Annotated in this window: 90 protein-coding genes and 2 pseudogenes (2 of these 92 running past the window's edge); 50 read left to right on the plus strand and 42 right to left on the minus strand. The window is 72.2% G+C overall.

Translation table 11 applies throughout. The features are described 5' to 3' along the window. The 4 genes from ACIOC1_RS03800 to ACIOC1_RS03815 form a co-directional block, all read right to left on the minus strand. Positions 1-1,968: the start of a Pls/PosA family non-ribosomal peptide synthetase gene (locus ACIOC1_RS03800; protein ID WP_401851598.1), read on the minus strand. 2,007 nt of this gene lie to the left of the window's left edge; only the first 1,968 of its 3,975 coding nucleotides appear in the window; its start codon is at positions 1,966-1,968; the stop codon falls past the left edge of the window. 318 nt (positions 1,969-2,286) lie between these two features. Beyond that, the gene (locus tag ACIOC1_RS03805; RefSeq protein ID WP_401851600.1) at positions 2,287-2,979 is read right to left on the minus strand and encodes a Fic family protein; all 693 of its coding nucleotides are present in this window, start codon (positions 2,977-2,979) and stop codon (positions 2,287-2,289) included. Beyond that, positions 2,976-3,626 carry a hypothetical protein gene (locus ACIOC1_RS03810; RefSeq protein WP_401851602.1) on the minus strand — a complete coding sequence of 217 codons (651 nt, stop codon included), beginning with the start codon at positions 3,624-3,626 and terminating at the stop codon, positions 2,976-2,978. Before ACIOC1_RS03810 ends, ACIOC1_RS03805 begins: the two co-directional genes overlap by 4 nt. A gap of 349 nt (positions 3,627-3,975) precedes the next feature. Further along, complete coding sequence (locus tag ACIOC1_RS03815) at positions 3,976-5,025, minus strand: helix-turn-helix transcriptional regulator (RefSeq protein ID WP_401851605.1); 1,050 nt, start codon at positions 5,023-5,025, stop codon at positions 3,976-3,978. Between the two features lie 120 nt (positions 5,026-5,145). On the opposite strand from ACIOC1_RS03815, the gene ACIOC1_RS03820 reads away from it, so the two are divergent. Further along, positions 5,146-5,568, plus strand: coding sequence for a VOC family protein (locus tag ACIOC1_RS03820; RefSeq protein ID WP_401851607.1), 423 nt, complete (start codon positions 5,146-5,148; stop codon positions 5,566-5,568). Between the two features lie 18 nt (positions 5,569-5,586). Beyond that, the gene (locus ACIOC1_RS03825) at positions 5,587-6,696 is read left to right on the plus strand and encodes a winged helix DNA-binding domain-containing protein (RefSeq protein WP_401851610.1); all 1,110 of its coding nucleotides are present in this window, start codon (positions 5,587-5,589) and stop codon (positions 6,694-6,696) included. A gap of 24 nt (positions 6,697-6,720) precedes the next feature. Here ACIOC1_RS03825 and ACIOC1_RS03830 read toward each other — a convergent pair whose 3' ends face one another. The 3 genes from ACIOC1_RS03830 to ACIOC1_RS03840 form a co-directional block, all read right to left on the minus strand. Then, complete coding sequence (locus tag ACIOC1_RS03830; protein WP_401851612.1) at positions 6,721-7,311, minus strand: exonuclease domain-containing protein; 591 nt, start codon at positions 7,309-7,311, stop codon at positions 6,721-6,723. Positions 7,312-7,578: 267 nt separating this feature from the next. Further along, the gene (locus ACIOC1_RS03835) at positions 7,579-8,505 is read right to left on the minus strand and encodes a cysteine/serine endopeptidase inhibitor (protein ID WP_401851614.1); all 927 of its coding nucleotides are present in this window, start codon (positions 8,503-8,505) and stop codon (positions 7,579-7,581) included. A gap of 184 nt (positions 8,506-8,689) precedes the next feature. Next, positions 8,690-9,529, minus strand: coding sequence for a TetR family transcriptional regulator (locus ACIOC1_RS03840; protein WP_401851616.1), 840 nt, complete (start codon positions 9,527-9,529; stop codon positions 8,690-8,692). A gap of 286 nt (positions 9,530-9,815) precedes the next feature. Between ACIOC1_RS03840 and ACIOC1_RS03845 the strand changes: the two genes are divergently transcribed. The 3 genes from ACIOC1_RS03845 to ACIOC1_RS03855 all read left to right on the plus strand — a co-directional run bounded on the left by ACIOC1_RS03845 (position 9,816) and on the right by ACIOC1_RS03855 (position 13,463). After that, positions 9,816-11,381 carry an MFS transporter gene (locus ACIOC1_RS03845; RefSeq protein WP_401851617.1) on the plus strand — a complete coding sequence of 522 codons (1,566 nt, stop codon included), beginning with the start codon at positions 9,816-9,818 and terminating at the stop codon, positions 11,379-11,381. 255 nt (positions 11,382-11,636) lie between these two features. Then, positions 11,637-12,626: a hypothetical protein gene (locus tag ACIOC1_RS03850; protein WP_401851619.1), complete on the plus strand. Its 990-nt coding sequence runs from the start codon at positions 11,637-11,639 to the stop codon at positions 12,624-12,626. Positions 12,627-13,031: 405 nt separating this feature from the next. After that, a complete protein-coding gene (locus tag ACIOC1_RS03855) occupies positions 13,032-13,463 on the plus strand; it encodes a VOC family protein (RefSeq protein WP_355339936.1) in 432 nt (143 codons plus the stop codon). Positions 13,464-13,684: 221 nt separating this feature from the next. Here the strand turns inward: ACIOC1_RS03855 and ACIOC1_RS03860 are convergent, their stop codons facing one another. Next, a complete protein-coding gene (locus ACIOC1_RS03860; protein WP_401851622.1) occupies positions 13,685-17,293 on the minus strand; it encodes a hypothetical protein in 3,609 nt (1,202 codons plus the stop codon). Positions 17,294-17,849: 556 nt separating this feature from the next. Here ACIOC1_RS03860 and ACIOC1_RS03865 point away from each other — a divergent pair. From ACIOC1_RS03865 to ACIOC1_RS03890, 6 genes are all read left to right on the plus strand, one after another. Further along, a complete protein-coding gene (locus ACIOC1_RS03865; protein ID WP_401305727.1) occupies positions 17,850-18,038 on the plus strand; it encodes a hypothetical protein in 189 nt (62 codons plus the stop codon). Between the two features lie 820 nt (positions 18,039-18,858). Beyond that, positions 18,859-20,388, plus strand: coding sequence for a type I-E CRISPR-associated protein Cse1/CasA (locus tag ACIOC1_RS03870; protein WP_401851625.1), 1,530 nt, complete (start codon positions 18,859-18,861; stop codon positions 20,386-20,388). Continuing rightward, a complete protein-coding gene (casB, locus tag ACIOC1_RS03875) occupies positions 20,381-20,965 on the plus strand; it encodes a type I-E CRISPR-associated protein Cse2/CasB (protein ID WP_401305731.1) in 585 nt (194 codons plus the stop codon). The genes ACIOC1_RS03870 and casB overlap by 8 nt, the downstream gene beginning before the upstream one ends. Beyond that, positions 20,962-22,305: a type I-E CRISPR-associated protein Cas7/Cse4/CasC gene (locus ACIOC1_RS03880; protein ID WP_401851627.1), complete on the plus strand. Its 1,344-nt coding sequence runs from the start codon at positions 20,962-20,964 to the stop codon at positions 22,303-22,305. Before casB ends, ACIOC1_RS03880 begins: the two co-directional genes overlap by 4 nt. Further along, positions 22,302-23,201, plus strand: a complete 900-nt coding sequence (gene cas5e, locus ACIOC1_RS03885; protein WP_401851630.1) for a type I-E CRISPR-associated protein Cas5/CasD — start codon at positions 22,302-22,304, stop codon at positions 23,199-23,201. Before ACIOC1_RS03880 ends, cas5e begins: the two co-directional genes overlap by 4 nt. Next, positions 23,198-23,938, plus strand: coding sequence for a type I-E CRISPR-associated protein Cas6/Cse3/CasE (locus ACIOC1_RS03890; RefSeq protein WP_401305737.1), 741 nt, complete (start codon positions 23,198-23,200; stop codon positions 23,936-23,938). Before cas5e ends, ACIOC1_RS03890 begins: the two co-directional genes overlap by 4 nt. Positions 23,939-24,017: 79 nt before the next feature. Here the strand turns inward: ACIOC1_RS03890 and ACIOC1_RS03895 are convergent, their stop codons facing one another. The 7 genes from ACIOC1_RS03895 to ACIOC1_RS03925 form a co-directional block, all read right to left on the minus strand. Then, positions 24,018-28,124 carry an AAA family ATPase gene (locus ACIOC1_RS03895; protein WP_401851632.1) on the minus strand — a complete coding sequence of 1,369 codons (4,107 nt, stop codon included), beginning with the start codon at positions 28,122-28,124 and terminating at the stop codon, positions 24,018-24,020. Further along, the gene (locus ACIOC1_RS03900) at positions 28,108-28,482 is read right to left on the minus strand and encodes a hypothetical protein (RefSeq protein ID WP_401851635.1); all 375 of its coding nucleotides are present in this window, start codon (positions 28,480-28,482) and stop codon (positions 28,108-28,110) included. Before ACIOC1_RS03900 ends, ACIOC1_RS03895 begins: the two co-directional genes overlap by 17 nt. Positions 28,483-28,785: 303 nt before the next feature. Continuing rightward, positions 28,786-30,468 (minus strand): esterase-like activity of phytase family protein, encoded by a 1,683-nt coding sequence (locus ACIOC1_RS03905; protein ID WP_401851638.1) that lies wholly within the window; start codon positions 30,466-30,468, stop codon positions 28,786-28,788. 250 nt (positions 30,469-30,718) lie between these two features. Then, positions 30,719-31,720 (minus strand): trypsin-like serine peptidase, encoded by a 1,002-nt coding sequence (locus ACIOC1_RS03910; protein WP_401851641.1) that lies wholly within the window; start codon positions 31,718-31,720, stop codon positions 30,719-30,721. Positions 31,721-32,194: 474 nt separating this feature from the next. Then, a complete protein-coding gene (locus tag ACIOC1_RS03915; RefSeq protein ID WP_355339978.1) occupies positions 32,195-32,395 on the minus strand; it encodes a CsbD family protein in 201 nt (66 codons plus the stop codon). A 79-nt stretch (positions 32,396-32,474) separates the two neighbouring features. Continuing rightward, positions 32,475-32,645, minus strand: a complete 171-nt coding sequence (locus ACIOC1_RS03920) for a hydrophobic protein (protein ID WP_355339981.1) — start codon at positions 32,643-32,645, stop codon at positions 32,475-32,477. A 73-nt stretch (positions 32,646-32,718) separates the two neighbouring features. Next, entirely contained in the window at positions 32,719-32,985 is a 267-nt protein-coding gene (locus tag ACIOC1_RS03925; RefSeq protein WP_355339983.1) for a GlsB/YeaQ/YmgE family stress response membrane protein, read from the minus strand. Positions 32,986-33,625: 640 nt separating this feature from the next. Here ACIOC1_RS03925 and ACIOC1_RS03930 point away from each other — a divergent pair. After that, positions 33,626-35,719, plus strand: coding sequence for a cellulose binding domain-containing protein (locus ACIOC1_RS03930; RefSeq protein WP_401851644.1), 2,094 nt, complete (start codon positions 33,626-33,628; stop codon positions 35,717-35,719). Positions 35,720-35,768: 49 nt separating this feature from the next. On the opposite strand, the gene ACIOC1_RS03935 is transcribed toward ACIOC1_RS03930, so the two are convergent. The 5 genes from ACIOC1_RS03935 to ACIOC1_RS03955 all read right to left on the minus strand — a co-directional run bounded on the left by ACIOC1_RS03935 (position 35,769) and on the right by ACIOC1_RS03955 (position 41,348). Continuing rightward, positions 35,769-37,067 (minus strand): SLC13 family permease, encoded by a 1,299-nt coding sequence (locus tag ACIOC1_RS03935; RefSeq protein WP_401717455.1) that lies wholly within the window; start codon positions 37,065-37,067, stop codon positions 35,769-35,771. Between the two features lie 264 nt (positions 37,068-37,331). Beyond that, positions 37,332-37,688, minus strand: a complete 357-nt coding sequence (locus tag ACIOC1_RS03940) for an Imm51 family immunity protein (RefSeq protein WP_391041687.1) — start codon at positions 37,686-37,688, stop codon at positions 37,332-37,334. A 31-nt stretch (positions 37,689-37,719) separates the two neighbouring features. After that, positions 37,720-38,520, minus strand: a complete 801-nt coding sequence (locus tag ACIOC1_RS03945; RefSeq protein ID WP_401851647.1) for an ABC transporter ATP-binding protein — start codon at positions 38,518-38,520, stop codon at positions 37,720-37,722. Positions 38,521-38,526: 6 nt separating this feature from the next. Then, positions 38,527-39,903, minus strand: coding sequence for an ABC transporter permease (locus ACIOC1_RS03950; protein WP_401851649.1), 1,377 nt, complete (start codon positions 39,901-39,903; stop codon positions 38,527-38,529). Between the two features lie 110 nt (positions 39,904-40,013). Beyond that, the gene (locus ACIOC1_RS03955) at positions 40,014-41,348 is read right to left on the minus strand and encodes an ABC transporter permease (protein ID WP_401851651.1); all 1,335 of its coding nucleotides are present in this window, start codon (positions 41,346-41,348) and stop codon (positions 40,014-40,016) included. 422 nt (positions 41,349-41,770) lie between these two features. Between ACIOC1_RS03955 and ACIOC1_RS03960 the strand changes: the two genes are divergently transcribed. The 5 genes from ACIOC1_RS03960 (at position 41,771) to ACIOC1_RS03980 (ending at position 46,045) form a co-directional block, all read left to right on the plus strand. Next, complete coding sequence (locus ACIOC1_RS03960; RefSeq protein ID WP_401851653.1) at positions 41,771-42,433, plus strand: response regulator transcription factor; 663 nt, start codon at positions 41,771-41,773, stop codon at positions 42,431-42,433. Continuing rightward, positions 42,424-43,689, plus strand: a complete 1,266-nt coding sequence (locus ACIOC1_RS03965) for a sensor histidine kinase (protein ID WP_401851655.1) — start codon at positions 42,424-42,426, stop codon at positions 43,687-43,689. The genes ACIOC1_RS03960 and ACIOC1_RS03965 overlap by 10 nt, the downstream gene beginning before the upstream one ends. Then, positions 43,686-44,081 (plus strand): GNAT family N-acetyltransferase, encoded by a 396-nt coding sequence (locus tag ACIOC1_RS03970; RefSeq protein WP_355340012.1) that lies wholly within the window; start codon positions 43,686-43,688, stop codon positions 44,079-44,081. The genes ACIOC1_RS03965 and ACIOC1_RS03970 overlap by 4 nt, the downstream gene beginning before the upstream one ends. Before the next feature lie 384 nt (positions 44,082-44,465). Continuing rightward, complete coding sequence (locus ACIOC1_RS03975) at positions 44,466-44,963, plus strand: hypothetical protein (protein WP_401305754.1); 498 nt, start codon at positions 44,466-44,468, stop codon at positions 44,961-44,963. Continuing rightward, positions 44,960-46,045 (plus strand): hypothetical protein, encoded by a 1,086-nt coding sequence (locus tag ACIOC1_RS03980; RefSeq protein WP_401851658.1) that lies wholly within the window; start codon positions 44,960-44,962, stop codon positions 46,043-46,045. The genes ACIOC1_RS03975 and ACIOC1_RS03980 overlap by 4 nt, the downstream gene beginning before the upstream one ends. Before the next feature lie 101 nt (positions 46,046-46,146). On the opposite strand, the gene ACIOC1_RS03985 is transcribed toward ACIOC1_RS03980, so the two are convergent. After that, complete coding sequence (locus tag ACIOC1_RS03985) at positions 46,147-48,210, minus strand: phosphocholine-specific phospholipase C (protein ID WP_401851661.1); 2,064 nt, start codon at positions 48,208-48,210, stop codon at positions 46,147-46,149. Between the two features lie 443 nt (positions 48,211-48,653). Between ACIOC1_RS03985 and ACIOC1_RS03990 the strand changes: the two genes are divergently transcribed. The 5 genes from ACIOC1_RS03990 to ACIOC1_RS04010 all read left to right on the plus strand — a co-directional run bounded on the left by ACIOC1_RS03990 (position 48,654) and on the right by ACIOC1_RS04010 (position 52,891). Next, complete coding sequence (locus ACIOC1_RS03990) at positions 48,654-49,853, plus strand: glycoside hydrolase family 43 protein (RefSeq protein WP_401851663.1); 1,200 nt, start codon at positions 48,654-48,656, stop codon at positions 49,851-49,853. A gap of 115 nt (positions 49,854-49,968) precedes the next feature. Beyond that, positions 49,969-50,253 (plus strand): hypothetical protein, encoded by a 285-nt coding sequence (locus ACIOC1_RS03995; protein WP_401851665.1) that lies wholly within the window; start codon positions 49,969-49,971, stop codon positions 50,251-50,253. 229 nt (positions 50,254-50,482) lie between these two features. Then, a complete protein-coding gene (locus tag ACIOC1_RS04000; protein ID WP_401851667.1) occupies positions 50,483-51,283 on the plus strand; it encodes a GAF and ANTAR domain-containing protein in 801 nt (266 codons plus the stop codon). Between the two features lie 4 nt (positions 51,284-51,287). Next, positions 51,288-52,076: an ANTAR domain-containing protein gene (locus ACIOC1_RS04005; protein ID WP_401851670.1), complete on the plus strand. Its 789-nt coding sequence runs from the start codon at positions 51,288-51,290 to the stop codon at positions 52,074-52,076. Further along, positions 52,076-52,891, plus strand: a complete 816-nt coding sequence (locus ACIOC1_RS04010; RefSeq protein ID WP_401851672.1) for a PIG-L deacetylase family protein — start codon at positions 52,076-52,078, stop codon at positions 52,889-52,891. Before ACIOC1_RS04005 ends, ACIOC1_RS04010 begins: the two co-directional genes overlap by 1 nt. A 90-nt stretch (positions 52,892-52,981) precedes the next feature. Here ACIOC1_RS04010 and ACIOC1_RS04015 read toward each other — a convergent pair whose 3' ends face one another. From ACIOC1_RS04015 to ACIOC1_RS04025, 3 genes are all read right to left on the minus strand, one after another. Continuing rightward, entirely contained in the window at positions 52,982-53,740 is a 759-nt protein-coding gene (locus tag ACIOC1_RS04015) for a GAF and ANTAR domain-containing protein (protein WP_401851674.1), read from the minus strand. Positions 53,741-53,744: 4 nt separating this feature from the next. Continuing rightward, positions 53,745-54,605 carry a GAF and ANTAR domain-containing protein gene (locus ACIOC1_RS04020; RefSeq protein ID WP_401851676.1) on the minus strand — a complete coding sequence of 287 codons (861 nt, stop codon included), beginning with the start codon at positions 54,603-54,605 and terminating at the stop codon, positions 53,745-53,747. 369 nt (positions 54,606-54,974) lie between these two features. Next, entirely contained in the window at positions 54,975-56,321 is a 1,347-nt protein-coding gene (locus ACIOC1_RS04025; RefSeq protein WP_355340044.1) for a GAF domain-containing SpoIIE family protein phosphatase, read from the minus strand. A 269-nt stretch (positions 56,322-56,590) separates the two neighbouring features. On the opposite strand from ACIOC1_RS04025, the gene ACIOC1_RS04030 reads away from it, so the two are divergent. Beyond that, positions 56,591-57,238 (plus strand): sigma factor, encoded by a 648-nt coding sequence (locus ACIOC1_RS04030; protein WP_401851678.1) that lies wholly within the window; start codon positions 56,591-56,593, stop codon positions 57,236-57,238. A 117-nt stretch (positions 57,239-57,355) separates the two neighbouring features. Here ACIOC1_RS04030 and ACIOC1_RS04035 read toward each other — a convergent pair whose 3' ends face one another. From ACIOC1_RS04035 to ACIOC1_RS04045, 3 genes are all read right to left on the minus strand, one after another. Continuing rightward, positions 57,356-58,237, minus strand: coding sequence for a SigB/SigF/SigG family RNA polymerase sigma factor (locus ACIOC1_RS04035; RefSeq protein WP_401851681.1), 882 nt, complete (start codon positions 58,235-58,237; stop codon positions 57,356-57,358). A gap of 133 nt (positions 58,238-58,370) precedes the next feature. Beyond that, on the minus strand, positions 58,371-58,769 hold the full coding sequence (locus tag ACIOC1_RS04040; protein ID WP_401851684.1) for an STAS domain-containing protein: 399 nt from the start codon (positions 58,767-58,769) through the stop codon (positions 58,371-58,373). Between the two features lie 83 nt (positions 58,770-58,852). Next, positions 58,853-61,627: an AAA family ATPase gene (locus ACIOC1_RS04045; RefSeq protein WP_401851686.1), complete on the minus strand. Its 2,775-nt coding sequence runs from the start codon at positions 61,625-61,627 to the stop codon at positions 58,853-58,855. A gap of 269 nt (positions 61,628-61,896) precedes the next feature. Here ACIOC1_RS04045 and ACIOC1_RS04050 point away from each other — a divergent pair, with 269 nt between their 5' ends. Then, on the plus strand, positions 61,897-64,119 hold the full coding sequence (locus ACIOC1_RS04050) for an NB-ARC domain-containing protein (protein ID WP_401851688.1): 2,223 nt from the start codon (positions 61,897-61,899) through the stop codon (positions 64,117-64,119). A gap of 27 nt (positions 64,120-64,146) precedes the next feature. On the opposite strand, the gene ACIOC1_RS04055 is transcribed toward ACIOC1_RS04050, so the two are convergent. Continuing rightward, positions 64,147-64,845 (minus strand): alpha/beta hydrolase, encoded by a 699-nt coding sequence (locus ACIOC1_RS04055; protein ID WP_355340061.1) that lies wholly within the window; start codon positions 64,843-64,845, stop codon positions 64,147-64,149. Between the two features lie 335 nt (positions 64,846-65,180). Here ACIOC1_RS04055 and ACIOC1_RS04060 point away from each other — a divergent pair, with 335 nt between their 5' ends. Both ACIOC1_RS04060 and ACIOC1_RS04065 read left to right on the plus strand, forming a co-directional pair. Further along, complete coding sequence (locus ACIOC1_RS04060) at positions 65,181-66,407, plus strand: acyltransferase family protein (RefSeq protein WP_401851690.1); 1,227 nt, start codon at positions 65,181-65,183, stop codon at positions 66,405-66,407. Positions 66,408-66,459: 52 nt separating this feature from the next. Then, on the plus strand, positions 66,460-67,296 hold the full coding sequence (locus ACIOC1_RS04065) for a helix-turn-helix transcriptional regulator (protein ID WP_401717406.1): 837 nt from the start codon (positions 66,460-66,462) through the stop codon (positions 67,294-67,296). Between the two features lie 109 nt (positions 67,297-67,405). On the opposite strand, the gene ACIOC1_RS04070 is transcribed toward ACIOC1_RS04065, so the two are convergent. After that, the gene (locus ACIOC1_RS04070) at positions 67,406-68,626 is read right to left on the minus strand and encodes an MFS transporter (protein ID WP_401851693.1); all 1,221 of its coding nucleotides are present in this window, start codon (positions 68,624-68,626) and stop codon (positions 67,406-67,408) included. Positions 68,627-68,795: 169 nt separating this feature from the next. Then, positions 68,796-70,196: an NAD(P)-binding domain-containing protein gene (locus ACIOC1_RS04075; RefSeq protein WP_401851695.1), complete on the minus strand. Its 1,401-nt coding sequence runs from the start codon at positions 70,194-70,196 to the stop codon at positions 68,796-68,798. 248 nt (positions 70,197-70,444) lie between these two features. Here ACIOC1_RS04075 and ACIOC1_RS04080 point away from each other — a divergent pair, with 248 nt between their 5' ends. Then, a complete protein-coding gene (locus ACIOC1_RS04080) occupies positions 70,445-70,813 on the plus strand; it encodes a metalloregulator ArsR/SmtB family transcription factor (RefSeq protein ID WP_355340076.1) in 369 nt (122 codons plus the stop codon). A gap of 38 nt (positions 70,814-70,851) precedes the next feature. Here the strand turns inward: ACIOC1_RS04080 and ACIOC1_RS04085 are convergent, their stop codons facing one another. Genes ACIOC1_RS04085 through ACIOC1_RS04095 form a run of 3 tightly spaced genes read right to left on the minus strand, consistent with a single transcriptional unit; the run spans position 70,852 to position 76,787 of the window. Further along, positions 70,852-73,944, minus strand: coding sequence for a hypothetical protein (locus ACIOC1_RS04085; RefSeq protein ID WP_401851697.1), 3,093 nt, complete (start codon positions 73,942-73,944; stop codon positions 70,852-70,854). Between the two features lie 3 nt (positions 73,945-73,947). Continuing rightward, complete coding sequence (locus ACIOC1_RS04090) at positions 73,948-75,384, minus strand: hypothetical protein (protein WP_401851699.1); 1,437 nt, start codon at positions 75,382-75,384, stop codon at positions 73,948-73,950. Beyond that, positions 75,384-76,787, minus strand: coding sequence for a hypothetical protein (locus ACIOC1_RS04095; RefSeq protein WP_401851701.1), 1,404 nt, complete (start codon positions 76,785-76,787; stop codon positions 75,384-75,386). The genes ACIOC1_RS04090 and ACIOC1_RS04095 overlap by 1 nt, the downstream gene beginning before the upstream one ends. A 209-nt stretch (positions 76,788-76,996) precedes the next feature. On the opposite strand from ACIOC1_RS04095, the gene ACIOC1_RS04100 reads away from it, so the two are divergent. Beyond that, positions 76,997-77,422 carry a hypothetical protein gene (locus ACIOC1_RS04100; protein ID WP_355340088.1) on the plus strand — a complete coding sequence of 142 codons (426 nt, stop codon included), beginning with the start codon at positions 76,997-76,999 and terminating at the stop codon, positions 77,420-77,422. Positions 77,423-77,551: 129 nt separating this feature from the next. Beyond that, a complete protein-coding gene (locus ACIOC1_RS04105; RefSeq protein WP_401851703.1) occupies positions 77,552-79,063 on the plus strand; it encodes a hypothetical protein in 1,512 nt (503 codons plus the stop codon). Between the two features lie 72 nt (positions 79,064-79,135). Here the strand turns inward: ACIOC1_RS04105 and ACIOC1_RS04110 are convergent, their stop codons facing one another. Further along, the gene (locus ACIOC1_RS04110) at positions 79,136-79,765 is read right to left on the minus strand and encodes a class I SAM-dependent methyltransferase (protein WP_401851705.1); all 630 of its coding nucleotides are present in this window, start codon (positions 79,763-79,765) and stop codon (positions 79,136-79,138) included. 265 nt (positions 79,766-80,030) lie between these two features. Between ACIOC1_RS04110 and ACIOC1_RS04115 the strand changes: the two genes are divergently transcribed. From ACIOC1_RS04115 to ACIOC1_RS04165, 11 genes are all read left to right on the plus strand, one after another. Beyond that, positions 80,031-81,188, plus strand: coding sequence for a lactonase family protein (locus ACIOC1_RS04115; RefSeq protein ID WP_401851707.1), 1,158 nt, complete (start codon positions 80,031-80,033; stop codon positions 81,186-81,188). 624 nt (positions 81,189-81,812) lie between these two features. Beyond that, positions 81,813-83,102, plus strand: coding sequence for an NtaA/DmoA family FMN-dependent monooxygenase (locus ACIOC1_RS04120; protein ID WP_401851709.1), 1,290 nt, complete (start codon positions 81,813-81,815; stop codon positions 83,100-83,102). Positions 83,103-83,199: 97 nt separating this feature from the next. Continuing rightward, positions 83,200-84,315, plus strand: a complete 1,116-nt coding sequence (locus ACIOC1_RS04125) for an LLM class flavin-dependent oxidoreductase (protein ID WP_391041632.1) — start codon at positions 83,200-83,202, stop codon at positions 84,313-84,315. A gap of 197 nt (positions 84,316-84,512) precedes the next feature. Beyond that, entirely contained in the window at positions 84,513-85,877 is a 1,365-nt protein-coding gene (locus ACIOC1_RS04130) for a PLP-dependent cysteine synthase family protein (protein ID WP_401851711.1), read from the plus strand. 220 nt (positions 85,878-86,097) lie between these two features. Beyond that, positions 86,098-86,850 (plus strand): Crp/Fnr family transcriptional regulator, encoded by a 753-nt coding sequence (locus tag ACIOC1_RS04135; RefSeq protein WP_401851713.1) that lies wholly within the window; start codon positions 86,098-86,100, stop codon positions 86,848-86,850. 285 nt (positions 86,851-87,135) lie between these two features. Continuing rightward, positions 87,136-87,762: a Crp/Fnr family transcriptional regulator gene (locus tag ACIOC1_RS04140; RefSeq protein WP_401851716.1), complete on the plus strand. Its 627-nt coding sequence runs from the start codon at positions 87,136-87,138 to the stop codon at positions 87,760-87,762. A gap of 80 nt (positions 87,763-87,842) precedes the next feature. Next, positions 87,843-88,616: a hypothetical protein gene (locus ACIOC1_RS04145; protein ID WP_355340115.1), complete on the plus strand. Its 774-nt coding sequence runs from the start codon at positions 87,843-87,845 to the stop codon at positions 88,614-88,616. After that, positions 88,609-90,738 (plus strand): hypothetical protein, encoded by a 2,130-nt coding sequence (locus ACIOC1_RS04150; RefSeq protein WP_401851719.1) that lies wholly within the window; start codon positions 88,609-88,611, stop codon positions 90,736-90,738. Before ACIOC1_RS04145 ends, ACIOC1_RS04150 begins: the two co-directional genes overlap by 8 nt. 138 nt (positions 90,739-90,876) lie before the next feature. Then, positions 90,877-91,938 carry a hypothetical protein gene (locus ACIOC1_RS04155; RefSeq protein WP_401851722.1) on the plus strand — a complete coding sequence of 354 codons (1,062 nt, stop codon included), beginning with the start codon at positions 90,877-90,879 and terminating at the stop codon, positions 91,936-91,938. Position 91,939: 1 nt separating this feature from the next. After that, on the plus strand, positions 91,940-93,271 hold the full coding sequence (locus ACIOC1_RS04160) for a DUF4407 domain-containing protein (protein ID WP_401851725.1): 1,332 nt from the start codon (positions 91,940-91,942) through the stop codon (positions 93,269-93,271). Between the two features lie 73 nt (positions 93,272-93,344). Next, complete coding sequence (locus tag ACIOC1_RS04165; protein WP_401851728.1) at positions 93,345-93,854, plus strand: Pycsar system effector family protein; 510 nt, start codon at positions 93,345-93,347, stop codon at positions 93,852-93,854. A gap of 302 nt (positions 93,855-94,156) precedes the next feature. On the opposite strand, the gene ACIOC1_RS04170 is transcribed toward ACIOC1_RS04165, so the two are convergent. Beyond that, positions 94,157-96,070: a hypothetical protein gene (locus tag ACIOC1_RS04170; RefSeq protein ID WP_401851730.1), complete on the minus strand. Its 1,914-nt coding sequence runs from the start codon at positions 96,068-96,070 to the stop codon at positions 94,157-94,159. Positions 96,071-96,231: 161 nt separating this feature from the next. Here ACIOC1_RS04170 and ACIOC1_RS04175 point away from each other — a divergent pair, with 161 nt between their 5' ends. Continuing rightward, on the plus strand, positions 96,232-96,801 hold the full coding sequence (locus ACIOC1_RS04175; RefSeq protein WP_401851732.1) for a hypothetical protein: 570 nt from the start codon (positions 96,232-96,234) through the stop codon (positions 96,799-96,801). 104 nt (positions 96,802-96,905) lie between these two features. Then, a complete protein-coding gene (locus ACIOC1_RS04180; RefSeq protein WP_401851734.1) occupies positions 96,906-97,157 on the plus strand; it encodes a hypothetical protein in 252 nt (83 codons plus the stop codon). Positions 97,158-97,281: 124 nt separating this feature from the next. Here the strand turns inward: ACIOC1_RS04180 and ACIOC1_RS04185 are convergent, their stop codons facing one another. Then, positions 97,282-98,046, minus strand: coding sequence for an MBL fold metallo-hydrolase (locus ACIOC1_RS04185; RefSeq protein ID WP_401851736.1), 765 nt, complete (start codon positions 98,044-98,046; stop codon positions 97,282-97,284). Between the two features lie 552 nt (positions 98,047-98,598). Between ACIOC1_RS04185 and ACIOC1_RS04190 the strand changes: the two genes are divergently transcribed. Beyond that, on the plus strand, positions 98,599-98,733 hold the full coding sequence (locus tag ACIOC1_RS04190) for a hypothetical protein (protein WP_355346285.1): 135 nt from the start codon (positions 98,599-98,601) through the stop codon (positions 98,731-98,733). On the opposite strand, the gene ACIOC1_RS04195 is transcribed toward ACIOC1_RS04190, so the two are convergent. Further along, positions 98,717-99,907: a spore photoproduct lyase family protein gene (locus ACIOC1_RS04195; protein ID WP_401852014.1), complete on the minus strand. Its 1,191-nt coding sequence runs from the start codon at positions 99,905-99,907 to the stop codon at positions 98,717-98,719. The genes ACIOC1_RS04190 and ACIOC1_RS04195 overlap by 17 nt on opposite strands. A gap of 583 nt (positions 99,908-100,490) precedes the next feature. Here ACIOC1_RS04195 and ACIOC1_RS04200 point away from each other — a divergent pair. The 4 genes from ACIOC1_RS04200 to ACIOC1_RS04215 all read left to right on the plus strand — a co-directional run bounded on the left by ACIOC1_RS04200 (position 100,491) and on the right by ACIOC1_RS04215 (position 104,150). Further along, complete coding sequence (locus tag ACIOC1_RS04200) at positions 100,491-102,005, plus strand: cryptochrome/photolyase family protein (protein ID WP_401851738.1); 1,515 nt, start codon at positions 100,491-100,493, stop codon at positions 102,003-102,005. Positions 102,006-102,367: 362 nt separating this feature from the next. Continuing rightward, on the plus strand, positions 102,368-103,255 hold the full coding sequence (locus tag ACIOC1_RS04205; RefSeq protein ID WP_401717353.1) for a hypothetical protein: 888 nt from the start codon (positions 102,368-102,370) through the stop codon (positions 103,253-103,255). Between the two features lie 2 nt (positions 103,256-103,257). After that, the gene (locus ACIOC1_RS04210; RefSeq protein WP_401852016.1) at positions 103,258-103,893 is read left to right on the plus strand and encodes a polymorphic toxin-type HINT domain-containing protein; all 636 of its coding nucleotides are present in this window, start codon (positions 103,258-103,260) and stop codon (positions 103,891-103,893) included. Continuing rightward, positions 103,890-104,150: a hypothetical protein gene (locus tag ACIOC1_RS04215; RefSeq protein WP_401309746.1), complete on the plus strand. Its 261-nt coding sequence runs from the start codon at positions 103,890-103,892 to the stop codon at positions 104,148-104,150. Before ACIOC1_RS04210 ends, ACIOC1_RS04215 begins: the two co-directional genes overlap by 4 nt. 108 nt (positions 104,151-104,258) lie before the next feature. On the opposite strand, the pseudogene ACIOC1_RS04220 reads toward ACIOC1_RS04215, so the two are convergent. From ACIOC1_RS04220 to ACIOC1_RS04230, 3 genes and pseudogenes are all read right to left on the minus strand, one after another. After that, a pseudogene (locus tag ACIOC1_RS04220) lies at positions 104,259-105,591 on the minus strand (tyrosine-type recombinase/integrase). Next, a complete protein-coding gene (locus ACIOC1_RS04225) occupies positions 105,591-105,776 on the minus strand; it encodes a helix-turn-helix domain-containing protein (protein WP_401851740.1) in 186 nt (61 codons plus the stop codon). Before ACIOC1_RS04225 ends, ACIOC1_RS04220 begins: the two are co-directional and overlap by 1 nt. After that, positions 105,773-107,534 (minus strand): annotated as a pseudogene (locus ACIOC1_RS04230) (replication initiator). The gene ACIOC1_RS04225 and the pseudogene ACIOC1_RS04230 overlap by 4 nt, the downstream one beginning before the upstream one ends. A gap of 156 nt (positions 107,535-107,690) precedes the next feature. Here ACIOC1_RS04230 and ACIOC1_RS04235 point away from each other — a divergent pair. After that, the gene (locus ACIOC1_RS04235; protein ID WP_391041609.1) at positions 107,691-108,077 is read left to right on the plus strand and encodes a GntR family transcriptional regulator; all 387 of its coding nucleotides are present in this window, start codon (positions 107,691-107,693) and stop codon (positions 108,075-108,077) included. Positions 108,078-108,725: 648 nt separating this feature from the next. Here ACIOC1_RS04235 and ACIOC1_RS04240 read toward each other — a convergent pair. Beyond that, entirely contained in the window at positions 108,726-108,986 is a 261-nt protein-coding gene (locus tag ACIOC1_RS04240; protein ID WP_401851742.1) for a hypothetical protein, read from the minus strand. Between the two features lie 164 nt (positions 108,987-109,150). Between ACIOC1_RS04240 and ACIOC1_RS04245 the strand changes: the two genes are divergently transcribed. Next, complete coding sequence (locus ACIOC1_RS04245) at positions 109,151-109,903, plus strand: hypothetical protein (RefSeq protein ID WP_401851744.1); 753 nt, start codon at positions 109,151-109,153, stop codon at positions 109,901-109,903. 127 nt (positions 109,904-110,030) lie between these two features. On the opposite strand, the gene ACIOC1_RS04250 is transcribed toward ACIOC1_RS04245, so the two are convergent. Next, positions 110,031-110,369, minus strand: a complete 339-nt coding sequence (locus tag ACIOC1_RS04250; RefSeq protein ID WP_401851747.1) for a hypothetical protein — start codon at positions 110,367-110,369, stop codon at positions 110,031-110,033. Between the two features lie 585 nt (positions 110,370-110,954). Here ACIOC1_RS04250 and ACIOC1_RS04255 point away from each other — a divergent pair. Then, positions 110,955-115,343 carry the 5' portion of an RHS repeat-associated core domain-containing protein gene (locus ACIOC1_RS04255; RefSeq protein ID WP_401851749.1) on the plus strand. The gene runs 210 nt beyond the window's last position, so 4,389 of the gene's 4,599 nt are visible here — the first part of the coding sequence; its start codon is at positions 110,955-110,957; its stop codon lies beyond the right edge, outside the window.

Consider the following 115,343-nt stretch of genomic DNA (forward strand, 5'->3'; position numbering starts at 1 on the left):
GCCGGTCCAGGCCAGCGTGTTGCCCAGCGCCAGCAGCCCGGTCGTCCAGCGCAGCCCGGTCAGCGCGAACAGCGGCAGCAGCGCGAGCAGTTGGACGGCCTTGGCGCGGGCGGGCACCGGCGCGATCTCGCGGGCCGGGCGGTCGTCCCGTACGGAACGGTCCAGCATCCTGGCCAGCTTGCGCACGGTCGGCGCCTGGTAGATGTCGACGACGGCCACCGACGGGAAGCGGGTCCGCAGCAGCGTCGTGAGCTGGGCCGCGGCCAGACTGCCGCCGCCGATCGCGAAGAAGTCGTCGCGCGCCTCGACCACCGGCACACCGAGGACTTCGGTCCACTGCTCGGCCACCCACGCCTCGGTGCCGCGCAGCGGCTCGGCGGCCTCCTCGCCGGGCGCGGGGCCCGCCGACTCCGGCAGCGGCCAGGGCAGCGCGGCCCTGTCCACCTTCCCCGAGGTGCGGGTCGGCAGGCCGGGGACGGTCGCCAGCAGCGGTACGAGGGCGGCGGGCAGCTTCGTGGACAGCTCCGCGACGGCCGCGGCCCGGTCCCAGCCCTCGCCCGCCACCACGTAACCGACCAGCAGCTGATTGCCGCGCCTGGTCGTGCGTACGGCGGCGGCTGCCCCCGCCACGCCCGGCAGCGCCTGGAGCGCCGCGTCCACCTCGCCCAGCTCGATCCGGCGCCCGCCGAGCTTGACCTGCTCGTCGGCGCGGCCCAGGAACAGCAGCCCCTCGGGCTCGGCGCGCACGAGGTCGCCGCTGCGGTACGCGCGCGCCCAGCCCATCGACTCCAGCGGCGCGTACTTCTCCGCGTCCTTCTCGGCGTCGAGATACCGGGCCAGGCCGACGCCGCCGATGATGAGCTGGCCGCTGCCGCCCATCGGCACCGGCTCGCCCGCCTCGTCCACCACGGCCAGCTCCCAGCCATCCAGCGGCAGCCCGATCCGTACCGGGCCCTCGCCGGTCAGCAGCGCCGCGCAGGCGACGACGGTGGCCTCGGTCGGGCCGTAGGTGTTCCAGACCTCGCGGCCCTCGGTGACCAGCCGCTCGACCAGCTCCGGCGGGCACGCCTCGCCGCCGAAGATCAGCAGCCGCACCTCGTTCAGCGCCTCGGCGGGCCACAGCGCGGCCAGCGTCGGCACCGTCGAGACCACCGTGATCTCCTGCTCGGCCAGCCACGGCCCGAGGTCGCTGCCGCCGCGCACCTGCGAGCGGGGGACCGGGACCAGGCAGGCGCCGTTGCGCCAGGCCAGCCACATCTCCTCGCACGAGGCGTCGAAGGCCACCGACAGGCTCGCCATCACGCGGTCGCCGGGACCGATCGGCTCGTCCTGGAGGAACAGCGCGGCCTCGGCGTCCACGAACGCCGCCGCGTTGCGGTGTGTGACCGCGACGCCCTTGGGGCGGCCGGTCGAGCCCGAGGTGAAGATGATCCAGGCGTCGTCGTCGGGGGAGGGGCGGCGCGGGGCCTTCGACGCGGGCGGGTCGTTCGGCGCGTGACGGGTGCCGGTCAGGGTGAGGGCGCGGTCCGCGCCCAGTACGGCGGCCACCCGCGCCTCGCCGAAGACCAGCTCGGCCCGCTCGTCCGGGTCCTCGGCGTCCACCGGGACGTAGGCGGCGCCCGCCGCGAGCACGGCCAGGATGCTGACGTACAGGTCGTTGCTGCCCGAGGGGACCCGGACACCGACCCGGTCGCCCGGCCCGATCCCGGCCGCCGCGAGCCCGCGCCGCAGCGTGTCGACCTCGGCGGCCAGCGCGCGGTACGTCAGCGCGGTGCGCCCGTCGTCCAGCGCGGGCTCCTGCGGGTGCGCGAGGACGGTCGCGTCGAGCACGTCCAGCAGCGTCCGCGCCCCGGCGGCCGTACCTCCCGCGAAGTGGGCGTGCGGAACGCTCGGCCGTTCGGCCGCGTCCAGCACTCCCAGCAGCAGGTCCACATCCCGCAGCGGGTCGCTCTCCACGCTCAGATCCATGCGCTCCTCGTCCCTCGTCCCCCGTCCGGGGGCCCGGCACCCTGCTCAGGCGTACAAAGCAAGACAAGCCGACCAATCTTACGGGCGGCCCTTCCGCGCCGCCTCCCGAGCGACCCCGCGCCCACCCGCGTTTCGAACGCGTTTCCGCCCCCTCTCGCGCCCCCTCTGACCTGCGCGGCGACCGTCCCTTCCGCCCCGCCCGCCGACGCCCGGCCGACGCGGCCGAACGTGCCGCAACACACACGAGGAGCCGCGAAGAGATGGCCGCGGGATGTCATCGCGGCGAACGTGCGGTGTACGGGAGATGTACGACTGGGGTCAGACCGTTCTCCGGCTCGCCGACGGTCGCGCGAGGACCGTGACGAGCACGGCGAGATCGGCGGCTCCCGCCGCGTCGTCCGCGTAACGCGCGATCGTGAGCGGACCCACCTCGCGCAGGACGACGCCTTCGCGGGCGAGCACATACGTCAACGCCAGCAGCGCGGAACGGGCGTTGCCGTCGGCGAAGGGGTGGAAGAAGGCCACGTCCAGATACGTCCGGGCGGCGCGCGCGGCCAACGGCACGGCGGCGTCCGCGCTTTGGGCCAGGCACTCCGCGAAGTCCGCCGGGGTGCGCGAGTTCAGCCCGTACCGTTCCCGGCCGCCCTTCGCGTACGCGTCCCCGGTCCTGAACGCCGCCTCGTCCGCACCGAGCACGGTCCGCTGCCACCCGGCCAACAGGCCGAACGTCAGGGGCACTTCGCGTACGGCGTCGGCGCGGGCCGCCTCGTACGCGGCCAGCAGGCGGCGGGCGCGGACGGGGTCGCGGCGCCGGACGGGGCCCGCGCACCAGGCGGCGAAGCCGTCGACGGCCGGGGTGATCCGGCCTGCCGTCACGTCGTCGGCGCCGGTGGCCGTCCAGTCGACCCGCCGCCGTACGCGGCACCAGGCCGCCAGCGCGTCGGGGCCGGTCCCGTACGCGCTCGCGGGAACGGCCGAGTCCCCGCGCGGCTGCGGCGCGGTGGACGTCATCCGCCGTCGTGCCGCTCTTCGAGGTGGCTGTACTCGCGGTGGTCGCGGTAGGGGAAGCGGCCGGTCAGGGCGACGGCCAGATCCTCGCCGACCGAGTCGACGAGCGTGGACGGCGGGGCGACCCAGCTCGTGAAGCGTCCGCCGATGGCGCTGTCGACCACGGCCGTGGCCTCGGCGTCGCCCATTCCGCAGGAGGTGAGGTACCAGCCCAGCACCAGTCGGCACGTTCCGTACCAGCCGCTCTCCGCCTGCGTACGGTCCACGACGCGCGTGACCAGCCGGACCGCCGCGCGTTCCAGGTGCCAACTGCGCTGCTCGGGGGAGGCGTCCGGCGCCGGGGCCAACTCCCGGAAGCGCTCAGCCAGTTCCTCCAGCCAGTCCCGCCACTCGGTCAGCGCGGCGACGGCCTTGGCCGCGGTCGCGTCCGGTGTCGTCACCGAGTGCGCCCCGCAGCACCAACTGCCGACCACACCACCGTCGTTGTCGCCCTCGCCGACGCTCCAGTTCCACTCCCGCGCCCAGGAGCCGTACCGCTCGACGAAGAGCGCGGTGATCCGCGGCACGCAGCGGCGCTCCCGCGCCCATTTGCCCGCCATGCCGGACCGCACCTGCGGCACCAACTCCCTGACCAGCGCCTCGACTCGCACCTTCTCGGCGTCGTCCCAGGCGAACGGGTGGCGCTCCGGGTCGAGTTCGGGCCAGGTGGGGACGCGGTACGGGGGCGGTGGCGCGGGTTGCTCGGCGGGCGTGGCGGGTTGCTCGGCCGGTGTGGCGGGTTGCTCGGCCGGTGTGGCGGGTTGCTCGGCGGGTGTGGCGGGTTGCTCGGCGGGTGTGGCGGGTTGCTCGGCCGGTGTGGGGGGTTGCTCGGCCGGTGTGGCGGGTTGCTCGGCTGACGTGGCGGGCTCCGGGGGTGCGGGTGCGGGCGGGGATGCGGACAGCCGTCCAGTGTCGCGGCCCGCGCCCGTGTCCGCCTCCGGTTTTCCGGCCGCCGGGGGCCTACTGACCGGCGGTGGCGGCGAAGCGCCGGGCGAGGGTCGCGAAGGCGTCCTTGAGCGCGGGCGGGCCGATGACCTCGACGGCGGTGTCGAACTGGGCGAGGGCGGCGGCGAGCGCGGGCCAGGACCAGGAGCCGAGGGTGAGGCGGCAGCGGTCGGCGGTGAGGGGTTCGACGAGGCCGTCGCGGGCGTAGGGGGCGACGGCGGAGGCGGGCAGGTCGAGCACGACGACACCGCGGCAGGGCCAGTCGGCCGCGCCCCGCGCGGGGGCCTCGGCGCCGCGGAAACGGGCGGTGACGAAGGCGGCCACGTCGCCGCCGGGCAGGTCGCGGGGGGTGAAGCGGGGTCCCGTGGGGGTGCGGGGGCGAATCCGGTCGGCCCGGAAGGTGCGCCAGTCGGCGCGGTCGAGGTCCCAGGCCAGGAGGTACCAGCGCCCGCCGCGCGCGACGAGGTGGTGGGGCTCGACGCGGCGGGGAGCGGCGGGGGAATCGGGCTCGACGCGGCGGGGCTCCGCGACGGAATCGGGCTCCTGCGCGGCGGGAGCCGCAGGGGCCCCGGCCTCGGGCTCCCGCGGGCCCGCGTAGTCGAAGCGCAGCACCTCGCGGGCGTGGACGGCGGCGCCCAGCGCGGTCAGGACGTCGCTGTCGGCGGTCGCGGCGCCGGGCGGCGGGACGGCCGTCACCTCCAGGGCGTCGATCCGGTGCCGCAGCCGCGCCGGCATCACCTGCCGTACGGTCGCCAGCGCGCGGGCGGCTGCCTCCTCGATGCCCGCGCCCGCCCCCGTGGCCATCCGCAGGGCGATAGCGAGGGCCACGGCCTGGTCGTCGTCGAAGAGCAGCGGCGGCAGCCGCGCCCCGGAGTCGAGCCGGTACCCGCCGTCGGGGCCCTTGGAGGCCGCGATGGGATAGCCCAGCTCGCGCAGCCGGTCCACGTCCCGGCGGACCGTACGGGCGCTGACGTCCAGGCGTTCCGCCAGCTCGCCGCCCGGCCAGTCCCTGCGGGTCTGGAGCAGGGACAGGAGGGAGAGCAGCCGGGCCGACGTTTTCTGCATACGTCCGATTCTCTCCCGAGTACAGGACAGAAACTGTCCTGTACGGGTGCGAGGGTGGGTCACAGACCGGGAAAAACGCAGGTCACGAAGGTTCGAACCCGACAGCGCAAGGAGCCACCCATGTCCGTCACGACCGCCACCCACCTGAATTTCCGGGGCGAGGCCCGCGCGGCGCTCGACTTCTACGCGTCCGTCTTCGGCGGGCGCCTCGCCGCCGTCACGTACAAGGACGCCGGCGCCGTACAGGCCGAGAGCGAGGCCGACTGGATCATGTGGGGCGAGGTCGTGTCCGACGACGGCTTCCACGTCATGGCGTACGACGTCCCGTCGCATCTGCCCTGGGACCAGGGCCGTAACGCCTTCTTCGTCTCGGTGCGCGGCGACAGCGCCGAGGAGATCACCGCGCTCTGGGAGAAGCTGGCGGACGGCTCGACGGTCGCGCAGCCGCTCGCGCCCGCGCAGTGGGCGCCGCTGTACGGCATGCTCACCGACCGCTTCGGGGTCGTGTGGGTCCTGGACGTCACTGCCCCGTACGGCGGCTGACGCCTCGTCATGCCGCACGTGACGCCGTACGTGACGCCGCCGCTCGACAGCCGCGCCCTGAACCGGGCGACCCTGGCCCGCCAACTCCTGCTGGAGCGCTCGGACCTGCCGGTCCTGGACGCCGTCGCGCACCTCGGCGGCGTCCAGGCGCAGGAACCGCAGGAGCCGTTCACCGGGCTCTGGTCACGGCTGCGCGGCTTCCAACCCGCCGCGCTGGACGGCCTGTTGACCGGGCGCGAGGTGGTGCGCACCCATCTGATGCGCCGTACCGTCCATCTCGTCACCGCCGAGGACGCGCTCGCCTGGCGGGCCCGCCACGATCCGATGCTGCGGCAGCGCGTCCTGGGCACGTACCGCAAGGAGTTGGCCGGGATCGACCTGGCCGCGCTGGCGGCGGCGGCCCGCGCCGTCGTGGCCGACGGCGAGGCCCGCACGATGGCCGAGATCGTCGCGGCGCTCGCGGACCGCTGGCCGGGCCCGCCCCGGCGCGTCCTCGGCGAACTCGTCGTCGCCGCCCTGCTCCCCATGGCGCAGCGGCCCCCGCGCGGCCTGTGGCGTACGAAGTCGGGCGTCCGCAACGTCCTGCTCTCGTCGTGGCTGGGCCGCGACATCGACCCGCCGCCCGCGGACGACGCGGCGGAGGACCTCGTCGGACAGGCGCTCGTACGCCGCTACCTCGCCGCGTACGGCCCCGCCGCCACCGCCGACCTGCGCGCCTGGTCCGGCCTCGCGGGGCTCCCCGCCGCGGTCGCCGCCGTACGCCCCGAACTCGTCGCCTTCCGCGACACCCAGGGCCGTGAACTGCTCGACCTCCCCGACGCCCCGCGCCCCGACCCCGGCACCCCCGCGCCCGTACGCTTCCTGCCCGCCTTCGACAACGCCCTTCTCGGCTACGCCGACCGGACCAGGATCGTGGACGACGCCCACCGCGGCCTGTCCGTCGCCGGTCAGCGCGTCGTCCTGGTCGACGGCCGCGTCGCCGCCACGTGGACGGCGGAGGCGCGGGGCGTCGCCGTCACCCCGCTCCGGCCGCTGCGGCGGGCGGAGCGCGACGCGGTCATGGACGAGGGCCGGGCCCTGGCGGCCTTCCTCACGGACGGGGAGAGCGACCTGGTCCGCACCGCGTAGGCACGGCTTGAACGCGCCCTTGGTCTACGGCTGTTGCGGTCCGTACGTCTCCTCGCGCGTCGGCCACGCGTCGGCGCGCGCGAGGTCGAGGACGAGGGCGGCGATGTTCCAGGCGTCGTCCTCGCCCCGGTGGTGCCGCCCTTCGAGCGGCAGCCCGGCCACGCGCAGCGCCTCCGCCATCCCCGGCCGCTTGCGCAGCCCGTACCCTTGCGTGAACACCGCCTTCGCGTTCACATGCGACCTGCCGAAGGGGTACGTGACCTGCGTCGCCCGGCACTGCCGCGTGAACTGGTGCCGGTCGTAGTCCCCCCAACTCGCCCACACCCGCGCCCCCGCCAGGTGCTCCCGCGCCAACTCCCCGCAGGCGTCGGCGAACGACACCCCGCGGTCCACCTCCGCCTGCGTCAGCCCCGTCAACTCCGTGCAGAACGCGCTCACCCGCGACCGCACCGGCCGCACCACCCACCGGTGCCGCCCCACCCGCTCCCCGGCCGCCAGGTCCACCACGGTCAGCCCGATCTCGATGATCTCGCTCACCGCCCCCGGCGGCGGCTGCCCGTCCCAGCACGTCGCCTCGACATCCACGACATTCAGCAACTCCCCGCCCCAATCCATCCGTCGAGCATAGGAAGCCAGCCGCCGGACGCCGAACCATTTCCCGACCAGCCTTCGGCCGGGAGGCACGGGAACGCGTCGGCGTCTTCTACCGCGTCCGCGTCACCGGCGGCCGCCTCCGCCCCCAACAGGCCACGTGCCCCCGGTCCTGACCGGGGGCCTGATCCAGGACTGACCCCAAGGCGGACGTTCCCGGGAGGGTGCTTCGGGCGGCGGATCTAGTGGGGTTGGCCGGACGTCCGGCGTAGGGGGCGGGCAACTGGGGTGTCAGCAGGGGCCGTTGTCGGTCCAGACGGCCCAGGAGGAGGGGTCGGTGGGGACGGCGTTGGTGGAGTAGTAAGTCGCCGTGAATTTGTGGCCGTTGTAGGAGACGGCGTTGCCGGGGACGTAGGAGGTGGACGGGCTCCAGGGGGCGGGGCAGGCGGGGGTGCCGCTGCCGCCTCCGGTGGTGGTGGCGGACAGGGGGGCCGAGGCGGGGCTGACGGTGCCGGAGGCGGTGGCGGCGGCGACCGTGTAGGTGTAGGCGGTGCCCGCGGTGAGGCCGGTGTCGGTGAAGGACGTGCCTCCGGTGGTGCCGACCTGGGCGCCGCCGCGGTAGACGGTGTACGAGGCCGCGCCGGAGACGCCGGTCCAGGACAGGGCGACCGAGGTGTCGGTGGTGGCGGTCGCGTGCAGGCCGGTGGGCGCGGCGAGCGGCGGGGGAGTGCCGTTCGAGGAGACGAACTGCCAGGTGATGCCGGTGACGACACCCGTCCCGAGCGGCGCGAACTCCGCGAACGCGGGCTGGCTCAGGTCGATGTGCGTCGCGTCGCACGTCGGGCACTTGTCGGCCACCGGCACCGTGAGCGTCTTGCCGTTGTACGTGACCTGGACCGAAATCCCGCCGCACAGAGGGTCGTTGTTGGGGTTGGCCGAGGTCCACCACTGGTACGACACCGCGACCAGATACTGCGTGGACGCGTCGATCCGCGTCCCGCACGCGCCGTACCCGACGTCGTTGTAGTACGTCATCGACCCGCTCATCGGCTGCCCGACCGGCACGGCGGCCACGGCAGGTCCGCCGACGAGCAGCACGAGCGCAGAGGCACCCGCCAGGGCGCCGAGCCAGGGCGTGACGCGGCGCGTGCCCCGTCGGCCGACCCGTCGCCTGACGCTTCGCCTGACACCTCGCCTGACACCTCGCGGAGCGCGCAATGTACCTCTCCTCTACGTCTGTTCAGAGTGGGGGGAGCCTGAGCAAGGCGTTGAGCACGGGGCGTATTTGGCGTACGGGGCGTACGGGTCTGACTGTACGCGAACAAGCCCCCGTGCGGTGGCGAGGCGGCGGCACACCGAACGGTTCAGGACGTCGTTGTCATGCCCTCCCACCGGGCACGGGTCACGCGCCCCCGCCCGGCCCCCGAGCCCCCGGCCCCCGAGCCCCCGGCGCGCCCGCCGCGAGCAACCCGTCCACGAATGTCCGCAGCCCGTCGCGATACGTGTCCCGTAGGGCCAGTTCGTGCCACCGGCCGCTGACGGCCGCCAGGTGCGGCACCTTCTCCGCGTCGAACGTCTCGCGGAACACGGGCGGTTCGCCGCCGCTCGGCCACCGTACGGAGTGCGCGCGCACCAGGATCTCGCCGACCGTGTAGTACCAGATGCTGCGGAAGACGTGCACGGACTGCTCCTGCGTACAGCCGTGTTCGTCCGCCCCGGACACGATGCCCTCGACCATCCACAGCGCCGATTCGTCGAGCAGCCCGACGAAACCGTCCGTGGTCAGCACCTCCGCCGCCCACGGCCAGGCGGCGAGCGCGTCGTGCAGCGCGGTGGCGGACGCGATGACGCGGTCGCGCGGATCGGCGGGGAGTTCGGGGCGTTCGAGCTGGCTGATGTGGTGTTCGAGCAACTGGACGAGCAGGTCTTCCTTGTCCCGGATGTGGTGGTAGAGCGTCGTCGGCCCGATGCCCAGCTCGGCGGCCAGCCGCCGGATCGTCAGCTTCTCCCAGCCGTCGCGGTCGATGAGCCGACGGGTCGCCGTGAGGATCTCCGCGCGGGAGGTCACGGGCGGGCGGCCGGTGCGGCCGTTCGGCGCGGGGGCGGCGCTTGCGCGCTTGGACGGCGCGGGCTGCTCGGGCTGCTTTGACGGCTTGGACGGCTTTGACGGCGCGGGCTGCTCGGACGGCGCGGGCTGCTCGGACGGCTGGGGCGACGCGGGCTGTGTGGGCGGTCGGGGCATGGGCCCATCATGCCGCGCCGCCGCGCGCGGGCCGTACGACGTACGCCGTGACCTGCGCGAGGGTCCGTCCGTACCCCTGAAGCGCGCACCGGCCGCGTACGGCCGCCGTGCCCGCCCCGGCCGCCCGGCGTACCCCCGTCCGCCTCCGTCCACCCCCCGTCCGTCCCCGTCCGCCCCCCTCCCGATTCCCATCCGGTACATCCGGTGCTACTTTCGGAACACGTTCCTAAAGTCGGGACGGCAGAGAGCGGCGGCGCGCGCCGGCGCCGAGAACGGGGAGTCCGCGATGCGGAAGAGGATGAGGAAGAGTCCGAGCAGCAGCCCGATCGAACCGGGGGGTCCGGGCGGAGGTCCGGGCGGAGGCACCGGCGGAGGCACCGGCATCCCGGCGCCCCCGACAGCCCCGCCGAGCGGGGCCCCGGCGGCCCTCCGCCCGGGGCTGACCCTCGCGGTCGTCGCCGTCGTCCAGTTCATGGTGTCGCTCGACGTGTCCGTCGTGAACGTCGGACTGCCCCAGATCGCGTCCGGCCTCGGCTTCGGCCCGGTCGGCCTGACCTGGGTGATCCACGCGTACGCCCTGACGTACGGCGGTCTGCTCCTGCTCGGCGGCAAGGCGGCCGACCGCTACGGCCGCAAGCGGGTGCTGCTGCTCGGGCTCGCCCTGTTCGGCCTGGCCTCCCTCGGCGGCGGCCTCGCCCAGAACCCCTCCCAACTCGTCGCCGCCCGCACGGTTCAGGGCATCGGCGCCGCAGCCCTCGCCCCCGCCGCGCTGGCGCTGCTGACCGGGACGTTCCCCGAAGGCCGGGCGCGCGTCAGGGCGTTCGGCATCTGGAGCGCGGTCAACGCGGCGGGCGGCGCCTTCGGCGTCGTGATCGGCGGTGTGCTCACGCAGTACGCGAGCTGGCGCTGGGTCATGCTGGTCAACGTGCCAATGGCCGCGTGCGCGCTGGCACTTGCCTGGCGCGGGGTCACCGCGACCGCGCCGAACGCGCGCGCCGGCCGTCCGGACGTCCTCGGTGCCGTACTCGCCACCGCGGGCATGACGCTCCTGGTCTTCGGCGTCGTCCGCACCGACCGGCACGGCTGGACCTCGGGCGCCACCCTCTCGACGCTCGCCGTCGCCGTCGTCCTGCTGGCCGCCTTCCTCTCCGTCGAGCGGACCACGGCCCGCGAACCCCTCATCCGGCTCGGCCTGTTCGCCAACCGCTCGGTCTCCGGCGCGAACGCGTTCAACCTCCTGGTCGGCGCCGCCATGACGCCGTCCTTCTACTTCGTCTCCCTCTACCTCCAGGACATCCTCGGCAAGGGGCCCGCGCTGACCGGCGCGATGTTCCTGCCCTTCACCTTCGGCCTGATCGGCGGCTCCGTGCTCGCCATCAAGTTGGGCTACCGCTTCCCGCCGCGCACCCTGCTCGTCACCGGCGGCATCCTGACGGCCGTCGGGCTCGGCTGGTTCGGCATGATCAGCGCCGACGGGTCCTTCGCCGCCGACATCCTCGGCCCCTCGATCGTCGCCAGCGTCGGCTTCGGCCTCTGCCTCGGCCCGGTCGTCTCCACCGCCACGGCGGGCGTCGCGCCCCACGAGACCGGCACCGCCTCCGGCCTGCTCAACAGCTCCCGCCAGATCGGCGCCTCCCTCGGCCTCGCCGCCCTGGGCACCGCCGCGCAGCACCGCACGGGCGGACGCGCGACGCTCGGTGCGCTCTCCGACGGGTACGGGTTCGGCCTGACGCTGGGCGCGGCACTGCTGGTCGCGGCCGTGGCCGTCGCCCTGACGGTGCTGCGGCGGACCGCGGTGCCGGGGCGTGAATCCCCGTCCGTGGAGCGGGACTTGGTGCCGACAGGGGACTGAGGGGGGACTGAGGGGACGGTACGGCCGGACGGCGGCGGGTCGTACGGGGTCCGGTTGTACGGGTACGGCCACGCGGTGGCTCGGCTGTACGGGGGCGGGCTCTTTCCCGCCACCGTACGGTCAACTACCGGCCGAAGACGGCGCTTTCGGGTCGGGTCAGGTTGTCATGGGCATGACCTCATGCGTAACGCGAGCCCCATGCACCACCCGGCCCTCCGAGAGGATCGCATCAGCGTGAGAAGTCCGAGAAGCCTCGTGAGCAGTCTGAAGCCGAAATCGACGGCGACCGTTTTCGTGACCGCGGCGGCGCTGGCCCTGGGCTGCGGCCTGGGCACGGCGGCGGCGGCCCCTTCGTCCCCCGCGCCGTCCCTCGCGCCGTCCCCCGTGGCCGCCGCCCCCGCGTGCGGCTCGGCGACGGTCTCCGGCCGTACCGTCAGCGGGGCGCTGCCCGCGGCCGAGGTCCACCGCCAGCTCGACTCACTGACGCGGCAGCACCGTTCGCAGTACGGGACGCCGTCCGGGATCGCGGCCAAGGGCCCGCTCGGTACGGCCTCCCCGGCCACGGGCACCGTCGTACGGCCGCTGCTCGACATCCACCCGGCGCAGGGCACGGCGTTCAAGTCGCTGTCCGGCTCGGACGGTTCGTGCGCCACCCAGTCCGTCTCGACCCAGCTCACGGTGCACGACAGCGGCACCACCATCTACACCCCGACGATGTACCCGGCGGGCGGCTCCTGCGTCGAACTCGTCACCGTCTACACGCGGACCGTCCGCTCGGTCTCCGCCTGGGACTGGTGCCGCAGCGTCAACTTCGCCGCCTCCGTCACCATCAACAGCTCCTTCCTCACCACCTACACCGGCGCCACCGGCTCCTACACCGGCCGCGTCGTCAAGACCTCCGCCGCCTCCAACACCTGGTCCGCGGACCTCTACAACTACTCGACCGGCCAGTGGGACACCCTCTTCGCCCAGTCCGGCGCCAACCAGTCCGGCCGCACCGACGGCTGGGACATCGAAGAGCTCTACTCCACGGTCGGCACCTCCGGACAGGCGTCCTCCTGCGCCGACATGGCCAACCTCACCTTCGAGTCCGCCAACATCGCCGTCCGCACCAACGGCACGTGGTCCCCCGCCTCCACCGCCAACGCCGACACCCACTACGACTCCCCCGCCGGCTCCTTCTACTGCCCCACCCGCACCTTCCAGATGCTCACCCCCTACACCCACTGGAAAGCCACCGGCTGACCCTCGCCGCCCCGGCCCGACCCCGGCGCGGCCCACCCCCGCCCGGCCGGGCCCCGGCCTCCGTACTCTCTCCCCCGTCAGCCCCTGGCCGCCCGCCGGGACCGTTCAACCCGCTCTGACTTTTCCCCACTCTCGCCAAACCCCACCACCGCCCGGAACACCCCCGCAGGCCGATCAACTGTGCCCCGCACACGCGGGGATGACCCCGTCATCCGGCCAGTGCCGCAGGCGGGTATCTGCCGCGCCCCGCACACGCGGGGACGGTGGCCCCCCGCTGTGGCCAACTCCCCGTCCAGCGGGGCCGGGCTCCCGTCCCCGGGTGGCTCTGGCCCGAAGGGCCCTGGCCTGCCGCGCCGGGCGGGCGGGCCGGCCAGGGGTCGGGCGCGGCCCGGCTAGGGTGGGGTGATGGCGGCGATTCGGCAGATCCAGGTGACCTTCGACTGCGCGGAGCCCGAGCGGGTCGCGCGGTTCTGGTGCGAGGTGTTGGGGTACGTGGTGCCGGCGCCGCCGGAGGGATTCGGGACGTGGGGGGAGTACGACGCCGCGCAGCCTCCGGAGGAGCGGGGGTCGTGGTTCGCGTGCGTGGACCCCTCGGGGGCGGGGCCGCGGCTGTACTTCCAGCGCGTCCCCGAGGGGAAGGCCGTCAAGAACCGGGTGCACCTCGACGTACGGGTGGGCACCGGCCTGGCGGGGGAGGAGCGGCTGGCCGCCCTGGAGGCCGAGTGCGCGCGGCTGATCCCGCTCGGCGCGGTGCGCGTACGGCTGCTGTACGACGGCGGCAGCGACTCGTGCATCGTGATGCAGGACATCGAGGGCAACGAGTTCTGCCTCGACTGACGCGCGGTAGTACATACGGTCCCCTCCCGCCGCGACGTGACCAGCCCCGCCGCCCGCAGCCACGCCAAAATGCCGCGGCGTCGCCGCCACATGCGCCCCCACAGCTCCGCGAGCGCACTCCCCGGCAACTCCCGCCCGCTCAGCGCCCACAGCAGCCGATACCGCGACGGATCCGCCACCGCCCTCAACACCGCCACGGCCCGCTCGGCCCCAACGGCGTCTCAAGCTCCCACTTGCGCACCCATCCAAATACCTTGGCCACCCACTCCCGCAGCGAAGAGGCTGTGGGCTCCGGCCAGCTCCGCCAACGGTTCCAGCGCTTCGGGCGCCAGCCGGGGGAGCAGCGCAATCGCGTACGGCCAGTTCCCGCCCGCGACCAGCTCCGCGACGAGCGCGCGGGCCGCCGTTTCGTCCGGTGCGGTGCCGTCACCCGTCGCATGGGCGAGCGCCAGGCAGACGCGGACCGCGGCGTCCCGCGACGACGGATCGACGGAGAGCGCAACGGGGACGCCCGCGAGATACGTCGCGACGGCGGCCAGCGCCCCGACCCGTACCGTCGGATCCGGCGCCGCCCCGGCGAGCCGCCCGGCCTCGGCGACGTCGCCCGCCACCGCGTCGAGGACGGCCAGCTCCGCATAGGGGAGCCGGTCCGGCGACAGCGTATTCCGCAGGTACGCCGTCGCGTCGGTCAGGGCGCGCGGTGCCGTACAGCAGCCGAGCCGTACGAGCAGGTCCAGGACCGCCAACGACGGGGCGTGCCATTGCTGCCGGGGCTCTTGCGCGAATTCGTCGAGGACCTGCCGCATCGCCTCGCACCACTCCGGTCCGGGCCGCCGCACGTCCGGGAAGCCGAGCAGGAGTTCCGCCGACCGGATGATCGGGTGGCGGCCGCCCGTGCTCTCCGCCTGGCGTACGACCAGACCCGCGGCCGTGTCGGGGGCGCGCCGGGCGAGCCCGGCCGCGACCGCGGTCAGCGACCGGCTGGTCTGTGCCCTTCGCTGTTCCCGGTGCCCGCGAAGACCGGCGTCCTCAGGACCCTTCCCCTCCGCCATCTCCACGGCGGCGGTCGCCTCGCCGGCGTGGGCCAGGGCCTGGGCGATCGCGCCACGCAGCGTGGGATCGTGCAGGTCACCACCGAGTCGCGCCGCCTCCCTCGCGTATGCGCCCGCCGCGGTGTCGTGCCCGCCCTGGGAGCACCCCAGCGACACTGCCGCCAGATGCCGAGCCCGACTCTCCGGCCCCGGGAGGGACGACAGCAACCGGTCGGCCACAGGCGACTGCCCCACGACACCGAGTGCTTGGGCCAGGGCCAGCGTCCAACCGTCGTCGCGGGCGACCTGTCCCGCGGGCAGGGGCGAGCGACGCAGCGCCTCCTCCAGACGCTCACGACCGAGTACGAGGTTGCCGTCCGCCAGCAGCCGCTCGGCCTGGCGGAGCAGGATCACGTGGTGCGGCAGCTCGATGCCGTCATCGGACCGGCCGTCACGGGGCTTCGGGAGGTCGGAGGGGCGCGGGCGACGCCGTAGGGGCGTGCCGTGCCGCTTGGCGTTATTGGTTCGCCGGGTGGTGTCGGCCCATTCCGAGGAATCGGCCGTTCGCCCCGCCCGTTCCTGCCGCCTCGACTCCCCGCGAGCCTGGCTCTTCCTCTCTTCCCACTCCCGTTTGATCTTCTCCGCTTCCGCGTCGCTCGCTCTCCTGCCGGCGTCCTTCCACCTCCTCGTCGCCCTCCGGTCCTCCTCCGCCGTCATCCGGAACGCGGCCTCTTGCGCGGCCCCGCGCTCCCTGGCCAGCGCGTTGTCCACCGCCATCCGCTCCGCGAGGTCGTCGCCCAGCACGCCGGTACGCAGTCGCTCGCGGTGCTCCGCCACCAACTCCTCGATCCGGGCGAGGGAATCCCGGTCGATCCGGTTGTCGACAACGGCCTGATGCAGGCGGACGAGCGTGGTCGAGACCTCGCGCCGCAGGTGGGCCCGGTCGGCGGCGGAGAGCGCTTCCGGGGCGGTCAGCGCGGCGGTGAGATGGTCCAGCGCCCGCGTCACCAAAGGGGGCGCCTCCCTCTTGCGGCTCTTCAACGCCGAGGCGCCGAGCGCGAGGATGTCGACCGCCATCAGTCCGTACGACGAGTCGACGTCGGCGCAGATCGCCTTGATCCGGTTCCTGGCGTCAGGAGCGCGGGCGGGAAACGTGCCGGCGATGGTCGCGAGGATGTCCACGGCTGCGGCCACTGCCTTCGGGCCACCCGTACTCAGCTCGTCGGCCCGCGCCTCCACCGCGTCCAGCCAGCTCGGTTCGTCCTCCTCGCCCAGGGCGTTCACCGCCGCGATCATCGTCTCGACATCGGCCTCCCCGCTCAGGACCACCGCCCGCAGAAGGGCGCGCGCGGTGCCGGTCTCTCCGCGCGCGTGGAGTTCTTGAGCGGCCTCGGCGATCTCCGCGTACGCGTCGGCTTCTTCGGGCGGGCGGGTGCGGCCGCGGCTGGCGCGCGCCACCCAATCCACCGCCTCCCGCGCGGTCGCGGCGGCACCTTCCGAGCCCGTACGGCTCAACTCCGCCGCGACTTGGGCCAGTCGCGCCGCTCTGACCAGGGGATTCGACGCCGAATGCGCCAACGCGCGGGCGCGCGCCGGGTCGCCGAGCCGGACGTGGAGAACCGGGGCCCGGTACGGCACGTGACGTGCTTCGCGGAGTATCGAGGCGCGAGAGGCGGCGAACCGCAGGGCCTGGCCGAGGTGTTCCGGGTTCCCGCCCCCCTCACCCTGCTCCGGGCCGAGCGCGTCCACCTGTGCGAGGGCGACATCGTGACCGACCACCGAGGCGAGCCGTACCTGTCGACGGGCGTCGAGAACGTACTCCGTACGCGCGTCGGCGTCGTCCAACAGCCGGAGGTAATCCGTCAGCAGATACGGCGGCGTTCCGTCGGGCCAGCCCGCAGCCCGCCAATGCCCGGCCCAGGTGCGCAACAGCCCGGCCTGGCGTGCCACACCGGTGTCCCCGAGTTCCTGCCGGACCGACCGGAGGATGTCCGGGTGGCTCAGCGCGTACGTCTCGGCCGCCGGATCGGTCACCGGCTCGCTCGATACGACGCACCGGCCGTCCGCGCTCCAGAGGAGGCCGTGCACCGCGTCAACCGGCGCTCCGGCCAGCTCCGCGAGATCTACCGGGCGCAGGCCCCCGCCCGCCACCGCGAGCAGATTCGTGACCGCCCTGCCCAGGCCGCTCGCGCGCAGCCGGGCCGCCTCCGCTCTCGGCGCCTGGTCGTTCTCCACGATGTGTTCGCGGGGCCTCAACTCCCGCAGGCACTCCCGCAGTCGGAGCGGGTGCCCTGCCGGGAGATCATCGGGAAGGCGCGCAACCCCTCTGCTGGAGACGACGATTCGCACGTTGACGTCGGGGCGGGCGGGAAGTAGCGCGGCGATGCTCTCGCCGTTCGTCCGCCGTTGAGGAGTCCAGGCGGCGTCCTCGTCGAGGCCGTCGACGACGAGAAGGAGTTTCCGCCCGTGCCGGGCACTCTTCGCGGCGGCGGCGCTGAGGAGGTCTGCCCATGCCTGCGCGTCACTGGGGTCTGGCGCCGACGCCCGGCTCCGGCGCAGGAACGCCCGGATCTGCGCGGCTGTTTCGGCGACGAAGGCGGTGCGGGTGTCGGTGCGCCGCGCCTCGGCGACGAAGAAGTTCAGAACATCGGTGTTCGGCGGGGGCCTCGTCACGCAGTCGGCCAGCAGCGCGGTCTTCCCCACCCTGGCGCGCGCGTGCCACCACAGGTACGACGGCGCGTCCGGCTCTGAAGCGCGTACGAAGGCGAGCGTCGCCGCCCGCTCCTCCTGCCGTCCCACCAGGGCGCCCGGTGCTCCGTGGCCCGAAAGGTGGGGCCGCACGAAGGGGCCGCCCTTCGGGACGGGACGATCCGAACGGGTATGTGCTTCGCGCTGTTTCCTGGCACCTTCCTGCTGGGCTGCACGGAGCGCAGCCTCCAAGTCCGCATCGCTGGAGACGGCGGTACCGGCTGCCGACCGCAACTTCCTGACCAGGCACCAGAAACGGGCTTCTGCCTCCGCCGTGGCCACGGGGGCCGACTCGCCCTTGCGCCACTGCCTGAGGGCGGTTGGGCTCGGCGCCTCCCCTCCCTGAACGCGCACCGCCTCGCGCTCGCTCAGTCCGGAAGCCGTCAGCAGTTCTTGCACCATCGCGCCGAAGCGCTCATGCGGAGTTGCTCCGCTGTCGTTCGTCACTGCTGCTCCGCCCCCTGCGTGCCCGTAAAAGATGGCTGTTCTGACCTGCGGTGATCGTGAAATTGCGAAGTTCGGGATCTTCCTGCGCACAGCCTTGCTGTCCGACGCTGGACCCCTCGCCACACCAGCCCGCCCCGGCTCCGGACGGAAGGTCGCCGCCATGCCCGTGCTCCCCGAACCACTCCACAGCGCCGCCGCCCTGACCACCACGGTCGGCCTGCTCTACGCAAGCGTCCTGTCCATTGTCGCCCTCGCCTCGGTCCTCGCCCGCACCCCGGAACGCCGCCGCGACGCCCGCTCCACGCTCAGGATCCTCGTCAGGGGGCGGGGTGGTCGACTCGACGGGTAACTCGACTGCATCGGCAGCCCTGCTGACGCTGTGTCACTCACATGAGGGACAGCGAGTGACAATAGCGCCCGATCTATGCCAAGCTCGCCTCACGCGCGGACCTCGTGGTCCAGCCGTCTCGCCCCCCCTGCCTCAATGCCGTTACGGAATGAGGGTTGTCGATACGGAAGGAGTTTCATGCCGCGAGATCTACGTGACTGGCTACGAGCACATACGGACGCGCTTGTGTTCGTCTGCGTCTCCGCAGTCATCAGCGCGCTGATGACCGGGCTGCTGCGCTACGTCATGCAGTAGGCCGTTTTTCTTGGCGGGGCTACCGCCAAGAGCGGCCGTCCCCGGCTGCGCTGTTGGGTTCCGTCCCGTGTCCGCGGGGCGGAACCCAACAGGGATCGTCCGTGTGCTTCAGGGGACCCGCCGAGGGAGCCGAGTAAATCGGCGTTCTCATAGTGTATGCGGTCGTATCGACTCGGATCTGGCTAGGGGTCGGAAGCCCGGACGGCCGATCTCGGCAATCGGCGAATAAGACTCCCGTACACGGCGGGAATGGCCCGTCGACGGCCTCAGCGGCCCTGCTTGGGCTCCTCCCCGCGAGTGCGGGGATTTCCGCCGCCTCCCCCCGCCGGAGGCGGCGAGCCATCTCAAACCCACACCGTTCGAAAGATCAACTGTTAGTGTCCTTGTCGTTCCGGAACGTCACCATCGTGCCCCCGCTGGCCATGAAGCAGAAAGCGGTAGCCGGCCATTGTCAGAAGTGCGCAGCAGCGGGTCCGCTGAGCCGCGGCTCAGTTGGGACCCTCGGTATCAGCCATGCGTTCCCGCCGTGGCACTCGACGGTGCCACCGCTCATCACTCGTTGCGCGCTCTGCTGGCCGGGGCCGATGAGCTGAGTGCGGTCAACTGCGCCACGCCGGGTGAAACCGTCGCCGTCATCGAGTACTTGATGGCCATCTGCTTCGCCGCGAGCGTCTGCCCCGCCTCGGACGAGGAGTGGGGTGCGTGGATCACCGAGAAGCGTGGTCTCGCGAAGGCGGCGAAGTGGCTGGTGCGGCAACCGGACGACGCATGGGACCTGTTCGGTCCGGCGACGCCGTTGGGGCAGAACAGCATGCTTGCCGCGTCCATGGGCGAAAGCGGTACGGGAACCGCCCAGTTGCTCATCGAACGCGTCGGTGACTACAACCAGTTCTTCGATCACCACCACCTCGAACGTGGTGATCCCCTCCCCGCCGCTGAGGCGTTCCGCGCCATGCTCACCCAGCACGCGTACGCCCCGTACGGCCGTGGCCGTATTTCGGGCAAGGGGGAAGGACTTGGGCCGACGGTCACCAACCTGTCCACCGGCCGCCTGCAAGGACGTATCCGCGTGGTCGCCCTCGGCAGCACTCTCGGCGAGACGCTCCGGCTCAACCTCTATCCGCCCGAGGGCCCGGGCGAGCCCATGAACATGTCGTGGACGGGCGGCGCGATCGAGCGCCGGGGCTTCGACAAGAAGGCCGAGCCCCGGGTGCCGAGGAGTTCCGCCGACCTTCACAGCGCGCTCGGCCGTTCCATCCTCCTGCACCCCAGTCGCGGCCCCGGCGGTCAGACCGTGGTGGACCGCGTCCTCATCGGCGCCGGAGAGGTCCTTGAACTGGACGTGGAGCGCCATCTCCAGGACGCGGTTCCCATCGTGGCCTTGAACGGGGAGGTCAAGCCTTTGTGGCCGTCCCCGACCAGGGCGCTCTGGCTGGATGCCCACGCGCTGTACAGCGCGGTGAAAGACGCCGAGACCGGGCTGTACGCGCGTCTGCGTGCGTTGCCGTACGAGAAGACGGGCCGAGGCGCTCCCTACTACATGTGGGCGGTGGGACTGCTCGCCAACAAGTCGCTGCCGATGGCGTGGACACAGGGCAGCTATCCCTACGCCCCGGGCATGGCCCGGCACCTGTACCGCGCGTCCCGCCGTGGATCGGTCATCGCCGAGTACGTGGCGTTCAGCCTGAAGCGCGCGGCTGTCGTGGCCCTGGAGAACGCCTTCCCGGCGGTGCGCGCGGCCGATGAGAGCGGGCAGTTGGCACGGTTCGACGCCCGGTGGGAATTCTGGCCCGCGGCCGCCCAGCCCTTCGATCACCTCCTGGAGGAGGTGGCCGCGGCGAACGCGGAGGACGACGACCCGGTCTCCGAGCCCCTGATCGTCTACGCGGACACGCTGCTGGACGCGGCCCGCGACTTCCTCGTCCACCGTCTCGACTCCCTCCCGCCCAACCGCCGGGGCCACATCGCGCGGGCGCGCGCCGAGCAGCGCTTCGAGGACGACATGACCGGCGACAGGGCCCCCGCCGAACTCCGAGGGGAGAGCGCGCATGACTGACGACGAAGGTCTCGAAGAACTCGCCGTCCCCACCACCTTCCCGCACGACAGCACGGCCCTCACCAACTGGCTGACCACCCTCGTACGCAACCGCGAGTACGGCACGCTCGCCGACCTGCGCCGCGCCAAGGAGCCGACCAACGCCCATATCAGGGCGGGCTGGTACGGCGGCGACGACCACCGCGAGCTGTTCGAGCGGGTGGCCTTTCTCTTCGCGGTCTACCACCAGGGCCGCCCGGCGCCCTCGTACGGTTACGGCAGCCTCGGTGCCGCGGCCCGGCGGATCGGCGACGGTGCCGAACGCGGGCCGGACAATCCGGGGGCGCAACGCCTCCTCGACCGGATCGTGGCCAGCCGTCGCGTCCCATGGCGACACCTCCAGCACGCGGTCACTCGGCTCCGGGCCTGTGAACAGGCCCCGCCCTCCTGGACCCAGCTCACCGAGGACCTGATCCGATGGAACGACCGCAAGGCGCGTATCGCCTACCAGTGGTCGGTCGAGTTCCACACTCCGCCGACGCGCAGCCGGGTGGAGCAGCAGAGCAAGCAGACGACGCGGAAGGACGCGACCACGTGACCGAGGACGCTCGAAGCCAGTTCCTCTCCCTCCACCTCCTCGAGACACTCGTCGCGGTTCTGCCCGTAAGGGACGAGAACGGACAGCCCAAGAGCCTGGTCTACGGCGGGGCCGAACGGCACATGATCACCAGCCAGGCCCGCAGGCGTGCCGAGCGCGTCCACGCCCGCAACCGTGCCAACGCCGGCCTCGGCGCGCTCGCCGGCCGGAGCATGGGTATCCGGACGCGGGAGTGGGCGATCCTCACCGGCCGGGTGCTGGAGTCCGAGCACGGCTGGGAGAAGCAGGAGGCGCTGGTCACGGCGCGCGCGATCATCGAGGCGAGCGGCCTGAAGTTCGGTGACCTCAGCAAGAAGACCGTGGCCAACCTGACGAGGGTGCTGATCTTCGCTCCCGCCGACGCCGACACGCGGATCGCCGCCCACATCGCCGACAACGCGGACGATCTCCGGGCGTGGCGCGACAGTTACCTGCTGGCTCAGCAGGCGGCGGCCAAGAAGCCCCGCCGGGGGACCAAGCAGCAGGCCGACACTCCGCCCGCCGAGGAACAGTCCGCGGCCGAGCCCGCGTCCCACTCGCTTCCGCCCCTCCCCAAACCGACCCGCGACGCCGTCCTGCTCGCCATCGCTCCTCGCGACGCGGTGGACATCGCCCTCTACGGACGTTTCCTCGCCGAGATCGCGGACTCACCGAATGTCGACGGGGCAGTGCAGAGCGGCCACGCCTTCACCGTTCACGAGGCGGAGCAGATCGAGGACTTCTACGCGGCGGCCGACGACGCGAAGCTGGACCGTAAGCGGAACGCCCTGAGCTTCCTCGACGCGGCGGACGACGCGGGCGCCGGTATGACCGGGTACCAGTCGCTGATCTCCGGCACCTTCTACCGGCACGCGGTCCTCGACCGCACCCAACTCCGGCTCAATCTGCGGGTGGCGGGGATGACGGAGGGCGAGGCGGAGGAAGCGGCGGTCGACGCCGAGAAGGAATTCGTGAACGCCTTCGTGGAGGCGTTTCCCGAGGCCAAGAAGAACTCCACCGCGTCCACCGGCTCGCTTCCGGCGCTGGTCCTCGCGTTCGAGGGCGAGCGTCCCTACAACTACGCGGCGGCCTTCCAACTGCCCGTCGACGAGTCACCCGAGAGCGCCGGTGGCGAAGGCCCCGCGGGTCCCGCGGCGGTCCGGCGGCTCCTGCGGCACCACGCCTTCGTCAGCCGTCGCCGCGACGATCTGCGCACCGCGCGGGTCCTCACCTACGATCCCCGGATCGACGATCTGCTGACGGAACGGGATCCGGCGGTGTCCGTGACCGTGGTGGAGAAGATCGAGGACCTCACTCGATGACGCGGCCGCACGTCCTGCTCATTCGGCTGGCCGCGCCCTTGCAGTCCTGGGGCCTTTCCAGCAGGTTCGCGCGTCGTGACACCCACACCCGGCCCACCAAGTCCGGTGTCATCGGGCTCTGCGCGGCGGCCCTCGGCCTGGAGCGGGGAGAGCCTCTCGGTGAACTCGCCACGGTCCTCTTCGGCGTCCGCGCGGACCGCCCCGGCACGCCGCTCCGCGACTACCACACGGTCGGCGGAGGAAAGTTCCCGATCCGTCCGCGCGACCTCGCGACCGACCACCGCCGGGCGGCGGCTGTGGAGGCGGCCAGGGAAGCGGCTGCGGGGACCGCCGAGGGTACGGTCACGGCCGCCGCGGCCCGTACCCCAGAGCCCTTCGGACGTCACGGACTGGAAAGCTGGTACGGGGCGCCGAAGTTGATCGCCGCGGACCCGGTCTCGGGCGCTCTCGTGCCGGGGCAGGTCCGCCGCAACGCCATGATCACCGAGCGCTGGTACCTCGCCGACGCGGCCTTCCTCGTAGGTCTGGAGCACGACGACCGCGCGTTGCTGGAGCGGGTCGCGCACGCCTTGGAACACCCGAAGCGTCTGCTGTGGCTCGGCCGCAAATCCTGCCCGCCTTCGGGGGATCTGGCGTTGGGCATCGTCCTCGGCGACCTGAAGGGTGTGTTCGGGACAACATCCCTGCTTCCTGCGTCCGGTGATGCGACCGCGTCGGCGACCGGTGAACGTACCTGGGCGTGGATCGAGAGTCCGCGCCCCCTTCCGGGCGTCGCGCCCGTCCACGACCAGCCCGTACGGTTCGACGCGGACGGCCCTGTGCACGGCCTTCGGTGGGAGACCCGCCACCGCATCACCATCGCCCCGCACGCCAGCGAATGGGACATCATCCCGTGAACACCAAGCCCGACGTACCCGCCGTGCCAGGCACGGCCGCCCGCTTCGTCACCTCGCACACCCTCCTGACGCTGGACGCCCGGCATCCCTTCACCGCCAAGTCGCTGATCGACGCGCAGGACATGCACAGGACCGTCATGAGCGGTTTCACGGGATGGGTGGAGAACGGCAGCCTCGACGCCCGTTCCCAGATGGGCATCCTGTCGACCTGGACCGTCGACCTCCGCGCCGCCCAGCTCTCCCTCGTGGTGCAGTCGGGCATCGCCGGCGACTGGGGCCGCATCCCCCGGGGCGCGCTGGCCGAGCCACCGCACACCCTCACCATCGACCGCACCTTCCGGGTCGGCGAGCACGTCGCTTTCCGTACGGTCGTCAATCCCGTCCGCAGTCGTCCGCCCGCCTCCGGGGCACCCGAGAAGACGCGTGGCACCCGCGTCGCCCACACCCGACCCGAACACGTGAAGGCGTGGTTCGCCCGTCGCCTCCAGCCGGCCGGTGAACCAGCCCTCGCCCCTGACGGCGTGGCCAGGATCGGCGCCGACACCGACACCGACCGCCTGTCCCTGCGCATCCTCCCGAAGGTCTCCAGCACGGCGGCCCACAAGGGTCTCCGCATCGCCCGCGCCGAGATCAAGGGGACCTTCACTGTCACCGATCCCCAGGTCTTCGTCACCGCGCTCACCCGCGGCATCGGCCACGCCCGCGCCTACAGTTGCGGACTGATCCTGGTCCGCTGAAGTCGATCGGGCACCGCGCTGCCGTCGCCCACCGCGAGCCGCCCTCCGTCGCCGCGGGCAACGGGTCCCTGAACGAGCGTCAGGAGCACGGCCGTTGGTAGGAAATGCCGGGGAAGTGGGCGGTCCACACCGCGTCGGTGAGGACGTTGGCGGTGGCGGCGCAGACGCGGGCGGCGGCGGTGTCGGGGGCGAGGGGCCAGAGACGGAGGGTGCCCGCGACGGAGGAGGTGATGAGGGTGCGGCCGTCGTGGGTGGGGGCGAGGGGGCCCGCGCCGGGGGCGGGCAGGGGGCGGCCCTTGGGCGCGGGGTGGTGGAGGTCGGAGACGTCCCAGAGGCGGACGGTGTTGTCGGCGCTCGCGCTGGCCAGCAGCGAGGTGTGGGGGACGAAGGCCAGGGACTCGATCCGGTCGCCGTGTCCGGTCATCGGGCCGCCGAGGGCGGCGGGCCTGTGCGGGTCGGAGACGTCCCACAGGCGCAGGGTGCGGTCGTGGGAGAGGGCGAGCGTGCGGCCGTCGGCGGAGAAGGCGGCGGCCGACGCGCCGTAGCGGGAGTCCCCGTAGGCGCTGGTGGGGATGGCGGCGAGCGCGGCCGGGCGGGTGGCGTCGCGGGTGTCCCAGAGCTGGTACGGCTCGGGGGTGTTCTCGGTCAGGGTGAGGCGCCCGTCGGCGCCGAGGGCCAGCAGGTTCCCCCGGAGCGGTGAGTCGGCGACCAGGGGGCGGGGGCCGGCCGGGCCCGAGATGTCCCAGAGGCTGCTGTGGAGCGCGGTGGTGGACCACAGGCGCTTGCCGTCCGCCGTGAACGACAGCTTGCGGATCGACGCTCCGGAGGGTTCGCCGAAGGGCTCGCCCAGCGGCGCGGGGCGGGCCGGGTCGGCGAGGCTCCACAGCGCGATCGTGGTCCCGTCCGCGGCGACGTCCATGTCGCCCACGGCCGTCGCCAGGGTGCGCCCGTCGGGGCTGACGGCGAAGACCGAGGTCCGGCCGTCGGGTCCGGGCGTCGGCCGGCCGGTCGGCGTCGGACCGCGGGCGTTCGTCAGATTCCACAGCCCGACGGCGGAGTGCGGGACGGAGGAGTTGTCGTCGACTCCGGCGACGAGCGTCCTGTCGCCGGGCAGGACGGTGATCGAGTCGACGGCGCCGCCCGGGGTCGCGACCGCGGGCGGAAGGTCCCAGACCCGGACGGTGGAGCCGTCGCCGCTGGCCAGGGCGGACCCGTCCGGGGAGAACGCCAAGGCGTCCACGGTCTCGGTGTGTCCGCCCAGCGGCGCGTACATCGCGACGAGCGGATGCGGGAACTCCTCCTCCAGCGAGGACGACGCCAGGCCGGTGTCGGCGACGCGCCAGAGCGTGACCGTACGGTCGTCCCCGGCGGTCGCGAGCACCTGGCCGTCCGGCCGCAGGGCCATGGACAGAGCCGCCCCGCGCGGGAGTTGGTGCTCGTTGTGCAGGGCGGGCCGGGTCCGGACGGTCAGGTCCCAGACGCGCAGCGTCTCCGGGGACAGGGTGCTCGGCTCCCCGTTGCCGCCGGGGTCGCCCGCGGTGGCCAGCCACCGGCCGTCCGCGGAGAAGGCGACGTCGGGCGTCAGTGTGGCGCCCACTTGCAGGCCCTGCGGCAGCAGTTCCTCGAAGCGGCCGGGCGCGGAGACGTCGACGAGTTGCAGGGTATTGCCGTCCTCCCACACCGCGAGGGTGCGTCCGTCGTGGCTCAACGCGACGGCCGCGCCCGGCCGTTCGGCGCCGGGCCGCGGGTGGGCGGGGTCGGTGAGGCTCCACAGCGTCGTGGTCCCGCCGTTGACGCCCACGTCGGCGGTGATGAACTCCCGTCCGTCCGGGGTGAAAGCGACCATGCGGGTGTCCTCGGTGCCCGTCATGCTGCCGGTGCGGCGGAAGTGCGCCGGGTCGGACACGTCCCACAGGTCGAGTACGGGGTGCGGGGCGGAGCTGTCGGACGTCGTCCCGTCCGAGCCCTCGGACGCGTCGCGGGCGAGCGGCGCGTACACCGCCAGCCGTCGCCCGTCCCGGCTCAACCGCACGTCGGCGGCGCTCTTCAGGCCCGGTACGGCCCGCCCGACGCGGCGCGGGTGCGACGGGTCGCGGCTGTCCCACACCGTCACCGAGCCGTCCGCGGCCCTGGTCGCCATCCGCCTGCCGTCCCCGCTGAAGGCCGGCGCGCCCGTCGCGCCCGGCACCAGGGCCGCCAGCGGGCCGTTCGCCCAGGACAGGAGGTTGGTGTACTTGTCGTCGTCCGGCCGCATCCGGTACGAGGCCAGGTCGAGCAGGGCGGCGAGCGACGGGTCGCTGGTGCGGACGCGGTCGGCCTCGATCGCGACCTGGCCCGCGATGGCGGTGTCCCGCTCCTTGCGCGCGGTGTCCCGCTGCGTCTGCGCGGTCGCGCGCTGCTGGAAGGCGAAGACGGCGGTGCCGGAGGCGATCAGCACCAGGGCGGTGAGCACGGCGATGACATTGCGCCGTAATCGCGCGGCCCGCGCGGCCTGTTGGGTCGAGGCGGCGAGGAAGTTCCGTGCCGCCGGGCTCAGATGGTCGGGGGCGGAAGTCGCGGCGGTGGTCGCGCGCTCCAGCCGACTGCCCCGGAACAGCAGGGCGTTGTCGGAGCCGCCGTGCTCGCTCCACGCCCGTGCCGCCTCTTCCAGCTCCTGGCGCACCAGGATGTCCGCCCGGCCGCGGTCGATCCAGCGGCGCAGGCGGGGCCAGGCGCGGATCAGCGCCTCGTGGGTGATCTGGACGGTGACGCGGGCCGCGGCGCGGCTCTCGTCCTCGGGCCCGTCGCCGTGCGGCTCGCCGCCTTCCGGGGCGCCGTCCAGGGTGAGCAGCCGGGCCCGGCTGAACGCGGTCAGCGCGGCGGCCGTGGCCGAGGCCGCGGAGCCGTCGGTGGCCAACTCGCCCAGTGACGCGCGCCGCCGGGTGTCCTCGGCGCCGTGCCCGATGCGCACGAGCCGCAGGAACAGCGCCTCCGCCGCCTGTCGGGCGGCCATGTCCAGTCCGGCGTAGGCGCGTTCGGCCGACGTGGAGATCGCCTGCCGGATTCCGCCGGTGGCCTGGTAGTCCGCCACGGTCAGCGCACTGCGGCTGCGCCGTATCCACGTCATGTGCAACGCGTGGGCCAGCAGCGGCAGCCGGCCCGCGGTGAACCACGCGTCGGGGTCGGGGTCGCCGACCGTCGGGTCGTCGGGGAAGACGCCGAGGTCCCGCAACAGCAGCTCCTCCAGGCCCGGTTCCATCGTCAGCCCGGTCGCCTCGGCGGGCGCGACGATCGCGGCGCGCAACTCGTCCTCGGTCATCGGCCCGACCAGGACCTGGCGGCCCCTGAGCACCGCGCGCAGTCGCGGGTGGGCGATGGCGTGGCCGTAGAAATCGGCGCGGAGGCCGAGGACGAGCAGGACCGGGGGCGGGGTCCCGTGGGGCACGGGGCCAGGCGCGGGGCCCGGCTCGGGGCTCGGCGCGGGCTCCTGCGCCATACGGCTGACGGCGTCGATGAAGGCGCGGCGCTCGGTGTCGTCGGTGCAGAGGGTGAACAGCTCTTCGAGCTGGTCCACGATCACGACGAGGCGGGGCGCCGGTGCGCCGGTCGCCCCGGCCCGCGCGGCCAGGGCGACGCTGAGCCGGTCGGTGTAGCCGCCGGGGTCGGTCCGTAACGCCTGTTGTACGGCGGCGGCCTCTTCGCCGGTCGCGGCGGCCAGCTGTCCGGCCAGTGCCGCGAGCGGGTGCGCCGTGGGCGTCAGGACGAGCTGCGGCCAGTCCCGCGAACCCTCCACCGGAAAGCGGTTGCCGCTCAGCGCGGGCCGTAGACCCGCCATGAGCAGCGACGACTTGCCCGACCCCGAAGGGCCGACCACCGCCAGCGGTCCGCCCGCCTCCAGTTGCGCGACGACCTCGGTGATCAGGGGATCGCGCCCGAAGTACCACTGCGCCTGGTCGACGCCGAAGGGGGCCAGGCCGGGGTACGGGCACCGGTCGTCGTCGCCCGCGGGCCCGTCGGCGCGCCGGTCGGTCCCGCCGCGGGCGCCGTACATGAACAAGTCGCGGGCGGCGTAGTAGATATCGCCGCCCGCCTGGTTGATCCGGCTGTCGCCGGACGCCGTCGCGGTCTGTTCCAGCGAACGGGCGTCCGCTCGGCCGCCGACCGCGGGAGTGCCGGCCGGTCGGGCCGGGTCAGGCGTCGGGGGCATCGGTGAGGTGGATGCTGCCGCCCGCCTGGAAGACGCGGTTGCCGCGGCCGGAGACGGTGGCGCGCTGGGTGACCGTCGCCCCGGGAGTCGTCGGGGCCGCGGCCGGGCTCAACTCGTCCAGCACGCGGCGCAGTTCGGCGGCCAGCGCCGGGTCCGCGTCCAGCATGCGCTGCAATCTGCGTTGCCAGTCCGCGGTGAGCTGCGTCTCCGTCTCGGCGTCCCCGCTGTCCCGCGCGGCCAGCACATCCGTCCGGACCTCGGCCAACTCGGCCTCCACGGTGGCCACTCGCTCGGGATGCACGCGCCGCCACAGCGCCAGCGCGGTCGCCCGCGCGTCCTCCCAGGCGTCACTGGCCATCGCACTCACCAGCGTCGTTCCCGCCGCCAACACCAACGGATCCACCCCGCCCGCCCCCCACCGACCCCAGCCGCCTCACGGACCGTCATCGTATCGGCACATCCCGTTCGGCCAAGGGAGAACGCCGGGCTCCGCTTGGCCCGTTCGTCCGACCGCCGACCGCCGACCGCCGACCGCCGACCGCCGACCGCCAGCCGTTCGTCCGGCCGCCCGGCCGCCGGGCCGCCGGGCCGCCGGGCCGCCCGCTCTGCCCGAGCGGGCGGCCCGAGGGCGTACGGGCGTATGGGCGTATGCCGGTGCGGGTCAGCGCACGCGGACGGTCACCGTCACGGTCTTGAGGACCGCGGGGAGCTTGGTGGTGTCGACCTTCAGGATCTCGCCGTTGTCGGGCTTGGACGTGGGCGGGAGGACCTTCTGGTGGACGGTCCAGGTGCCGTCCGGGTCCACGGCGATGCTGTCGATGCCGAAGTCGTCGTCGTTGGAGAGGTAGAGGGTCCGGCCGGCGTCGGCGGTGGCGACGCCCTCGACCTTGTCGTGGGCGAAGAAGGCACCGGTGGGGTCGAGTTGGCTGACCAGGGTGCCGACGTTGAGATAGGGCTGCTTCTGGGCGACGTTGACGCCCGCGGCCGTGAGCGCGGTGAGGGCCGCGTTGGTGCCGCCCGTACCGACCAGCGCCTCGGGGGACTTGCCGCCGAGGGTCAGGCCGCTGACGTCGGTGGCCCCGTTGATGTCGACCTGGAAGAGCGTCTTGGAGGCGAACGGCTCGTAGTTCCCGTCCCGTTCGTCGACGAGGAACGTGGTGTTCGACAGCGCGGTGATCTCGCTGTTCGCGGCGCCGGTCGTCGCCGGGTTGTCGAGCAGGTAGAGGTACTGCTTGGCCTTGTAGTTACGGAGGTCGACGGTGATGATCCGGGTCGCCGCCACATTCCCGGCCTTGGTACCGCCGAGGTCGGGCTGCTGGAGCGCGGACTGCATGACGCCCACCAGCGTCGAGCCGTCCGGCGTGACCGTCAGCCCCTCCATGCCCTTGTTCTTGACGCGGTACGCGAGTTCGGCCGGCAGGTAGCCGACGATCTTGTGGAAGGCGTTGTCGGCGCTGTCGCGGTACGGGGTCAGCCGCCCCAACTCGTAGCCGTCGGCGTCGAAGTGGGTGATGTACGGGCCGTACTCGTCGGAGACCCAGAAGGTGCCGTCGCGCAGCGCGACCAGGCCCTCGGAGTCGTAGCCGTACGGGTCCCTGGCGACGGGAACGGGCTTGCCGCCGTTGGCGTTCGTCGCGTTGACGTCGTCGATCGTCTCGCTCGTGTCGTGCGGCGGACGCCCGCTGTAGGGGACGCCGCCCCGGCTCTTCGGGCCCTTCAGCGTGACCTGCTTGAGGAGCTTCGCCTTGCCGTCCACGAGCTGGAACTCGCCGATCTGCGGCGTGAAGTCGAGCAGCATCTCGGACTTGTTGCCGTCGGGGGCGTCGGCGTTCGGACCGCGGTCGGTCAGGCCGTAGAAGTGCCCGGGCCTGCCCGGCACCGGCGCGAGCGAGGAGCCGTAGCCCTCACCGGAGATGCGCGTGGTCGTGCCGCCGGGCCCCGCGACCGTGGCGAGCGGCGGCAGCGCCGACCCGTCGCGCCGCGTGTCCTTGAAGAGCCGCACGGCGTCGGTCGTCGTGTACGTGAAGGTGTCCGTGCCCGTGAAGCCGGGGCGCGGGGTGTACGTGAACGAGCCGTCCGCGTCGACCGTCGCCGTACCGTCCTTCGGGTCCGTGTGCCGTACGACCGCGGTCGCGCCGACGTCGTTCCGCAGCACATTGCCGGTGACCTGGCCGTGGCCGGAGAAGGTGTCGGCGGTCGCGCCGAAGTCGTGCGAGGGAGCCGAGATCCAGCCCGCGGTGTGGGCGGCGGCCGTGCCCGTACCCACCACGACGAGCGTGGCGCCGATCGCGACGACGATCCGGGTGCGCTTGCGGGAGAAGCGTCCTGAAGTGCGTGATGTCATGGTCCTGAACCTGTCGGTCACCGGTGAACTGCGCGCCGACGTCAGGTGAATGCCCGGTTCACGCCTCGGTGCGCGCTCGCGCCGGACGGGAGGTCCCCGCCCGGCGCGAACGCCCGCACATCAGGAGCCACTTCCGTGCCGGGCCGCGCCCGCGTCAGGCGGCACCAGAGACAGACCGCCCCAGCGTCAGGCCGCCCCAGCGTCAGGCCGCCCCGGCGTCAGGCCGCGCGGGGACCGTGCCGCGGCAGCGTCACGCCGCGCCCGCCGCCTGATACGTCGTCAGGGCCTCGTCGCCCAAATACGGGTGGTACTCGTTGTTGCCCGAGCTGACGCTGATGTTGCCGACCAGGTACCCCGTGCCCGCGCCCGTGTCGAAGTTGGACAGGAAACCGCCGCCGCTGGAGCCGCCGGTCTGCACGCAGTCGATGCCCCACATCGTGGAGTCGCCGCGCCCGGCGTCCGGATACTCCGTGCCCTCGCAGTGGTTGAGCTGCTCGCCGTTGCCCTCGGCGTCCGAGCCGCCGTAGCCGAAGGAGTGCACGTGCTGGCCGGTCGGCGAGTTGAAGGCGATGCCCTCGGCGCCCACGGTGTCCACCAGCGAACGGCCGTTGACGGTGTTCACCACCGCGTAGGCGAAGTCCCAGTTGGCGTTGCCCGCCGTCGAGACATAGCCGGACCACCAGTACAGGACGCGGGCGGAGAAGGTGCCGAACGGGCGGTTGCCGTGGTTGTAGCCGGGGATGAAGACCCAGTTCTGGTAGGACTCGCCGGTGCCCGCGTTGACGATGCAGTGGCCCGCGGTGAGGACCACCGACTTGTTGTCGGCGTTGGCGACGGTCGCGGAACAGGCGAAGGTGCCGCCCGAGGAGTTCTGGAAGAACACCTTGCCCGCGGTCGTGCTGATCAGGCCGCCGCCGTTCCACGCGGCGGGCGAGGACATCGGGGTGACCCGGCCGCCCGCCGTCGTGCGCGGCCCCGCGACCGGCGGGACCGCCACGCGGGAACCCGCGGCGGCGGGCGCCGCCGTCGTACGGGTGGCGGCCGTGCCCGTGGCGGCGGGCAGATCGGTCACGTCCTTCGCGCCGCGCAGGCGCTCGGGTGTCCAGAAACGCTCCGCCGCGCTCTGCTGCGCGGCGGTGACGGACGTCTGACGGACGCCCGCGGGCGAGGCCGGCGCGGCGTGCGCCGTGCCCGCCGTCCAGGCGGTCGCGGCGAGTGCTAACGCGCCGAGGAGAGCAGCCGATCGCTTCATAGCGACAACTCCAAGTCCTTTTGGGGGAAGGGGGAGTGCGTGGTGGGGCCGGTGGTGCCGGAATCGACCCGAATCCCGCCTCGACAACGTTGTCCAACTGCGCCTGCGTAACGTCGCCGAAACGTGAGCGGGTGCCACGCTAACTCCGCGAGAGTGTCGTGTCCATGGCATCTTCAGCCGAATGTGAGTGGCTGGTGGTGCGCGTGGGGCGACGGGCCGTGACCGTGCGCCGTGCGCCGTGCGCCGTGCGCCGTGCGCCGTGCGCCGTGCGAAGGAGCGTGCGCGGGGCCAATCGAGGGAGTGCGCGCGGAAGGGTGCGCGGGGAGCTGCGAGGGGGGTGTGCGCCGTCCCGCCCGCACCCGTTCGGAGACCACCCGGACGGGCGTACACGGACGGGTGTACGCGGACACACGCGCGCCCCCCGGGAGGTGATCCTCCTGGGGGGCGCGAGGGGCGAGGCGGGGGCTTCAGCCCTCAGTCGTCGCTCTTGTTGCTGTGGAAGACGTCCTTGGCGGCGTCCTTGACCTTCTCGCCGGCCTGACGGACATCGCCCTTGGCCTGGTCGGCACGGCCCTCGGCCTCAAGGCTCTCGTTGCCGACGGCGTGACCGACGGTCTCCTTGGCCTTGCCCTTCACCTGGTCGACCTTGGCCTTCGCCTTGTCGCTGTCGCTCATGATGAATTCCTCTTTCCTGGCTCTGTGCCGTGCCGTTTTTTCTGAGTGCTTTTCCTGTTTCGCTTGGCTTCCTGGCCGTTTACCAGCGGTACCAGCGGCCACGAGTGCCGCTCGGGCCGGTCGAGCGCAGCAGGAATCCCAGCGCCCACAGGACCAGTACCACGATACCGATCCACAAAAGCAGTTTCACGGCGAAGCCTGCGCCGATGAGAACCAGCGCCAGTAGAAGAACGATGAGCAACGCTGCCATGACGATCAACCTCCTGAAGTGTCTTCTGCCCCCGGATTCAGCGGCCAATCAGCGGGCCGCGAGCGCCTGGGGCTCAGGCGCGGCGTCGATCCGTCACGACGCGGTAGATCACCAGCAGGATCAGCGAGCCGACGATGGCCGCGATCCACGTGGACAGATGGAAGAAGCCCTTGATCGAGTGGACGTGGAAGATGACCTTGCCCAGCCAGCCGCCGAGCAGTCCTCCGAGAATGCCGATGACCATCGTCACGATGACACCGCCCGGGTCGCGCCCCGGCATCAGTGCCTTGGCGATAGCCCCGGCCAGCAATCCGATGATGATCCATGCGAGAATTCCCACGACGCCCTCTTCCCCTTCTGTCCCCCGGAAAGTCCCTGTCGACAACCGCCTTTACCGGCCCGCGCCTTTCAAACATGCGTACCCACGGGAGATCTCGCGCGCGGACGCGAGAGCGGGACCGACCGGCCGGTCGGCCCCGCTGAATACGCGTTGTCCGCGCGGGCCGGTCCCCGGGAATCAGGGCGTGATGGAGAGCCGTGACGGAGAGCGCCGCGCGGTTGCCGCCCGACGCGCCGGGGTCGGCGGTGGCGGTGAAGCGGAAGAGCTCGGTGCCGGTGTCGTAGCCGACGGCGCTGACGTAGCCGACGCAGCCGACGCAGCCGACGGCGCCGGTGGTGGCGGCCACGGCGGGCTTGCGGGGGGCGTAGCCGTGGAGGGTGACGGACGCCTCGCCCGGCGCGAAGGCGACCGTGGCGCGGACGGTGCCGTCGCCGCTGAGGTGCTCGACGCGCCGGTCGCCGTGCGAGACGACCTTTTCCGCGTGCGTGAACCGCCGCGCGACCCGCGTCGCGCCCGGCCACCGCCCCGGACGGGGGCGTGTGAACCATTGACAGTGGGAGCGGTCGCCCGCATTGTGGGAGCGCTCCCACGCGTACGTGGCACGACCCCCCACATCCCGCCTCCCGAAGGTGAGTACGCCGTGCGTCTTGTCATGCCCCCCGGCCCCCAGCCCTTACGCGGGCGCCGCCGCCCGCTCGTGGCCGCGGCCTCCGCCGCCGCGCTCCTCGGCACGCTGCTGCTCGGCGGCGCCACCGCGCGGGCCGACGACCCGCCCGCGGCGCCCGCGGACGTCACCGTCAACGCCAACGAGGGCCTGGGGACGATCCCCGGCACGGCGTACGGCCTCAACAGCGCCGTGTGGGACGCGCAGATGAACGAGCCGCAGGTCCAGGACCTGCTCCAGGCCGCCGACGTCGGAATGCTGCGCTACCCCGGCGGCTCGTACGGCGACATCTACCACTGGCGGACGAACACCGCGCCCGGCGGATACGTGGCGCCCGGCACGGACTTCGACGCGTTCATGGGCACGGTCAAGAAAATCGGCGCCCAGCCGATGCTCATCGCCAACTACGGCTCCGGCACACCGCAGGAGGCCGCGGACTGGGTGCGGTACGCCAACGTCACCAAGGGGTACGGCGCGAAGTTCTGGGAGGTGGGCAACGAGCTGTACGGGAACGGGCATTACGGCTCCGGCTGGGAGCAGGACGACCACGCCGACAAGTCGCCCGCCGCGTACGCGAACAACGTGCTCCAGTACGTGTCGGCGATGAAGGCCGTGGACCCGACGGTGAAGGTCGGCGCGGTGCTGACCATGCCGGGCAACTGGCCGGACGGGGTGATGGCCGACGGCGAGAGCGCCGACTGGAACCACACGGTCATCCCGCTGATCGCGGGCAAGGCCGACTTCGTGATCGTGCACTGGTACCCGAGCACGTCGGACACCGCGCAGATGCTCAACACGCCCTCGCAGCTCGCCGGTGAACTCGGCCAGTTGAAGGACCAGTTGACCGCGGCGGGCGCGGGCGACACCCCCATCGCGCTCACCGAGGTCAACGGCGGCCGGGACGTGGACACGCAGCCGAACGCGCTGTTCGGCGCCGACGCGTATCTGACCGCCCTTCAGAACGGGGTGTTCACCGTCGACTGGTGGGACACGCACAACGGCGCCCAGCAGATCTCGACGTCGCCCAACGGCGCCACCGATTACGGCGATTGGGGTGTGCTGTCCAGCGCCAACTGCGTCGGCACGGTCTGCGAGCCCGCGCTCAACACGCCGTTCCCGCCGTACTACGCGATCCAGATGCTGAGCCGGCTCGGGCGACCGGGGGACCGGATGGTCGGCGCGGGCAGCGGTGCCGCGACGGTCGCGGCACACGCCGTGCGCCGCGCGAACGGCGACCTGAGCGTGCTGCTGATCAACAAGGACCCGTCGGCGGCGCGGACCGTGGCCCTGCACTACACCGGCTTCACCCCCGACACGTCGGCAGGGGTGACCGTGGACACCTATCGCGACCAGGCCGCCGCGATCGACACCGTCACGTCGGCCTACAGCGCCCAACAGACGCTGCTCCCCTACTCGTTGACCACCGTCACCCTGCACCCCAAGGCCGGTACGGGCTCGGCCCTGACCGCGCCCGGCGCGCCGAAGGTGACCGCGGCCGGGGACACCACCGCCACCGTGAGCTGGACGCCGTCGACCGGCGGCGCGGTGACCCGTTACGAGGTCTACCGGCAGGTCGGCACGGTCAGTGAGCTGCTGGCCGACAGCACGGGCACCTCCGCGACCGTCCACAACCTCACGCCCGGTACGACCTTCACCTGGAACGTCCTGGCGCGGGACGCCAACGGCCGCCTGTCGCCGCCGTCCGACCCGGTGACCGTACGCACCGGCACCCCCGCCCACTCGACCTGCCAGGTCGGCTACCGCACCACCGCGGGCTGGGGCAACGGCTTCAACGCCGAGGTGACCGTCACCAACACCGGCCCGAGCCCGATCACCGGCTGGACGCTCGCCTTCGCCTTCCCCAGCGCGGGCGAGTCCGTGTCCGGCTTCTGGAACTCCAAGGTTACGCAGACCGGCAGGCAGGTCGTGGCCACCCCGGTCGACTGGAACGCGACGCTCGCCGCCAACGGCGGCAACTCCGCCTCCTTCGGCTTCACCGGGGCCAACGACGGCGCGGCGCCCCCGCCGACCGTCTTCACCCTCAACGGCACGGTCTGCACGACGACGTGAGCTCCCGGTCCCGTACGGCTTCCGCTACGGCTTCCGGTACAGCTTGCGGTCACGCCAGCGCGAAGTAGCGCAGCCACAGATAGAGGGCCGATACGGCGACGGTGGCGGCGGTGACGACCAGGCCGTAGCGGGTGAACTGCCAGAACGAGATGGGCTGTCGGGCGCGTTCGGCGATGCCGAGCACGACGACGTTGGCCGAGGCGCCGATCGCGGTGGCATTGCCGCCGAGGTCGGCGCCGAGGGTCAGCGCCCACCACATGACGTGGTCGGGGTCGCCGCCCAGGTGACGGACGAGGTCGGCGGCGACGGGCGCCATCGTGGCGACGTACGGGATGTTGTCGACGACGCCGGACAGGACGGCGGACGCGCCGAGCATCAGCATGGAGCCGCCGAGTTCCCGGTCGCCGACGGCGTTGGCGAGGGCGTCGGAGACCTGGCCGATGACGCCGGTGTCGATCAGGCCGCCGATCATGACGAACAGCCCGGCGAAGAAGGCGAGGGTGGGCCACTCGACCTCGGTCAGCACCTCGCCGGTGTTCGCCCGGGACACCGCGACGAGCAGTCCCGCGCCCAGCAGGGCCACGACGCTCGGTTCGAGGTGCAGCACCGGGTGCAGGACGAAACCCGCGATGACGAGGGCGAGTACGGCCAGGCCCTGCCTGAGCATCCGCGGGTCGCGTATCGCCTCGCGCTCGTCCAGCGCCATGACCGCCAGCGCGCGGTCGGCGTCCCCGTCGAACGCCGAGCGGAACATCACGCGTGACAGGCCGATCAGCACGAGCACCAACACCACGGCCAGCGGCGCCAGATGGACGAGGAAGTCGTTGAAGGTCAGGCCCGCGCGGCTGGCGATGATGATGTTGGGCGGGTCGCCGACGAGCGTCGCGACCCCGCCGATGTTCGCGGCGAAGACCTCCGCGATCAGGAACGGCGCGGACGGCAGGGCGAGGCGTTCGCAGACCAGCAGGGTGACGGGCGCGACGAGCAGCACCGTCGTCACGTTGTCCAGCAGCGCGGAGGCGGTGGCGGTGACGACGATGAGCATCACCATCACGCGGAACGGTTTGGCCCGCGCCCGCTTCACCGACCAGATCGCCAGGTACTCGAAGAGGCCGGTGCGCTTGAGCACGCCGACGATCATCATCATGCCCAGCAGCAGGAAGATGACGTTCCAGTCGATGCCGGAGTCTTCGGAGTAGAAGGCGGAGACGTCGTCGGTCGCGCCGATCGCGAGCATCAGTCCGGCGCCGCCGAGAGCGGCCGCGACCCGGTGGACGCGTTCGCTGATGATCAGCGCGTAGGTCCCGAAGAAGACGGCGACGGCCGCCCACGCGTGCCAGTCACTCATCCGGCACCGCGTGTTTCGCCCGCATCCACGTCACGATTACCACGGACGGTGCCCCCGATCAGCGAAGAGAGTTCTCTCGTATTCGCCGACCAGACTTCCCGGCACACCAGCGACCAATTTACACGTCTCATACGACTTCTTGACGCGGATGCGGTGATTCCGGGGGTCCGGGGGTTCGGGGGTCCGTCACGGGCGGAGGGCGGAGGGCGGTGGGCGGTGGGCGTGGGCGGTCGGCGGGGGAACGGGGCCCCGCGGCGGCCTAGTTCAGTCGAACCAGGCCGGATCGCCCGTCTCTATCAGGTGCTTGAGGACCGCCTTGTCGGTCAGGGCCTCCTTGAGCAGGGCGCCCAGGGCCTGGAGCGCTTCGGGGTCCGTGCCGTAGGCGACGAACATGCCCGCTTCGGGGTCGAAGGAGACGCGGTCGAGGAGTTCGGGCGCGCGGGAGCGGATGGCCGAGCGGGCGACGCCCGTCCAGCCGTAGCCGCTGCCGTACTGCTCGCACTCCTCGAAGACGTCCATGAAGGGGACCATGTCGGTGTCGCTGAGCAGCAGGCAGTAGTTGCCCGGGTCGTGGTCGTACTCGAAGAACGTGAGCGGGTCCAGCGTCGAGGTTTCGGTCATGGGCTGACGCTATAGGGAGCCACTGACAGGCTCAGGCGGCCCGCGTCGTGGTGACTTTGCCCTTGCGGAGGGTGAGGGTGCGGTCGGAGCGGGCGGCGAGGGTCTGGCTGTGGGTCACGACGATGACGCACTTGTGCTGGATGTGCGCCAGGTCGCGGAAGATGTCGATGATGCTGTCGGCGGTGTCCTCGTCGAGGTTGCCCGTGGGTTCGTCGGCGAAGAGGATGTCGACGTCGCAGGCCAGGGCCCGGGCGATGGCGACGCGCTGCTGCTGCCCGCCGGAGAGCTTGAGCACATTGCGGTGCGCGGCGTCGGGGTCGAGGCCGACGCCGGCCAGGATGTCGAGCGCGCGGGCTTTGCGCCGCCCGGTGGCGGGCCTGGCGCCGGTGATCTCCATCGCGGTGACGACGTTCTGAAGGGCCGTCATGTACGGCAGCAGGTTGTACTGCTGGAAGACCGTGGCGGCGTGCTTGTTGCGGTAGCGGCCGAGGCCGATGGACGCGATGTCCCGCCCGTCGAAGCGGACGGTGCCCGTGGTGGGGCTGTCCAGGCCGCTGGCCAGGCTGAGCAGGGTGGTCTTGCCGCTGCCCGAGGGGCCGAGGATGGTGGAGAACGTGCCCCGCTCGAAGGACACGTCGATCTGCCGGAGCACGGTGGTCTTGCGCCGCTGGCCCTGGTAGGTGTGGCTGACGGCGGAGAGTTGGAGGACGGGGGGAGCGGCGGGGACGGCGTCGGAGGCGGCGTCGGAGGCGGCGTCGGGGGTCGCGCCTGCCGCCGCAGCGGCGTCCCGGGACTCGCGCGGAGTCCGCGAGGTGCCCGAATTCCGTTTCATATGAGGTCACTTGCCCTTCGTGAGGATCGTGCGCGGGGTGAGCCGGAGTACGGCGGCGCCGGGGACGGCGGTGGCGAGCAGGCCGATGCCGAGGCCGACGCCCGCGACGGTGGCGAGGTCGGACGGCGACAGCCGTACCGTGATCGAGTCGATGGGGACGGCGCCCTCGACCGGCTTGTCGTTCATGTCGATGCCTTCCTTGAGGCCGGTGGAGCCGGGGGGCGGCGGCTGCCAGGCGTCGATCTTCCGCTGGGCGGAGGCCGCTTCGCCGCTGAGCAGCGAGTCGCCCGCCTTCTGCGTCAGGCTCTGGGCGAACAGCGCGCTGAGCCCGACGGCGAGCGCGGCGGCCACGGTGATCTCCACGGCCTGCTGGGCGACGAGCTTCCACTTCCTCTCGCCCATCGCGAGCAGCACGCCGAACTCCCGTTGCCGCTGCCGGACCGCGAGGGTGGCGAGCAGGCCGAGGACCAGCGCCCCGGCCACCCCGATCAGCCACATCGCCGCCGTCGCGGAGGACGTGATGCTCCGCAGCGGGCCGGTCATCTGCCGCAGCGCCTTGTCGTTGAGGTCGAAGGCGAGGCCGTGCAGCGCGTCGCCCGCCGTCCGCTCCGCCTGCGCGCGGAAGGCGTCGTACGTCGCCGGGTCCTTCAACCGGAAGGTGGCGCGCTGGAGTTGCGGCGCTCCGCCGCTGCCGTCGGAGTTGAGCCTGCTCAGCGCGGCGGCCGGGACGATCAGCCGGTCGCCGGGCGCGATGCCGTACTCGCTGTCGACGGTGTCGGACGGGTCGCGGTAGACGCCCTTCACGGTGAAGACGGCCTTGCGCTTGCCATTCGGGTCGTTCTCGCCGAGCGTGAGCGTGCCGCCGGGCGCGAGGCCGTTCTTCTTCGCCAGCCGCTCCTCGACGAGGACGCTGTCGTCCTCGCGGTCGGCCGCCGTGATCGGCCGCCCCGACAGCAACGTCCAGGTGCCGTCGCTGAAGTGCGGCATCAGCGTCGAGTCCAGGACACCGAAGGCGAGTGTCGAGTTCGCGGGGTAGTCCGGGGCGAGGGGCTTGCCGGTGGCGGTTCTCGCGCCGTTCAACAGCCGTGTGCCGTCGAAGGAGTTGTACGTGTACTTCTCCACCAGCGGGGACGCGCCGATCCGGTCCACGACGTCCGCGCCGATGGTCGGTGCCTGTCCGGTGAACGGCGCGTCCATGTCCGCCCCGAGCGTGACCTCGGCGCCGAGCCGCTGCCTGGCGGCTTCTGTCGCCCGCGCGGTGCCGGACTTGATGAGGACGCCGCCGAGCACCATGGCGGAGACGACGAGGAAGGTGCCCAGGGTGATCAGGGTCTTGCCTTTGCGGGACCACAGGCTCAGGCCCGCGCGTTTGACGAAGTTCATGACAGTCGGCCTCTTGGGGGGTCGGTGGTGGTGCGCATGGGTCAGGGCGTGCGCATGGGCGTGGGTGTGAGCGTGGGCGTGGGCGTGGGCGTCGGGATTTCGCGGTGCGGCTATTCGGTGTCGGTGAGGATCGAGCGGGGGTGCAGGCGCAGGATTCCGACGCCGGGCAGGACCGTGGAGACGAGCGCGATGCCGAGGCCGATTCCGGCGACCTTGCCGAGGTCGCCCGCGCTCATGCGGATGTCGGGTACGGCGGGGGTGTCGTCGAGGGCGGCGGCTTCGTGGGGCGCGGTGCCGGGGTGGGACGCGGCGGATTCATTGGACGCGTCGGCTTCGTCGGACGCGGAGCCGCCGGGGCGGGACGCGGCGCCGCCGTACTGCTCGCGGGCCAGCAGCGTCTCGCCCGCCCGGTGTGCGAGGGACTGCCCGGCCAGTGCGGCCACCCCGAGGGCGGGCACCAGCAGCACGGTCACCTCGACGGTGTGCTGGCCGATGAGCTTCCACTTCCGCTCGCCCAGCGCCAGCAGCATGCCCAGTTCGGCCCGCCGCTCCTTGACCGTCAGCAGGACGACCAGCCCGAGGATCGCCGCGCCGCACAGCGCGATCAGCCAGACCAGCGCCCCCGCGAACGCCCCGACCCGCCGCAGCGGCAGCACCTGGTCGCGGTACGCCTTGTCGTTGACGTCGAAGCGGAAGCCCTTCGGGCCCAGCAGCCGTACCGCCTCCGCGTGCAGCGGTTCCGCCCGGTCGGGCGAACCGATCGTGAAGACCGCTTCCGTGGGCTTCGCCCCGAGCCCCAGCGCGGTGACGGCGGCGACCGGCACGTACACCTGGTTCGCGCCCAGGTCGGCGGCGGACGTCCACTGCGGCGGGTCCTGGCGCGTGTCCCGGTAGAGCCCCACGACCTCGAACGGCTCCCGCCGCCCGCCCGCGCCGCCCAGCTCGACGGTGTCGCCCACCGCGAGCCCGTGCTTCGCGGCCAGCCGCCGTTCGAGGAGGATCACCTTGCGGCGGGCGTCCGCCACGGTGATGCCCCGGCCCGCCACGACACGGACCCGGCCGGTGGCGAAGTCGAGGAGCGTGTCCGACGCGCGGACGCCGTTCAGCGTGAGCCCGTCCTTGCCGCCGCCGCCCGGGGTCCCCTCCGGCACCACGGCCGCCAGGCCCGGCGGCGGGACCGTCACCGCGCGCAGCAGCTCGTTGTACCGCTCGACCAGCGGATACGTCCCCAGCCGCCCGACCACCGCCGAGGTCAGCCCGTCCCCGCGCACGGTGACGTCCACCCCCACCCGCCGCTGCGTCTCCGCCTCCCGCCGCTCCGTCGCCCCCCTGAGAAGGAACCCCCCGAGCAGCAGCGTGCAGATCACCCCGAACACGCCCAGCAACAGCGCGGCCTTCCCCGCCCGTGCCACCAGACTGAACGCTGCCCGCTTGACGAAGTTCATGCGCCGAGCACACCAGCCGCCCCCGCGCAGCGGCATAAACCCGGTTACGTTCCCATAAGCCCCCGCCCACGCCGCACGTCGGCGGCCGTCTGCCGACGTCCGGCAGGCGGCGGACCTGGCCCCGTATCGCCTTCGGTCCTGCGTCGCCGACCGCCGCGCGCACGGCGTACCGCAGGGGTTCCGCGGGTCCTCGTCCGGCAGGCGGCCACCGCCCGCGTGTACCGCGTAGCGCCTACGGCTCCCGCGCCCGGCGGGCCGCCGCCGGCCACGTACCGGCACCGACTGACACGTACCGGCGCCGCCGGCCACGTACCGGCGCCGCCGGTCGAGCCCCGGCTCCGGCGCCTGCCGGTTCTTCGGCGACCCGTCCGGAGGACGCACGCTTATCTCCGCCTACGGCCCCCCGTGTTTCCCTGGCCCGCATGAGAGTTCTGGTGGCCGAGGATCATCACGTGTTGGGGCGGACGATCGTGATCGGGCTGCGGCGGCAGTCGATGGCGGTGGACCTGGCGGTGTCGGGGGACGCGGCCGAGCGGATGTGCGGGGTCACGGAGTACGACGTGCTCGTGCTCGACCGGGATCTGCCGGTGCTGAGCGGGGACGAGGTGTGCCGGAGGGTGCGGGGGATGGCGGCGCCGCCGCGGATCTTGATGCTGACGGCGGCGGGCGGGGTCGAGGACAGGGTGTACGGGCTGGAGCGGCTGGGGGCGGACGACTACCTGGCCAAGCCGTTCGACTTCGCCGAACTGGTGGCGCGGATCAGGGCGTTGAGCCGCCGGGCGCTGAAGGCGCCGCCTGTCGTGGTGGCGTACGAGGGCATCACGGTGGACGCCGCCAGGCGCGAGGCGCGGATCGACGGGCGGGCGGTCGAGTTGACGCCGAAGGAGTTCGCGGTGCTGCACGCGCTGGTCGGCGCGGGCGGCGAGGCCGTCACGCAGGAGGAGTTGGTGCGGTCCGTGTGGGACGAGCACCTGGACCCGCGGACCAGCGCCGTGCGCGCCACCGTCAGCCGCCTGCGCGGCAAGCTCGGCCCGCCCGACGTGATTGTGGCGGACGCCGGAGAGGGGTACCGGCTGTGCCGCTGATCAGGCCCCCGCGCCCGCACCTGACGTTCCGGGCCCGGCTGGCCGCCGCCTTCGCCGGGCTCTTCCTCCTCTCGGGGACGGCGCTGCTGGCGTTCGTCGTGGTGCTGGCGCGCTACGGGACGACGCGGCAGGTGCAGGGCATCGGGGTCAGCCGCGCCACCGGGGGACCGACGGACGCGGCGACGTACGCACCCACCGGCTACACCGGACCCGTCGTACCCCACGGCGGCTCGGGCGGCACGGGCGCCATCGATGGCGCGGGCGGCACGGGCGGCACCGGCGACGGCATCTCGATCCGCGCGCTGCACTGGACCGTGGGCGCCGTGCAGGACGCGGCGCTGCACCAGATGATCCTGTGGTCGGCGATCGGCCTGGTGCTTGTGACGGTGCTGGCCGCCGCCACCGGCTGGTGGCTCGCGGGGCGGGCGCTGCGCCCGGTCGCGGCCGTGACGGACGCCGCCCGCCGGATCAGCGAGCAGAACCTGCACGAACGCCTCGCACTGAGCGGCCCGGCCGACGAACTCCAGCGCCTGGCCGACACGTTCGACACGATGCTCGACCGGCTGGAGAAGTCCTTCGAGGGCCAGCGCCGCTTCGTGGCCAACGCCTCCCACGAACTGCGCACCCCGCTGGCCGTCCAGCGCGCCTGCCTCGAAGTCGGCCTCGCCGACCCGCTTCCCGACGGCCTCGCGGACGTGCGCGACGACCTCCTCACCGTCAACCGCGACGCCGAGCGGCTGATCGACGCGCTGCTGCTGCTCGCCCGCAGCGACCGCGGCCTCGAACGTACCGAGCAGGTCGACCTCGTACCGCTGGCGCGTCAACTGACCGGCGAGCTGCGCCACTTGGCGCAGGAGAAGGACGTCCGGCTCACCGTGACCGCCGACCGGCCGCTGCGCGTCGAGGGCGACCCGGTCCTGCTGCGGCACCTCCTGTTCAATCTGATCCGCAACGCCGTCCAGTACAACCACCCCGGCGGCGCCGTCTCCCTCGACCTCGCCGACGACACCCTCACGGTCACCAACACCGGCGAACCGGTGCCCGCCGACCGCGTGCCCGACCTCTTCGAGCCCTTCCGCCGTCTCGCCCCCGACCGCACCAGCGCCTCACCCGCGTCCGGCCACGGACTCGGCCTCGCGATCGTCCGCTCCATCGCCACCGCCCACCACGCCACGCTCACCGCCCGCCCCACCCACCCCGGCGGCCTGGCCGTCACCGTCACCTTCGCCCGCGCCGACCGTACGATCGCGGCGTGACGATCACCTACGAGTGGCGCGGCCACGTCGACAACGAAGCCCTCAACTCCCTTCACGCCGACGGCTTCGGCGGCCCGCCCGCCCGCACCGACTGGCGCGCCCGCCTCGAACGCCACAGCCTCGGCTGGGTCTGCGCCCACGACGACACCCGCCTCATCGGCTTCGTCAACGTCATCTGGGACGGCGGCGCCCACGCCTTCCTCCTGGACACCGTCGTCTCCCGGCCCCACCGCTCGAAGGGCGTCGGCGCCCACCTCGTCGCCACCGCCGCCCACCACGCCCGCGCCGCCCACTGCGAATGGCTCCACGTCGACTTCGAGCCCCACCTCCGCCCCTTCTACCTCGACACCTGCGGCTTCCGCCCCACCCCAGCGGGCCTGATCGCCCTGTGACTCCGGATGCCGGCACCGCAGCCGTCGTGTTCCCCGCGCAGTGACGCGATCGTGACGCGCTGAGCGCGGGAGCACTCTCGAACCTCACGCGTTCTCTTCGCTACCGTGGGTGGCGGATACGGGGGGTCAGGCGTGCGGGGTCCGAGGGGGCCTTTTCGCCGACGCCCCGAACGGTGCTCACGGACAACCGATCGGGAGACTTCGACCATGCGAGCCCGCTCAGCATTTCCCGTCGCGGCTCTCGCGGCGACCGCCGCGTTGACGCTCTCCGCCTGCGGCGGCGGCTCAGGTGGCGGCGACAGCAAGATTTCCCCGACCACGGCGCCCTCGGCCACAGCGACGGCGACCGCGACATCGGCGCAACCTACGGCGACGGGTGGGGTGTTGACCGTCGACCCGGCGCTCGCGCTCCCCGCGGACCTGAAGCTCGACTTCGACTGGCGGCTTCCGGCGGACGACGCCGAGGCCGGGGTCCTGACCGCGTCGGCCGACTTCATGCAGTCGATGACGCACGGCGTGGTCGAGCAGAGCGTGAAGGGCGGGGCCCTGAACACGTACGCGGAGGGCGACGCGTACAGCTACGCGAAGCAGTACGTCCAGATGCACATCGACGCGAAGAAGACGGTGACCGGTACCGACCGCTTCTTCCGGCCCGCCGTCAAGCTCCTCGCCAAGAACTCGGCGGCCGAAGTCACCTTCTGCGAGGACCAGTCGAAGCTGTTCAGCAAGGAGATCGGGACCGGGAAGGTGCACGTCACCGGCGCTGACGACCGCAACTACGTGTCGTACCAACTGGTGCTCAGCCTGTTCCGGCCCGGCACGCAGCTCTGGCGAGCACAGTCGATCACCACCAAGGAAAGGGCGTTGGAGTGCAAGCAATGACGGGTACGGGGTCACTCCGCCGCGCGCTGCCCCTCGCGGCGCTCATCGTGTTACTCGCGGCGGCACCGGGTTACGCCTTCGACGACACCGGTTTGCCGCCGTCGGGTGGAAAGGGTTCGGGCGGAAAGGGTTCGGGTGACAGCGGCGGAAACCTGGAGGCCATCGCCCAGGGGTACCGGCTGACGTATCCCACGGGCAGGCCGAGCGGCGCGAGCCGACCGTTGGCGTCGGTCAACGTCAACTGGGCGCCGCCGCCTTGCTGGTTCGGGCCGAAGTACACCCCCGAGCAGTTCAAGGCGGAGTACACGAAGAACTTCAACGACGAACTGCCCCAGGTGCACGGCACTTTCCGTACCGCCATGGGGATGGACCGGGACCACTACCAGAACGGGCTGGACTACCCCGGCGGGGACAAGGGCTACAAGGACTTCAACAGCGCCGAGGCCGGCAAGGGAATGTGGTGGCTGGTGACTGTCAATCCGGACGCCGACCCGTCGGCGCAGATGGGCTGCAACGACCAGACGCCGAGGTGGGTGCCCAACGGCCAGATGCCGCCTGCCGGGACCGGGCATGTGATCACCCCGGAAATGCTCTCCAAGCTCGCCTTCGCCCACACCCACGTACCCGGCGTGAGGATCGTGACCAATCCCGCGGGCCCGCAGACGGTCAACATCCCCACCTGGGTGACCCTGCGACAGGCGTACACGCCGGTGAAAGTGCGGGCGTCGGTGGACCTGGGCGGCGGCCGGGAGATCTGGGCCGAGACCACCGCGGAGCCGTCCGCCGTGCACATCACCCCCGGCACCTCCGACGCCACCGTCTTCCCTTCCTCCGGCGACTGCCCGATCGGACCCGACGGCAAGGTCGGCGCCGCCTACAACGGCGACCCGAAGGCAGCCCCTCCCTGCGGCGTGACGTACCTGCGCTCGACGCAGAACACCCCGCCGTACCAGCTCAATGTCTCCGTCAACTGGCATGTGAGCTGGACGGGTTCGAGCGGCGGCCCCTACGCCCTGCCCGACGGCAGGGTCGGCGACCCGCGAGAGGTGACGGTCCGGGAGATCCAGACCATCAACAACTGACCGTCCGCGGCGGGCGGTTCAGCCGGGCGGACCAGACCCATGGCTCGTCCGGCGGACCGGGATGCGCGGGATCCGGACGGACTCGCGCCGCCGCGGGGCCCTCAGGTCGTTGATGTTGCCGGGTCGCTGGTGCTGGGGGTGCCGGTTTCCACGTGGGCGGCGAAGCGGCGGAGGTAGGCGGGGTCGGTGGTGGTGGTGACGGTGATGTCGTACCAGTGGTTGCCGGCCGGGACGCCCCAGGCGGGGACGGTGCGGGAGGCGCCTGCGGCCACGGTGTAGGTGTAGTGGGCGGTGGGGGCGTAGGCGTCGGTGGCGTTGAAGGTGACGGGGGCGCCGGTGGGGTTGCTGAAGACGAGGGTGACCTGGCCGGTGGCGGGGGTGTGGCGGGCGGTCACCTCGGGGCCGATGGAGCCCGCGGTGCCGGCCATGCGGCGCAGGAAGCCGTTGGGGCCGTGGACGGAGAAGTCGTAGCGGTCGGAGGCGGCGGGCATCAGCCAGGTGTCGACCAGGGATTTGCCCGCCTCGACGGTGTACGGCCACGGGCCGTCGGAGCGGACCGCTGAGGTGACGAGGAAGGCGGCGCCCGCCGTGCCGAAGTTGCGGAAGGTGAACTGGAAGCGTCCGCCCGCGGGTTGGGTGTCGGCGGCCAGGTCGTACGGCAGCGGGCGGGCGTTGCGCAGGCCCGGTTCCTGGCGCGGGACGGCGCCGGTGGCGGGCGGGGTGGGGACGTAGTCGCCGGGGTTGTTGTGGTTCGGCGGTACGTAGCCGCCGGTGCCGGGGAGCGCGGGCGCGGCGGCGTTGCTGCGGGTGAAGTCGAAGGCGGCGGTGAGGTCGCCGCAGACCGCGCGGCGCCAGGGCGAGACGTTCGGGTTGCGCACACCGAAGCGCTTCTCGATGAACTGCACGATCGAGGTGTGGTCGAAGGTCTGCGAGCAGACCCAGCCGCCCGTGCTCCAGGGCGAGAGCACCAGCATCGGCACGCGCGGCCCGAGCCCGTACGGCCCGGCCGCGTAACCGGAGATCCCGCCGGTGTAGAGGTCCTGGGTGACGTCGGCGGTGGACAGCCCGCGCGCGGCGGAGGCGGGCGGGAAGGGCGGCACGACGTGGTCGAAGAAGCCGTCGTTCTCGTCGTACGTGAGGAAGACGGCGGTACGGCTCCACACGTCGGGGTCGGCGGTGAGCGCGTCCAGCACCTGGGAGATGTACCAAGCGCCGTAATTGGCGGGCCAGTTGGGGTGTTCGCAGAACGCCTCGGGGGCGGCGATCCAGGACACCTGGGGGAGTTTGCCGCCCACGACGTCGGCCCTGAGCCGGTCGAAGTAGCCGTCGCCGTTGCGGGCCGAGGTGCCGTTGCGGGCCTTGTCGTACAGGGCGCTGCCGGACTGGGCGTTGCGGTACTGGCTGAAGTACAGCAGGGAGTTGTCGCCGTAGTTGCCGATGAAGGGGTCACTCGTCCAGCCCCAGCCGCCGCCGGAGTTCAGGCCGGTGCCGGTGTCCTGGTAGACCTTCCAGGAGACGCCCGCCCGCTCCAGGATCTCGGGGAAGGTGGTCCAGCCGTACCCGGCCTCCTCGTTGCCCAGCACCGGGCCGCCGCCCTTGCCGTCGTTGCCCGAGTAACCCGTGTACATGTAGTACCGGTTGGGGTCGGTGGAGCTGAGCATCGAGCAGTGGTAGGCGTCGCAGATGGTGAACGCGTCGGCGAGCGCGTAGTGGTACGGGATGTCCTGGCGGGTGAGGTGCGCCATCGTCGTGGTGGTCTTGGCCGGGATCCAGCGGTCGTAGTTGCCGCCGTTCCACGCCTGGTGCGTGCCGTACCAACTGTGGTCGAGGTCGCGGAGGAACTGGAGGCCGAGGTTGTCGATGTTCGGCCGGAAGGGGAGCGTCTCGTGCCCGGCGGCGTCCGCCTGGTGGAAGACGGACTTGCCGCTGGGGAGGGTGGCCGGGCGGGGGTCGCCGAAGCCGCGCACGCCGCGCAGGGTGCCGAAGTAGTGGTCGAAGGAGCGGTTCTCCTGCATCAGGACGACGATGTGCTCGACGTCCTGGAGGGTGCCGGTTCCCGCGGCGGCCGGGATCGAGGCGGCCTTGGCGATGCCGCCGGTGAGGACGGACGCGGCGGCGGTGGCTCCGGCGAGTTGCAGGAACCTTCGACGGTCGACGTTGGGCACGGGGCTTCTCCTGACGGTCCGGTGGGGGGCGGGCCGTGCTGCCGGTGGCGCTCTGGGCGTGCTCTGGCGGTGCCCCGGCAGGGCGGGTCCGGCTGCGCGGTGGTGCGTGCGGAGGGGGCATTTGCGGCATACGCGAACACGTGTGGCGTGCACATGATGGTGATCCGGGGCGGATGGTGTCAATGGGGCGCGGGGGAGTACGGGTTGACCGGCCGAGTCGTACCGCCTTGGGTGATTGACATGCCCACGGTCACTCGCGATGCTGTTGGAACGTGCTACCACCGGTGTTGACCCTTGTGCGGGAGCGGTGGAAACGGTGGGATTCAAGCGGTCAGAGCGCCAAGTTCCCCCCTCCGATGCGGTTCTGACCGGACGTCGTCCCTCGGCGGGCGCTCCACCGCCCGCCCGGCGTCGAAGGGGAGGCCCGACCATGGAACGGGACTATGAAGCTTCTGCGAAGTCTCCACAGTGCCTTGGCAGGCGGCGGCCGGGGCGGTTCGTCCGGCACCGGTCTGGGCGGTTGGTCCGGGGGTGACCCGGCCGGTTCGTCCGGCAGCGGCCCGGCCGGTTCGTCCGGCACCGGCAGGGGTGCCCTGGCCGGCACAGTGTGCGCAGCCCTCGCGGCCGTACTCGCCCTGCTGGCCGTGCTGTGTTCCGCGCCCGCCCAGGCGTCCCAGACCACCATCCACAACGCCGACCCGAGCGTGATCCGGGTCGGCAGCACGTACATCTCGGCCGAGACGTCGGGCGGCGGCATCGCCGTACGGAAGGCGTCGTCGCCCGACGCCCTCGGCGCGGCGGCCTCCCGCAAGGTCTGGTCGGACACCAAGGGCCGCGGTGAGGTGTGGGCCCCGGAGATCGTGGTGGACGGCGGCCGGTACTACATCTACTTCACGTCGGGCGCCGGAGCCGCGCACCGGATGTACGTCATCAGCTCGGCGACCGCCGACAGCGGCTACGGCGCCGAGACCCAACTGGCCCTGCCCAACGACAAATGGGCCATCGACGGGAACCTCTTCACCTTCAACGGGCAGCGCTGGTTCGTCTGGTCGGGCTGGGCGGGCGACACGAACGTTGAACAGAACCTGTACATCGTCCGGATGAGCAGCCCCACCACGCCGACCGGCGCGCGCTACATCATCTCCCAGCCGCGCGAGAGCTGGGAGCGCGTCGTCGGCAACCCGTACATCAACGAGGCGCCCGCCGCCGTCAAGGACCCCAACGGGCAGCTCCACATCGTCTATTCGGCCAACGGGAGCTGGAGCGACCAGTACTGCATGGCCGATCTGCGGCTGCGCTCCGGCGGTGACCCGACGTACGTCTGGGACTGGTACAAGTCCAACGGCTGCCTGTTCGGCGCGCACGCCGCCACCATGATGTCCGGCTGGGACCCCACCCTCTACGTCAACGGCCCCGGCTCCCACAGCTTCGTCCTCCTCAACGGCGACATCGGCACCAGCCCGCCCGCCGGCCCCCGCTTCCCCCTCATGTTCACCGCCGTCCCCAAGGGCACCCCCTACTCCTGGTCCAACCGCTACTGGTTCACCGGCACCTTCTGCTGGTGGGGCAACACCACCTACTCCCGCGCCAACGTCCCCGGCCCCACCTCCAACACCGGCTTCAGCCTGAAGTTCTTCGAATAACCCCCACCGGTCCCGGTTCGGGGTGCTGGCGGGGGCGGGGGGAGGGGGATGGCGTACGGGGTGGGCCCCTGCCCCCGGCGGTTGTCCGAACGCACGGTTTGAGCAGGTGAGGGCTTTGACGCAGCACCCCCATGAGCGGATTCCGGCGAGCGGCGCGCTGGGCGCGTACGAGCTGGGCGGGTACGAACGGCACGCGGACGCGCTGTTCTCGCTGGCGCTGTCGCTGTGCCGCGATCCGGAGCGGGCGGTCGACGCGGTCGCGGCGGCGGTGGCGCTGTCGCACCGGGGGGCCGGCGCCCGCGGCGGCCGGGGAACTGCGGTCGGTTCTGCGCCGTGCCGCCGACCTCCCGGCCGGGCGCACGGTCTGACGTCAGGGTGCCCGCGGACACCCGGGAGGTAGGGTGGAAGGAGCGTCCCTGCCCCTGGCGCAGTCGGTTGAGTGCGATGCCGCCACCGGGGCCGCGGATCTCCCGCGGACCACCTCGCCGTGACGGGCGGAACCCACAACCGCTGAACGGATGACCGTTCACCCTTACGCGAACGCGATGACCGCGTGACCGGTCTCCGTCCGTCGTTCCTTCCGCGCTCGGGAAATCGAGGCCATGTGAGGCCGTATGCGGTGGTGCCCGATGGCGGCTGAGCGCCTGGCGGAGGCACTGCGTCTGCTCCAGGACGGCCAGGGGTCGCCCGCGGTGGCCGTGGCGGGCGCCGCGGCCCTCGAGGTGGACGGCGTCGCCGTCTCGCTGGGGAACGAGCCGGGCAGGACCGAGGTGCTGTGGTGTTCCGACGACGTGTCGCGCGGCTTCGAAGACCTCCAGCTCACACTGGGGCAGGGCCCGGGACCCGACTGCATGGTGAGCGGTACGACGGTACGGGTGCCGGATCTGGCCCGCGTCCGGCACGACCGCTGGCCCGAGCTGGTCATGGAGGCGCCCGGCCTGGCGGCGCGCGCGGTCTTCTGCTTCCCGCTGCGCATGGGCGGGATCGGACTCGGGGTGCTGACCGCGGTGCGGCGCGCGCCGGGGCCGTTGACCGGCGGGCAGAGCGCCGACGCGGCGATCCTGGCCGCCGCCCTGACCAGGTACTTCCTGGACGGTGCCGGTCGGGCACGCCAAGAGGCGGATCGTGTGCGGCCTCAGGACCCTGTGAACCCGCGGGGCCCGATGAACCCGCCGGACCCGATGAACCCGCCGGACCCCGCGGACCCGCCGGACCCCCTCCCCTTCCTCCATCACGCCGTGGTCCACCAGGCGACCGGCATGGTCAGCGTCCAGCTCGCCGTCTCCCTCGCCGACGCCCTGCTGCGGCTGCGGGCCCACGCGTACGGCAGCGGGCGCACCGTGACGGACGTGTCCCACGACGTCGTGGCCAGGCGACTGCGGCTGGCCCCCGACGCCGAACCCCTCCCGCCCGCCGCAGACAAGGACTGACGCCATGCCCACCCGAGAACAGCAGGTCATCGAGGTCTTCGTCGAGGCGGCCGACTCCCTGACCGCCGACTTCGACGTCATCGACTTCCTCCAGAAGCTCTCCGTACGCTGCCTGGATCTGCTCGACGTGTCCGCGGTCGGCGTCCTGCTCGCCGACCAGTACGACGCCCTGCACCTGCTGGCCGCCTCCGACGAACGCACCCGGCTGCTGGAGCTGTTCGCCCTCCAGTACGACCAGGGCCCGTGCGTCGACTGCTACCGCGACGGGCGGCCCCGTACGAACGTCGACCTCACCGGGGACGAGGCCGTCGAGCGCTGGCCGCTGTTCGGCCGCGGCGCCCACGAGAGCGGGTTCGCCGCCACCAGCGCGCTGCCGCTGCGGCTGCGCGGCCGGGTGATCGGCGCGCTGAGCCTGTTCAGGACCGACCCCGCGCCCCTGGGACCGGAGGACATCGTCCTCGGCCAGGCCCTCGCCGACGTGGCCACCATCGCGATCCTCCAGCAGCGGACCCTCGCGCACGCCGAGGCGGAACGCGACCAGCTCCAGTACGCGCTCAACAGCCGGATCATCGTCGAACAGGCCAAGGGCATCCTCGCCGAGCGCTGGAACATGTCCCTCGACCAGGCCTTCGCCACCTTGCGCTCCTTCGCCCGAGCGCGTCAGCACAAGATCTCGCACCTGGCCCGCCTGATCACCGAGGGCGGCTTCGACACCGACGCCATCGCGCACGGCGTCAAGGAAACCAATCGCGCGGAACCGGGCGGCCCCGTGGCCGGTAGGGAGACATCCTGATGGACCAGCACGACACCCCGCACAACCCCGAGCAGCACACCGACACCCCGCACACCGAGAGTCCCGAGCACGCCGATCCGCTCCAGGCGCCCGGCACCGACGAGGAGCACTGGCGCGCCTGGGACGGCTGGGCGCACCTGGCCGACACCGAACTGCCCACCGCCGGACGGGTGGTGGTCGTGGCCGCGCACCCCGACGACGAGGTGCTGGGGGTGGGCGGCAGCATCGCGCTGCTCGCCGCGGCCGGTGTGGCGGTCACCGTCGTGTCGGTGACCGACGGCGAACTGTCCCACGCCGACAGCACGGCCATCACGTCCCATCAGCTCGTCGGCATCCGGGCCGCGGAATTGCGCGAGGCCCTGGCCGAACTCGGCGCCGACGCACAGGACATCGTCCGGCTGAGAGTGGCGGACACCGAGGTGGCGGGCCATGAGGACGAGGTCGCCGCGGCCCTGGTGCCGCTGCTGTCCGACGCCGACCTGTGCCTGGCGCCGTGGACCGGTGACGTCCACAGCGACCACGAGGCCGCGGGCCGCGCCGCGCTGACCGCCGCCCGTAAGGCGTCGGTGCCCTGCCTGCTCTATCCCGTGTGGATGTGGCACTGGGCCCGCCCCGGCGACCCCCGCGTGCCGTGGGCGTCGGCGTCCCTCGTCCGGCTGCCGGAAGAGGTGGCCGCCCGTAAGCGGGCCGCTGTCCAGCGGTTCGTCAGCCAGGCCAGGTCCCTCGGCAGCTCGCCGGATGACGCGGCGGTCCTGCCGCCCGGCGAAATCGCCCACCACGTCCGGGACTTCGAGGTCGTGTTCACACCGGCCTGAGCGTCCCAGGGCCTGGGCGTCCCGGTGCCTGACGTCCCGGTGCCTGACCACCCCGGGGCCTGGGCGTCCCGGCGCCTGAGTGTCCCGCTCCTACCCGCCCGTCCGCGGCGCGCGCGTCGGAAAGGTGCGGATGGTCTCCGTGGCCTGCGTGCCGTCGGCGATCTCGCGGGCCAGGTCGGAGAGTTTGCGGCCGTGGGCGTGGGCGTAGGAGCGGAAGACGCTGAACGCCTCGTCGACGCCCAGGTGCCAGCGCTCGGCGAGGATGCCCTTGACCTGTTCGATGGTGATGCGGGCGTTGAGTGCGTACTGAAGCTGGTCGCGTTCGGCCTCGGCGTGGGCGAGCGTGCGCTGTTGGAGGATCGCGATGGTGGCGACGTCGGCGAGGGCCTGGGCGAGGGTCACGTCCTGGTCCGTCAGCGGCTCCGGGTCGGTCTGGAAGAGGCTCAGCGCGCCGATCACCCGGCCGCGCAGCCGCAGCGGCAGCGCGTTGGTGGCGACGAATCCGGTGGCCTCGGCCCCGGCGGTGAACTGGGGCCAGGCGGCGGCCACTTCGGGAGCGCCGAGGTCGACGTTGGTCCGCGGCTCGCCGTCGTGATAGCAGTCGACGCAGGGACCCTGGTCGTGCTGGAGCGCGAACAGCTCCAGCAGCCTGGTGTGTTCGTCGGAGGCCGCGAGTACGTGCAGGACACCGTTCTCGTCGGCGAGCAGGACGCCGACGGCGGCGACGTCCAGCAGCTCCATGCAGCGCACCGACAGCTTCTGGAGGAAGTCGATCACGTCGAAGTCGTCGATCAGGAAGTCGGCCACCTCGACGAAGACCTCGGTGACTTGCTGTTCGCGGGTCGTCATGGCGTCAGTCCTTGTCTGCTGCAAGTGAAGGCGGGTTCGGATCGGTGCTCGGGCCGCGGCTCGGTTCGGTGCTCGTACCGGGGCTCTGATCGGTGCCCGGATCGTTGCTCGTACCTGGGCTCTGACCGGGGCTCGGGTCGGGGACCATCCTCAGCCGTCTGGCCACGACGTCCCGGGCGACGTCGGCCAGAGGACGGTCGTTGCCGTACGCGTAGGCGCGCAGCCGCAGCAGCGCTTCCGCCAGCGGCACGGCGAGCTGGACGCTGACCATGCCGGTCGCCTGGTGCAGCACGGCCTGGTGCAGGGCGGGGGCTGGCAGAGCGGGGCCGGGCATACCGGGAGCGGACAGGCCGGGAGCGGACAGGCCGGGACGACCGGCCGACGGCGTCCACGCGTCCCCGGGGTCGAGGAAACGCCGGGTCAGCAGGCCCGCGAGGACACCCGCGTCACCGTCCTGTTCGGGGGTCAGGCGGCCGGGCGCGTCCCTGACCAGCGTCAGCACGCCCAGCGTGATCGCGCCGACGCGCAACGCGAAACAGAACACCGCCCGTACGCTGAGCGCGGGCGTCTCCCGCAGCAGGGCGGGCCAGCGGCCGGCCGGCGTGAGCCCCAGGTCGGGGACGCGTACCGCGGTGCCGCCGGCCAGGCAGTCGGGTCCCGGGCCCTGACCGACCGTGAGCTGGAGATCCTCGAAGGCGCGCGCTCCGGCACCGGAGGACCACAGGACCTCCGACGCGCCGGGTCGGCTGCCCGCGCTGATCGCGATGCCGTCCACGCCGAGCGTCTCGGCGACTCCACCGGCGACGTCCGGCCAGTCCGAGGTCTGGAGCGCCCGCAGGATCTCGGCCATGCGGTCGCTGATCACGCGGCACCGCTCGACGGCCGTCGTACGACCGGCGCCGCACGGGCAGGGGGAACCGCGTAGAGGTCGATCTCGCCCTCCCAGCAGACGGCCGGCCGGATGTCGCACCGGAACGGCATCATCGTACGCACACCCCCCACGCCTGCCCCGCGCTTCCCCGTACGCACGCCGCACACCCCGCCCCGCGCCCCGCGCCCCGCGCTTCCTCGAACCCCGCCGCGGCCGGTCCACAGGCTGTGGACACCGCTGGGGAACGCCCGGCACGTCACCGCTCGGGAACGTCACCGCACGGGCACGTCACCACGGCGGCACGTCACCACGGGGAAACCTCACCGCACCGGAACGCGTACGCGGAACGAGAACCCGGCCGGGTCAGGCGCGCGGCGGGACCCGCAGCGCGAGCAGCGCGGTGTCGTCGCTGGCCCAGCCGCCGTGGTAGTCGCTGAGCGTGTCGGCGATGTACTCGATGGTGTCGGCGGCGCCCATGGTGTGGGTGTCGCCGAGGGTACGGGCGAGGGCGGCCTCGTCGAACATCGGCCGGCGCGGCTCCGCGCCGCGCGGGTCGGGCCGCGCCTCGCAGGCGCCGTCGGTGTAGAGCAGCAGCAGGTCGCCGGGGGTCAGCCGGAAGCGGACGTCGGAGAGGTGTACCGGGTCGACCACGCCGAGGAGGGTGCCGGGGGTGCCGGCCTGCCGGACGCGGCCGTCGGCGCGGCGGATCAGGGCGGGCGGGTGTCCCGCCAGGCACAGCCGCCCCGACACCCCGGACCCGCTGGCGCGGAAGGTGGTCTGGACGGCGGTCAGGAAACGGGGGGCGCCCTGCGCGAGCATGGCGGTGTTCAGCCGGTCGAGCACCGCCGCGGGCGACAGGTGCTCACCGGCGTCCGCGCGCAGGGTGTAGCGGGCCAGCGCGGTCACCTTGGCCGCCTCGGTCCCCTTGCCGCACACATCGCCCATGACCGCGGTCCACCAGGCCCCGCGGGCCTGGAACAGGTCGTAGAAGTCGCCCACCACGCTGATGTCGCCGCTCGCCGGGATGTACAGGGCGGCGGCGTCCACACCCGGCACGGGGCGCAGGGCCGGGGGCAGCAGGCTGTCCTGGAGGCTGCGGGCCAGTTCGCGGGAGGCGGCCAGCGCGCCCTGCGCGGTCGACAGCGCGTTCTCGGCGGTCTGGAGGGCGGTGTGCACACGGTCGAGCGACATCCGCACGTTGATCTCGTTGGACACCGCCCGCGCCAGGACCGACATCGTCTCCAGTTCCTGCGGTGTCCACACCCGAGGGTTGGCGTCGATCACGCACATGGTGCCGATCGGCTGCCCGTCCGTGGTCACGATCGGGAATCCGGCCCACGCGCCCACGCCCCACGGTCCGATCGCCGGATGCCCCGCCGTCCGCGGGTCCTTCTCCGCGTCCTCCACCACGAACGGCCCGTTCTCACCGACGGCGAAGTAGCAGAAGCTGTCGCCCACCGCGTTCTGCCAGCTCTCCACGTCCCCGTAGGGCAGGTGCGGTACCGACTTCCAGTACGTACGCGTCTCGCCGACGAAGGTGATCGCGGAGATCGCGGCGCCGGTCACCGACACCGCCAGCCTGGTCAGATCGTCGAAGACCCGCTCCGGAGCGGAGCCGACCATGCCGCTGGCGTCGAGCGCCGCCAGCCGGCCGGGGTCGGACAGCACGGCCGGCAACCCGTCCGCCCGTACGCCGCCCGGGTACTCCATCGCTCCCGCCACAACCCTTGCCCGTTCCGTCAGACGGCGTTTTTCGCGCGCCAGCCAACCACGCGTTCCGGACCCCTGCCAGCTTCCCGCCGCAACGATCCGAACACCTGTCCCTGATCCAGTATGAGGGCCTGCCCCCCGGGTCGCGCGGGCGAACGGCCCGTTCGGCGCCGACGACCGGGTCCCGGCGGCTTTCGTGGGTGCGGTCTGCGGTGGCGTGGGAGCCTTGGCCGCGTATGGGAACGGTCTGCGAGGGAAGCTCACCATTTATGAACGGTACGGGTGGCGGTACGAGCGGCGGTACGGGTGGCAGCGCGGTCGGCGGTACGAGCGGCAGCGCGGTCGGCGGTACGGGTGGCGGCGATACGAGCGGTGACCCGGGGCAAGGCGCGGACGTGCGGGAACTCCTCATCCGCGCGGGCAAGGGCGACCGCGACGCCTTCGACCGGCTCTATCCGCTGCTGGCGCCCGCCGCCTACGGCCTGGCGCACTGCATGACGGGCGACGCGGTGCGGGCCGAGGAGCTGTCCCGCGAGGCGCTGGTCGACGTCTGGCGCACGGCGCCCCGCTTCGACCCCGCCCACGCCGACGCCCTGACCTGGGCGGTCACCCGCGTCCACCGAAGCCTGGTCGGCCTGCTCAGGTCCGGGCGGGACACGGAGGCCGTACGGACCGACGTCGGCCCGACCCTGGACGCGATCCTCGGGCGGCTGCGGGAGATCCGCGCCGACCCGCGGGTACGGACGGACCTCAAGCGGCTGACGCCCCGGCAGCGCGAGGCGGTGGTCCTGGCGGGCCTCGGCGGACACGCCTGTCCCGCGGCGGCCGTCGACCAGGCCGGTCCGGCGGCCACGAGACGGCCGGTCGATCTGCGCGACGGCCTGATCCGGCTGCGGGACTGGCTGCCCGGGCGCTGAGCCGGGCTGAGCCGGGCTGAGCCGAGCCGCGCACAGCTCGGCCGCCGAGCGGATCGCTGTCCGGTCGGCGGCCGTGGTGCTCCGTGCCGTGGGGCTGTCCTGCTGGCCGGTCGGCGGCTACTTGTCGGTGAGCATCCCGGCCCGCAGCTTGGCCAGGGTCCGGCTGAGCAGCCGGGACACGTGCATCTGGGAGTAGCCCAGCTCCGCGCCGATGTCGGCCTGGGTCAGCTCCTGGCCGAAGCGCATCCGCAGGATGCTGCGCTCGCGGTCGTCCAGCTTCGCCAGCAGCGGAGCCAGCGCCTGGAAGTCCTCGACGAGTTCCATCGCCGGGTCGGCCGCGCCGATGGTGTCGGCGTACGAGCGTCCGGCGTCCTCGCCGTCGTCACCGGCGGGCAGGTCGATGGAGCCCGCGGTGTAGCCGTTGGCGGCCACCAGGCCCTCGACGACCTCGTCCTCGGTGATCTCCAGGTAGGCGGCCAGCTCGGCGAGGGTCGGCGGCGCGTCCAGGACGGCGGTCAGGTGGTCGCGGGCCTTGGCCAGCTCGACCCGCAGCTCCTGGAGGCGGCGCGGTACGTGGACGGCCCAGGACGTGTCGCGGAAGAACCGCTTCATCTCGCCGACGATGTACGGGATGGCGAAGGTGGTGAACTCCGTCTCCCGCGACAGGTCGAACCGGTCTATCGCCTTGATCAGGCCGATCGTGCCGACCTGGACGATGTCCTCCCACTCCTGCGGGCCGCGGCTGCGGAACCTGCGGGCGGAGAAGCGGACGAGGGACATGTTCATCTCGATCAGCGTGCCGCGCGCGCGGCTGTACTCCTCGGTGCCCTCCTCCAGCGACTGGAGGCGGTCGAAGTACAGCTTCGACAGCTCGCGGGCGTCCTTCGGCGAGACCTTCGCCGGGTCCGCGACCTGCGGCACCTCACCCACGGCCGGAACGCTCCGGCCGACTCCGGTCGGCAGTGCGGTGGTTCCCGGGTCGTGCGTGATCGCCGTCATGTGTTCGCCCAACGTCGTCGGCTGTGACCCCAGGCACGTACCCCCTCTCACGCGTCGCACGCACGAAGACTCAGGAATTTCTTTTCCGTCCCCCACCCGTCACCCACCGTGCCCCCGGTCCGCCGTCCACCGGTCACCCGCGGTGCCCCCGGTCCGCCGTCCACCGGTCACCCGCGGTCCCCCGCTCCGCCGTCCACGCCTCGACCGCCGCGTCCGCGCTCGGCGCCGCGGTGAAGACCTGGTCGAGTCCCGTGACGCGGAAGACCCGGTCGAACCGCTCGGGGACCGCGGCCAGGACGGTGTGGGCGTGGGCCTCTTCCGCCCGGTGGTGGGCGGCGAGCAGCGTGCTGAGGCCGCTGGAGTCGATGAAGTCCAGCCCGCCCATGTCCACGACGAGCTGTCGGCCGGGCGCGAGGGTGAGGCGTTCGACGGCCTCGCGGACCTGCGGCGCGGTGGAGTAGTCGAGCGCTCCGGCGAGTGCGACGACCGCGCCCGCGGGGGTGGCGCGGACGTCGACGGTCAGGAGTCCCATGGCACTCCTCTCGCGGACTGGCCTCATACGTGAGGTAGTTCGGAGCCGAGGTGCCCGCGGATTGGTGTTCGTACGATAAAAGTTCAGGCTCGCCGCTCTTCCGTCCGGTCCAGCGCGTCCCGCAGCGCCGCCCGCGAGGTGATGCCCAACTTCGGGAAGAGCTGGTGGAGATGGGTCGAGACGGTCCGCGGCGACAGCAGCAGCCGCTCCCCGATCTGCTTGTTGGTCAGGCCGGTGGCGGCCAGCCGGGCGACCTCCCACTGCTGCGGTGTCAGGGCGGGGCCCTCGGGCGGGAAGCGCGCGGCGACCGGGATGCCGCAGGCGCGCAGCTCCTTGTTGGCCCGGTCGGCCCAGGGGCGGGCGCCGAGCCGTTCGAAGCCGGCCGCGGCGGCGCCGAGCAGGTGCCCGGCCCGGCCGGGCGCCTTGCTCCGGCGCAGGCGTTCACCCAGGTAGAGCTGGACGCGGGCGTGGTCGAAGGGCCAGCGCTCGGCGCCCTCGACGGCCAGCGCCTGGCCGAAACCCCGTACGGCCTCGTCGTCGCGGTCCGCCGTCAGCGCGGCCGACGCGAGCAGCACCATCGCCAACCGCGGTGACACCGCGTCCAGTCCGGCGTCGCGCGCGGCCCGTACGTGCGCGGCGGCCTCGTCCCGCCGCCCGGTCCGTACCGTCGCCTCGACCTGGTCGAGAACCGCCCACACCGCGTGCCCGGCGAACGGCGCGAAGGTCCCGGGCGGCGTGATCCGGGAGGCGTGGCGGTACGCCTCGTCGAAGTCGCCGAGCGCCAGGGCGGTCAGCGTCCGCGCGTGGGCGGCGTAGCAGCCGACGGCGTAGCCCCTGCGGGAACCCGCCCACTGGTCCATCCGGTCCGCGAGCCGCCGGGCCCGCGCGTACTCGCCGCAGGCCGCGTGCAGGCAGGCGAGGACGAATGTGCCGGTCCAGGAGCGCAGCGGATAGGCCATCTCCTCGCACCACCGCAGACCCTGCTCCGCGACCTGCCGCGCCTCGGCCCACTGGCCGGTGAACCAGGCGTGGCTGCTCCACAGGAACGACGCCTGGATGGCGGGGAAGATGTTCTGCCCGTCCAGGCCGCCGCGGGCGGTGAGCCGCAGCGGCGCCTCCATCGCGTGCAGGCGGTCGCCGTACGCGGCGGCGGTGGCGATCCGGACGATCCGCACCGGGTCCGCCGTGCCGGGCAGGGTCCGGATCGCGGTGTCGAGCCGCGCCCAGTCGGCCGGGCGGGCGCGGGCCGGGTCGCCGAAGGTGGTCCGCAGCAGGTACAGGGTGTCGGGGACGGCGGCGCACTTCGCCAGCGCCGCGTCGAGCTCCGACCACAGCTCGCGCCGGCCGCCGTGCACGCACACCATCAGCAGCGTGGTCAGGGCCTCCACGAGCGTGGCGTCCGTGAGGTCGTACGGCTCGGGCTGGAGCGCGACGGCGCCGGACAGCAGGCGGTGCGCGGTGTCGATGTCCCCGTAGCTGTTGAGCAGGTACAGCGCGGCGGCCACCGCGACGGCCGGGGAGTCCGCGTCCGGCGACGCCTGCCGCGCGTCGTGCAGGAGGCGTGGTACGTCGCGTACGTCGCCGGTGAGATTCGCGCCGACGTACGCCGCCTTGGCCAGCCGCCGGGCGTACGCGTCGCCCGCGGGGCTCAGCTCGGCCGAACGGACCAGCGCCGCGACGGCGTTGGGCCCGTCGCCGCGGCGTGTGCCGACGTCGGCGGCCTCCTCCAGGAGCGCGGCGATCGACTCGTCCGGCTCGTCGGCGGCCTGGGCCAGGTGCCAGGCGCGCCGCTCGGGGACCGCGGCCCACGCCGCCGCGAGCGCGCGGTGGACGCCCCGGCGCTGGTCGCTGGTCGACAGCTCCACGACGGCGGAGCGGATGAGGGAGTGCCGGAAGTGCACGCGCCCCATGTCGTCGTCCACGCGCACGAGTCGCAGGCGCTCCGCCGGGGCCAGGTGCTTCGGATCGCACCGGCCGGCCACCGCGCGGCGCACGATCATCATGGTGCCGCTGCCCTCCAGCGCGGCGACGAGCAGCAGGTGCCGGGTGGCCGGTGGCAGCGTCCTGATGCGCGAGGCGAAGGTCGACTGGAGCCGCTGCGGCAGCGGCAGCCGCTTGGGCAGGGCCTGGGAGGCGCGCCGCTGGGGCTCGGTCAGGGCGGCGGGCAGCTCCAGCAGCGCCAGGGGGTTGCCCTCGGCCTCGGCGATCACGCGCCGCCGCACCCGCGAGGCGAGCGTCGGGAAGCGGCGGCGCAGCAGCTCGTCGGCGGCGGCCTCCGGGAGCGGCCCCAACTCGTGCAGGGGAAGGCCGTTGTGGTCGAAGAAGCTCTCCTCGCCGAGCCTGACCGCGCACATCAGACCGGTGGCCGTGCCCGGCAGGCGACGGGCGACGTGCCCCAGGACGACGGCACTCGACCGGTCAAGCCACTGCGCGTCGTCCAGCACCAGCAGGGCGGGGCGGTCGCGGGACAGCGCGGCGGCCAGCGCCGCCGCGGCCTCCACGACCGTCCGGTGGCCGGGCGCCGCGTCGTGCTCCAGGCCCAGGACACCGGCCAGGGGCGGCAGTTCGGCCGCGCGGGCGCGGACCTCGGGCACCGACGTCAGCAACTGCCGCAGCGCGCCGTAACTCAACTGCGCCCGGTACTGCACACCGTCCGCGCGCAGCACCCGCATCCCGGCGGCCTCGGCGCTCCCGGCGACGGCGGCGAGCAGCGCCGACTTGCCGACGCCCGGCTCGCCCACCAGCGCCAACGACCCTCCGCGGCGCGGGACTTCGGCCAGGAACGCGCCGAGCCTGCCGAGGTCGGCGTCCCTGCCGACCAGCAGCCCGTCCCTCGCGTCGCCGGCTCCGTCGCTCATCACTGCCCCCTGCCGCGCCCCGGCCGACCGCCGTCACCCGACTACGTCATATGACGGAATCGGGCAGGCCCGCCAGGCTCCTAGTGTGCATCCCACGACCTCGTCCGTCCGAGGGAACCGGCAGGTGGCGGAGGAAACCCGCCGGGTGACGGGGAGCACGCGGAACGCCGCACCCTCGGACGACGCCGGCCGGCGGCCGGGGAGGGACACCTCGGCTCCGCAGCTGAGGGGAGTGGTGCGCCATCACCGGACGTACGGGCTTCGGCGAGGTGCTGCGCGGCCATCGCCACGCGGCGCGGCTGACCCTCGAGCGACTGGCGGAGGCGTCCGGTGTCAGTGCCCGGACGCTGTCGGACATGGAGCGCGGCCGGAGCCGCGGACCCCAGCAGCGGACCGTGACCGCGCTGGCCGACGCGCTCGCCCTGGAAGGCGCCGCGCGCGCGGAGTTGCTCGACCTGGCGCGGGACGGCCGCCTGCGCGGCCACTGGACGCGTCCGAGCGGCCTGTGCGAACTGCCGGGCGCCGTACCGGACTTCACCGGCCGCGCCGCCGAACTGGTCTGGATGAGCGAGCTGGTGTACGCCGAGAGCGCGCCGGGCGTCGGGGTGGTCGGTCTCGTCACCGGCGCCGCGGGTCTGGGCAAGACCACCTTCGCCGTCCGGGCCGCCCACGCCGTACGGCCGAGCTTCCCCGAAGGGGTGTACTTCCTGGACCTGCTCGGCATGTCGCAGCGGCCCGTGACCGCGGACGAGGCGCTGCGGCACGTCCTGCGCGCGCTGGGCGTCGGCGACCAGGACATCCCGGCCGCCACCGAGGGCCGCGCCTCCCTGTACCGGTCGGTCCTGCGCGACCGGCGCGTCCTGGTCGTCCTCGACAACGCCGCGTCGGAGGAGCAGGTGCGCCCGCTGCTCCCGGCCGGGGGAGCGGGCCGGGCCATGATCACCACCCGGCGGCTGCTGGCAGGACTCGAAGGCGTCCGCAGGCTGGTGCTCGGCCCGCTGCCGCTCCCGGAGGCCACGCACCTGCTGACCGGGATCATCGGCGAACGCGCGGCCACCGACGAGGAGTCCGACCTGACCAGGCTCGCCGAGCTGTGCGGCGGTCTCCCGCTCGCGCTGCGGATCATCGGGAACCGGCTGGCCAGCAGGCCCGGTTGGGCGGCCGGTGAACTCGCCGCCCGGCTCGCGGACGAGGAGCGGCGGCTGGACCAGCTCACGGCCGGTGACCTCAAGATCGCCAACGCCTTCGGGATGTCGTACGAACAACTCGCCGCGCCCGCGCGGGCGTTGTTCCGGCGGCTGGCCGCCGTGCCGGGGCCGGACGTCGACGCGGACCTGGCGGCCGTCGCGGGCCGGATGCCGGTCAAGGAGACCTGGGACGCGCTCGACGACCTCGGCCTGCTCCAGGACAGCACCGCCGGGCGCTACCGCTTCCACGACCTGGTCCGCCTCTTCGCGCGCGAGCGGCTGCGGGAGGAGGAGAGCCCGGCGCGGCGCGCGGAGTTGGCGGACCGGGTGACGGCCTGGCTGCTGCGGACGGCCACCCTGGCCGGGCGGTGGTTCGAACCCGGCTACGGCCGTCCCGACCGGCCCGACCCCGAACTGCCGAGCCTGGCCTCGGAAGAAGAGGCCGAACGCTGGCTGCGGGCGAACGTGGACAACTGGCTCGGCGCGATGCGGGCCGCCGCGGCCCGCGGCCGGTACGCGCCCGTGCTGGACTGCGCCGAGTCCATGCACTGGTTCTCCGACCGGTGGGCGCACGGCCCGCACTGGCGCGAGGTGTTCACGCTCGGCGCCGAGGCCGCCGCGGCCCTCGGCGACCTGGCCCAGCAGGCGGCCCAGCTCAACTATCTGGCCTGGGTCCACTGGGTGCCGTCCCGCGACCCGCGGGCGGTGCTGCGGTACGCGCGTGAGGCGCTGGAGCTGGCCGAACGCGGTGGCGCCACCGCGCAGATCGCCTGGTCCCACCAGTACGCCGCCGGGGCCGCGCGCCTGCTCGGCCGCCCCGGCGAGGCGATCGCGTCCGCGTCCCGGGCGGCGGAGACGTTCCGGGCCCTCGGCGACATGGACTCCTATGTGCAGTCCCTCGCCTCGATCGGCAACTCGCTGCGTGAGGAGGGCCGTTACACCGAGGCGCTGCGGCAGTTCCGTACCGCTCTCGCCGTCATCGACGACGAGGAGCCGCGGATGGCGCCGACCGTCGTGGCGCACTGCCGCCCGCTGGGCCTGATCCGCATCGGCCAGTGCCTGGGGCACCTCGGCCGCCGTCCTGAGGCGATCGCCGCGCTCACCGCGGCGATCGCCTCCCTGGACGCGCAGCGCCTGACCGGCTTCCGGCTCGCCGAGGGACTGGAGACGCTGGGCGCCCTGCTGGCCGACGAGGGCAGGACCGACGGGAGCCGGCGCGCCTACGCACGGGCCGCCGAGGTGTTCGCGGAGGTCGGGGACACGGAGGCGGCCGACCGGTGCCGCCCGCTGTCCGCGCAGCCCTGACCCGCCTCACGGCGGGGCGGGCCGGGGTCAGAAGCCGCCGTTGGCGCCCTGGGCGGCCTGCGCGATGACGGCGGCCACGACGGCGGGCCGGGACACGTACACGGCGTGGCTGCCGGGCGTCTCGGAGACGGTGGCCTTGGCCCGCTCGGACATGGCGCGCTGCGCGGGCGGCGGGATCATCCGGTCGTCGGTCGCGACCAGGTACCACGACGGCTTCGTCCGCCACGCGGGCTCGGAGACCGTACCGGCCAGGGCCTCCACGCCCCACGGGACCTGCGCGTCGGCCATGAAGGCGGCCACGTTCGCGGGCACGTCGGCCGCGAAGGACGCCGCGAACTTCTCCCGGTCGAGGAAGAGGAACCCGTCCTGCGGCGGCAGGATCGGCGGCACCGGCGCACCGGGCGGCGGGTCGGCGATCAGCGTGTTGACGGACTCACCCGCGTCCGGCGCGAAGGCCGTGATGTACGCGAGCGCGGCCACGTTGGGGTGGTTGCCCGCCTCGGTGATGACGGCGCCGCCGTACGAGTGCCCCACGAGCACCGCGGGACCGTCCAGACCGTCCAGCACCCGCCGCGTGACCGCCACGTCGTCGGCGAGCGACAGCGTCGGATTCTGCACGACCGCCACCCGGTAGCCGTCGGCCGTCAGATGGTCGTACACCCCCTGCCAGCCCGCCCCGTCCACGAATCCGCCGTGCACCAGCACGACATTCCCGATCGCCGTCATGACCTCTCCTGACCTGGTGGTCCGCGGCCCCGACGGCCGCCGCCCCACCGCCGAGTCAAGTCCTCGGCACCGGCCGGGACCACGCAGAACAGCACGCAGAAGTACGGCGGCGCGGGGGGCGGCCGAGGGGCCCTGATGCAGCCGGGGTGAATTTCGTACGGTCATCTCCTTGCGGGCTGCCCAGCGCTGGATGACAACCTGCTGAACCGTTCCCGATCCCGGCCCGCGGGCCTGGTTTCGCGCCGAGCGACCGCCCTACGTTGAAGTGCTCCGGAGCGCGCGGGAGAGCGCGGACGGAAGCCCTGACCACGGACCCGAACTGGCGGAATCAGCACATGAGGCATGCGGGCGGCGGCTCCGGCGACGACTGGCCGGGGGGCCGCGGCGGCCCGGCGGCCGGCGGGGTGCTGCGGACCGAGGAACGCCCCGCCGCCGAGGCGCTGCCCGCGCCGGGACCCCTGGCCGTACCGGCCCCGCCCGCGCGCCGCCCCCGGCTGTACGTGATCGACGCGCTGCGGCTGTGCGCCGCGCTGATGGTCGCGCTCCACCACTACGTGGGCACCAACCGCGTGAACCAGCCGAACAATCCGGTCTGGGACCGCCCGGCCTCCCACGTTTTCCCGGCCGTCTTCCGCGTGTCGTCCTACGGCTGGATCGGCGTCGAGATCTTCTTCGTCATCAGCGGATTCGTGATCTGCATGTCGTGCTGGGGGCGCGGACCGCGGGACTTCTTCGTCTCCCGGGTGATCCGGCTCTACCCCGCGTACTGGTTCGGCGTGCTGTTCACCGCCGCCGTGCTCACGCTGTGGCCCGCGGTCTTCAAGGCGCCCGCCTCCGCGCGCGACACGCTCTTCAACCTCTCGATGCTGCAACAGGGTTCGCGCATCGCCGACGTCGACGGCGTCTACTGGACCCTCTGGTCGGAGCTGCGCTTCTACCTGATCTTCCTGCTCGTCGTGGCCACCGGTCTGACCTACCGCAAGGTCGTCGTCTTCTGCTGCGTGTGGGGCGTCGCCGCCGCCCTCGCCCCCGTCGCCGGGACGCCCGCGCTGACGCTGCTCGCCAACCCGGACGCCGCCTGGTACTTCATCGCGGGCCTCGCCCTGTACCTGATGCACCGCTTCGGCCAGGACCTGCTGCTGTGGGGCATCCTCGGGATGTCCTGGCTGATGGCCCAGAGCGAGATCGCCCAGCGCGTCGACACCGTCGAGCACGTCTCCAGTTGGCGCGGCGCGCTCCTGCTCTACACCGTCTTCCTGCTCTTCATGGTCGGCGTCGCCGTCGGTCTCACCGACCGCCTCCAGTGGAGGTGGCTCGCCACCGCGGGCTCCCTGACCTACCCCTTCTACCTGGTCCACTACGCCGCGGGCACCACCGCCATCCACTACCTGCGCGACCGCGCCGACCCGCGCCTGCTGGTCGCCGCGCTCATCGGCGCGATGCTGCTGCTGAGCTACCTCGTGCACCGGCTGGTGGAACGCCCGCTGTCCGCGCTCCTCAAGCGCGGCCTCACCCGCTCCTTCGCCCGCCTCGGACCGCCGCCGGTCCGCCGGACCCCGTAGCCGTACCGGGCCGCCGAGGAATAGGGCGGGCGGCCCGAGCGCTTGCCGGTGCATGACGCTGGTGGATGGGTCGGCCGCGCCCCTCGGCGGTGTGCGCGGTGTGCCGACGTGGGACATGGTGGCCGTGACGGTCCGCCGACTGGGCCCGGGAGAGCGGCTGGACGGCGGCGACGGCGCGATCTGGGCGCTGGTCCTGGACGGCGACGCGCGGCTGGAGACGGCGGCGGGCGCCGAGGCGCTGTGTGCCGGGGACGCCTTCCACGTGGACGCCAGGACCACGTACCGGCTCGTCGCGCCGACCCGCGCGGAGGTGGCCGTCGGCACTCTGCGGGCGGTGCCGCCGATGCCGAGTCCGCTGGTGGCGCGGGACTTCGCGGGGCGCAACCGCGGCATCGTGGAGCTGGTGCGGATGTGCCCGCTGGACCCGAGGCACGGGCATCCGCTCTTCGCCGCGAGCTACGGCGGGCTGATCCAGGCCGCCATGGTGCAGGCCGTCGAGGAGAGCGCGCGGCAGCGCTCGGACCCGCGCCTGACCGCGCTGGTGTCGGCGCTCGACGCGCATCCCGGGCGGGCCTGGACGGTGGACAGCATGGCGCGCTTCGCGCACCTGTCCCGCTCGTCCCTGAGCGAGCGCTTCCGCCGCGAGCTGGGCCGCAGCCCCGCGCAGGTGCTCCGCGAGGTACGGATGCGGCACGCCCGCGAACTCCTCGCCGGTACGGACAAGCCGGTCGAACGGATCGCCCTCACCGTGGGCTACGGTTCCGCCGCCGCCTTCAGCCGCGCCTTCTCCGCCGACCACGGCCGACCGCCCCAGTCCTGGCGCTCCCACCCGGGGTCCGCGCGGCCCCCCGAAGCCGATGCCGCCTGCGGCGGCGGGTCCGGGGAGTAGCGGGGGTCGCGTACCGGCCGTTCAGGCCCGGGATCTGGCGAGGAGGCCGAAGCCGGTACGGCCTGCGGCGGCGGCTCCGTGGAGTAGCGGCGGGCCGCGTACCGGTCGTTCAGGCCCGGGATCTGGCGAGGAGGCCGAAGCCGATGCTGCCCGCGAGTGCGGCGGCGGCTCCGACCAGGAGGGCGCCGCGTACGCCGCCGTTGTCGACCACGGCGCCGCCGATCGCGGAGCCGGCCGTGATGGCCACCTGGAAGGCGGTCACCTGCAAGGAGAGGGCGGATTCGACGCGCTTCGGCTCGGCGCGGGTGACCCACAACTGGGTGGCGACCGGGACCATGTTGAAGCCGAAGCCCCAGACGACGATCGCCACGACCGCGACGGGGAGCCCGGAGGTCGTGCCCAGCACGAGCAGGCTCGCGCCGAGCAGGACGGGCGCGACGACGACGGCGAGCCCGAGGCGGCGGGAGAGCGCTCCGGCGGCGAGGTTGCCCGCGAGGCCGCCCACACCCCAGCCGAGCAGCAGCCAGACCGTCGTACCCGAGGTGACCCGTTCGATCGCGAGCCGGATGTACGGGTAGGCGGCGAAGTTGCCGAAGGCCAGCAGCACGATGCAGCCCACCCCGGCCATCAGCCGCCGGTTGGCCAGCGCCTGCCGGAGCATGCCGAGGCCCGCCCCCGGCTGGGCGGGCACCGGCGGCAGCGTCGCCACCACGGCGGCCAGCGCCAGCAGGCTCAGGCCCGCGGCGGCCCAGAACACCGGCCGCCAGCCCACCGCGTCGCCGAGGACCGAGGAGAGCGGTACGCCGACGATGGTGGCCGCGCTCACGCCCAGCGCCAGGCTGGTGGACACGACGTGGTCGCGCCCCGGCGCCGCGCTCGTCCCCGCCCCGAGCGCGAACGACCAGAAGCCCGCGATGGCCACGCCCAGCAGCAGGCGGCCCGCGAGCAGCAGCGGGAAGTTCGGCGTCACCGCCACCACCGCGTTGGACAGCACGGCGGCGGCGAGCAGGCCGATCAGTACGGTCCTGCGGTCGGTGCGCGGCAGCAGCACGGCGATGGTGGGCGCGGTGAGCGCGCCCGCGATCGCCGTGGCCGCGACGGCCAGCCCCGCCGTGCCCTCGCTGACGCCGACGTCCGACGCCATGGCGGGCAGCACGCTCGCGGGCAGGAATTCGCTGCCGACCAGGGCCCCGATCCCCAGCGTGAGCGCCGCGACCGGGGCCCAGGAGGCCGCGCCGGGTCCGCCGCCCGCGGCGGCCTCCACGGACGGGTCGTCCGTGCCGCGGACCGCCGTCGGCTCGGTACTGGTCGCATAGCTCTCTGAGGTCATGCGCCCAGTCTCACGGGCGCGGGCCGCCGCGGCTTGACCGTTCGGCCGCACTCCTTGATGGCGCGGCCGGACCCCCGTGGCCGGACCCCCGCGACCGGACCTGTGGCCGGACCCGCGACCGGACCCCGCGCCCGGACCCCCCCGTGGCCCGACCCGTGGCGCGGCCCGCTCAGCAGCAGCCCGCCGGGCCCTCCTGCGCCACTGCCGCCGGTGCCCCGGCGCCGAGCTGGACGAGTCGCGGCGTCGGGGCGCAACAGCCGCCGCCCTGACCGGCGTTGGCGTCGGCGTCGGCGTCGGCTTCGTCGTAGAGGCCCGCGCCGCCGCAGACTCCGGTGTCGGGGAGGGTGAGTTCGACGCGGTCGGCGGCTTCGAGGTCTCCGGCGACGGCGGCGGCCACCGAGCGGACCTGCTCGTAGCCGGTCATGGCGAGGAAGGTGGGCGCGCGGCCGTAGGACTTCATGCCGACGAGGTAGACGCCGCTCTCGGGGTGGGCCAGTTCGCGGTGCCCGTGGGGGTAGATCGTGCCGCAGGAGTGCTGGTTGGGGTCGATGAGCGGGGCGAGCGCGACCGGTGCCTGGAGGCGTTCGTCCAGGCCGAGGCGGAGTTCGGACAGGAACGACAGGTCGGGGCGCAGGCCGGTGAGCACGACGACCTCGTCCACCGGGTCCAGGCGGCGGCCGTCGTCGCCGACCAGGACGACGCGGCCGTCGGCGGCGCGCTCGACGGCGTCGGTGCGGAAGCCGGTGACGGCGTCCGCGTGCCCGTCGTCCACGGCGGCCTTCGCGGCGAGGCCGAGGGCGCCGCGCGCGGGGAGCTGGTCGGCGGTCCCGCCGCCGAAGGTCGAGCCGGACAGGCCGCGGCGCAGCACCCACACCGCGTGCGTGCCCGTACCGCCGTCGGCCTCGGCCAGGTCGGCCAGGGTGGCGAGCGCGGTGAAGGCGGAGGCGCCGGAGCCGATGACGGCGGTGCGTTTCCCGGCGTAACGGGCCCGTACGGAAGGGTCGTTGAGGTCCGGGACGCGGTAGGCGATACGGTCGGCCGCCGCGCGCTCGCCGAGGGCCGGGAGCCCGTTGGCGCCCGCGGGGGAGGGCAGGGTCCAGGTGCCGGAGGCGTCGATGACGGCGGAGGCGAGGACGCGCTCCTCACGTCCGTCGGCGAGGACGTAGTCGACGGTGAAGGGCTGCCGCTCGCGGTCGGCGTCCACGATCCGGTCCCGGCCGACGCGGGACACGCCGGTCACCGTGGCGCCGTAGCGGACGGCGTCGCCGAGGACGTCGGCGAGCGGCTGGAGGTAGCGCTCGGCCCAGTCGCCGCCGGTCGGGTACGCCGCCGGGTCGGGCCTGGTCCAGCCGGTGGGGGCGAGCAGCTTCTCGGCGGCGGGGTCGGTCAGCTCGGCCCAGGTGGAGAAGAGCCGTACGTGCGCCCAGCCGCGTACGGCGTGGGCGGCGCGGGGCCCGGTCTCCAGTACCAGGACGGCCTGACCGCGCGCGGTCAGGTGGGCGGCGGCGGCGAGGCCGGTCGGACCGGCTCCGATCACGACGGCGGGCGGGGCGGTGGTGGACGCGCTCACGGTGCTTCCCCTCTGAGGTCTCTGGCTCCCGGAGTCCCGGACGCTCCGGAGTCCCGGAGTCCCGGAGTCCCGGAGTCCCGGACGCTCGGGAGTCTCGGACGCCCGGACTCTCTGATTCGACATCTGTCGATGTCCTGTGCCGCCAGCGTGGCACCTGAATCGATGACCGTCAAATTAGATGTCCGTCGAATCCGTCGCTCCCGACGTCCTGGCCGCCGCCCTGATTCGACATGTGTCAACATAGACGCATGTCGAAAACCGAGCCGCTCCCCGCGCCTGCGGCGGACACCGCGCCCTGCTGCCCGCCGCTGAGCGAGCGCGCCCTGACGGCCGAGGAGGCCGAGCGGACCGCGGCGATGTTCAAGGCGCTCGGCGACCCCGTACGGCTGCGGCTCTTCTCGCTCATCGCCTCGCACGACGGCGGCGAGGCGTGCGTGTGCGACATCTCCGACGTCGGCGTCTCCCAGCCCACGGTCTCCCACCACCTCAAGAAGCTCCGCGAGGCCGGACTGCTCACCTCCGAGCGGCGCGGGACCTGGGTGTACTACAAGGTCGCGCCGTCCGTCGTGGCGGGCATGGGCAGTCTCCTCGGGCCGCCCGGCGCCACGCGCCGGTAAGCGCTACGGCCGCGGCCCGCGCCGGGCCGCAGCGGCGGTCAGACGACGATGGAGGTCAGGGCGGCCCACAGCAGGGGCGAGTGCTCGACGCGGCCGGTGGCACGCCAGCGGCTGAGCCGTTCGCGCTGCCAGCCGGTGAAGTGGCGTACGGGGTCCGGGTCTTCGTGGGCGGCGTCCACGGCGAGGACCGCGTCGGTCAGGGGACGTACGGCCTCCGGCAGGCCGCCGAGGCGGTGGAAGGCGAAGCTGGTCGGGAGCGGCCAGCGCGCGGCGGTGACCAGCTCCGCGCCGTTGTGGAGCATCGCGGTCGCCAGCCCGAACGACTCGGCGAAGCGCAGGTCGCCGCCGCTCTCGCAGCCGATGAGGGCGACGCGCGGCGGCGCGGGCCAGATGCGGGCGCCCGGCTCGCCGTCCGCGCGCAGGGGGAGCGTGCCGAGCAGCAGGTCCTTGGCGGACAGCGGCCGGTGGGTGCGGACCGGCTCGGCGAGGCCGTCGGTGCCGGGCCCGCAGCACAGATGCAGGGTGCCGTCCTCGCTCTGCCCGCCCTCGACCGGCGCGCCGCTCACGTGCCCGACGTACATCAGCCGCCGTGGCCGCTTCCGCAGCGCCCCGCTCAGCCAGTCCCGGTCGAGGTCGGTACGGCGGAACGCCTCGGCGGGCGCGGCCACGGACGGTACGACCGCGCCCGCGTCGAGGCGGCGCCGGACGAGGGACAGCAACTCCGGGTCGGAGCCGGGCGGTCCGAGGACCGAGCCGAGCGGGGAGTCGGCCCGGAAGCCGGGCACGCGGGGGTCGAGGACGAGGACGACGGCGCCGGTTTCGCCGTGGGGCACGGCGACGGGGGCGTCGGCGTCCCGAGCGTCGTCGTCCCGAGCGTCGGCGCCCGCGCCGGTGACCCGCGTCCGCCGCAACGACGCCGGTGCGGTCGTCACGACGTCCGCCAGCTCGATGAGCCGTACGTCGCCGGTGTCGTCGACGGCCAGCAGTTCCCAGGGGACCTGCGCCACCCTCGGCGACGGCTGGATACGGATCAGCGGACGGCCCGCCCGCGCCGCGACCTGCCGGATCTGCTCCGTCAGCCCCTCGGGCCACAGCGCCCGGGCCAGCTCCCGCGCGAGCCGGTGCTCGGCCTCGCGGTCGGTCAGCGCGCCCGTGGCGAAGGCGCGCCGCATTCCCTCCGCCCCGTCGCCCGCCCCCGGCAGCGCGGCGGCCAACGCGCCCACCGCGCGGTCGACTTCGTCGGCGGGCCCGTGGCCCGTGCCGAAACCGCGCACTCCGCCGGCCCACGTCCAGGCCATGAACAGGTCGTCGGCGTCGGCCAGCCGGATCTGGACCACCGGGCGGGCCGTGAGGTCGTCGGTGACCCAGAACGGCACCTCCTCCTCGTCCACGATCCGCCGCTGATAGCGGAACTCGGCCGCGGCGACGTACTCCTGGAGCGCGACGCGGCCTGACTCCGCCGACATCCGCACCTTCGGCGGCGGCGCGACGCGCAGTCCCGCGGAGGCGGCGGCGTCCGCCGCCACACCGCCGAGCGTGGGCGCGGAGCCGTCGCGCCCGCCGGGCCCGTAGACCTTCACGGCCGCGCCGGGGAAGACGGCGGGCCCGGCGGCCCCGGTGCGCGTGGCCGACGCCGTCGTACGGTCCAGGGCCAGGGAGGCGCCCGCGCAGCGGTGCTCCACCAGCTCGAACAGGAGCCCCTGGTCCTGGCGTCGTACGGCGAGCCGGAAGGCCAACGCCATGGCGTCGTCGGCGAGTTGGAGCCACTGGCTGCGGGCGTGGGCGGTGGCGAAGTCGTAGCGCGCGGCCTCCAGGGCGAGTGCGGCGGGAAGCGCGAGGGAGAGCGCGGTGCCGACGGACTCCGGCTCGCGGGCGCCGTGGTCCGTGACGTTCAGATTGTGCTCCAGGGTCTTCGCGAGCAGGAGGTCGACCTGCGCGCACCGCTCGTACACCTCCCGCGCCTGGTACGCGTCGCGGGCCTGCTGGGCCAGCCGCTTCATCTCGGTGATGTCGCCCCGGTCGTACGCCTGTTGGGCGCCCAGCAGCATGGTGTCGGCGGCGGCGATGACGGCACCGAGGCGTTCGAAGCGGGCCAGGCTCGACTCCAGCAGGCCGGCGGCGCGGGTGGCGTCGCCCCGCAGACCGGCGAGGTACCCGCGGGCCTGTTCGCAGACCGCCAGGTCACCGAAGCGCTCCTGTTGGGCGAAGACCGCCGCCGCCTCGGCGAACAGCCGTTCCGCGAGGTCCGGTTCGCCCCGGTGCATCGCGGTGTACGCGCGGTGGACGACCAGCGTCCGCTGCTCGCCGACGTCCCCCAGCGCGCGGAAACCGTCCTCCGCGCGGGTGAAGTAGTCCTCGGCCAGGTCGTACCGCCCGGTCGAGGAGCAGATCAGACCGAGGGCGGTCAGGAGGCGGGGCACGGTTTCCAGTACGGGACGTGCGGCGGCCTGCGCTCCGGGTTCCGTCGCGCTCTCCGTTCCGGGTTCCGTCGCGGCCTCCGCTCCGGGTTCCGCCCCGGCTTCCTTCGCGGCCTCCTTAGCGGTCTCCGCCACGGTCTCCGGCATCGTGGACAGCAGGGCCGAGGCGTGCTCCTCGGCTCTTCCCCACTCGCCGCGTTCCATCAGCAAGTGGACCCGGTTCAGGCCGAGTTCGGACGCGCGCAGCCCCTCGACGTCCTCGAATTCGGGCAGCCGGAGCGCCGCTTCGTCCAGAGACGCCAGCGCCTCGTCCAGGCGCCCGGACCTGCGCAGCAGGTCGGCCCCGCAGAGCAGCGTCTTCAGCAGCACCTCCAGCCACAGTTGACGGCCGCGCGGTCCCATCGGCTCGGACGCGATGCCGTCCAGGAGGCGGCGGGACCGTTCGACGGCGTCCTCCGCACCGGTCAGGTCGGTGGCGGTGAGCCGGACGCTCGCGAGGTCGGAGAGCAGATGGGCCCGGAGGAACCGCACGTCGGGCGAGTCCTCGACCGACTCGGCCATCGCGAGCAGTTGCTCGTACACGGCGGACGCGGCCCCGTGATCCGCCGCCAGTTGGTGCTCCTGCGCCAGCGCGAAGCCGGAGTCGAACGGCTCCCCGTAGAGCTGTATCACCTCCGCGTCCGGCCCGGCGCTCCCCTCGTCACCTGTCGTCATGCGTCAGTAGTCCTCACCCGTGGTGGTGGCGGCGACGATCTCGGCGAGGAAGGGGGCCGAGGGCGTGGCGCGGGCCGACGCGTCGTACGGCGCCGTGCCCTCGGCCGGTCGGGCCGCCGCGCTCACGAGGCGGTCCCGGACCAGCGCGCGGACCGCCTCACGGTCGGCGTGGCCTTCCGGGCCCGGACCGGGGTCGAAGCCCGGCAGCAGTACGGCGACCTCGAAGCGCGGCGTCAACTCCCCTGTGGACAGGCCCGGTTCCAGATCCGCGCGGCCGGTCCACACGTCGTCCCGCCGGGTGAGGGGCGCGCGGACCGGGAGCCCGCCGTTGACCCGTACCTCCGCGACGAGGGGCGCGCCGCCGACGGGCGCCGCGATGTGCGCGACGACCTCGACCTCGATCCGGCGCCGCCCGCCGAGCGCGCGCGCCGTCCAGGACACCGCCGACTCGGCGGCGTCCACGAACCCGGGCGGGTAGCGGCGCCAGTCGTTGGTCCCGGTGCCCCGGGCGATCACCCGGCCGCCGACGGCGAGGGGTTCGCCCGCCGCGAGGGTGTAGCCGAGGCGGGAGGCGAAGAGCGCGCCAGGGGTGAGGGGCGCGGGTGCCGTACGGTCCGCGTCCAGGTCCGCAACCTGGTCCTGGTCCTGGTCCGCAACCTGGTCCTGGTCCGCGTCCAGCTCTGCGCGGAGGCGGCGCAGCTCCGGTCCGTCGAGACCGGCGCCGTCGGCCGCGCCGTCGATCAGCCGCAGCACGCTCTCCAGGTGACGCGCGGTGTGCCCGGACCGCGGCTCCGCGCGCCACCACCGCACGAGCGGGTCGAGAGCGGCCTGATGGTCCTCGATCAGTTCCGCCACGCAGTCGTCCGGCTGGTCCCCGCGGTCGTCGAACAGCTCCTGGCACTGGTGGGTGAGCGCGGCCAACTCCAGCCCGAGGACGTCCGGTTCGAGTGCCGGAATCCCGTCCGCGTACGACGCGGGCCACCACCGGGAGGCCCAGTGCCCGAAGGCGAGGCGGGCGGCGGCGTCCGCCAGAGCGGTTCCGTCGCCGGTCACCCGCGCTGGTGCCGGGCCCGCGACCGTGTCCCCGGCCGCCTCTCCTGTCGTCTCCCCGGCCCCCTCTCCGCCCGCGCAGGACCGCACGGCAGCGGCGGCGCGCTCGCCGTACACCGCCCACAGCCACTGCTGCGCCCGCTCCACGTCGTGCACCTCGGCCACCGGCAGGACCGGGTCCCCGAGGACGGGCCAGAGCAGGACCGCGCCCGCGACGTCGAGGACGGCTTCGGTGAAGCCGGGGCTGGGGCTGGGGTCTGGGACGAGCGGGTCGCCGCCGTTACCGGCAGGGGAGCCGTCGGGAGGGCTGGGGGAAGGGCCGGGACCGGCGGTGATCCGTACCGCCCCGTCCTCGCCCCGCGTGACGTAGAGGTCCGCGCCCGCCGCCATCACGCGCTCCTCGGCTCGGCCGCTTCCGCGGCGGCGCCCGCCGACAGGCTCCGCAGCGCCGACCTCACCCTCGCGCGGTGGTCCATCATCACCGAGCGCGCGACCCCGTCGAGCACCGCCCAGGCCGCCCCGGCGTCCGCCAGCGGCGCCCCGTGGACGTCCCGGCCGTGCAGCCGTACCCACAGCCTCCGCATGTACGCGGCCCACGGCGCGCGGAGGTCGTGCGCGAGGGCGTCCAGGACCCCGCCGTCCGGGTCGGGCCGAGGGGAGACCGTCATCCTGCGGGCGCGCAGGACCGAAGCCTCGCGCCGCCAGCGGCTGTTGACGGCCCGGTGCGCGGCCGTCCGCCCCAGCGCGGATTCGCCGCTGCCCAGCGGGTCGAGGCCGACAGCGAGCCGCCCGCCGAGGACCGCGGCGACCCGCAGGCTCTCGTCGTACAGACCGAGCGGGGCGCAACCGCGGCCGACCTCCCGGTCCACGAGGTCCGGCACAGCGGGCAGTTCGTCGCGCCGGGCCGACGACTGGAGGACGACGAAGAGCCGTTCGAAGAGCGTACGGTCCAGGGGCGCGGGAAGCGTGGCCGTCGAAGCGCCCCGTCCGACCTCGGGACACGGCGGCGACTGCCGTGCGGTGAGCCCGAGATGAGGCGGCAGATCGGCCCGGCCCCACACCCCGTCGCCCGCGTCCGCCGCCCACAGCGCCCGGCCGAAGGACGCGCCGTGGCCCGCCTCGACCATGGCCGCGTACCGAACCGAATTCCGCGACCGGTCAGGGGCGTTGCTGCCGCCGTTGCCGCCTCCGCAGGACTCCAGCACCTCGGCCGCCGCGACGGCCGCCGTGAACGCGTCGGCGGCGGGGGCCGGTTGACGGCTTTTCCAGCGGGCGGCCAACTCCCTTTCGAGCCGGGCGCGTCGGACGCCGTCCGCCAGGTGCTCCTTCAGCGCCTCCACCGTGCGTCCGCCGGCCGTGTCGGCCACGTCCTCCACGACGTCCCTGGCCACCGCGTCCGCACCGGCCGCGGGCGGCCCGTGTTCCGTGGCCAGTTCGAAGCAGCGCTGGAAGTACAGGTCCTGGGGGTTGCCGGCCACGACGCCCAGCGCCCTGCGGGTCCTCTTGAGCAGCGTGAACCACCGCGCCGTCGCCTCCAGCCGCCCGCCGGACTCCCGGATCAGCGCCTCCAGCCGCGCGGCCTGCTCCGGCACGAGGAAGTCCGCCGCGAATTCGGGGTGCAGCGCCGGCCGGACGATCAGGGGCAGCACGATCAGCTTGACCGTCCTGGTCAACGGCGCCCCGCCGGGGCCGCTCAGCGATTCCAGCCCGGGCCCGAGGGCACGCCACGCCCGGTCGATGACCATGGCGCGCGCTCGGGCCGGGGCGCCGGTCGGCTGGCTGGCAGGCGGCATGTGAGGAGCGTACGTCGTACGGAATCGGGCTGGCGAACCTGGGATCGGTAGGTGTTCCCGGCCGCCTAGCGTCCCTGTCGTCAGCCCGTCGACCCCCGTCTCCGTACCGCACCGGGTGCGCACCGGGTGCGCGTCGGGCGTGCACAGGCCGTGCACAGGGCGTGCGCCGGGCGGCACGGGACCGGGCATCACCAGAAGGAGCAGCCGTCATGGGAATCTTCAGGAAGCGCCGCCAGAGCCGCGAGGAGCGGGCGGCCGAGATCGCCGGCAAGGTGGCCAGCGGCAAGGGCTTCTACGGCCGTACCACCCGCGCGTTCCTCGGCGAGGAGGACTTCAGCCGGGTCCAGCAGTCCATCGGGGCGTACAACTCCGGCCTCGACGTACAGCAGTTGCTCGCGGCCGGGGCGCCGACCACCCCCGCCGTGGTCGTGTCGATCACCGACACCGGCAGGCTCGTCAACTTCGACCCGGTGGTCGACCTGGTCCTCCAGCCGAACGGGACCGCCGACCGGATCGCGCTCCAGACCATCGTCTCCAAGCTGCGGATTCCGCGCGCCGGGGACCAGGTGCTGCTGGTGGCGGACCCCGCCCGGCCCGGCGGCTACCTGTACGCCGGGGACGGGGTCACGCCGTGAGGGCCGCCCGTACTCCGGCGCCGTGCCCCGTCCCGGTCCCGACGCCGATGCCGACGCGCCCGCCGACGCCGTCGCGCCCGCCGACGTCCGCGTTCGTGTCCGCGTAGGAAACTCTCCGGGGAGGGTCACATGCGGAGCTACGCCGGTGCGTTCATCGGCAATCTCCTCTTCACCGCGATCTGCTGCATCGCGGGCCCGTTCTTTCTGCTGATGGGGCTCCAGATATGGCACGGCGGGACCGACCGGGGCGCCGCGCTGGTCTGCCTCGGCGTCGGCCTGGCCGGCACGGTCACGATTCCCGTCGCGGCCTACACGTCCACGCGGCAGGGGTTCCCCCGGATCACACGCCGGGACCGGGCGAAGGACGCGAGTGTCCGCTACGACGACGACACTCTCGTGATGCTGTCGCCGGAGTCCCCCAAGGGCCCGGCGCGGGCGTGGCTGGCGCGGGCCGACGTCCTGGAGGCGTCATTGGTGCGCTACAGCCCCGACGGCGAGGCCACCTTCACGAAGCACTTCGGCAACTACACGCCCGACGAGTTCACGCCGCTGATCCGGCTGGGGCTGCGGGTGCACGGCGTCGAGGGCGCCGACCCGTTCGAGGTCACGCGGGAGTGGCGGGTGCCGTCCATGTGCCTGTCCGCCGTGACGGCCGGGCGCCTGGTCGTCCTCGTCCACCCGGCCCCTTCCACCGGACCTGCCGCCGGGCCTTTCGCCGGGCCTGCCGCCGGGCCTTTCGCCGGGCCTTTCGCCGGACCTGCCGCCGGGCCTCCCGGCTCCTCGGACGCCGTCCCCGGCACAGCCTCGGACGCCGCCCCGGCCACCCCCGGCGAGATCACCCCCCAATGGCCGCGCAGCCTGCTGCTCGCGGGGACGAGGACCAGTCGGCTGCTCGACCTCGACGGCCACCGCACCGACGTCACCCGGCGCCCCGGCCGCCTGCTGGAGCAGATGCGGATCTCGCGGGCGGCCGGAGGAGTCGTGATGACCGGCGACACCATCGACCTGCGACGACTGGACCCGCACACGGCCGGGCGCTACACCGCCCTGGCCGAGCGAATCCGCGCCCACCCCGAGGACCGTGCACCGGTCACGGAACCGGGGGAGGAGTCCCGCTGGATCGTGGACGAACTGCCCGGCCCCACGGGCGAGTTCGGCTCCTCGGGCCGCCGCTGGTCCCGCCGTGGCGGCCACCTGATCCGCGCCCGCTTCGTCGAACTGCGCGGCACGACCACCTTCCAGGACCACGGCCCGGTCCTCGACACCGTCGTCCGCGTCCGACCGGAGGACGGCACGCCGCCGTTCGACGCCGCCCGCCGCCTGACCCTCCCGATGAACTACCTCGCCGTCCTCCACCGCACCCGGGACGTCGTCCTGTGCGTCGCCCCGCGCGGCACGTCCTACGTCGTCGACTGGCCCCGCACCAACCTCCTCGCGGGCGTCACCCCCGCCAAGGTCATCACCCCCGACTCGGCCGAACTCCCCCTCACCGGCCGCCCCGACCTCATCTGGCCCCTGATGACCCTCCTCGCCGCCCACGGCCTGTCCGTCCCCGCACCCACCCTCGACCTCCGCCGCCGCCGTATGGCCCCCATCGCGCCGTTCGCCCTGCGGATCCTGGACTCGGCGCCTCCCCGCTGACCCGGCGAAGTCGGCGCGGGCCTCCTACCGCGCCGCCTCCGCCGGGGCAACCGGCCTTGCCGGAAACAGCCGTTAGAGGCGGCGGCCCAGCAAGTGGGCGTCGAGGAAGCCCCGTTCGGAGGCCGGGTCGTGGACCAGGCGGGCGAGGTTGAACAGCCCCGCCCCGGCGAGGAGTTCGGCGAAGCGGTCCACCGGCCAGCTGTAGGCGGGCGTGACCTTGTGGTCGAAGCGGACCGGCTCCGGCCCTTCGGTGGCGAAGAAGGAGGTCATGAGCAGGCCGCCCGGGGCCAGGACGCGTACCTGTTCCGCGAGGAGCGCGGGCACTTCCTCCGGCGAGGTGTGGATCATCGAGTAGTGCGCCAGCACGCCGCCCAGTGCCCCGTCCTCGACCGGCAGCGCCTCCATCCGCGCCTCGTCGAACCGCAGCGCCGGATGAGCGCGCCGGGCGTGGCCGACCATGCCGGGCGAGAGGTCGAGCCCGAAGGCGTCCAGCCCCAGGTCGTGCAGCATGGCCGTCATGTGCCCCGGCCCGCACCCGAGGTCGGCCGTCCGCACGTTCCCCGTCCCGCGCACCAACTCGGCGAAGGTGCCGAGCATGCCCCGCGCGAACGGCTGCGTCTCCAGCCGGTCGGCGAACAGCGACGCGTACAGCTCGACGACCCCGTCGTAGGCCGCCCTGGTCCCGTCCTGGTGTTCCGCCACGCGAAGGAAGCTAACACCTCCGCCACCGCCGCCGCCCCCGTGTGACAGGCCCCGCCCGGGGCTCAGGGGCGGCCCCGCCCCACCCCGTCCACCTGGACTTTTACGGGCCTGGGGCCGTTCGACTGGGCCGCTCACCACAACGGCCGAACCTGGCCCCGTCGGTCACGGTTCGTGTCCGCCGCCGGCCCGATCCTGGCGGCGGACCGCATCTGCCCAGGTTGTGGGCAGGGGGCCATCTCGCCGACCCATCTCCCGAAGGGGAACGATGAAGCGCATTCTCTCGCTCACTCACGCCGCCTGGACCGCCGCAGCAGTGGCGGGCTCCATGGCGGTGTTCGCCCTCCCGTCCGCGTCGGCGGCGGCGTCGCCCGCCCCGTATCCCAGCGGTTCCGAGGGTCCGGTGTTCGTCCAGACGGACAACACCGCCCACAACGAGATCGTCGCCTACCACCGCGCCCCCGACGGCTCCCTCAGCCGACGCGGCACCTTCGCCACCGGCGGCAAGGGCGGTGTCCTCGACGGCTCGGTCGTCGACCACCTCGCCTCGCAGGGCTCGCTCGTCCACGACTGCGCGCACCACCTGCTCTTCGCCGTCAACGCGGGCAGCGACACCGTCACCGTCTTCTCGGTCGACGGCGAGAGGCTCCACCGCGAGCAGGTCATCACCTCCGGCGGACGTTTCCCCGTCAGCCTCACCGTCCACGACGACCGGGTCTACGTCCTCAACGCCCGCGACGGCGGCTCCGTCCAGGGCTACCGGATCGCCGGGGGCAAGAGGCTGGAGCGCGTCGGCGGGTGGAGGCGGGAGCTCCACCTCGACACCACGACGGCGCCGGAGTTCACCCACACCCCCGGCCAGGTGTCCTTCACCCCCGACGGGTCCCGACTGATCGTCACCACGAAGGCCGGCGGCAGCAGCGTCGACGTCTTCCGCGTGAGCCCGTCCGGCGCCCCGTCCGCCCGTCCCGTCGTGAACGTGGAGAACGGGGCGGTCCCCTTCGGCTTCACCTTCGACAGCCGTGGCCGCCTGGTCGTCACCGACGCCGGGACCAACGCAGTGCTGACCTTCGCGGTCCGCGAGGACGGCCACGTCGTCCGGCTCGACAAGGCGCTCACCGGCGAGCAGGCCACCTGCTGGATCTCCCGCGCCGGGGACCGCTTCTACGCCTCCAACGCCGGCAGCAACGCGGTCTCCGGCTTCCGGCAGACCCGCCGGGCGACGCTCCAACCGCTCGGCACCACCGCGACCGGCGCGGGTTCCACGGACTCCGCCGTCACCCCCGACGAGCACTTCCTGTACGTCCAGACCGGCGGTACGGGCGGTGTCGACGCCTTCCGCGTCGAGCGGGACGGCTCGCTCCACAAGGTCGGCACCGTCATCGTCCCGGACGCCGTCGGCGGCGAGGGAATCGTCGCCCTGTAGAGCCCGGGACCGCTTGTAGAGCCCGGGACCGCCCGGAGAGTCACCGCCGGGCGGCACCCCGAACCGGAGCGCGCCGCGCGGTGCGCGGCACGGGCCCGCCGAAGCGACTTTTCGGCGGGCCCCACGGCGTTCTCGGCGGTGACGACCGCCCGCCGCCGCCCGGGGGGGTCTTGACAAGGCCCGCCACCTGGCACGTACGTTCATTCCGCACCGTCAACCCGCATCACGCGGCCGGAGCGTTCTCCCGGCCGCGTCGCTGTGCCCGGCTTTCGCGGCCGGGCCGATCGGAGTCGTCGTGAAGGGATCGCGCGCCGTATCGGTCGGGGCCGCCCTTCTGCGGCCCGGCCGGACGAAGCGTCGGCACGTCGATCTGTGCCGGATCCACACCACGCTCTGTCGCTGACGATCCGCCGTCCACGACGGCTTTCTCCCCCTCTTCTCCGGGTACCGCCGCGCGTTTTCGCGCGCCTCCGCACCTCGCGGCAGCACGTCCGCGCCCCGCGGCAGCACGTCCGCGCACAGGGGCGGGCACCCGCGCTGCCCGTCGGCCCGCGCCGGAGAAGACCCCGATCCTCAGCCACATGACGCACCGGTGCCGTCGCCGCCGGTGAGAAGGGACGACCTGTGAGCGCGCAGCCTCCGAGGACGCTGAAGACCGTGACCGGGGCCGGCGGTGTGTCGGAGACGTACGACCTGGCCGTCGATCCGGAGCGGTCCACCCTGGACACCGCCGTGCGGGTCGCGGCGCTCGCCGAGGCGGCGCGGATCGACGCGCTGTTCACCGCCGACCTGCTGAGCTTCGGCGCGCAGGGCGCGATCGGCTCGCAGGAGCCGCTGGTGTTCGTGTCGGCCCTGAGCCAGGTCACGTCGCGGATCGGCCTGATCGCGACCGTGTCGAGCACCTTCCACCACCCGTACAACCTGGCGCGCCTGTTCGGCACGCTCGACCACGTCAGCAACGGGCGGGCCGCGTGGAATCTGGTCACCTCCTCACTCGGCGAGGAGAACTTCGGCCCCGGCGCGCTGCCCAGCCCCGAGGAGCGTTACGCGCGCGCCGCGGAGACGCTCGAGGTCGTCAACGCGCTGTGGGACAGCTGGAAACCGGGCGCGCTGACGCGCGGGCCGGACGGCGCGGCGGTGCTGGACCCCGCCAAGGTCCGGCCCGTCGACCACCGCGGCCCGTACTTCTCGGTGGCCGGTCCGCTGAACATCCCGCCGCTGCCGCAGCGCCGCCCGGTGCAGTTCCAGGCCGGGCAGTCCGAAGCGGGCCGGGCACTGGGCGCGCGGTACGCCGAGGTGGTGTTCACCTCGCTGCCCACGCTGGACGTCGCGCTGGACTTCACCCGCCGCATCCGCGCCCAGGCGGCGGAGTTCGGCCGCCCCGGCGGACTGCCGCTGATCTTCAGCTCCTTCCACGCCACCTACGGCGCGACGGAGGAGGAAGCGCGCCGACTGGTGCGCGAGCGACACGAGTCGATCGACTTCGAGCGCGGCCGGGCGCAGGTGGCCGACATGCTCGGCGGCGGCGTCGACCTCTCGGAGCTGCCCCTGGACGCGAAGCTGCCGGACAGCCTGCTGCCGGACGTCACGTCGGTGAACCGGCGGCGCGGCCGGGTCGACATCTTCGTCGGATACGCCCGACAGGGCTACACGCTGCGGGAGTTGATCGTCGCCGCGCAGGACACCGGCCACTGGGCCGCCGCGGGCACGCCGGAGCAACTGGCCGACGCGGTCGAGGAGCGCTTCCGGGCCGGAGTGCTGGACGTCATCACGCTCGGCGGCCTCGCCGACCCGCGCGAGCACGACTTCGTCGTCAACGGCCTGCTGCACGAGCTGCGCAAGCGGAAGGTCGTCGCCGAGGACTACGCCGGGAGGACGTTGCGCGAGAACTTGGGGCTCGAACTGCCCTCGTGAGACGCCCGGTTCGCCTTCCGCTCCCACCGACTGTCACCGCTTGTCACCGAATTTGACCATCTGCCACCGCCCGTCCACCCCGACGAAAGGCCCTGCCGTGCCCGTTGAATTCCTCGGTATCGCCGCCACGAACGACGGCTCCGAGACCACACCGCGCAGCGGCGCGTCCTTCGACAAGGACTACACGCTGCGACTCGCCCGCGCCCACGAGGACCACGGCTGGGACCGGGTGCTGTTCGCGTACAGCTCCGCCTCGCCGGAGCCCGGTACGGCCGCGGCGTACATCGCCGCGCGCACCGAACGCCTGGAGATCCTGCTCGCGCACCGCCCCAACGTGTCGTATCCGACCTTCGCCGCACGGGAGTTCGCGACCCTCGACGCGATCAGCGACGGCCGGCTCGCCGTGCACTTCATCACCGGGGGCAGCGACCACGAGCAGCAGCGCGAGGGCGACGTCCTGAGCAAGGACGAGCGGTACGCGCGCACCCGTGAGTACATCGAGATCGTCAAACGCGTGTGGACCGAGCACGAGGCGTTCGATCACGAGGGCGCGCACTACCGCTTCCGCGACTACGTCTCCGACGTGTTCCCGGTGCGACAGCCGCACCCGGACGTCTCCTTCGGCGGTTCGTCGCCCGCCGCGTACGCCGCCGGTGGCGCCGTCGCCGACATCTACGCGCTGTGGGGCGAGCCGCTGGCCGAGACCGCCCAGCAGATCGAGGCGGTGAAGGCCGCCGCGCTGGCGGCGGGCCGCGGCACCCCGCCGCGTATCCAGGTCGCCTTCCGGCCGATCATCGCGCCTACCGAGGAACTGGCCTGGGAGAAGGCGCACCGCACGGTCGCCGCCATCGAGCAGCGCCGGGCCGCGGGCGCGTGGCGGCGGCGCGGCGGCGACGCCCCGCAGAACACCGGTTCGCAGCGGCTGATCGGCATCGCGGAGCAGGGCGAGCGCTACGACCGCGCGCTGTGGACCCGTACCGCGGCGGTCACCGGGGGAGCGGGCAACTCCAACGCCCTGGTCGGCACGCCGGAGACCGTCGCGCGGGCGCTGCTCGACTACATCGACCTCGGCGTCGATATCATCTCCGCGCGCGGCTACGACCTGCTGGGCGACGCCATCGACTTCGGCCGCCACGTCATTCCGCTGGTACGGGCGGAGGTCGCCCGGCGCGACGCCGAGCGGGCGGCGGGGCCGGTGCCGGCGGGGCGGTGACGGCACGGCTGTGACGGCGGGGCGGTGACGGCAGGCACCGGGCGGATCGGCGGATCGGCGTACGAGCGGGACGACGTACGAGCGGATCGGCGTACGGGTGCGCGGGCCGTGCCGCTGACCCCGCTCCCGGGGTGCGCGGGCCGTGCCGCTGACCCCGCTCCCGTCCCCTCCCGGCGCCCACCACTCAAGGAGATCGCATGGCCAGATACGAGTCGGTGCTCGACGCCATCGGCGGGACACCGTTGATCCGCCTCACCCGCGCCGCCGAAGGACTGCGCCCGCGCGTGTACGTCAAACCGGAGTGGCAGAACCCCGGCGGCAGCGTGAAGGACCGGGCGGCGCTGTCGATGCTCCGCAGGGCGGAGGCGGACGGCTCGTTGCGTCCGGGAGGCACCGTGGTGGAGGTGACCAGCGGCAACACCGGCATCGGCCTGGCGCTGGCCGCCGCCCACCTCGGCTACCGGACGGTGGTCTTCACCGGCTCCGCGACCTCGCGCGAGAAGCGGGACCAACTCGCCGCCTACGGAGCCGAGGTGCGGCTGGTCGACGCCTTCGTCCCGCGCGACCACCCGGACAGCATGCGCTCGCAGGGCACGCGGTTCGCCGCCGAGACGCCGGGCGCCTGGTTCGTCGACCAGTACGACAACCCGGCCAATCCGGCCGCCCATTACGCCACCACCGGCCCCGAGATCTGGACGGACACCGAGGGCGCGGTCACCCACTTCGTCGCCACCGTCGGCACCGGCGGCACGATCTCCGGGACCGGCCGTTACCTCAGGGAGGTGAGCGGAGGCCGGGTCCGGGTGGTCGGCGCGGACCCCGTCACCTCGATGTACGCGGGCGGCGACGGCAGCCAGAAGTACATCGAGGGCGCGGGCCACTTCCTGCACCCCGAGGCCACGGCCGACGTCTGGCCGCTCGCCCTCGACTCCGCCGTGATCGACCGCTACCTCGCCGTCGGGGACCAGGACGCGATCGACGCCGTGCGGCGGCTGGCCCGCACCGAGGGCATCCTCGCGGGCGGCTCGTCGGGCGTCGCGCTCGCGGCGGCCCTGCGGGTGGCCGAACACCTCACCGAGGACGACACCGTGGTGGCCCTGCTGCCGGACTCGGGCCGGGCCTACCTGTCGACGTACTTCAACGACGACTGGCTCACCGCCAACGGCTTCCGAGGCGCGGCCCCGGCCGACGGCCCGACCGTCGGCGACCACGCCACCCCGGCGCCGGTGGTGGAGCGGGACGAGGACCCGGCCGACGCCGTACGGCGGCTCACCGCGGACGGCCTCGGCGACGACGACGTGGTGCTGGTCGCGTACCGCCGCGACCGCCGCCTGCTCGCCCCCCACCCCACCGACCTCCTCGGCTGGACCACCCCCGCCCGCCTCCGCACCGCACCGACCGTCGCCGAATCCGCCCAACCCCTCGCCCCCCGCCTCGGCGCCGCCCTCCCCCTCACCGCCCCCGCCGTCACCGACTGGCCCCCCTCCGCCGCCCCCATCGCCCCCGTCCTCACCCAAGGCCGCGCCACCCACACCGTCCCCCGGTCGGCCCTCCACCCCTGACCCCGGTCCCTCTCCCGCCGCAGTTCCCCGTCGCGTCAGGTCCGTACCGTCCCGGCGTTCCGCACCCCGTTTCGCACCGTCCCCGGCGAGCGCCGTCGCACTTGGCCGCCGCTACACCGGATGTCGTAGGTTGAGCGATTTCACCGCATGCCAGCGTGGTGGGAGGTGACGATGGTGGGCGATGTGCACAGGAACTTCCGCGTGGTCGATGGGGGAGAGCGTGAGCTCTGCACGGGATGCCGGCACAGGTGACAGGGCGAAGCTCAAGAGCAAGGTCTGGTCGTTGCGTTCCCGATGGCCGCAGACCAGCTTCCTGGCAGGGCTTGAGGAGGACATTCTCGCCGCGCTGGTGGACTCCTCCGAACCCGTGCGTTTCGACCGCGACGACGTGCTGGTGGCCGAAGGCACCGTCGGGTCCGATGTGTTCCTCCTGCTCACTTCATACGTCAAGGTCACCACGCTGCTCCCGAACGGGTCACGGGCGCTGCTCGCGGTGCGCGTCGGCGGTGACCTCGTCGGGGAGTTAGCGGCCTTGGACAACGGGCGGCGGACCGGGACGGTCATCGCCTGTGGCGTCGAGCCGGTGGACACTCTGCGTATCGACGCCGAACTCTTCCTGCGCGCGCTCTCCACGTCGCCGAAGGCGATGCTCGGTCTGTCCGAGTCCGTGGCCCGCAAGTTGCGCAGCGCGACGCAGCGGCGCATTGACCACCAAGGGGGGCACGCGTCGGTTCGGCTTGCCCGCGTGCTGGTGGAAATGGCTGACGACCATGGCGCCACGACGTACCGCGACAACGTGGTGATCGGCATCGATGTCACCCGCCTCGAGTGGGGCAGCCTCATCGGGGTGAGCAAGCGGACCGCCGAGCGGGCGATCGCGACCCTGCGGGACAACAAGCTCATAGGGTCGGGAATGAAGCGCATCACCATCCATGACATGGAGGGACTGCGAGCTCTCGCGAACTCTGAGTGAGCGATCCCGCCAATTGGCGGGAGCCTGTGGGCGATTACCGGCGGCTGGACATACTGCTCGCCCCAACCCTCACGATGCCGGGCCTCATGTGCCGGTTCGCAGCACTTCATGGAGCATCGCGTGGTCACGCAGTCCAGCCCGTCCGGTCGTTCCGGCGACCTAGCCGCCCCTCCCGTCCCCCCTGTCCGTGCGAGCGCGCCTGCTCCGCGTGACTGGCCGGCGTCGACCCTTCTGGGCAGGCTGCCCGGGACCACCCGGGACCTCCTCCTGGAGGAGGGCACACCGATGCTGTATCCCAAGCACCGGATGCTCCTGAGGCAGGGAGACGGCGGGAAGCACCTCTTGCTGCTCACCCGTGGGGTCGTGAAAGTCCTCGCCTCTTCGGAGAACGGGATGGACGTACTGCTCGGGATTCGCGTGGCAGGTGAACTGGTCGGTGAGATGGCCGTGTTCGAGGAGAAGCCGCGGTCCGGGTCTGTCTTCGCGTGCGGCGAGGTCTCGGCGCGGATCATCCCTCTGGAGGTCCTGGAGGGCTTCCTCACCCGCCACCCCGAGGCGATCAAGGCGTTGGTCGCCTCGTTGAGCGCCCGTCTGCGCTGGGCGAACCAGCGGCGTATCGACTCCCGTTCCTACGACGCGCCGGTCCGTCTGGCGCGGGTACTGGTGGAACTCGGCCGCGCACACGGCCGTACGCCGCCCGAGGGCATCGCGGTGCGCAAGGTTCTCGGCGTGACGATAAGCCAGTCCGAGTTGGCGTCGCTGTGCGGATTGGCCCTCCCGACGACGGAGAAAGCCCTCGCCTCCCTTTCTCGAAAGGGGCTGGTCGAGCGTAGTTACCGCCGCATAACGATCTGCGATATGCCGAGTCTGGTCGAGTTCGCGAAAGTCGGCGACGAGATCCCGTACTGGTAGGGAGTCCGTCCGCCGGAGTCCGCCTACTGTCCAGGAAAACGCAGCACCTACTCCGTTCCAGGCCAGAGAGGAATGGTCACATGGCCGCATGGTCCGGGTTCCATCCCTGTACGTGTATTGCCGTCGATGCCCAGGCGTACAGCCGCAATGACGACCGCAGACAGTCCGAGATTCAGCACGACCTTCCACGACTTCTCTCCCGCGCGGCCGACGGTGCGGGATTGAACCGTTCCCAGTGGCACCTCCAGCCCAAAGGCGACGAGGAACTGGCCGTCTACCCGATGGACGGGACGGAGCCACGCCTGGTCGACGATTTTGTACGCCATCTGGTCTGGGAACTAGGGGAATACAACCGGAGCAGGATCTCCGCGTCCCGGCTACGGCTGAGGCTCGCCGTTGACCACGGGCCCGTGGAGGTGGCGCCCAACGGTTTCGCGGGCGCGACCGTGGTGTCGGTCTCCCGGCTGCTCAACTCGGCGCATCTCTATGAGGCACTGCGTCAGCACGAGCCGGCGGACCTCGCCGTCCTGCTGTCCGACCACGTGTACCGCTCGACGGTGGGAAGCGGTCACACCACCTTGTCGCGGGAGGACTTCCGGGAAGTCGCCGTACAGGTCAAGGAATACGAGTCCGTCGCCTGGCTGCGGATACCCGGCGGAAACGGTTTCGGCCCCTGGCCGCGTCCCGCTGATACGGCGACGGCTTCGTCCGCGTCGCCGAGCCGATCCCACGGTTCGGCCGCCGAGAGCGCTTCCGGCCATCATTACCGGGCCGATCGCCTGAATGTGAACAACTTCGCGGGTCCGGTTGATCTGCGAGGAGGCACCGTGGGCTTCGGCGGCTCGAATGGCTGACGACGGTGAGACTCCGACCGACGAGGCCGAAGCGGCGCCGCCTGAGGGAGTTCCGCAAGAACCGCTCGCCGCGGGCGGATCACCGGAGGCGCACGCCGTATCCGACTCCGCGGAGAAGGAGGGCGACGCCCAGGGATTCGCGGAGCTCCACCGTGCTTTCGGCCAACAGGTGCACAATCACTTCCACTCGACCGTCGAGGCTTCTGGGGCCACGTTCGGATTCGGCGCTCCACGGGCGCCCGGACTCGCCCCGGGCAATGTGCGTCCGGAGGAGGTCGACCACGCGCTGCGGCACTACTTGCGCCCTCAGCCGTGCTTCAGCGAGGCGCTCGCCAAGCTCCGCCGTGATCACCTGGTGGTGCTCTCCGGCCACGAGGACACCGGCCGCCGCGCCGGGGCCTTCGCGCTGCTGCGGGAACTGACCGAGCCGGGTATCGGCCTCAGAAGCCTTTCGCCCGCGAACTCCCTGGCAGGGCTGACGGCGCCGAACGCCCTCAAGGAGCGCCAGGCGTTCGTCATCCTGGACTACGTCGGAGAGACGAACGCCGATCCCGTGCAGTCGTACGACATCGGACGGCTGGCGGAGGAGCTGCGCCGCAAGGACAGCTATCTGGTGATCACCGCGACCGAGAGCAGCCTGCGGAGACTGGCCTTCGACGGCTACCGCGTGCCATGGCGGGCTCCCGACCCGAAGGAGCTGTTCCGGGCTTGCCTGGATCCGCTCCCAGCGGCCGGACTGCCCTCGGCACTCATGGAACGGGTCGGCGAACAGCGCCGGCCCGCCGATGTGGTCGCCGCCGCGACCGGGTTCTCCGCCGGGGGGACGCCCACGGCGATGAAGACGATGAGCGGCAGCGACGCGGATGCCGTCCGGACGTGGTTCCGCAAGGTGCCGCTGCTGGAGGACCTGCTGCCGCTGGCCGCCCTGGCCTTCTTGGAGGGCATCCCGGAACGCAGCTTCGAGGAGCACCTGGCCACGCTGGAGGGACTCGTACGTGACTGGGAGCTCAGCGGTGAGTCCGCTCCCGGTGAGCGCGACGCCGTGCCGGCACCCGGCACCGGCACGACGGTGCTCCGCCAGAGCCGGGCCCTGTGGCGCAAGCGGGCGACCGGACTCGTCCGTGTCGATCGACGTCCCGAGCCGGGGCTGGGGGCGGACCGGAGCGAACGCCGGATGGTCTTCATCTCACCGGGCATCCGCGAGCTGGTCATCGGGGAGCTCCACACCCTCTACGGATACGAACTGTGGTACCCGCTGCGGCGTTGGCTGCACGACCTGGCGCAGCACCCGGACCTCGCGGTCCGCACCGAAGTCGCCCGGGGCACCGCCCTGTTCGCCGGCCACTCCCTGGCAGAGGTCGATGACCTGCTCCTCCAGGAGTGGGCGGACGGCCTGACCAACCAGCGAGTGACCGCGGCCCTCACCCTTCAGCACATGGCCGAGACGGACCGGTTGGCCCCGGCGGCCCTGAGCATCGCCCTGGGCTGGGCCAGCAACAGGGGACAGGCCCGGGCGATCACGATGGCGATGGCGCTGTCGGGAACGCTCGGCTCCGTCTACCGCCTTGAGGTGCTCAACTGGTTGTGGCGCCTCACCGGTCGGGGAGAGCGCATGGCGGCCGCCGCACGTCGCTCTGTCGTGCTTCTGCTGCAGACGGCCGAGCAGGAACCCGAGCGGGCGCTGTTCACACTGCGCTACATCCGTACGCGGATGGCCAACGCCCGTGCGGGTACCTGGGATCACCGTCGAACGACGCTGATCGCCGCCCAGGTGCTCGTGGCGCCCAGGCTCGGGAACCAGCCGGGCACCCTGCCCGGAGCCCTGCTCCGGCAGCGCCGGGAGAACGCCCGGCAATTGGGGAAGCTCTGGGCCGGGCTGCTGCTCAGCCGGAGTCGCCGTACCGCGTTCGAGGCGCTCTGCGACACCCTCGTCGACGTCCGCGACGAACCGTCCGTCGCCGACGCCGTACGGACCCTGGGCGAGGCGATGCGCGAGGAGATGACGCCGGCCCAATGGCAGGCGCTGAGCTCCCGGTTGCTCGCGGTGCTCCGCCACCCCGACCTCGCCATGCCGAGCACCCGTCAGATGGCCCACGTGCTCCTCGGGACGCTGGGGGTCTAGCCGTTCCTCGGGACAGGCCGCTGTTCCGCTCGCAGGCCGAGGCGCACCTCAAGGCGCGGATCAAGCCGCGCCTCAATTCGTACATCACGTCGCACCTCAATTCGTACCCCAAGCCGTACATCAAGGAGATCGAGGCAAGTGAATTATCCCGTTGTGTCCGAGCACGTCCTTGGCGTGGTCAGCAGCCGCTTGTGGTCCCGCCGCCGACGTGAGGACGTGCCGCCGCTTCTTCCCGGCACCGTCCATGTCTTCCGCGTCGGCGGAGAGTACCGCCAGTACCCGGAAGGTCTGGTCTTCGACCCGGGTCACGCGGATGTGCTCGACGCCTCGTCCGTCAGCCTGATCGACACCAGAGTGCGCGTCGTCGATGTCCGTCGGACAGTGCCCTCGGTGAGCGAGGCGGACCAGTTCACCGTCAGCGTGTCCTTCTCGTGCCAGGTAACCGACCCGGCCCTGATCGCCCGCCAGGGCGTGGTCGATGTGACGGTGCCGCTCCGCGCCTACCTGGCGGGGGAGGACGACCTGCCCCGAGTGAGCGCCGGCTATCGCGTCGAAGAGGTCAACGCCGTCCGAGCGGAGGCGGCTCGCTGGATGACCGCGTACAGCACCGTCGTACCTCCCCGTGTCTCGGGCATGAGCGTGGAGTTCGTCGGCGTCGAGGTATACGTGGCCGACGAGCTCCGTGCGTGGGAGGAGAAACTGCGCGAGCAGCGCCGCTCACACGAACTGCTGCGCGGCCAGAACGACTTCGAGTCCTACGACGCCCAGCGAATAGCCGAGTTGCTGGCCCAGGGGTCCGACTACGCCGACGCGATCGGCATCGTGCGCGAACGCGTCGATGTCGCCGACGCGGCCGCGCGTATCCACGGCCTCGCCGCCGCCCGGGAGGCGCGCGCGGCCAGGATCGACGAGGAGAAGCGCGCACACGCCGAGGCCAGGGAGATGCTCTCGGCGCAGACCCAGCGGGATCTGATCCTCGAACTGGTGCGGCAAATGGGTGCGGAGGGCACTCTGTCCGATCCCCAACCGCTGCTTGAGGAGCTCGTACGCCAGGGCGCTTCGCGGTCCGGTGCCAACCCCGCACTCGACGTCGGCGGCACCCGGCCGTCGCAGGAGCCGCCCCCGGCGCCCCGTACTCTGCGGTCCGCGCGGACGCCGGAGGACGACTTCGTCAAGGACGAGGACGATTTCGTTGACTGACATGCCACAGAACCCGATCGCCCGGACGTTGTCCCGGCCCGTCGGCGCGGACGGGTCCCCGCACGCCGTGCCCGACCTGGGACGGTTCCTGCGCTCGCTCACCGGCGTCGACGAGGAACTGCTCGCAGAGGTCCGGCACGAACGCAGCAAGTACACCGCGCTCGGCGGAGTGGTACTCGGTACAGCCGTGATCGCGGCGTTCTCCATGTGGAACTTCGCCACGGAGGCACTGGGCCGGGTCTCGATCGTGGCCCTGCTGCCCACGGTCATCTGGCTGCTGCTCATCCTCAATCTGGACCGCTGGCTGGTCACGCCCGTACCGAACGCCCGGCGCAGATTCGGCCCCGTCGTGCTGCGGCTGGTGATGGCCCTGCTGCTCGGAGTCGTGATCGCCGAGCCGCTCGTGCTGCGGATCTTCTCCACCGCCATTGAGGAGCACATCGCCGACGGCCGGACGACCGCGCTGGACGACCTGCGCGGCAAGCTGCTGGCCTGCAACCCGGTGCCGTCCGACACCGCCGCCGCGCCGCCCGCGAACTGCGGCCACTACACGCTGGTCTTCGGCGCGAACCCCGGCAACCAGGCCGACGAGCTGGCGACTCTGCGCGAGGACGCCACAGCCCTGCAGAAGCGGGTCGACCAGGACAACACGGAGCTGACCGCGCTCGACACGCAGGTACGCGACGAATGCCGGCAGCTCATCCGTGACGCCGCCAGCGGCTTGCTGGAAAGGACGTCCGAGTGCCAACGGCTGCGCGCCAAGGCACGCGACTTCCGGGCGACGCACGCACTGGACACCGAACAGCGACAACTCAGCGGGATGAACGTCCGCATCGCCACGCTGGAGCGCGGGGTCGCCAGTTCGCGCGGCGACTTCGTGAAGGCCCGCGCGGCGGCGGTCGACAAGCGGATGGCCGAGGAGCAGGCGAAGCAGCGGGAGATCGGTGTCCTGGAGCGCATGCAGGCGCTGGACGAACTGGCCGCGGGCAAGCCCGTGCTGTTCGTCGGGATCTGGCTGGTCAGGGCCCTGTTCGTGTTCCTGGACGTGCTCCCTGTCATGGCGAAGTCGCTGGGGGGCGAGAGCACCTACGAGCGGATGCTCAGCTACGAGAGCACCAGCGCGGTCAAAGTGCACAGTTCCCGGGTCCGGCTGGCCGAACTGCGGGCACTGGCGGACACCGAGATCGCCCAGCACGCCATCGAGCGGGACGTCCGGCGCAGTCGTGCCGAGTCCGAGGCCGCGCACCGTGAGGTCGTCGCGACGACCAACATCCGTACGAGGCAAGCGATCAGCGCACTGGAGGAAGAGCTGCGCCGTACGTCGGCGCACTGACCGTCATCGTTGTCGATGTCGTCGGGCGGGCTCCGAGAGGCCGCCCGACGACCGGCGAGACAGGGAGGGTCCGATGCCTGACCGCAACAGAGCGACGAACCGTCAGAGGGACTTGCTCCGGATCCTGACCGCCGAGACCCGGGAGGAGCTGGTGAAGGCGGACGGAAAGGCGGGACTCGTCCTGTCCTGTCTCGGCGCGGCACTTGCCACTCTCCTCGGCGCGCTCACCACGGGCAACCTCGCGCCGCAGCACTATTCACCACTGCCGCAGGCGCTGTTCTGGGCCGGTTGTGCCACCTGGATACCGGCCTTTCTCTTCCTCGGCATGGTCATCGCTCCGCGCCTCGGCCCGTCCCGGGCGATGCGTGCCCACTACTTCGGAGACGTGAACGCCACCCGCTCCACGACGTTTCTCGCCGACGCCGTCCGGCGCACCGACATCAGCGACCGTGACCTCCAGCAACTGGAGCGGCTCTCGCACATCGTCTCGGTCAAGTACCGCTGCGTGCGGTACGGGATGCTGTGGTCGGCGGCGTTCGTGATTCTGACGACGGCGGGTTTCCTCCTCGGCACATCGACCTGACGCCCTCTCGGCCGTGGGCCCGGGAACCGCGGCCCGTACGCGCCCCCAGCAGTTCCGCGAGGTCCTGACGGTTCAGCACCCCGCACGACCGCGCCCCCTGCCGGGTGCACGTAACCCGTGATCATCACCCGCACAAGCGGCGGACGGCGACAACTCCGCGGGTGGAAGCCCGGCTCCGACCCGGCCGCACCTCGCTCCGGTGTCCGACCCGAGGGTGAGGCCCCGCCCATGACGTGGGGCGGGGCCTCTGGTGGTCTGGCGGCCGGGCGGGTCCGGTGCTCGGGGAAGCGGCGCGGAGCCGCCTACTTCACGCGGACGTAGGTCTCCGGGCCGTTGGAGTCGATGTGGCGGCTGTCGGAGGTGAACCACACGACGACCCAGGTGCCGCTGCGAGTCGACTTGCCGCGCAGGTGGTAGGCGCCTTTGGAGTCGGTCTTCACGCGGGTGACGTAGTGCCAGGTCTTGCTGCCCGCGGGCCGGAATTCCAGGTACGCGTAACTGCGGGAAATCCCGGACCACTTGCCGGAGGTGCTCCGCTGCTGGAGGTGGCCGCCGAAGGTGACGTAGGTGTTCTTGCGCACCGTGGTGCGGCTGGGCTTGCCGCCGGTGACGCGGGTCGGGGTGCGGTAGATCTTGACGGCCGCGCTGTAGGAGGGCGAGAAGTCCGGGGTGCCGGGGAAGTACGCCCGCCAGTAGCCGTTCGCCTGGCCGCCGTAGGTCGCGTAGGTCATGAACTCGTCGCCGGGGAGGCCCTGGCGGCCGATCCGGGTGGTGCCGACGGTGTGCCAGGACTTGCCGTTGGACGAGTACTGGATCGTCATGGAGTGCGTGTTGTTCGCGAACTCCGATCCGTACAGGTCGAGATGGCCGTCGATCACGGCCTCGCCGTACTCGTCCTCGCTGACGCGGAACGGGGTGACGCGGCTGGGCGTCGGGATGTGCACGTGGACCGGCGTCGTGCTGTTGTCGGTGGGCAGGAGGAAGGGGTCGTAGTTCCAGTAGTTGCAGAAGTAGTACGAGCCCGCGGTGCCGGTCGTGACGGTGAAGGTGCCGTCGGCCCTGGTCCTGGCCGTGGCGTCGAAGTACGCCGGTCCCTGGGTGTAGATCTTCTGGCCCGGCGTGCCCACCCACGCGGACCCGGCCTTCCGCTCGTACACGCCCGTGATCGTGGTCCGGCCGCCCCGGGGGACGTTGACGTCGGTCTTGCTCAGGACGCGGATCCGGGTGGTCTCCGCCTTCGCCGGCACGGTGAGCGGGGTCTGGTCGCTGCCGTCGAGGAAGTACGGGTAGCCCGCGGTGGCGGTGCCGTCGGCGCCCGCCGTCCGGTAGGTGACGTCGCCCTTCACCGTGACCGGCGCGCTGACCCGCCCGTCCGCCCGCGCGGTGGCGACGGCGACCGTATCCACACCGCCCCCGAGGTCCGGGTTGGTCAGGTCGACCGACACACCGGCCGGGTCGAGCGCCGCGCCCGTGCTGGGGTCGGTGACGGTGACCGGGGCCGAGACGGCGTACGAGCGGTGCTCGTAGTCCACCGAGCCGCGGTCGGCCGAGAGCTTCCCGACGGACACCTGCGCCGCGTACGTGAACTGGCCCGCGTCCGGGAAGTGTTCGACCTCTCCCCGGCTGTCCGTGATGTCCACGGAGATGTCGTAGACGCCCATCGCGGGAAGGGCGATGCGCTGCGCCGCCGTCCGGTCGGTGTAGAGGTACGGACTGGTCACGAAGGCCGATGTCGTACCGGCGTCCGGCGCGTCCGCGGGCGCACCGTGCGGACGGTAGTGCGCGGTGATGCCCGCGACCGCCGAGGTGTCGCTGTACACGGACACCGAGAGTTTCCAGTGGTCGGACCAGGAGTTGCCGACTCTGTACACCTGGAAGCGGTGCGGGGGCGGGGTGGTCTCGGCCGGGTCGGGCGTCCCGCTCCCTGACGGCTCCGGACTCGCGGTGTCCGTGGGCGTGGGTGTGGGCGCGTCCGTGGGCGGGTCCGTAGGCGCAGGCGGGTCCGTGGGCGTGTCGCCGACGGTGCCGGTGGGCGTGGCGGTGCCGGTGGGCGTGCCGGTCGCGGTGGCGGTCGGCGTGTCCGTCGGACCGGGGCTCGCCGCGCCGGACGGGCTCGCGGTGGCACCCGGCACCGCGTCGTACGGCGCCGCCGTCCCGGAGTCGGCGGCGGTCGCCGGAAGCGCGAGCGCGGCCGTCAGCAGTGCGCCGGCCGTCACGGCAGGCAGAAGAGCGCGAAGTCTCACTCGGTGTATCCCCCCAAGGAAAACGAGTACCCCTGCCGCCCGCGCCATCCCGGCGCCGATAGCGGACATGTACGGGTCAGCCAATCCTAGAGCCGGCCCCCGGCACCGCCGCGCACTGGGTCTGGGGCACGCCGATGACGGCGGGCACGACGCATCTGCACATCAGCGCCGCGTACCCGGTGTACGGACAGATCATGGTGCAGGCGCAGTTGGTGGACGGTGCGACCGGCAAGGACATCGCGGACTCCTCCACCAACCGCTCGACGAGCGACCTGATCGTGAATCAGCCGTATTTCAAGCCCAGTTGGACCGATGGGGGCGTCACCTCGTACAGCGCGAGCCCGCAGATCGCCACCGGGGCGCCGCACGCCGTGACCGAGCGGCTGAACATCCGGATCGTCTGGTTGAGCCCGGCGTCCGCGCACACGACGAGCACCCAAGTGGTCTTTATGGCAGCCCAGATCGCCGCAGCCGGATACACGCCCGAGCAGCTCGAGAACGCCGTTGCGGTCCGGTTCAGCTCCGCCGGACAGAACTACGCGGTCAAGCCCTGGACGCCGGGTGCCGACGGGTCGTTGAGCATCGACCTTCCGCCGGTCGACTGGCGCGCCGACGTCACCCAGTCGCAGTACCTGAGCTTCAAGGCGGCCTGGGGCCTGCCCGCGGGCAGGCCCGTCGGCACGATCGAGGTCCGCGACCCGTAACGGTGGCAGTACGTCGGCGCCACGCAGACCCTGCGCCCCACTGCCGACGTGCGGCCCGCGGAACTCGTCCCCAGCATCTTCGGGCGGGACGCCAAGGGCGAACTGTGGCTCATCCCCGGTGCCAGGGGGCCCGTTCGTCCGCGTACCACGACGCCCGCAGTCTGGTCGGCCCCGGCTGGAACACCTACACCCACCTCCTCGGCACCGGCGACCTCCGCCTCGACGGCCACGCCGACCTCATCGCCACCGGCCCCACCGGCCTCTGGTGCTACGAAGGCACCGGCAACCCCGCCGCCCCCTTCAAGCCCCGCCCCAAGATCAGCGACGGGTGGCAGGCGGACAACACCCTCCTCTGACCCGCCCTTTAACCGCTGCGCGGGGTACGGACGGGGCGATGGCGATGGCGACGTCGGCGGGGAGTTCCGCGCCGACCGCTTGGCCAGGGTGCCGATCCGGTCGGCCCGCCGGGGGTTTCGGGTTCTACCGGCCTCGGGCCTGTTCCATGTTGGCCCGGTGAGGACGGGCGAGCCAGTCCGCGTGCGGGCCCAGGCGCGCGTCGACCGGGTCGTCTCCTCGCCGGAGCGCGTCGATGTAGGCACGCTCGGCGGCGAAGCGGGCCGCCACCTCGCGGCCTTCGGCAACGGAGCCGTGGCCCGGGACCACGACGTCGGCCTGCCCGGCAGCCTCGGCCAGCCGGTCGAGAGCGCTTTCGTAGGCTCCCACCTGATCGTCCTGGCGAGCGTCGAAGAGCGGGATCAGGACGTCGGAGAGCATGTCGCCGACGAGCAGGACGCCGCGGTCCGCCAGCAGGACCGAGGCGTGGCCGACAGCGTGCGCCTGGTGCTCGATGACCTGGCCCGGCACCGCTCCGCCGTCGGCGGGCAGCGGGGCGACGAGCGCGACGAGGTCGAGGGGTACGCCGGACGCGCTCTCCGCCGCCATCGCCTGCGCCCGCTCCCGGGCCTGACCGGCAACGTCGGCGGCGGCGGTGGTCGCGTAGCGCGGCACATCGCCGAACCGGGAATGCCACAGCAGATGGTCCCAGTGCGGATGAGTGCAGAACCCGGCCACCACCGGAATGCCGAGCCCGTCCACATCATCGGCGAGCTGGTCCAACTCGGAACCGTCGATGCCGGGATCGATCAGGACCAGCCCGTCCTCGCCGCGCACCACGATCGAATTGGACCAGACCCAGTCGCTCTGCCGCACCCAGACACCGTCGGCCACCTGCTTCAGCTTGCCCATCTCTGCTCCCATCGCTTGCCTGCACCACTGAGACTGCTGCCCGCGGCCGAACTCATCGCTCCCATCGCCGCCCGCCGCGACGGATTCAGCGCGGATGGCCCCAGCTCCTCGACCTGGCGCTTATCAAAGGAGCGGACTGCTCCTCGTCCTGGCCGACCGCCGCGCCGGTCATGCGCCGTACGGCGAAGCTCGGGATCGGCGAGGACGGCACGGTCGTCAGCAGGACGGACTTCGTCTGGGGCGGTACGTACGCGACTGGCCGAGCAGATCGTCTCCACCGGCTACGGCTACGGCTACGGCTACGGCTACGGCGATGGGCGACAGCTACGGCTACGGCACGGTCGCCGTCACGACCTGGGACGCCCTGCCCGGCAGTCATCGACCGGTCGGCCAGACCGAGCGTGTTCAGGGACTCGACGGCGCGGCGCGGCTGCGCGGCACCGGTGAGCCCTGGCCGCTGGAAATGCGTCGCGCTCACGCACGCCGGGTCACCGGTCACGTATGGCTGCACGTCCTCGACGACGCGGCCACCGAAGAGGCACGCTCGGCCACATGCCGACCGACTACCAGCCGGAGGCCGCCGCCGCGGCCGTCGCCGAATGGAGCGCCCGCGAATGCGGCTTTCCGCCCCCAGCCGTCGAAGCGACCTTCGACCGGGAGGGGGCGGCCTTCAGAACGCGTATCTGACCCGTAGCCAAGGGGCGTGCGTCGCGATCAGCTCCCGGAGCCGGACGACGGCGCCGTGCTTGACGTCGCGCGCGTAGCGGACATTGAGCGCGCCGTTCTCCGAGCGTTTGACCTCCTGGGCGGCCGGCTGCCACAGGAGGTCCTCCGCGCGCGGGTGCCAGCCGAGGTTGACCTCGTGCAACTGCTGGTTGTGGGTCAGCAGGATGACCTCGGCGGCAGCCTGCCGCTTCACCCGGACGGGCAGGACATCGTCGAGGTGGGCGAGCAGATCGGCCCAGTCCCGCTGCCAGCCGGGCCGCAGTACGACCGGTGAGAGGTTGAAGTGGACCTCGTAGCCCGCGTCGAGGAAGTCCGCGGCCGCGGCGACGCGTTCCGCGACCGGGCTGGTGCGGATGTCCAACAGGCGCGAGTCGCGTTCGGGCATCAGCGAGAAACGCACCCGGGTACGGCCCCGCGGGTCCAGCGCCAGGAGGTCGGGGTTGACGAACTTCGTGGCGAATGACGCCTTGGCGGTGGGCAGGGCGCGGAAAGCGGCGATGAAGTCGGCGGTGTTGTCGCAGACCAGGGCATCGACCGAGCAGTCGCCGTTCTCGCCGATGTCGTAGACCCACGAGTGGGCGTCGCACTGGTTCGGCTCCCGCTTGGGGCCCTGCGTCAGCACATGCCGCCTGACGTGGGCGATGATCGCCTCGACGTTGGTGAACAGCGTGATCGGGTTGGAGTATCCCTTGCGGCGCGGTACGTAGCAGTAGGCGCAGGCCATCGCGCACCCGTTGGAGGCGCCGGGGGCGATCCAGTCGGCCGATCTGCCGTTGGGGCGCGTCTCCAGGGTGCGCTTCACGCCCAGGACGAGTGTCTCTGTCTTGACGCGCACCCAGCGGGAGACGTTTCCCTCGTTGCCGTGCAGGGAGGGGATGCGCCAGTGGCCCGCCACCTCGGTGACGGGGACGCCGGGGAGCCGCGCCATGATCTGCCGGCCACGCGGGGAGGCGAGCGCGGCCGGCTCGGCGTACACCTGCCGTACGTCCAGCATTCGTCGGGCTTGCGGGCTGTCCCGGAATCCGCCGTCGTCGGGCGGGGCGGCGGACGGTGTGTCCTCCCACCCGAAGAGGGTCTGCTGCTCGGGAGGGCCGGGAGCGTCGGGAGCGCCGGCCGTATCGGGCCGGTGCGGCAGGTCCGGCCGGTGGTGGGAAGAGTCGGCCGGGGGCTGTGGCACGGCGCTCCTCCTGCCCTCGGCCTGATCCGTATCCGTATCCGTATCCGTATCTGTGTCCGTGTCCGTATCCGTGTCGGCCGTTCGAACGGTACGCGCGGGGGCGGGCCCGCGCCGCATGTGGTCGGCGGCGCGTCCGGCGGACATCGCGGCGGACATCGCGGCGGACGGACACGTCCGAGCCTACGGGCCCGAGTCCAGGGGCGGTCGTCAGGGCCGAGCCCGGCGGGGCGGTGAGGAGCGACCCGGTGGCGTACGTCTTGGCCCTCCGGAGTCCGGTCGCGCCGGAGTGTCGGCGCGCAGGACCCGCGCGGAGGCTGGCAGCATCGGCCGAAGGGACGGTCCGTGCGTCGGCGCGGCCCCATTGACCCGAGCTCGCTGTCGTAGGAACCGGCCGGGCGTACGAAGGTTCCGCGCCCGTCGGCTCCGCGTCGGTCCGGCGTGCAGCACCGGCCGCCGCGGGAAGCGCAGACCCGTGGAGCACCGACCTGTGGAGCACCGACCCGCCGCGCGGAGCACCCGGGCGCCGCGAGAGGAGACCCCCATGGAACCGCGACCGCACTGGCTGTTCGGCGACCAGCTCGGCCCCCACTTCCTCGATCCCCGGCACGGCGGCCCCGACGCCCAGGCGCCGGTGCTCATGATCGAGGCCCGTTCGGTGCTGCGCCGCCGCCGGTTTCACCGCGCCAAGGCGCATCTGGTGCTGTCCGCGATGCGGCACCGCGCGGCCGAACTGGGCGACCGGGTGACGTACGTACGCGCCGAGACGTATACGGAGGCGCTGGCCGAGGTGCCGGGCGGCGGCAGGAACCGGCTCACGGTCTGCCACCCCACCTCGCGCGCCGCGCTGGCCCTGGTCACGTCGCTGGAGCGGGTGGATGTGCTGCCCGCGAAGGGCTTCCTGGTGCCTCGGGCCGAATTCGAGGAGTGGGCCGGACGCCGAGACGGTCGCAGCCTGCGGATGGAGGGCTTCTACCGCTGGGTGCGCGAGCGGCACGACCTCCTCATGGACGGGGACGGGCCGGCGGGCGGCCGGTGGAATCTCGACCACGACAACCGTGAGCCGCCGCCGCGCGGCCGGGACACCCTGACGGTGGCCGGTCCCTCGCGGCCGGAGGAGGACGAGATCGACGACGAGGTCCGCCACGACCTCGACCGGTGGGAGCGCGACGGCCAGGTGTCCTTCGTCGGACGCGACAGCCCCCGGCTCTTCCCCGCCACCCGCCGCGAAGCCCTGTCGGCGCTGCGCCGCTTTCTCACGCACCGGCTGCCGGACTTCGGACGGTACGAGGACGCCATGCTGGCCGCCGATCCGGTGATGAGCCACAGCCTGCTGTCCGCACCGCTCAACCTCGGACTCCTCGACCCGGCCGAGTGCGTCGAGCGGGCCGAGGCCGCGTACCGCGCGGGTGACGCGCCGCTCAACAGCGTCGAGGGCTTCGTCCGGCAGATCGCCGGCTGGCGGGAGTACGTATGGCAGCTGTACTGGCACTTCGGCGAGGACTACCGACACCGCAACGCGCTGCGCCACCACGCCCCGCTCCCCGACTGGTTCCTCGAACTGGACGCCGACGCCGTCACCGCCAACTGCCTGTCCACCGTCCTCGCCCAGGTCCGGGACACCGGCTGGACCCACCACATCCCCCGGCTCATGGTGCTCGGCAGCCGCGCCCTCCAGGACGGCTGGGATCCGGCGGCCGTCACCGACTGGTTCCACCGCTGCTTCGTCGACGGCTACGACTGGGTCATGCTGCCCAACGTCGTCGGCATGTCGCAGTACGCCGACGGCGGCCTGATGACCACCAAGCCGTACACCTCCGGCGGCGCGTACCTCCACAGGATGAGCGACCTGTGCGGGCCGTGCGCCTACCGCCCCACCGACCGCGTCGGCGACCACGCCTGCCCCTACAGCACCGGCTACTGGGCCTTCCTCCACCGCCACCGGGCCCGGCTGTCCGCCAATCACCGCACGGCCCGCGCCGTCCAGGGCCTCGACCGGCTCAAAGACCTTCCCGAACTCCTGGACCAAGCCGCCGCCCGCGGCCCCCAGGCGCCGTGACCCCCCCCGGACCCCTCCGACCTCTCCGACTCCTCCGACTCCTCCGACTTCTCCGACTCCTCCGGCGGCTCGACGGACCCGACACCTCACGTGCGGCAGGTCCGCCCCGGACAGCCAGGGCCGCGGTGATGCCGATGAGAACGGCGCCCGGTCCGGCGAGCACGGTGGAGAGGGCGCCGCCGACGGACCGTACCGTCTGGCCGCCACGCGCGAGGTGCGCGGTTCGCCAGGCGCGCCGGGTCCCTTCCGCGTGAATCGACCCCGGCGGACACGACAGCCGGAACGGCAAGCGAGCGGCGACCGGTGCCGGGTCCGCGGCCGACCGAGCGGACTCCGCGGCACCGCTCTCTGTCGGTGTACGGGTGCTGCCCCGCAGCGACGCCGAGGCCGCGGGCGTCAACGGCGTTCTGCTCTCCCTGACCTGGTATTACGACGACGGACCGCTGACGCTCGCCAACGAGCGGACCTGGAACCAGTTCCGCGGCTTCCAGGGCATGAAGGTCACCACCGGCAACGCGCCCGACCCGGTGACCGAGAGCGACTACACGTACTTCCGCGGCATGGACGGTGACACCCTGCCGAACAAGGGCACCCGCTCGGCCACGATCACCGACTCGCGCGGCGACCCCGCGGTCACCGATCTCGACCAGTACGCCGGCATGGCGTACGAAACCGTCCAGTACGACGGCGCCGGCAGCGGCAAGGTGATCACCGACACCGTCACCGACCCGTGGACCTCGGCCTCCCGGGCGACCCACAGCCTGGGCGACACGCTGCCCGCCCAGAACTCCTATCTCACCGGTCAGAGCAGGGAACGCGTCTACACCCCCTACTCCGACGGCCGAACCGGCGAGACCGAGACCGACTACACCCACGACTCGTACGGCCGGGTCACCAGGACCGACGACCTCGGTGACGTGACCACGGCGGCCGACGACCAGTGCGTCACCACGACATACGCCGACAGCACCAGTGCCTGGATCCTCGACGCCCCGGACGAGAACACCACCGTCGCCGTCAAGTGCGCCACGACGCCCGTCCTCCCACGCGACTCCGTCTCCGACACCCGTACCTACTACGACGGTTCAACCGCCTTCGGCACGGCGCCGACGGCGGGCTCCGTGACGATGAAGCAGAACGCCGCCTCGTACAGCGGCTCCACGCCGTCGTTCGTCACCATGTCCAGCAGCACCGTCGACGAATACGGCCGGACGCTGAAACGACCACGGACCACGACTTCACGGCCCTGACGATCGCGCCGTCGAAGCCGGCGGCCGCGGCGAAGTCGGCATCGGGGGCGGCCCGGAAGACCGCGGCGGTTGCCGTCCTCACCACCACCTGGCACCACCCCTTCTGGAACGTCACCACCTCCCAGTGGACCGACGCCTCCCACCTCACCCCCGGCACCCACCTCCGCCAGTCCGACGGCACCACCGCCGTCGTCACCGCGGTCCGCAATTACCACACGACGGCAGTGACGTACGACCTCACGGTCGCGAACCTGCACTCGCACTATGTACTCGCCGGTAGCACGCCGGTGCTGGTGCACAATTGCAACGGGACAATCGACCCGAGCTTGGTGAGGTTTTCGCAGGATACTGTCAGCCCACGTTTCGGCAGTGGAGAGACGATTGAGCAGACGGCGGCCGGTCTGCGATCTGGATATATCAAGCCAGAAGATCTTCCCACGGTGAGACTTCAGTACAAGGATGGAAATCTCTTCTCGTTGGACAATCGGCGGCTCGTTGCATTTCAGAAGGCTGGGATTCAGATGCCGTTCCGGATGGCGACTCCCGAAGAAATCGCAGGGGAGGCGTGGAAGTTCACCACTAAAAATGACGGGGCATCGATCTTGATTCAGCACTTCGACCCAGTGGAGTGGCCGTGAACTGGCCGGACCCAGCATTGAACGTAATCAACACGCGCGAGGATCTCGCCAAATACCTGCAAGGGCTGGCAATCCTTCTGCGCGATGGAAAATTGGAACTGCAGAATCCATCCACCTCGGACTTTGTGGACGCCTCCGCGCGTTGGACTAAATCGATGGACGGATTCTTTAAGAATGTCATCGGCGAGCCGGTTCCTGAGGTGCCCGACTGGGCGTTGATTGCAGCAATCTTTCGTGCGGCAGTCGTGTACGAGTAGAACGCGTTCGAGACTGTCAAGATAGTACTGAGCGGAATTGCAGCGGCCCCACTGGTTTTTTCCAGTGGGGCCGCTGAGGGTCTCTGACGGCAGTAGTTGACGGCAACGTCAGCGGACGGGTGCTGCACAAGTGGGTGGTTCGTCGCTGTCGTCGCATCCAGCGGCGGGCTGGGCGGGGTGGCGGAGGGCGTTGCCGAGGAGGTCGATGGCGTCGCGCTGGAGGCGGAGCCGGACGTGGGCGTATACCGTGGCGGTCACCCCGATGTGGGCATGACCGAGGAGCTCCTTGATCACGACGAGTTCGACGCCCTGCTCCAGGAGGAGGGTGGCTGCTGAGTGTCGGAGGTCGTGGAACCTGATGCGTCGCAGGGCGGCTCGGCGAAGGAGGGCGTTGAAGTGGCGGGTGAGGGTGGTGCCCTCGATCGGGCTGCCGTCGGGCCGGGTGAAGACGTAGCCGCTCGCCTTCCAGCCCGCCCCTGCCGCTTCGCGCTCCCGGCGCTGCCGGTCGCGGTGCTGTTCGAGGGAGTGCAGGCATTCGGTGGGTAGGGCGATGCGCCGTTCCGAGCTCTGGGTCTTGGTCGGCAGTGCGGTCAGGCCGCCGGAGTTGGTGCGCTGCAAGGTGCGGCGGATGCTGGCGGTTCCGCCAGCAAGGTCGAGGTCTTCCCAGCGCAGGCCGAGGAGTTCGCCCTTGCGCAGTCCGGTGCGCAGGGCGAGTTCGAACAGTGCGCTGAGTCGGTGTCCGTCGACGGCGGCGAGGAACGCTCGGGCTTCCTCTGTGGTGAGGGGTTCGAAGCGGCGGGGTCGGGGTGTGCCCATGCGGACGTTGCGGGCGACGTTGCGGGGGATCTCCTCTTCGCGGACGGCGTGCTCCAGGGCGGACTTGAGCACGGAGTGCACGTAGGCCAGCGTCAGCGGGGAGAGCCGCTTGCGGCAGCAGGTCCCGGCCGCGCAGCACTGGGGCTGGTCGCGGGCGGTGTCCAGGCCGCGTATGCAGCACTGGCAGGTGGTGCGGAGGTGGTCGAGCCAGGTGCGGACGTCCTTGGCGGTGAGCTTGGCGAGCTTCCTCCTGCCGAGACCGGGGATGACGTACAGGCGCACGCAGGCGGTGTAGCGGGTGTGGGTGTTTCTCCCGGAGCCGGTGGACCGCGACGGTCTCCAGCCAGTAGGTGAGGAACGCCGCTACGCTGCCCTGCGCCGAGGGGGCGGCGATGCCGCGGTTGCTGGTGGCGACCTTCTCCGTCAGCAGAGCCAGCGCCTCCTTCCTCGTGCTCCCGTAGACGTGGATGCGCTTGCGGGTGTCGCCTGCGGCGAGGACGTATCCGGCGGCTTCCCAGCGGCCGTCCTTGCGCTGGTAGACGGTGCCGTCGCCGTTAGCGCGGACCCTGCGCGAGCCGGTGCCGGTGCTGCTGGTGGAGGTGGTGTTGGTGTTGGGGTTGGTCATCAGGCTGCCTGTTCGAGTTGGTGGTGGACGGGGGCGTCAAGGGCGTGGGTGGGGATGCGGCGGGCGTGGCCGATGGTGAGGGAGGCGAGCTGGCGGGTGCGGATGAGGTCGTAGACGGTGGAGCGGCTGATCTTCAGGCGCGCCATGACCTCGGGCACAGTGAGGAGCTCGACGTCGGCGGTCACCCGGTCACCGCACTCCGGACAGGGGCGGTCAGCGGGGCGCCGGAGTGACCGGCCCGGTCACCGGGGCGTCGCGCCTGCCGGGGGCGGGCAGCTTGCTCAGGTGGGGGCTTCGGGGCAGCGCCCAGGAGGTCGGCGAGGTGGGCGAGTTCGGGCAGGAGGCCGCTGCCGGTGTACTGCCAGTGCGAGATCACCAGGGTGGTGTCCGTGCCGGCGCGTCGCCCGCTCTGCGTGTGGTGACCGCTGGGGTGACCGGCGTCGGGGTCGGTGTGACCGGCGGTCAGGTCAGCGCGGTCACTGCGCTGGTCAGTGACCGGCCCGCCCTCACCTGCCCGCTCCTGGGCATCGTTTTGGCGGGTGCGCCAGGCGCTGCGATCGGCTCGGAGCTGGGTGAGAGTGGTGGAGTAGTGGTGGGTGCGGGTGGAGAAGTGGCCTCGGAATCCGAGCATGTGGGCCCACTGCCGCAGGCGCAGGTGGGCATGCCGGAGCTGGGCTCCGAGGTGCCAGGCGGTGTGGATCATGCGGCGCGCATGGTCGGTGAGGTCGTGCTGGGCGAGTTCGGCCAGGAACCGCAGTTGGCGGTCGAGGGTGCCGGTGGTGGTCTCGGCTCCCTTGGTGGCGTACTTGGCGATATAGGCGGCGACGTGCCGGTCGGTGGGGGTTCCGTCGCCGGTGAAGTCGGTACTGCGGATCGCCCGGACGTCGATCTGCTGCCCGAATCGGAACACCGAAGGCTCCGAACCCTGTGCCAGGTCGGCCCTCCCTGCCTGGGAGGGCCGTTGAGGCCGAACGCGGCTGCGCTTTGCGGCGGCGCGGACGGCGTGGTCGAGGAGCCCGGTGGTGGCCCAGGCGGGTGGGGTGCTGGTGGGGCTGGTGGGTCCGTCGATGCGGATGACGGTGTGGAAGTGGATCTGGCCGCGCTTCTGGGCCCACAGGGCGGGGGCGTGGGCGTTCCACAGCACCGCCCCGGTGTAGTCGTACCGCTGCGGGTCTAGCGGCGTGCCGAGCAGCGGGTCGCCGTCGGTGTGCCGGGTGCCGCAGGTGCACGGGGACGCGCCGGGTTGGTTGTGGACGGGGGCCGAAGCCGGGGGCGGTGAGGGTGGCGAAGACGCGTGGGTGGGTGGAGACGGTGGCCGGGACGGCCTTGCCGCCGCGTAGTCCGGCGGCGATGAGCTGGTAGGTGTCGTAGCGGTAGACGTGCGAACAGGAGGGGCAGCGGGTGGCGCGGCGGTTGCCGCAGCGCAGCAGGAGTTCCCCGGCTGGGAGGCGGCGAGTGTCGAGGTGGTCGAGGATCTGGCCGGTGGCGGTGTCCATGCGGGTGCGGTGACCGGTCATCCGGATCGGGCGTGCGCAGCCGCCCAGTGAGCCGATCTGCCGGGCCAGGGGTGCGAGGTGTCCGGCGGCGGCGAGCTTGGCCAGCCTGGCGGTCAGCCGCGCCCGGCGTTCCAGCGCCGAGTTCCTGTTCGCTGACGTGTCGGGGCTGGTGGTGCGCGCCGGTGCGGCGAACGCCGTGCTGGCGGGAGTGAAGGTGGTTGCGGGGGTGGGGAGTTGGAGCTGTGCGGGCATGGGGACAGACCTCCGGCAGGAGTCGGGAGAAGAGGAGAGGCGATTGAGGGGCGACCCGGGTGGTCGGCGCACGTGGGCGCGGTGCGCGTTATGGCGGGCGCGGATGGTGGGCCGGGGACGTCTGGCCTGGTCAGCGGTGCTGTTCTGCGGCGGTGCGTGAAGGTAGCGTCGCTTCAAGCGCGCATTCAAGTACATCCCTCCTCATCTGTTTCGGTGGTCGGTGGGGACGCGGGTACTGTGGCCCCGGTCTTCCGTTTTGGACGGGCCGGATTTCGGTGGTAGTGGCGCAGAGAGGGCGGGTGACCTGCGGTGACAGTGGGGCGGCGCGGGCGTAGACCGGCTGGCGGCACGGTGTTGCTGACGTTCGAGGTCATCGCCGAGGCCCTGCGGGAGCGGATCCGCTCCGGGGAGCTGAAGCCCGGGGACGCGCTGCCGACGCAGGCCGTGTTGATGGCGGAGTACGGGGCCTCCAGCCTGTCCGTGCAGAAGGCCATGGCCCTGCTGAAGCAGGACGGCTACGCGATCTCCCGCCCTGGCAAGGGAGCCTTCGTCGCCCACCCCGACGACGGCATCGACGGCGACTCAGGTGACGGGGAGGCGGGGAGCACGCCCGTCGGCGGGACGGCGGCGCGCGTCGAGGCACTGGAGCTGGCACTGGCCGAGACGATTGATCAGCTCACCGCCCTGCGTGCCCGCGTCGAAGCCCTTGAAGCGGGCGGCACCGAGCGAGGCTGCTGATCTGTCGGCCGCAGGACGTGCCAGGGGCCGGGGTGCGTCCAGATTTTCTTTACGAGGTTCAAGGCGGGCCCTGTCCGCCGGAGCTCGCCGACCGTCGCCGACCGACTCGTCACTGGGCAAGCACCCGACGCCCGACGCGGGGTGTCGGCGGAGACCGGGCCCGCGCCGAGGGTGCGGTCCCGACCGATGCCCGCAGGCAGCAAGTTGTGGCGTAAGGACTCCTTGCCCCGTGGCGGAGCAAGTTGTCGCCTGCGACCGTCCTACGGCCGGATCGCAGACAGAGGGCCAGCCAGGGGGCCGACCCTCACGTCCGTCGCCGCGGTTACCGAGGGCGGTGGCCGAGGCTGCCTCCAGCGGGGAGCGAAGCTCCCGACAACCCGCCGTCGCCCGACCCCTCCGCCCCGGGTTGCCCGACCATCGGGGCGCGAGGCAAGCCGTTCGCCCAACGGGGGCCTCGACGGCCAAGCCGCCGAGGCCCCCGGATCACGTGACTGGTCTACACCACCGACGGCAGTAGTGACGGCAACAACCACGAACAACCCCGGCCGACCCCGTACCCCAGCGAGACACCGAAAGTCGCTCTACCTGCGAAAACGCAGGTAGAGAGGGGTCGCATAGCACTCGTACTATGTGCTGGCGGGGGCCACATCAGTCCTGGTCCACAACTGCGACGTAGAGATCACTCAGGAGCAATTGGATACCCTTTCCGTCGGAACCCATGCGAGCGGCGAAGGAATTTCTACGACGGAACCGGACCCCTTGCCCCAAGAAATTCGAGACGCAGTTCAAGATGATGTCTGCCACACCTGCGGCGATACGCAGCCCGGTGCCGGTCCGGTGAAGATCGGCGATCACCAGCCGCCTGTCAGTGTCAGTCCCGTCGGCTTCAGCTACCGCGTTTTCAGTCATTGCTCTGTGTGCAGCGGAATCCAGAGCAGGGCGGTGCAAGTTCTGGCTCGCATCCGAAGAAACCACCAGATCTACGAACCGAAGGGGAACTACGAAGAGTTGATGGAGCTTGCGCGTTCACACGTTTCGGGTGGATAGGCGGAGGAATTGACTGGGAGAAGAATATGAAAATCGGCGAAATCGAGGTGGTCCTGAATCATGGCCTTCTGGTGATTGGGTCAGGCGAGGATCCGGAGTTCGACCTATTGGTGGACTCTCCTCCGGTGAGTGATCAAAGGCATGTCATGGTCGCTACTCGTGCTCAGATCGCACCGGTGAGGGTAGGAGTGTGGCGTGGGACTTCACCAGTCGCACCCCGACCGGTCTTCACCGGTCGGCTGCTCCTCGCTACCGGATATCTGACGTTCAGAGAGAGCTCGGAACAGCCGTTTTTCGCATGGCCGGCCGTGAGCTCGGGGTCCTCGACCCTGGTGTCGGTCGGTACCGACGCGTGGGACGCGGCAACGGACGTGACGGTCGTCATCGATCCGAGCCAGGAGAGCTGGCCGGACCTGAGAAGTCGAGAGGGATTCGTGGCTTCATCAGCCGAGGTTTCCTCCATTTCGCAGATCGACCGGGTACTTGCCGGGCACAATTACCCGGAGGAGCGCCTCGCGGCGGCGTTGAGAATTCTGTCCACGGCATCTTCGGAAGACGTCTCGGCGGCGCGTATTCGATATGGAGTTGAATCCGTCAAAGAATGGATGAAGTGGCTGCACCCGGCCATTTCCGCGAACTCCTTCGGTGGGGTTCCAGAGATCATTGAAGACACCGTCACCGGGACGAAAAACGTGGAGGCGGGCGTGCGAGCTGTCATGATGAATATTTCGACCGCCATCGGTATTACCATTGATGAGTTGGTTTTGGCTCACCGGTAGGGGCAACTCGCCGATTTGAAGTCGGCCGCTGCGTGGTCGATTGGAGAACGTCCCGTTTGGCGCTCTCGAAGAGCGGGACTGGGAGGAATCAGGGATGATGTGCCGGCGGGGACAAGCCGTGCCTGGTTCACGAATACGACACAACTGATCGGTTTGCAGATTTCTCGGTCGAGGCTATGCGTGGCCGGGCGAGATTTACGTAAGGTGCGGTCGAGTGGAGGTCGGATTCGTGGGCCTGCTGCTCAATCACCCGATCCTGATCATCGGTTGGACTGGATTTGTCGAAGACTATGCTGCCGTTCCAATCGATGACCCCAAGTGATCCTCCCGTGTTGACCTGGTGCTCGACGGAGGCGGCGACGAAATCGAGATCGGCACCGTGGCGGAGTTGCCGATTCCTCGGACCGGCGGTGTCACGGGTACCGTCGATCCCGATGCTGCGCTTCATCTGATGTTGAGCGAGCACGACCTCCCCCTTCACCGACTGGCCAACGCTCTCGATCTCATCCTCAGAGAGTCGGTGAGCAGTTTGAGCGGTGGGTCACCTCGAGCGGGAGCGCTGAGGTCCGCACGCCTTACCCGACTCGTCCAATGGCTGCATGGGCAAGCTCCATGGGCTTCGCCCAGCACCCTTCTTAATGTCAGGACTTCTACAGAAGAACGGATCGTACAGGCCGGCCGGAGAAGCCTTGAAGATTTCGATGCCGCCTACACCGCGACCGACATCATCCGGCTTCTCCAGCAAGACCGCTTCCGACGCAGCGTGCCAGAATTCGGACCTGGGGCCCTATCAATGGAGCGGATGACGGGAATCGAACCCGCGCTCTGAGGGAGCGATCTCGAACATGGCCCAGTTCGGTGCGAAGGGGATGTGTGGCGATCGCAGTTCGCGAGAACGGTTGAGATGTTGCGGGTCCGGTCCGCATGGGACCAGATCGTAGGCGGGTTGCTCACGTACCTCTGCTGTCACAGACCTCGGGTGGAACAATGGCTGTTCGCCGAGGCTGATGGGGGTGCTGGCGGGGTGACGGGGCGTCCGACGGATTGGGATGTGCTGGATCTGGACCGGGATCCGGTGCCGGGTGATCCGTTCGAGGTGAAGGAACTCGCGCGGAAGCTGGGGGATTTCGCTGATGATGTCGCCTCGGCGCTGCGGTCGGTGCGGGGTCTGAGCGGTGACACCGTCGTCCAGGAGTGGGCGGGGCTGTCGGGGGACGCGTACCGGCGGCAGTTCGGGGATCTTCCCGGTGAGCTGGACAAGCTGGAGCGGTCCTACCGTCTGGCGTCGGGTGCTCTGGATGATTACTGGCCGAAGCTGGAGACCGCGCAGGGTGACGCGGACCGGGCGCTGGCGCAGGGGCGCACGGCGCGCCAGGAGCTGGACACCGCCAAGTCGCAGCTCACGAACGCTGATGCGTGGGTGAAGCGGGCGCAGGACAAGTCGAAGTCCTACCAGGAGGACCCGAAGCCGGACGTGCCGCCGCCGTCGGCGGAGGAGGTGCGGGCGGCGGCCCGTAATGCCACGGACGCTCAGAGCGCCCACACCACCGCCTCGACGGCTGTCCACAGCGCGCAGGCGAAGCTGGATGCGGCCAAGCAGCTGGCGGCCGACGCGGCCCAGTTGCGGGACGATGCGGCGTCGACGGCGCAGCACGCGCTGCATGAGGCGTCGGATGCGGGGATCAGGAACAAGCACTGGTGGGAGAAGGCGGTCGACTGGGTCGCGGACCACTGGGACGACATCATCGCGGTCTGCAAGGTGATCGTCGCGGTGCTGGGCATCGTCGTCCTGATCATCGGCGGCCCCCTGGCGTGGCTGGTCCTGGCCGCCGCCGTCCTGGTCCTGGCCGACACCGTCATGAAATACCTACAAGGCCAGGCCAGTTTGTGGGACGTGCTGTTCGCGGCGCTGGACTGCATCCCGATGTTCAAGGGCCTCACCACCGCCGGCGGCCTGTTGAAGATGGCCCGCGAACTCCCCGCCCTCCTCAAATCCGGCAAGGCCCTGGAGAACATCGCCAACAGCGTCCGCAAAGGCGGCGCCGCCCTGCGGGACATGCGCGAGACCGCAGTCCGCATGTTCAGGCGCTTCAGGTGCGGCGATCCGATCGACATCGCGACCGGCGAAATGGTCATGTCCGCGGTGGACATGCAGTTGCCCGGAGTTCTTCCGCTGGTGCTGGAACGGCACCATGTGTCGTCCTATCGTGCGGGCCGTTGGTTCGGCACGTCGTGGGCTTCCGGCCTGGATCAGCGTCTCGTCCTGGACGATCAGGGAGCGCAGTACACATCTGAGGACGGAATGGTCCTCTATTACCCGATTCCGAACCCGGATTGGGACGTCTTCCCGGCCGAGGGGCCTCGCTGGCCTCTGCGTTGGGACGGTGTTCCGGGCGGGGAGATGCGCATCACGCGCCCGGGTCAGGGCCAGATCCTTGGCTTCCGGGCGCTGCCGGGCGGCCCCCCGGCAGAACTCGCGCTCACGTCCGTCGCGGACCGCAATGGGAACGTCATCGATGTCCTCCACACGGCGGAAGGCGTCCCCCACGAGATCCGGCACAGCGCTGGCTATCGCGTCGGTCTGACGACGCAGGACCGGCGAATAACCGAGCTCAGGCTGCTGAGCGACGCCGACCGGCCGGTTGTGCTCCGCTATGGATACGACGAGCGTGGCGACCTCACCGAGATCATCGACTCCTCCACTCTGCCGTTCCGCCTGAGCTACGACGACCATCATCGTGTCACCGGCTGGGAGGACCGCGGCGGCACGCGGTACCGGTACGAGTACGACACGGAAGGCCGCTGTGTCCGTACGGCCGGCTCGGAAAACGTCCTCGCCTACGACTACGCCTACGACACCGCGAACCGCACCACACGCGTCACCGATTCGCTCGGGCACACCACGACGTACGAGTTCAACGAGCTGGGCCAGCTCGTCCGTACGACCGATCCCCTCGGCAACGCCACCGTCCGGACATGGGACCGCCGGGACAATCTGCTGTCCCGCACCGACGCCCTGGGCCGCAGCACCGGCTACGCCCACGACGAGGCCGGCCGCCTGACCCGCTTCACCCGGCCCGACGGCGCCGTCACCACGGTCAGGTACAGCCCGCTGGGGCTGCCGGAGACGGTCACGCTGCCGGACGGCGCCGAGTGGCGCCACGAATACGACGAGCGCGGCAATCTGATCCGTACGGTCGACCCGCTGGGCGCTGTCACCGGACGCGACTACGACACGCGCGGTCGGCTCGTCCGGATCACCGACGCCCTGGGGGGCGTTCGCGAGATGACGCCGAACGGCGCGGGCCTGCCGACGGCCACCACCGACGTCGACGGCGCGGTGACGGGCTACAGCTACGACGCGTTCGGCCGGATCATCGGGATCGTCGACGCCCTCGGCGCGGAATCGACGCTCAACTGGACGCCGGAAGGCAAGCTTCGCGGCCGGACGCGTCCCGACGGGACGACGGAAGAGTGGATTCACGACGCCGACGGCAATCTCGTCCGGCACACCGATCCGCAGGGGACTGTGACGCGCTTCGACGTCGGGTCCTTCGACCGTCTGATGACGAAGACCCTCGCCGACGGCACGACCCTGCGTTTCGCCTACGACACCGAACTGCGGCTGACCTCGGTCACAAACGCCACCGGCCGGCAGTGGACTTACGACTACGATCCGCGCGGTGTACTCCGCGGCGAAACGGACTTCAACGGCCGGACGGTCCGGTACGTCCACGATGCCGCGGGCCAGCTCGTCGAGCGGATCAACGGCGCCGGTGAGGCTACGTGTTACGTCAGGGATGCCGCCGGACGCGCCGTCGAGTGGCACGACGGCGACAGCGCCACGTACATGGAGTACGACCCGACCGACCGGCTCACTCGCGCCGTCAACGCGGACACGGAACTGCTGCTCGAACACGACGCCCTTGGACGGGCGGTTCGGCAGACCGTCAACGGCCGCACGCTGACCAACACGTACGACCGGCTCGGCCGTCGGACCGAGCGCCGCACCCCGAGCGGTGCGGTGAGCACCTGGGAGTGGGACACGGGGATGCGTCCCACGGCCCTGCGCGCCTCCGGCCGGCACATAACGTTCGGATACGACGTGGGCGGCGTGGAGACCGAACGGGTCCTCGACGGCGGCCTGGTGAGGATCCGGCAGGAGTGGGACAGCAACCGTCGCCTCGCCTCCCTGACTGTGAGCCGCGGGGGCTCGTCGGACGGGCCGGGGATGCCGGCCGCCCGGCGTACGTACGCATACGGGGCGGACGACCACGTCATCCGCGTCACGGACGCGGCGGGCGGACGCGGATTCACCCTCGACGCGATGGGCCGGGTCACCGCGGTGTCCGCCGAGAGCTGGACCGAGCGATACGCGTACGACGCGCTGGGCAACGTCGTGGTCGGTCAGTGGGACACCGGGCGGCTCGGGGACAGCAGCCCGAACGATGCCGCGGAAGCCTCCGCCGTGACCGGCGACCGTGTGTACGACGGCACGCTGATCAGGCGCGCGGGCCGGACCTCGTACGCGCACGACGCGCAGGGCCGGGTGATCCGCCGCGTGCGCAGGACGCTCTCGGGGACCACGACCGCCTGGCGGTTCCTCTGGAACGCCGAGGACCGGCTCGTCGAGGTGCGCACGCCCGACGGGATCCGCTGGAGGTATCTGTACGACCCCCTGGGGCGCCGTACGGCGAAGCTCGGGATCGGCGAGGACGGCACGGTCGTCAGCAGGACTGACTTCGTCTGGGACGGTATGCAGCTGGCCGAGCAGATCGTCTCCACCGGCTCTGGCTCTGGCTCCGGCTCTGGCGACGGCACGGTCGCCGTCACGACCTGGGACGCCCTGCCCGGCAGTCATCAACCGGTCTGCCAAACCGAGCGGGTTCTGACCGCCGACTCGCCGCAGAGCGACATCGACGCACGTTTCTACGCGATCGTCACCGATCTGGTCGGTTCACCGACCGAATTGGTCGACCCGGACGGCGATGTGGTCTGGCGGGCCCGCGGCACGCTCTACGGCGTCCGCCCGCCCGACGCCGCCGACGGTGTCCAGTGCCCGTTGCGCTTCCCCGGCCAGTACTTCGACGCGGAGACGGGCCTCCATTACAACGTCTTCCGCTACTACGACCCGGAAGTCGGCGGTTACTTCAGCCCGGATCCGCTCGGGCTCGATCCCGGACCCAACCATTACGCGTACGTGCCGAATCCCCTGTCATGGTGCGATCCCCTGGGGCTGAAATGCCTGGAGTTCTTCTCCGTCCAGGGACTCGACGACGCGGCGCGGCTGCGCGGCACGGGTGAGCCCTGGCCGCTGGAAATGCATCGCGCTCACTTCGGTCCGGGCGTCTACTCCTGGGGGTCGCGTGCCGAAGCGGAGAAGTACCTGGCGCTCAAACTCCGGAGGTCGGAGAACGCCGATCTCGAACTCATGCGGTTT

The organism is Streptomyces sp. NPDC088197, assembly GCF_044741185.1.
Taxonomy (GTDB): Bacteria; Actinomycetota; Actinomycetes; order Streptomycetales; family Streptomycetaceae; genus Actinacidiphila.

Excerpts from the sequence above, each read along its gene's own strand:
- ACIOC1_RS03805 (WP_401851600.1), bottom strand. The coding sequence starts at position 2,979 with ATGACGTCCACCGCGCCGCAGCCGCGCGGGGACTCGGCCGTTCCCGCG.
- ACIOC1_RS03815 (WP_401851605.1), bottom strand. The coding sequence starts at position 5,025 with ATGCAGAAAACGTCGGCCCGGCTGCTCTCCCTCCTGTCCCTGCTCCAG.
- ACIOC1_RS03820 (WP_401851607.1), top strand. The coding sequence starts at position 5,146 with ATGTCCGTCACGACCGCCACCCACCTGAATTTCCGGGGCGAGGCCCGC.
- ACIOC1_RS03830 (WP_401851612.1), bottom strand. The coding sequence starts at position 7,311 with ATGGATTGGGGCGGGGAGTTGCTGAATGTCGTGGATGTCGAGGCGACG.
- ACIOC1_RS03840 (WP_401851616.1), bottom strand. The coding sequence starts at position 9,529 with ATGCCCCGACCGCCCACACAGCCCGCGTCGCCCCAGCCGTCCGAGCAG.
- ACIOC1_RS03845 (WP_401851617.1), top strand. The coding sequence starts at position 9,816 with ATGCGGAAGAGGATGAGGAAGAGTCCGAGCAGCAGCCCGATCGAACCG.
- ACIOC1_RS03855 (WP_355339936.1), top strand. The coding sequence starts at position 13,032 with ATGGCGGCGATTCGGCAGATCCAGGTGACCTTCGACTGCGCGGAGCCC.
- ACIOC1_RS03865 (WP_401305727.1), top strand. The coding sequence starts at position 17,850 with ATGCCCGTGCTCCCCGAACCACTCCACAGCGCCGCCGCCCTGACCACC.
- casB (WP_401305731.1), top strand. The coding sequence starts at position 20,381 with ATGACTGACGACGAAGGTCTCGAAGAACTCGCCGTCCCCACCACCTTC.
- cas5e (WP_401851630.1), top strand. The coding sequence starts at position 22,302 with ATGACGCGGCCGCACGTCCTGCTCATTCGGCTGGCCGCGCCCTTGCAG.
- ACIOC1_RS03895 (WP_401851632.1), bottom strand. The coding sequence starts at position 28,124 with ATGCCCCCGACGCCTGACCCGGCCCGACCGGCCGGCACTCCCGCGGTC.
- ACIOC1_RS03900 (WP_401851635.1), bottom strand. The coding sequence starts at position 28,482 with ATGGCCAGTGACGCCTGGGAGGACGCGCGGGCGACCGCGCTGGCGCTG.
- ACIOC1_RS03905 (WP_401851638.1), bottom strand. The coding sequence starts at position 30,468 with ATGACATCACGCACTTCAGGACGCTTCTCCCGCAAGCGCACCCGGATC.
- ACIOC1_RS03910 (WP_401851641.1), bottom strand. The coding sequence starts at position 31,720 with ATGAAGCGATCGGCTGCTCTCCTCGGCGCGTTAGCACTCGCCGCGACC.
- ACIOC1_RS03915 (WP_355339978.1), bottom strand. The coding sequence starts at position 32,395 with ATGAGCGACAGCGACAAGGCGAAGGCCAAGGTCGACCAGGTGAAGGGC.
- ACIOC1_RS03920 (WP_355339981.1), bottom strand. The coding sequence starts at position 32,645 with ATGGCAGCGTTGCTCATCGTTCTTCTACTGGCGCTGGTTCTCATCGGC.
- ACIOC1_RS03935 (WP_401717455.1), bottom strand. The coding sequence starts at position 37,067 with ATGAGTGACTGGCACGCGTGGGCGGCCGTCGCCGTCTTCTTCGGGACC.
- ACIOC1_RS03940 (WP_391041687.1), bottom strand. The coding sequence starts at position 37,688 with ATGACCGAAACCTCGACGCTGGACCCGCTCACGTTCTTCGAGTACGAC.
- ACIOC1_RS03945 (WP_401851647.1), bottom strand. The coding sequence starts at position 38,520 with ATGAAACGGAATTCGGGCACCTCGCGGACTCCGCGCGAGTCCCGGGAC.
- ACIOC1_RS03950 (WP_401851649.1), bottom strand. The coding sequence starts at position 39,903 with ATGAACTTCGTCAAACGCGCGGGCCTGAGCCTGTGGTCCCGCAAAGGC.
- ACIOC1_RS03955 (WP_401851651.1), bottom strand. The coding sequence starts at position 41,348 with ATGAACTTCGTCAAGCGGGCAGCGTTCAGTCTGGTGGCACGGGCGGGG.
- ACIOC1_RS03960 (WP_401851653.1), top strand. The coding sequence starts at position 41,771 with ATGAGAGTTCTGGTGGCCGAGGATCATCACGTGTTGGGGCGGACGATC.
- ACIOC1_RS03980 (WP_401851658.1), top strand. The coding sequence starts at position 44,960 with ATGACGGGTACGGGGTCACTCCGCCGCGCGCTGCCCCTCGCGGCGCTC.
- ACIOC1_RS03990 (WP_401851663.1), top strand. The coding sequence starts at position 48,654 with ATGAAGCTTCTGCGAAGTCTCCACAGTGCCTTGGCAGGCGGCGGCCGG.
- ACIOC1_RS04000 (WP_401851667.1), top strand. The coding sequence starts at position 50,483 with ATGGCGGCTGAGCGCCTGGCGGAGGCACTGCGTCTGCTCCAGGACGGC.
- ACIOC1_RS04005 (WP_401851670.1), top strand. The coding sequence starts at position 51,288 with ATGCCCACCCGAGAACAGCAGGTCATCGAGGTCTTCGTCGAGGCGGCC.
- ACIOC1_RS04010 (WP_401851672.1), top strand. The coding sequence starts at position 52,076 with ATGGACCAGCACGACACCCCGCACAACCCCGAGCAGCACACCGACACC.
- ACIOC1_RS04015 (WP_401851674.1), bottom strand. The coding sequence starts at position 53,740 with ATGACGACCCGCGAACAGCAAGTCACCGAGGTCTTCGTCGAGGTGGCC.
- ACIOC1_RS04025 (WP_355340044.1), bottom strand. The coding sequence starts at position 56,321 with ATGGAGTACCCGGGCGGCGTACGGGCGGACGGGTTGCCGGCCGTGCTG.
- ACIOC1_RS04030 (WP_401851678.1), top strand. The coding sequence starts at position 56,591 with ATGAACGGTACGGGTGGCGGTACGAGCGGCGGTACGGGTGGCAGCGCG.
- ACIOC1_RS04035 (WP_401851681.1), bottom strand. The coding sequence starts at position 58,237 with ATGACGGCGATCACGCACGACCCGGGAACCACCGCACTGCCGACCGGA.
- ACIOC1_RS04040 (WP_401851684.1), bottom strand. The coding sequence starts at position 58,769 with ATGGGACTCCTGACCGTCGACGTCCGCGCCACCCCCGCGGGCGCGGTC.
- ACIOC1_RS04045 (WP_401851686.1), bottom strand. The coding sequence starts at position 61,627 with ATGAGCGACGGAGCCGGCGACGCGAGGGACGGGCTGCTGGTCGGCAGG.
- ACIOC1_RS04055 (WP_355340061.1), bottom strand. The coding sequence starts at position 64,845 with ATGACGGCGATCGGGAATGTCGTGCTGGTGCACGGCGGATTCGTGGAC.
- ACIOC1_RS04060 (WP_401851690.1), top strand. The coding sequence starts at position 65,181 with ATGAGGCATGCGGGCGGCGGCTCCGGCGACGACTGGCCGGGGGGCCGC.
- ACIOC1_RS04065 (WP_401717406.1), top strand. The coding sequence starts at position 66,460 with ATGACGCTGGTGGATGGGTCGGCCGCGCCCCTCGGCGGTGTGCGCGGT.
- ACIOC1_RS04070 (WP_401851693.1), bottom strand. The coding sequence starts at position 68,626 with ATGACCTCAGAGAGCTATGCGACCAGTACCGAGCCGACGGCGGTCCGC.
- ACIOC1_RS04080 (WP_355340076.1), top strand. The coding sequence starts at position 70,445 with ATGTCGAAAACCGAGCCGCTCCCCGCGCCTGCGGCGGACACCGCGCCC.
- ACIOC1_RS04085 (WP_401851697.1), bottom strand. The coding sequence starts at position 73,944 with ATGACGACAGGTGACGAGGGGAGCGCCGGGCCGGACGCGGAGGTGATA.
- ACIOC1_RS04090 (WP_401851699.1), bottom strand. The coding sequence starts at position 75,384 with ATGGCGGCGGGCGCGGACCTCTACGTCACGCGGGGCGAGGACGGGGCG.
- ACIOC1_RS04095 (WP_401851701.1), bottom strand. The coding sequence starts at position 76,787 with ATGCCGCCTGCCAGCCAGCCGACCGGCGCCCCGGCCCGAGCGCGCGCC.
- ACIOC1_RS04100 (WP_355340088.1), top strand. The coding sequence starts at position 76,997 with ATGGGAATCTTCAGGAAGCGCCGCCAGAGCCGCGAGGAGCGGGCGGCC.
- ACIOC1_RS04105 (WP_401851703.1), top strand. The coding sequence starts at position 77,552 with ATGCGGAGCTACGCCGGTGCGTTCATCGGCAATCTCCTCTTCACCGCG.
- ACIOC1_RS04115 (WP_401851707.1), top strand. The coding sequence starts at position 80,031 with ATGAAGCGCATTCTCTCGCTCACTCACGCCGCCTGGACCGCCGCAGCA.
- ACIOC1_RS04130 (WP_401851711.1), top strand. The coding sequence starts at position 84,513 with ATGGCCAGATACGAGTCGGTGCTCGACGCCATCGGCGGGACACCGTTG.
- ACIOC1_RS04140 (WP_401851716.1), top strand. The coding sequence starts at position 87,136 with ATGCTGTATCCCAAGCACCGGATGCTCCTGAGGCAGGGAGACGGCGGG.
- ACIOC1_RS04145 (WP_355340115.1), top strand. The coding sequence starts at position 87,843 with ATGGCCGCATGGTCCGGGTTCCATCCCTGTACGTGTATTGCCGTCGAT.
- ACIOC1_RS04150 (WP_401851719.1), top strand. The coding sequence starts at position 88,609 with ATGGCTGACGACGGTGAGACTCCGACCGACGAGGCCGAAGCGGCGCCG.
- ACIOC1_RS04160 (WP_401851725.1), top strand. The coding sequence starts at position 91,940 with ATGCCACAGAACCCGATCGCCCGGACGTTGTCCCGGCCCGTCGGCGCG.
- ACIOC1_RS04165 (WP_401851728.1), top strand. The coding sequence starts at position 93,345 with ATGCCTGACCGCAACAGAGCGACGAACCGTCAGAGGGACTTGCTCCGG.
- ACIOC1_RS04175 (WP_401851732.1), top strand. The coding sequence starts at position 96,232 with ATGACGGCGGGCACGACGCATCTGCACATCAGCGCCGCGTACCCGGTG.
- ACIOC1_RS04185 (WP_401851736.1), bottom strand. The coding sequence starts at position 98,046 with ATGGGCAAGCTGAAGCAGGTGGCCGACGGTGTCTGGGTGCGGCAGAGC.
- ACIOC1_RS04190 (WP_355346285.1), top strand. The coding sequence starts at position 98,599 with ATGCCGACCGACTACCAGCCGGAGGCCGCCGCCGCGGCCGTCGCCGAA.
- ACIOC1_RS04200 (WP_401851738.1), top strand. The coding sequence starts at position 100,491 with ATGGAACCGCGACCGCACTGGCTGTTCGGCGACCAGCTCGGCCCCCAC.
- ACIOC1_RS04240 (WP_401851742.1), bottom strand. The coding sequence starts at position 108,986 with ATGACTGAAAACGCGGTAGCTGAAGCCGACGGGACTGACACTGACAGG.
- ACIOC1_RS04245 (WP_401851744.1), top strand. The coding sequence starts at position 109,151 with ATGAAAATCGGCGAAATCGAGGTGGTCCTGAATCATGGCCTTCTGGTG.